At 62.2% G+C, this 115,343-nt stretch carries 81 protein-coding genes, 3 tRNA genes and 13 pseudogenes (2 of these 97 running past the window's edge); 55 read left to right on the plus strand and 42 right to left on the minus strand.

Features of this window, described 5'->3' with window-relative positions:
• The 7 genes and pseudogenes from BLW24_RS14405 to BLW24_RS14440 form a co-directional block, all read left to right on the plus strand.
• Positions 1–311, plus strand: a pseudogene (locus tag BLW24_RS14405) (IS30 family transposase) (its annotated part extends 69 nt beyond the left edge of the window); the annotation flags it as partial.
• A gap of 462 nt (positions 312–773) precedes the next feature.
• Complete coding sequence (locus BLW24_RS14415; protein ID WP_090382685.1) at positions 774–4,046, plus strand: non-ribosomal peptide synthetase; 3,273 nt, start codon at positions 774–776, stop codon at positions 4,044–4,046.
• 18 nt (positions 4,047–4,064) lie between these two features.
• Entirely contained in the window at positions 4,065–5,726 is a 1,662-nt protein-coding gene (locus tag BLW24_RS14420; RefSeq protein ID WP_090382692.1) for a cyclic peptide export ABC transporter, read from the plus strand.
• Positions 5,727–5,969: 243 nt separating this feature from the next.
• On the plus strand, positions 5,970–8,087 hold the full coding sequence (locus BLW24_RS14425; protein WP_244161163.1) for a TonB-dependent siderophore receptor: 2,118 nt from the start codon (positions 5,970–5,972) through the stop codon (positions 8,085–8,087).
• Positions 8,088–8,227: 140 nt separating this feature from the next.
• Positions 8,228–8,533 carry a hypothetical protein gene (locus BLW24_RS14430; RefSeq protein WP_090382706.1) on the plus strand — a complete coding sequence of 102 codons (306 nt, stop codon included), beginning with the start codon at positions 8,228–8,230 and terminating at the stop codon, positions 8,531–8,533.
• Positions 8,533–10,077, plus strand: a complete 1,545-nt coding sequence (locus BLW24_RS14435; protein ID WP_090382712.1) for a PepSY-associated TM helix domain-containing protein — start codon at positions 8,533–8,535, stop codon at positions 10,075–10,077. The genes BLW24_RS14430 and BLW24_RS14435 overlap by 1 nt, the downstream gene beginning before the upstream one ends.
• On the plus strand, positions 10,070–10,384 hold the full coding sequence (locus BLW24_RS14440) for a DUF3325 family protein (RefSeq protein WP_090382719.1): 315 nt from the start codon (positions 10,070–10,072) through the stop codon (positions 10,382–10,384). Before BLW24_RS14435 ends, BLW24_RS14440 begins: the two co-directional genes overlap by 8 nt.
• Before the next feature lie 250 nt (positions 10,385–10,634).
• Here the strand turns inward: BLW24_RS14440 and BLW24_RS14445 are convergent, their stop codons facing one another.
• From BLW24_RS14445 to BLW24_RS14475, 8 genes and pseudogenes are all read right to left on the minus strand, one after another.
• Entirely contained in the window at positions 10,635–11,636 is a 1,002-nt protein-coding gene (locus BLW24_RS14445; protein ID WP_090382725.1) for an extracellular solute-binding protein, read from the minus strand.
• Positions 11,637–11,988: 352 nt separating this feature from the next.
• On the minus strand, positions 11,989–16,617 hold the full coding sequence (locus BLW24_RS14450; protein WP_244161164.1) for a non-ribosomal peptide synthetase: 4,629 nt from the start codon (positions 16,615–16,617) through the stop codon (positions 11,989–11,991).
• A 90-nt stretch (positions 16,618–16,707) separates the two neighbouring features.
• Positions 16,708–17,748: a TauD/TfdA family dioxygenase gene (locus BLW24_RS14455; RefSeq protein ID WP_090382730.1), complete on the minus strand. Its 1,041-nt coding sequence runs from the start codon at positions 17,746–17,748 to the stop codon at positions 16,708–16,710.
• 4 nt (positions 17,749–17,752) lie between these two features.
• The gene (locus BLW24_RS14460) at positions 17,753–22,516 is read right to left on the minus strand and encodes a non-ribosomal peptide synthetase (protein WP_090382740.1); all 4,764 of its coding nucleotides are present in this window, start codon (positions 22,514–22,516) and stop codon (positions 17,753–17,755) included.
• Between the two features lie 323 nt (positions 22,517–22,839).
• Entirely contained in the window at positions 22,840–25,962 is a 3,123-nt protein-coding gene (locus BLW24_RS14465) for a non-ribosomal peptide synthetase (protein ID WP_090387750.1), read from the minus strand.
• Between the two features lie 5 nt (positions 25,963–25,967).
• Positions 25,968–28,460, minus strand: a complete 2,493-nt coding sequence (locus tag BLW24_RS27405) for a condensation domain-containing protein (RefSeq protein ID WP_477742886.1) — start codon at positions 28,458–28,460, stop codon at positions 25,968–25,970.
• Positions 28,458–34,964, minus strand: a pseudogene (locus BLW24_RS14470) (amino acid adenylation domain-containing protein); the annotation flags it as partial. The pseudogene BLW24_RS14470 and the gene BLW24_RS27405, both read right to left, overlap by 3 nt.
• Positions 34,961–35,941, minus strand: a complete 981-nt coding sequence (locus BLW24_RS14475; RefSeq protein ID WP_208600232.1) for a TauD/TfdA family dioxygenase — start codon at positions 35,939–35,941, stop codon at positions 34,961–34,963. The gene BLW24_RS14475 and the pseudogene BLW24_RS14470, both read right to left, overlap by 4 nt.
• Positions 35,942–36,165: 224 nt before the next feature.
• Between BLW24_RS14475 and BLW24_RS14480 the strand changes: the two genes are divergently transcribed.
• The 5 genes and pseudogenes from BLW24_RS14480 (at position 36,166) to bfr (ending at position 39,962) form a co-directional block, all read left to right on the plus strand.
• Complete coding sequence (locus tag BLW24_RS14480) at positions 36,166–36,381, plus strand: MbtH family protein (protein ID WP_090382760.1); 216 nt, start codon at positions 36,166–36,168, stop codon at positions 36,379–36,381.
• Positions 36,381–37,160 carry a thioesterase II family protein gene (locus BLW24_RS14485; protein ID WP_090382763.1) on the plus strand — a complete coding sequence of 260 codons (780 nt, stop codon included), beginning with the start codon at positions 36,381–36,383 and terminating at the stop codon, positions 37,158–37,160. The genes BLW24_RS14480 and BLW24_RS14485 overlap by 1 nt, the downstream gene beginning before the upstream one ends.
• 247 nt (positions 37,161–37,407) lie before the next feature.
• A pseudogene (locus BLW24_RS26565) lies at positions 37,408–37,674 on the plus strand (4'-phosphopantetheinyl transferase family protein); the annotation flags it as partial.
• Between the two features lie 231 nt (positions 37,675–37,905).
• Positions 37,906–39,333, plus strand: a complete 1,428-nt coding sequence (locus BLW24_RS14490) for a diaminobutyrate--2-oxoglutarate transaminase (RefSeq protein ID WP_244161281.1) — start codon at positions 37,906–37,908, stop codon at positions 39,331–39,333.
• Positions 39,334–39,492: 159 nt separating this feature from the next.
• Positions 39,493–39,962 (plus strand): annotated as a pseudogene (gene bfr / locus BLW24_RS14495) (bacterioferritin).
• A 231-nt stretch (positions 39,963–40,193) separates the two neighbouring features.
• Here the strand turns inward: bfr and BLW24_RS14500 are convergent.
• From BLW24_RS14500 to BLW24_RS14525, 6 genes and pseudogenes are all read right to left on the minus strand, one after another.
• Positions 40,194–40,531: pseudogene (locus BLW24_RS14500) on the minus strand (transposase); the annotation flags it as partial.
• Positions 40,532–40,535: 4 nt separating this feature from the next.
• Positions 40,536–41,138: a DUF6088 family protein gene (locus BLW24_RS14505; RefSeq protein WP_090387751.1), complete on the minus strand. Its 603-nt coding sequence runs from the start codon at positions 41,136–41,138 to the stop codon at positions 40,536–40,538.
• Positions 41,139–41,152: 14 nt separating this feature from the next.
• Positions 41,153–41,416, minus strand: coding sequence for a BPSL0761 family protein (locus BLW24_RS27000; protein ID WP_090382775.1), 264 nt, complete (start codon positions 41,414–41,416; stop codon positions 41,153–41,155).
• Positions 41,417–41,536: 120 nt separating this feature from the next.
• Positions 41,537–41,839 (minus strand): hypothetical protein, encoded by a 303-nt coding sequence (locus tag BLW24_RS14515; protein ID WP_090382780.1) that lies wholly within the window; start codon positions 41,837–41,839, stop codon positions 41,537–41,539.
• Between the two features lie 90 nt (positions 41,840–41,929).
• Positions 41,930–43,330, minus strand: coding sequence for a DEAD/DEAH box helicase (locus tag BLW24_RS14520; RefSeq protein ID WP_090382785.1), 1,401 nt, complete (start codon positions 43,328–43,330; stop codon positions 41,930–41,932).
• The gene (locus BLW24_RS14525; protein ID WP_090382788.1) at positions 43,327–43,917 is read right to left on the minus strand and encodes a hypothetical protein; all 591 of its coding nucleotides are present in this window, start codon (positions 43,915–43,917) and stop codon (positions 43,327–43,329) included. Before BLW24_RS14525 ends, BLW24_RS14520 begins: the two co-directional genes overlap by 4 nt.
• 101 nt (positions 43,918–44,018) lie before the next feature.
• On the opposite strand from BLW24_RS14525, the gene BLW24_RS14530 reads away from it, so the two are divergent.
• On the plus strand, positions 44,019–44,240 hold the full coding sequence (locus BLW24_RS14530) for a helix-turn-helix domain-containing protein (RefSeq protein ID WP_057386994.1): 222 nt from the start codon (positions 44,019–44,021) through the stop codon (positions 44,238–44,240).
• A 17-nt stretch (positions 44,241–44,257) separates the two neighbouring features.
• On the opposite strand, the gene BLW24_RS26570 is transcribed toward BLW24_RS14530, so the two are convergent.
• From BLW24_RS26570 to BLW24_RS27195, 3 genes and pseudogenes are all read right to left on the minus strand, one after another.
• Positions 44,258–44,398, minus strand: coding sequence for a hypothetical protein (locus tag BLW24_RS26570; RefSeq protein ID WP_228757739.1), 141 nt, complete (start codon positions 44,396–44,398; stop codon positions 44,258–44,260).
• 12 nt (positions 44,399–44,410) lie between these two features.
• On the minus strand, positions 44,411–44,755 hold the full coding sequence (locus BLW24_RS26575; RefSeq protein ID WP_244161165.1) for a hypothetical protein: 345 nt from the start codon (positions 44,753–44,755) through the stop codon (positions 44,411–44,413).
• Positions 44,756–44,759: 4 nt separating this feature from the next.
• Positions 44,760–45,279: pseudogene (locus BLW24_RS27195) on the minus strand (type I restriction endonuclease); the annotation flags it as partial.
• A 257-nt stretch (positions 45,280–45,536) separates the two neighbouring features.
• Between BLW24_RS27195 and BLW24_RS14540 the strand changes: the two are divergent.
• Entirely contained in the window at positions 45,537–46,517 is a 981-nt protein-coding gene (locus BLW24_RS14540) for an IS5 family transposase (protein WP_090375425.1), read from the plus strand.
• A 292-nt stretch (positions 46,518–46,809) separates the two neighbouring features.
• A complete protein-coding gene (locus BLW24_RS14545) occupies positions 46,810–47,661 on the plus strand; it encodes a CAP domain-containing protein (RefSeq protein ID WP_090382790.1) in 852 nt (283 codons plus the stop codon).
• Positions 47,662–47,668: 7 nt separating this feature from the next.
• On the opposite strand, the gene BLW24_RS14550 is transcribed toward BLW24_RS14545, so the two are convergent.
• The 5 genes from BLW24_RS14550 to BLW24_RS14570 all read right to left on the minus strand — a co-directional run bounded on the left by BLW24_RS14550 (position 47,669) and on the right by BLW24_RS14570 (position 53,686).
• Entirely contained in the window at positions 47,669–50,458 is a 2,790-nt protein-coding gene (locus tag BLW24_RS14550; RefSeq protein ID WP_139272675.1) for a hypothetical protein, read from the minus strand.
• Between the two features lie 66 nt (positions 50,459–50,524).
• Positions 50,525–50,824 (minus strand): hypothetical protein, encoded by a 300-nt coding sequence (locus tag BLW24_RS14555; protein WP_090382794.1) that lies wholly within the window; start codon positions 50,822–50,824, stop codon positions 50,525–50,527.
• A gap of 75 nt (positions 50,825–50,899) precedes the next feature.
• The gene (locus BLW24_RS14560) at positions 50,900–52,714 is read right to left on the minus strand and encodes a zinc metalloprotease (protein WP_090382798.1); all 1,815 of its coding nucleotides are present in this window, start codon (positions 52,712–52,714) and stop codon (positions 50,900–50,902) included.
• Positions 52,711–52,971: a hypothetical protein gene (locus BLW24_RS25985; protein WP_167360378.1), complete on the minus strand. Its 261-nt coding sequence runs from the start codon at positions 52,969–52,971 to the stop codon at positions 52,711–52,713. Before BLW24_RS25985 ends, BLW24_RS14560 begins: the two co-directional genes overlap by 4 nt.
• 289 nt (positions 52,972–53,260) lie before the next feature.
• The gene (locus BLW24_RS14570; RefSeq protein WP_090382808.1) at positions 53,261–53,686 is read right to left on the minus strand and encodes a helix-turn-helix domain-containing protein; all 426 of its coding nucleotides are present in this window, start codon (positions 53,684–53,686) and stop codon (positions 53,261–53,263) included.
• A gap of 72 nt (positions 53,687–53,758) precedes the next feature.
• Between BLW24_RS14570 and BLW24_RS14575 the strand changes: the two genes are divergently transcribed.
• Entirely contained in the window at positions 53,759–54,268 is a 510-nt protein-coding gene (locus BLW24_RS14575) for a DUF2938 domain-containing protein (protein ID WP_090382814.1), read from the plus strand.
• Positions 54,269–54,278: 10 nt separating this feature from the next.
• On the opposite strand, the pseudogene BLW24_RS14580 reads toward BLW24_RS14575, so the two are convergent.
• Positions 54,279–54,482 (minus strand): annotated as a pseudogene (locus tag BLW24_RS14580) (NADPH quinone reductase MdaB); the annotation flags it as partial.
• Between the two features lie 207 nt (positions 54,483–54,689).
• Between BLW24_RS14580 and BLW24_RS14585 the strand changes: the two are divergent.
• Together BLW24_RS14585 and BLW24_RS14590 are read left to right on the plus strand one after the other, a co-directional pair.
• Positions 54,690–55,298, plus strand: a complete 609-nt coding sequence (locus BLW24_RS14585; protein ID WP_090382821.1) for a DJ-1/PfpI family protein — start codon at positions 54,690–54,692, stop codon at positions 55,296–55,298.
• A gap of 271 nt (positions 55,299–55,569) precedes the next feature.
• A complete protein-coding gene (locus BLW24_RS14590; protein WP_244161166.1) occupies positions 55,570–56,277 on the plus strand; it encodes a carbonic anhydrase in 708 nt (235 codons plus the stop codon).
• A gap of 137 nt (positions 56,278–56,414) precedes the next feature.
• On the opposite strand, the gene BLW24_RS14595 is transcribed toward BLW24_RS14590, so the two are convergent.
• Both BLW24_RS14595 and BLW24_RS14600 read right to left on the minus strand, forming a co-directional pair.
• Positions 56,415–56,816 (minus strand): NUDIX hydrolase, encoded by a 402-nt coding sequence (locus BLW24_RS14595; protein WP_090382831.1) that lies wholly within the window; start codon positions 56,814–56,816, stop codon positions 56,415–56,417.
• A 63-nt stretch (positions 56,817–56,879) separates the two neighbouring features.
• Positions 56,880–57,566 carry a GNAT family N-acetyltransferase gene (locus BLW24_RS14600; protein WP_090382836.1) on the minus strand — a complete coding sequence of 229 codons (687 nt, stop codon included), beginning with the start codon at positions 57,564–57,566 and terminating at the stop codon, positions 56,880–56,882.
• Between the two features lie 170 nt (positions 57,567–57,736).
• Between BLW24_RS14600 and BLW24_RS14605 the strand changes: the two are divergent.
• Positions 57,737–58,479 (plus strand): annotated as a pseudogene (locus tag BLW24_RS14605) (class I SAM-dependent DNA methyltransferase).
• Between the two features lie 75 nt (positions 58,480–58,554).
• Here BLW24_RS14605 and BLW24_RS14610 read toward each other — a convergent pair.
• The 5 genes from BLW24_RS14610 to BLW24_RS14635 all read right to left on the minus strand — a co-directional run bounded on the left by BLW24_RS14610 (position 58,555) and on the right by BLW24_RS14635 (position 67,400).
• Positions 58,555–59,940, minus strand: coding sequence for an FAD-binding oxidoreductase (locus tag BLW24_RS14610; protein ID WP_090382841.1), 1,386 nt, complete (start codon positions 59,938–59,940; stop codon positions 58,555–58,557).
• Between the two features lie 617 nt (positions 59,941–60,557).
• Entirely contained in the window at positions 60,558–60,977 is a 420-nt protein-coding gene (locus BLW24_RS14615) for a hypothetical protein (protein WP_244161167.1), read from the minus strand.
• 325 nt (positions 60,978–61,302) lie between these two features.
• Positions 61,303–61,830 carry a hypothetical protein gene (locus BLW24_RS14620; protein WP_090382845.1) on the minus strand — a complete coding sequence of 176 codons (528 nt, stop codon included), beginning with the start codon at positions 61,828–61,830 and terminating at the stop codon, positions 61,303–61,305.
• Between the two features lie 1,011 nt (positions 61,831–62,841).
• Positions 62,842–64,092: a ribonucleotide-diphosphate reductase subunit beta gene (locus BLW24_RS14630; RefSeq protein ID WP_090382856.1), complete on the minus strand. Its 1,251-nt coding sequence runs from the start codon at positions 64,090–64,092 to the stop codon at positions 62,842–62,844.
• A 398-nt stretch (positions 64,093–64,490) separates the two neighbouring features.
• Positions 64,491–67,400 (minus strand): ribonucleoside-diphosphate reductase subunit alpha, encoded by a 2,910-nt coding sequence (locus BLW24_RS14635; RefSeq protein WP_090382862.1) that lies wholly within the window; start codon positions 67,398–67,400, stop codon positions 64,491–64,493.
• 717 nt (positions 67,401–68,117) lie between these two features.
• Here BLW24_RS14635 and BLW24_RS14640 point away from each other — a divergent pair.
• Together BLW24_RS14640 and BLW24_RS14645 are read left to right on the plus strand one after the other, a co-directional pair.
• Positions 68,118–68,840 (plus strand): response regulator, encoded by a 723-nt coding sequence (locus BLW24_RS14640; protein WP_090382867.1) that lies wholly within the window; start codon positions 68,118–68,120, stop codon positions 68,838–68,840.
• A 10-nt stretch (positions 68,841–68,850) separates the two neighbouring features.
• A complete protein-coding gene (locus BLW24_RS14645) occupies positions 68,851–70,452 on the plus strand; it encodes an ATP-binding protein (RefSeq protein ID WP_090382871.1) in 1,602 nt (533 codons plus the stop codon).
• A gap of 21 nt (positions 70,453–70,473) precedes the next feature.
• On the opposite strand, the gene BLW24_RS14650 is transcribed toward BLW24_RS14645, so the two are convergent.
• The 5 genes from BLW24_RS14650 to minC form a co-directional block, all read right to left on the minus strand.
• Positions 70,474–70,995, minus strand: a complete 522-nt coding sequence (locus tag BLW24_RS14650; RefSeq protein WP_139272676.1) for a class I SAM-dependent methyltransferase — start codon at positions 70,993–70,995, stop codon at positions 70,474–70,476.
• 64 nt (positions 70,996–71,059) lie between these two features.
• Positions 71,060–71,695 carry an RluA family pseudouridine synthase gene (locus tag BLW24_RS14655; RefSeq protein ID WP_090382874.1) on the minus strand — a complete coding sequence of 212 codons (636 nt, stop codon included), beginning with the start codon at positions 71,693–71,695 and terminating at the stop codon, positions 71,060–71,062.
• Positions 71,696–71,873: 178 nt separating this feature from the next.
• Complete coding sequence (minE, locus tag BLW24_RS14660) at positions 71,874–72,128, minus strand: cell division topological specificity factor MinE (protein WP_025165363.1); 255 nt, start codon at positions 72,126–72,128, stop codon at positions 71,874–71,876.
• Positions 72,125–72,940, minus strand: a complete 816-nt coding sequence (gene minD, locus BLW24_RS14665) for a septum site-determining protein MinD (RefSeq protein WP_090251774.1) — start codon at positions 72,938–72,940, stop codon at positions 72,125–72,127. Before minD ends, minE begins: the two co-directional genes overlap by 4 nt.
• Before the next feature lie 101 nt (positions 72,941–73,041).
• Entirely contained in the window at positions 73,042–73,767 is a 726-nt protein-coding gene (gene minC / locus BLW24_RS14670) for a septum site-determining protein MinC (protein WP_090382879.1), read from the minus strand.
• Positions 73,768–73,924: 157 nt separating this feature from the next.
• On the opposite strand from minC, the gene BLW24_RS14675 reads away from it, so the two are divergent.
• The 16 genes and pseudogenes from BLW24_RS14675 (at position 73,925) to BLW24_RS14750 (ending at position 90,168) form a co-directional block, all read left to right on the plus strand.
• Entirely contained in the window at positions 73,925–74,851 is a 927-nt protein-coding gene (locus BLW24_RS14675) for a lipid A biosynthesis lauroyl acyltransferase (RefSeq protein ID WP_090382882.1), read from the plus strand.
• Between the two features lie 114 nt (positions 74,852–74,965).
• Positions 74,966–76,168 carry a patatin-like phospholipase family protein gene (locus BLW24_RS14680; RefSeq protein ID WP_090382887.1) on the plus strand — a complete coding sequence of 401 codons (1,203 nt, stop codon included), beginning with the start codon at positions 74,966–74,968 and terminating at the stop codon, positions 76,166–76,168.
• 266 nt (positions 76,169–76,434) lie between these two features.
• Positions 76,435–77,655, plus strand: coding sequence for an aspartate aminotransferase family protein (locus BLW24_RS14685; protein WP_090382893.1), 1,221 nt, complete (start codon positions 76,435–76,437; stop codon positions 77,653–77,655).
• Between the two features lie 173 nt (positions 77,656–77,828).
• On the plus strand, positions 77,829–78,845 hold the full coding sequence (gene aruF / locus BLW24_RS14690) for an arginine/ornithine succinyltransferase subunit alpha (RefSeq protein ID WP_090382898.1): 1,017 nt from the start codon (positions 77,829–77,831) through the stop codon (positions 78,843–78,845).
• A gap of 11 nt (positions 78,846–78,856) precedes the next feature.
• A pseudogene (gene astA / locus BLW24_RS14695) lies at positions 78,857–79,856 on the plus strand (arginine N-succinyltransferase).
• A gap of 92 nt (positions 79,857–79,948) precedes the next feature.
• Positions 79,949–81,412, plus strand: coding sequence for a succinylglutamate-semialdehyde dehydrogenase (gene astD, locus BLW24_RS14700; protein WP_090382901.1), 1,464 nt, complete (start codon positions 79,949–79,951; stop codon positions 81,410–81,412).
• Positions 81,409–82,758 (plus strand): N-succinylarginine dihydrolase, encoded by a 1,350-nt coding sequence (gene astB / locus BLW24_RS14705; protein ID WP_090382905.1) that lies wholly within the window; start codon positions 81,409–81,411, stop codon positions 82,756–82,758. Before astD ends, astB begins: the two co-directional genes overlap by 4 nt.
• A 16-nt stretch (positions 82,759–82,774) precedes the next feature.
• Positions 82,775–83,062, plus strand: a complete 288-nt coding sequence (locus BLW24_RS14710) for a topoisomerase II (protein WP_090382908.1) — start codon at positions 82,775–82,777, stop codon at positions 83,060–83,062.
• Between the two features lie 10 nt (positions 83,063–83,072).
• Entirely contained in the window at positions 83,073–84,083 is a 1,011-nt protein-coding gene (gene astE, locus BLW24_RS14715; protein ID WP_090382911.1) for a succinylglutamate desuccinylase, read from the plus strand.
• Positions 84,084–84,258: 175 nt separating this feature from the next.
• Positions 84,259–85,263, plus strand: a complete 1,005-nt coding sequence (gene ltaE, locus BLW24_RS14720) for a low-specificity L-threonine aldolase (RefSeq protein ID WP_090382916.1) — start codon at positions 84,259–84,261, stop codon at positions 85,261–85,263.
• A gap of 121 nt (positions 85,264–85,384) precedes the next feature.
• The gene (gene alaS / locus BLW24_RS14725) at positions 85,385–88,009 is read left to right on the plus strand and encodes an alanine--tRNA ligase (protein WP_090382922.1); all 2,625 of its coding nucleotides are present in this window, start codon (positions 85,385–85,387) and stop codon (positions 88,007–88,009) included.
• 114 nt (positions 88,010–88,123) lie between these two features.
• The gene (locus BLW24_RS14730) at positions 88,124–89,362 is read left to right on the plus strand and encodes an aspartate kinase (protein WP_090382926.1); all 1,239 of its coding nucleotides are present in this window, start codon (positions 88,124–88,126) and stop codon (positions 89,360–89,362) included.
• A gap of 188 nt (positions 89,363–89,550) precedes the next feature.
• Positions 89,551–89,736 (plus strand): carbon storage regulator CsrA, encoded by a 186-nt coding sequence (gene csrA / locus BLW24_RS14735; RefSeq protein WP_025165378.1) that lies wholly within the window; start codon positions 89,551–89,553, stop codon positions 89,734–89,736.
• A gap of 62 nt (positions 89,737–89,798) precedes the next feature.
• A tRNA-Ser gene (locus tag BLW24_RS14740) sits at positions 89,799–89,889 on the plus strand.
• A 53-nt stretch (positions 89,890–89,942) separates the two neighbouring features.
• Positions 89,943–90,019 (plus strand) — tRNA-Arg (locus BLW24_RS14745).
• 72 nt (positions 90,020–90,091) lie between these two features.
• Positions 90,092–90,168: transfer RNA gene (locus BLW24_RS14750), tRNA-Arg, on the plus strand.
• A 109-nt stretch (positions 90,169–90,277) separates the two neighbouring features.
• Here the strand turns inward: BLW24_RS14750 and bamE are convergent.
• Complete coding sequence (bamE, locus tag BLW24_RS14755) at positions 90,278–90,796, minus strand: outer membrane protein assembly factor BamE domain-containing protein (protein WP_090382930.1); 519 nt, start codon at positions 90,794–90,796, stop codon at positions 90,278–90,280.
• Between the two features lie 322 nt (positions 90,797–91,118).
• On the opposite strand from bamE, the gene mgtE reads away from it, so the two are divergent.
• The 4 genes from mgtE (at position 91,119) to BLW24_RS14775 (ending at position 95,937) form a co-directional block, all read left to right on the plus strand.
• The gene (mgtE, locus tag BLW24_RS14760; RefSeq protein WP_090382935.1) at positions 91,119–92,561 is read left to right on the plus strand and encodes a magnesium transporter; all 1,443 of its coding nucleotides are present in this window, start codon (positions 91,119–91,121) and stop codon (positions 92,559–92,561) included.
• A 174-nt stretch (positions 92,562–92,735) separates the two neighbouring features.
• Positions 92,736–92,987 carry an OadG family protein gene (locus tag BLW24_RS14765; RefSeq protein WP_090382939.1) on the plus strand — a complete coding sequence of 84 codons (252 nt, stop codon included), beginning with the start codon at positions 92,736–92,738 and terminating at the stop codon, positions 92,985–92,987.
• A 25-nt stretch (positions 92,988–93,012) separates the two neighbouring features.
• Complete coding sequence (oadA, locus tag BLW24_RS14770; RefSeq protein ID WP_090382947.1) at positions 93,013–94,788, plus strand: sodium-extruding oxaloacetate decarboxylase subunit alpha; 1,776 nt, start codon at positions 93,013–93,015, stop codon at positions 94,786–94,788.
• A gap of 12 nt (positions 94,789–94,800) precedes the next feature.
• Positions 94,801–95,937, plus strand: coding sequence for a sodium ion-translocating decarboxylase subunit beta (locus BLW24_RS14775; RefSeq protein WP_090382955.1), 1,137 nt, complete (start codon positions 94,801–94,803; stop codon positions 95,935–95,937).
• Positions 95,938–96,104: 167 nt separating this feature from the next.
• Here the strand turns inward: BLW24_RS14775 and BLW24_RS14780 are convergent, their stop codons facing one another.
• Positions 96,105–96,422, minus strand: a complete 318-nt coding sequence (locus BLW24_RS14780; protein ID WP_090382962.1) for an Arc family DNA-binding protein — start codon at positions 96,420–96,422, stop codon at positions 96,105–96,107.
• Positions 96,423–96,815: 393 nt separating this feature from the next.
• On the opposite strand from BLW24_RS14780, the pseudogene phnC reads away from it, so the two are divergent.
• From phnC to phnP, 13 genes and pseudogenes are all read left to right on the plus strand, one after another.
• Positions 96,816–97,651, plus strand: a pseudogene (gene phnC / locus BLW24_RS14785) (phosphonate ABC transporter ATP-binding protein).
• 56 nt (positions 97,652–97,707) lie between these two features.
• Entirely contained in the window at positions 97,708–98,712 is a 1,005-nt protein-coding gene (gene phnD, locus BLW24_RS14790) for a phosphonate ABC transporter substrate-binding protein (protein WP_090382967.1), read from the plus strand.
• Positions 98,713–98,778: 66 nt separating this feature from the next.
• Positions 98,779–99,573 (plus strand): phosphonate ABC transporter, permease protein PhnE, encoded by a 795-nt coding sequence (gene phnE / locus BLW24_RS14795; protein WP_090382973.1) that lies wholly within the window; start codon positions 98,779–98,781, stop codon positions 99,571–99,573.
• Positions 99,574–99,609: 36 nt separating this feature from the next.
• Positions 99,610–100,314, plus strand: coding sequence for a phosphonate metabolism transcriptional regulator PhnF (gene phnF, locus BLW24_RS14800; RefSeq protein WP_090382978.1), 705 nt, complete (start codon positions 99,610–99,612; stop codon positions 100,312–100,314).
• A gap of 13 nt (positions 100,315–100,327) precedes the next feature.
• Positions 100,328–100,804, plus strand: coding sequence for a phosphonate C-P lyase system protein PhnG (phnG, locus tag BLW24_RS14805; protein ID WP_090382983.1), 477 nt, complete (start codon positions 100,328–100,330; stop codon positions 100,802–100,804).
• Complete coding sequence (gene phnH / locus BLW24_RS14810) at positions 100,804–101,415, plus strand: phosphonate C-P lyase system protein PhnH (RefSeq protein ID WP_090382986.1); 612 nt, start codon at positions 100,804–100,806, stop codon at positions 101,413–101,415. The genes phnG and phnH overlap by 1 nt, the downstream gene beginning before the upstream one ends.
• Positions 101,415–102,506: a carbon-phosphorus lyase complex subunit gene (locus BLW24_RS14815; protein ID WP_090382992.1), complete on the plus strand. Its 1,092-nt coding sequence runs from the start codon at positions 101,415–101,417 to the stop codon at positions 102,504–102,506. The genes phnH and BLW24_RS14815 overlap by 1 nt, the downstream gene beginning before the upstream one ends.
• Positions 102,503–103,381 (plus strand): alpha-D-ribose 1-methylphosphonate 5-phosphate C-P-lyase PhnJ, encoded by an 879-nt coding sequence (locus tag BLW24_RS14820; RefSeq protein ID WP_090382997.1) that lies wholly within the window; start codon positions 102,503–102,505, stop codon positions 103,379–103,381. The genes BLW24_RS14815 and BLW24_RS14820 overlap by 4 nt, the downstream gene beginning before the upstream one ends.
• A pseudogene (gene phnK / locus BLW24_RS14825) lies at positions 103,378–104,176 on the plus strand (phosphonate C-P lyase system protein PhnK). The gene BLW24_RS14820 and the pseudogene phnK overlap by 4 nt, the downstream one beginning before the upstream one ends.
• Before the next feature lie 131 nt (positions 104,177–104,307).
• Entirely contained in the window at positions 104,308–105,021 is a 714-nt protein-coding gene (phnL, locus tag BLW24_RS14830) for a phosphonate C-P lyase system protein PhnL (protein WP_090383002.1), read from the plus strand.
• Positions 105,011–106,157 (plus strand): annotated as a pseudogene (locus BLW24_RS14835) (alpha-D-ribose 1-methylphosphonate 5-triphosphate diphosphatase). The gene phnL and the pseudogene BLW24_RS14835 overlap by 11 nt, the downstream one beginning before the upstream one ends.
• Positions 106,157–106,795: a phosphonate metabolism protein/1,5-bisphosphokinase (PRPP-forming) PhnN gene (gene phnN, locus BLW24_RS14840; RefSeq protein ID WP_090383009.1), complete on the plus strand. Its 639-nt coding sequence runs from the start codon at positions 106,157–106,159 to the stop codon at positions 106,793–106,795. The pseudogene BLW24_RS14835 and the gene phnN overlap by 1 nt, the downstream one beginning before the upstream one ends.
• On the plus strand, positions 106,786–107,535 hold the full coding sequence (gene phnP / locus BLW24_RS14845) for a phosphonate metabolism protein PhnP (RefSeq protein WP_090383012.1): 750 nt from the start codon (positions 106,786–106,788) through the stop codon (positions 107,533–107,535). Before phnN ends, phnP begins: the two co-directional genes overlap by 10 nt.
• 77 nt (positions 107,536–107,612) lie before the next feature.
• Here the strand turns inward: phnP and BLW24_RS14850 are convergent.
• Together BLW24_RS14850 and BLW24_RS14855 are read right to left on the minus strand one after the other, a co-directional pair.
• Positions 107,613–109,862 (minus strand): annotated as a pseudogene (locus BLW24_RS14850) (TonB-dependent receptor); the annotation flags it as partial.
• A 12-nt stretch (positions 109,863–109,874) separates the two neighbouring features.
• Positions 109,875–110,966: an IS630 family transposase gene (locus BLW24_RS14855; RefSeq protein ID WP_090375546.1), complete on the minus strand. Its 1,092-nt coding sequence runs from the start codon at positions 110,964–110,966 to the stop codon at positions 109,875–109,877.
• Positions 110,967–111,168: 202 nt separating this feature from the next.
• Between BLW24_RS14855 and BLW24_RS14860 the strand changes: the two genes are divergently transcribed.
• Positions 111,169–111,855, plus strand: a complete 687-nt coding sequence (locus BLW24_RS14860) for a class I SAM-dependent methyltransferase (RefSeq protein WP_090383024.1) — start codon at positions 111,169–111,171, stop codon at positions 111,853–111,855.
• A gap of 17 nt (positions 111,856–111,872) precedes the next feature.
• On the opposite strand, the gene BLW24_RS14865 is transcribed toward BLW24_RS14860, so the two are convergent.
• The 3 genes from BLW24_RS14865 to BLW24_RS14875 all read right to left on the minus strand — a co-directional run.
• The gene (locus BLW24_RS14865) at positions 111,873–112,202 is read right to left on the minus strand and encodes a DHCW motif cupin fold protein (protein ID WP_090383030.1); all 330 of its coding nucleotides are present in this window, start codon (positions 112,200–112,202) and stop codon (positions 111,873–111,875) included.
• Positions 112,203–112,226: 24 nt separating this feature from the next.
• Positions 112,227–112,967 carry a glutathione S-transferase family protein gene (locus tag BLW24_RS14870; protein WP_090383037.1) on the minus strand — a complete coding sequence of 247 codons (741 nt, stop codon included), beginning with the start codon at positions 112,965–112,967 and terminating at the stop codon, positions 112,227–112,229.
• A 259-nt stretch (positions 112,968–113,226) separates the two neighbouring features.
• A protein-coding gene (locus BLW24_RS14875) for an efflux RND transporter permease subunit (RefSeq protein WP_090383043.1) crosses the window boundary here: on the minus strand, positions 113,227–115,343 show its 3' portion. It continues 1,018 nt past the right edge of the window; 2,117 of the gene's 3,135 nt are visible here — the last part of the coding sequence; its start codon lies off the right edge, out of view; its stop codon occupies positions 113,227–113,229.

Here is a 115,343-nt window from a genome sequence, read left to right on the forward strand (position 1 = left end):
CGGGAAGTTCGCCGCAATGGGACTCAAAAGGCCTACAAAGCGGTCCTGGCAGACCAGCAAAGCGGCGTTCGCCAGCGCAGTGCACACAAATTCTGCAAGCCGAAAGTGTGGCTGCATGCGCATATTCCGCTCTGGCTGGAGCAGGGTTTTAGTCCCGAGCAGATCGCACAGCGCTTGAAGCTGGAATAGCCTGATCAAGCTGTCAGTCATGAGTGGATTTACCGCTTTGTCGATGTGGATAAAGGGGCGGCGGGTTGCTTTACCTACACCTTCGGCATCGTCGAAAGCGGTACCGCAAACGCTACGTGTCGTGGTCAAGTTTTAGTGGACACCTGAATAGGGGAATTTCAGGCGGTTGCTTTTTCGTACTCGGCCGGTGACTAGTTACCGAGCTTGGAACAGCCTGCTGCGAATGAAGATACTGCTCGCTCTTCAAGGTGATCACGACGAAGGGCTAACCACTTGGCAACTCCATAAACACCTTGCCAACTCGGGTGAGCCGATCTCCCTGGTTAGCGTCCGCCAAGGGGGGCACGTCTGTATAGGCGAGATATTCTCGTGCGCGTCGGGCGGGGCCAGTATCGCCTCAAACAGAACCGTTTACCCGAGCTTGGGCAAGGCCTAGCTCGGGCCGAGGTTTGCTTAGCCGATGGGGGCGGCAGTGGTCGGTGCGTGCTGCGCTATATCATTTTGACAATAATTATCATTTGTATTTAATATTCGCACGCATTTGACGCCCTGCCTGCGGCGTCTAGTCTCGGATATTACTCTGCATGAATGAGCTCGATAGCGCCTTGCTGGCGCTGCTGCTTGAGGATGAAGCGTCTCAGGTAGACCGCATATCCTTACTGCTATCCGCCGGTCCGTCCCCCCTGTCCTTTGCCCAACAGCGTTTGTGGTTTCTGCAGCGGCTGGCCCCAGAATCGACAGCCTACAATCTTACTCGGGCTTTTCACCTGAGCGGCAGGCTCGATGTGTTGGCGTTGGAGAAAGCCTTCCAAGCCTTGATCGCTCGGCACGCGGTATTGCGCACTCGCTTCGAAGACATTCAGGGCGAACCGCAACAGATTGCCCTTGCTGAGGTGTCGTTCAGCCTGGCCTGCGAGCAACACACCGGCATGTCTGATGAGGCACAGTTGGCCGTCCTCAGTCGCCGTCTGCAGGATGAGGCCGCACAGACCTTCGACTTGAATCTGGCTCCACTGCTGCGGGTAACCCTGCTGCACTTCGACGAGCAGAACCACGGCCTGCTGCTGGCCATGCACCACATAGTCTCGGATGCCTGGTCCAATCCCATTCTGGTACGGGACTTGGCCGCCGCCTACGCACAGGCCCTGGCGGGACAAACGCCTGAGCTGCCGGTGCTACCCGTGCAATACCCCGACTATGCGGTGTGGCAGCGCCAGCAGTTGCAAGGCGAGGCTTTGGCGACTGAGCTGCGTCACTGGCGCCAGTATCTGGGCGAGCGCGTGCCGGTACTGGAATTGCCCACCGACCTGCCGCGCCCGGCACAGCCGAGCCAGCGCGGGCAGCGGCTGCGGTTCGCCCTGCCGAGCGAGCTCAGCGAGCGTGCCCAGCGGTTCTGCCGAGCCGAGAGCTGCACGCCCTTCGTGTTGCTGCTGGCTACCTGGCAAGTACTGCTGGCGCGCTACAGCGGCCAGCAGGCCTTCGCCATCGGCGTGCCCCATGCGGCCCGCAGCCGGTGCGAACTGGAGGAGCTGATAGGTTTCTTCGTCAATACCCTGGTCTACCGGGTTGATCTGGGCACCCAGCTGAGCGGCCGCGAGCTATGCCGGCGGTTACGCCAAGAGTCCTTGGCGGCACTGGATCACGCCGAGCTGCCGTTCGAACTGTTGCTGGAGCAATTGCAAATTGAGCGCGATCCGAGCCGCACTCCGTTGTTTCAGGCGATGTTTAACCTGAGTAGCGGTGCAGCGGTGTGCCTGAGTCTGGCGGATATCCAGATCGAGCAGCTGCGGATCGATGCCGACAGTGCCAAGTTCGATCTGAGTCTGGATGTCGCAGTGCGGCCGGATGGCGTGCACTGCGAACTGGAGTACAACCTGGATCTGTTCCTGCCGGCCACCGCCGAGCGCATAGCGGCGCATTACCAGCAATTGCTGAACGCTTTACTGGACAGCCCTGACTCAAGTGTTTGGCAGCTGCCCCTGTTGGCGAGCGGTGAACGCGAGCTGGTGTTGCGTCAGTGGAACCGCAGCGAGCGGTTGTTGAACCCGGGTGAGGACATGCTGGCCCTCTTCGAGCGCCGTGTCCTTGTCGCTCCAGGGCGCTGCGCGCTGGTCTGCGGTACAGAGCAGTTGAGCTACGCCGAGCTGAATGCCAGAGCTAATCGCCTGGCGCACTGGTTGCGTGAGAAAGGTGTGGGCGGCGAGCAGTTGATCGGTGTCTGCCTGGAGCGCGAGGCCGCATTGCTGGTGGCATTACTGGCGATCCACAAGGCCGGTGCCGCCTACCTGCCGATCGACCCGGCGCAGCCGCCCGCGCGTAACGTCGATATACTCGCCCAGGCTGCACCGCGCCTGCTACTGACCCGTGAAGCCTTGGCTGGCCTGTTCGATAACGGCTCGCCGGTGGTCACCTTGGAGTCGCTGGAACCGACCCTAGCGACACGCAGCGAAGCGAATCCCGGGTTGCTCGCGCAGCCACGGCAGCTGGCTTACAGCCTCTATACGTCCGGCTCTACCGGCCGACCCAAGGGCGTGCAGATCGAACGCGAAGCATTGGCCAATTTTCTCCAGGGTATCCAAGCGCATGCGCGTCTGACGGCTAATGACCGGTTGCTGGCGGTGACCACTCTGGGCTTCGATATCGCAGCACTGGAGCTGTTCCTGCCATTGCTGCATGGCGCCTGTGTGGTGCTCGCCCAGCGTGAGCATACGCTGCAGCCAGCCGCCTTGATCGAACTGCTGGAGACCCAGGCGATCAGCGTGATGCAGGCGACGCCGGCCACCTGGCAGATGCTCCTGGATCACGACAGCCCAGCTTGGCAAGGACTGCGGGTGCTCTGTGGCGGCGAAGCACTGGCCGGCGAGTTGGCCGAACGCCTGCTGGCGCGCGGTGTGCGCCTGAGCAATGTCTACGGGCCGACCGAAACTACCGTATGGTCGGCGGCGCAGAAGGTCGAGCGAGTGGATGCAGCAGTCGTCCCTATAGGTCGGCCGCTGGCCAATAACCGTCTGTACATCCTCGATGAATACTTACAACCGCAGCCACCCGGCGTAGTGGGGGAGCTGTATATCGGTGGTGCCGGCCTGGCTCGTGGCTATGCCGGACGTGCTGATTTGACCGCCGCGGCCTTTGTGCCCAATCCCTTCGCCGTGACCGGCGCGCCGGGGGCAGGCCCAGGCAGCCGGCTCTACCGTACTGGCGATCTGGCCCGCTACCGCGCCGACGGCAGTGTCGAGTTTCTCGGCCGGCGGGATTTTCAGGTGAAATTGCGCGGCTTTCGCATCGAGTTGGGCGAAATCGAAGCGGCGTTGAACGCCCATGGCGAGGTACAACAGGCTGTGGTGGCGGTACGCAAAGCACCTGGCGGGCAGGATGCATTGGTCGCCTACCTGCGCGCCGCTCCTGAGTTGCTCAGCGAAAGTCTCGGCCCCTATCTGCGCGAGCGGCTGCCGGCCTACATGCTGCCGGCGGCCTTCGTCAGGCTGGAGAGTCTTCCTCTGAATGCAAACGGCAAGGTCGACCGCCAGGCATTGCCTGCTCCTGTCTGGGGCGCGGCCGAAGCGACGATGCCGCCGGCCAGCGATAGCGAAAAACGCCTGGCCGCGATCTGGACTGAAGTGCTGGGAGTAAGCGCCATCTCGCGCCAGGACGAGCTCTTCGCCCTAGGCGCGCAGTCCCTGCAACTGGTGCGTATCCAAGCGCGGATCGCCCGCGAGTTCGCCTGCGAGGTGGCCTTGGCCGAGCTGTTCGCCCATCCGCGTCTAAGCGACATGGCCCTGTTGATCGAACAAGCCTGCCTGACACCTGAAGAGGATCAATGGGCGCAGATCGACAGCCTGTTGCAAGCCTATGAATAAGCGTATCGAGGGATATCCATGATGGTCTTTATGTCTTTGCTGCAACGCCACCGTGGTCTGCTCACGCTGGCTCTGCTGGGCAGCCTGGCGAGCGCGGCGGCTGGCATCGCGCTGCTCAACGAAATCAATCAGCTGATCGCCGGTGCGCAGACCCTGAGCATTGCTCGAGGGAGCTATTACCTCGGCCTGCTGCTGGTGCTATTTGCCTGTGGTTTCGCCTCCCAAGCCTTGCTGACCGCCCTGGGCCACCGGGTGGTCTATGAGCTGCGCCTGCAACTGGTCAAGCGCTTGCTGGATACGTCTATCGAGCAATTGGAGAAGATCGGCGCTGCGGGCCTGTATGCCACCCTGAGCAAGGACGTCGAGTCCATAGGCCAGGCCTTCAACCGGCTGCCCTTCGTGCTCTACAACGGCATCTTGATGTTGGGCGGCTTTGCCTATCTGGCCTGGCTTTCCTGGCAACTGCTGCTGCTTTGTGGGTTGTTGTTGGGGCTGGGGGTCTGGTTGGCCCATGGCTGGTTCGCGCGGATGCGCGAGTTGATGAAAGTGGTGCGCGACACAGATGATCAGCTTTACGCCGCCTATACCGCGGCCATCGAGGGGCGCTACGAACTGGCGTTGAACACCCAGCGCAAGCAGCGTTTCTACGCGCTTGATCTGCTTCCAGCGGCCGACCGTGCACGGGCTAACGAGGTACTTGCCGACCGCTACTGGACGCTCAGCCTGAACTGGACGGTGACGCTGATCCTTGGCTTGGCCGGTGGGTTATTCGCCGCTGGAGCGTGGCTGGGCATAGGCGCAGCCACTGTGGCGGCTTTCGTCCTAGTGCTGATGTTCCTGCGCATGCCGCTCAACGATATGATCGGCAGCCTGCCCACCTTGGTTTCCGGGAATGTGGCCCTGGCCAAGATCGAGTCGCTGACCCTGGCACCTTGTCGTCCCGAGTTCGCTGTCCAACAGCCCAGGGTTCCCAATAGCGGTGAGCTGCTGCTAGAACTCGAAGGGCTGACTTACGCCTATCCGTCAGTCAGCGATGATTATGGCTTTCACTTGGGACCCATCGACCTGCATGTCTATGCCGGCGAGACGCTGTTTATCGTCGGCGGCAACGGCAGCGGCAAGTCGACCCTGGCCAAGTTGCTGACCGGGCTTTATCGCCCAAGCGGCGGGCTATTGAGCTTGCACGGCGAAGAGATCACCGATGAGCGGCGGGATTGGTATCGCAGCCATTTTTCCACAGTGTTTTCCAGCTTCCATCTGTTCGAGCGACTGGTCGGCCCGACAGGCAATTTCGATCTGTCTCTGGCCCAGGCCTGGCTGGCTCGCCTGCGCATGGAGCGCAAAGTGTCCATCGATCCGGCCGGTCTGCTTTCCACCACCCAGTTGTCCCAGGGGCAGCGCAAGCGCCTGGCCCTGCTGGTGGCGCTGGTGGAGGAGCGGCCTATTTTGCTGCTAGACGAATGGGCGGCGGATCAGGACCCGCTGTTCCGTGCCTTCTTCTATCTGGAACTGCTGCCCGAGCTGAAAGCGCGGGGCAAGACGGTAATCGCTATCAGCCACGACGACCGCTACTTCGCTGTGGCTGATCGGGTGCTCAAGTGTGACGGCGGTCAGTTAAGCGTGCTGGATAAAAGCGGCTTCAGGCCGGTGCAAGAGCAGTTGGCGGTTGCCGTTAGTTGAATTTTGGCTGCTGGTGTTCGGGCATCCGGTACAGCTAACAAGCGGTTATCGATCTGAGCCTTATACGGCTTTACCAGGTAAACGTCTGGCAAAGGCTTGTGAGATGGCACTTTGCATAGTTGCAATTGCAATTGCAATTGCAAATCGTTATCGTTATCGACTCTATTTGATAAGTTGGGGGGATATATGCAGCATCGAGGAAAGCGGTCAAAGCAGGGCGCGCGGGTTTCCAAGCGTCTATTGATGCCATTTATGCTGAGCGGCATCGCCTTCTCAGGTGCGTCATGGGCTGAGGAGCAAGCCGCGCCAGCGGATGCTCTGGATCTGCCTGCGCAGACAATCACCGGCAAGCAAAACGACGAAACGGTGGTGACCGCAGGCTCGAAAGTCCCAGTTAAGCTGCGCGAAGTACCACAAACGGTCAATGTGGTCGGTCAGCAGCGTATCGAGGAACAGAACCTCTACACCCTGGAACAGGCCATGAAGCAGGTCGGCGGGGTGACGGTGCAGCGCATCGATGCCAACCGCACGACCTATCTCTCTCGCGGCTTCGAGATGACCTCGCTGTCATTGGATGGCACGCCTACCACTATGGATGGCCGCATCTTCCTCTCGCCGGACATGGCGATGTACGAACGGGTTGAAGTACTTAAAGGCCCGGCCGGTATCCTCAATGGCACCGGCGGCACTGGCGGTACCATCAATCTGGTGCGCAAGCGCCCGCAGGCCGAAGCGGCGGTTGACGGTGAACTGAGCGCCGGGTCCTGGGATGACTATCGCAGCATGATCGATGTCACCGGCCCGTTGACCGAGAGCGGCAATATCCGCGGCCGTGCGGTAGCCAGCAAGCGTGACCGGCATTTCTATTACGACGGCGGCGATGAAAAGAGCAATCTGTTCTATGGCGTGCTGGAAGCCGACCTGACCCCGGATACTCTTTTGACCTTGGGCGTTAGCCATCAGGAAGTGGATGCGCGCGGTGCCCAGCGTTCGCTGCCGTCCTATCTGTCGGTGACCCCGGGTGGTGATTTCAAGCTGTCACTGGTCGATGTCTCGCGCTCGAATTTCTATGGCGCCGACTGGAATCGTGACTATTTCTGGAGCGACAGCGCTTTCGCCGAGTTGGAGCAACAACTGGCTGGTGGCTGGAAGGCCAAGCTGTCCCTGCGCCATGCGCAGAATAACTTCGACCTGACCCAGGCATACGCACGCAACGGTTTCGGCATAGACCCAGAGCTCAATGTGGTGGACATCAACGCCATCCGCTTCGACTACCGCGAAGAGCAGAACGAGGTGGATGCCTATGTTGATGGGCCGTTTAGCCTGTTCGGTCGCGAGCATAAGCTGCTGCTCGGGGCCAACTACAGCCGTTCCGAATTCCACAACAAAGGGGATTTCGACTCCGAGTTTCTCGAAGAGGTGGATCTGTTCGATCCGCAGGTCAGCGCAGCGCAAATTGACTTGGTTCCTCAGCAAGACGTTTTCGCCGATACACGTCAGCGTGGGATCTACAGCAATCTGCGCCTGAGCCTGGCCGACCCGTTGACCCTGGTACTGGGCGGGCGTCTCTCCTGGTGGGACTTCGACAACACCACCTACACTCCGAGCGTTGCCCGCACCGGCAATAGCAACGACAATATAGACGGCGAGTTCACCCCTTTCGTCGGCCTGGTTTACGACATCAACCAAACCTATTCCCTCTATGCCAGCTATGCCGAAGTCTTCCATCCGCATGATGCACGCACCCGCGATAGCAATGGTGGCATGCTCGAACCGCTGCAGGGCGAGCAGTGGGAAGCAGGTATCAAGGGCGAGTATCTGGACGGCGCATTGGCAGCCTCCTTTGCCGTGTTCCAGGTCGAGGAGGAAAACCGCGCCATCGACGACCTGAATGAGGGCACGATTGCCGGGGGGAAGGCCCGCAGCCGCGGCTTCGAGACCGAACTCAACGGCCAGCTAACCACCGACTGGACCTTGAACGCCAACTACACCTATACCCACAAGGACCATCTAAACAGCACCGACACCGTCAAAATCTATACACCTAAGCACATCTTGCGCGTATGGACCCGCTACCAACTGCCGGGTGATTTGCAACGTTGGAATCTGCAGGCGAGCATGAACAGCGTCAGCAAGGCTTACAACACCATCACCCCACTGGGGGATGCCAAGCTGCAGCAAAGCGGCTACACCCTGTTCGATGCCGGTTTTGGCTACCAGATCACTCCGCAGTTGTCGGCGGATCTACTGGTCACCAACTTGACCGACAAGAAGTACTACCAGCGCATCAATACCATGCAGGACGGCAATATCTGGGGTGACCCACGTGCCGCAACCATGACCCTGCGCGCCAAGTTCTAAGGTCTGCCGCAGGTACAAAGCCCGGCTCTTTTGGGAGTCGGGCTTTTGTCGTTTTGCCGCCCGTAGCCGCCTCGATTTATCGAGCAGGTGCCAGTGTCATTCGCAGTGCGATGGAGCTGGCTCGATTCAAGGAGATCTAAGTGCGAACTGCCGCCAAAGCCTCTGGCAACAGTGCTGCCCTTGCGCGCGGCGCTTACCTGCTAACCGTACTGATCGGTAGCTATGGGGTTATCTGGATCCTGACGGGGTGTATCGCCCTTGCGTTATTACAGCTGGGGCTGGAGCGTAGCGAGGCGGTGATTACCAGCACTTTGCTGGGATTTATGCTCTATCCGGCGCTCGTTATCGCGGCACTTGCAACGCAGCGACCGCTGCGGCTCTGGGCCGTACTGATGGCGGCTAGCGTTTTGTTCGGGTTGATCAACCGCGGCTGGGGCGCAGGCTGATGTTTGCCAACTTACGCCAGGCCATGCTCTGGCTGCACAGCGTGCTCGGTCTGACCAGCGCCGGGGTGCTGTTCGTCGCGTTCTTTATGGGCAGCCTGGCCCTGTACGACAGCGAACTGGATCGCTGGATGCTGCCGCAGACGCGGTTGTCAGCACCTGCCGCCGAGCTGTCCCTGGACCGTCAGGTATTGCCTGAGGTTGAGCGTCTAACGGCGGGGCAGGCGCTGGAACAATGGTATGTGGAGCTGCCCAACAGCCGGGTTCCCGTACTGCGCCTGCAGACCTGGGATCTACAGGATCAAGGACAAAGCCAATTTATCGATCCGGGTACTGGCCGTGTGGTAGCGGCGACCAGTAGCCGGGGCGGTGACTTCTTCTACCGCTTTCATTACATGCTGCATCTGGAGGCCGGTAACCTGGGCCTGTTGCTGGTGGGCCTGGCCAGCATGGTCGGTTTGTTGGTGATAGTGGCTGGGGTACTGATCCATGTGCGGCTGTTCAAGGATTTCTTCAGCTTCCGCCCGGACAAGGTGCCGCGGCGTTTGCTGGATCTGCACAATCTGTCCGGGGTGTTCGCCCTGCCGTTTTTTCTGCTCATCCTGTTGAGCGGTCTGCTCATCAGTTTTCCCCAGTATCTGCCGGCTGGCCTCCTCGCGGCTTACCCGGAGCAGCCCGGCAAATTCGCCAGCGAGGCACGCGATACTTTCAATCGACCGGCGCTGGGCCAGCCAGGCCGACTGGCGTCCCTGGATGCCATGGCCGCACAGGCCCGGGCGATATGGCAGGGCGGCGAACCGACCTTTGTCCGCGTTTGGCACCCGGGCGACGCTGGCGCCTATGTGGAAATCAGCCGTTCCCTGGCGGATCGCTTGAGCAGCGACGGTGAGACTCTGTTCTTCGACGGGGCCAGCGGACAGTTGCTGCACCAGTCGCGGCTCAAACCGGCGGCTGCCACCTATAGCCTGCTGGCCGGGCTGCATGTGGCGCACTTCCAGCAGCCGCTGCTGCGTGCTCTGTATTTCCTTGCCGGTATCAGCGGCTGCCTGATGCTGGCCAGCGGTCTGTTGTATTGGATCGAAAAACGCCGCCTGCGCTTGCCCGAGGGCCGTGCCGGCTTGCGCTTGATGCAGGTTCTCGCCGTCAGTCTGATCACCGGGCTGCCCTTGGCGACCCTGGTCATGCTGGCGGCTAACCGCTTGTTGCCGGCGACTCTGACGCTACGCGCGAGTTGGGAGGTCTGGCTGTTCTTCGCAGCCTGGTTGGCTGCGGGGCTGCACAGTATCATGGCCGTCTACCGCTTCGAGCACCGTGCGCCCTGGCGAGCGCAGTGCGGGCTGGTGGCCTTGCTGGCCCTGGCCGCATTGCTGCTTAACGGCCTGAGCACCGGCGACTATCTATGGCGCACCCTGGGTCAAAGCCAATGGGCGGTAGCCGGAGTGGATGGTGTTTTGCTGCTGGTGGCAGGGCTGGCTGGCGGTGCCTGGCTGCGCTTGGCTCGGCGGGGGAGTCGGGCGTTGCCAGGCGAGGCACTGAAAGATGCTTGAATTGCTGCTCGTCGTCACCGTACTAGTGCTGCATCTGCTCGGCCTGACTTGCCTGGCACTGGCTCAGGACAAACATTGGAAAATGTTGGTCGTCTATGCTCGGCGCCAAACGTGGGTAGCGCCTATCGGCTGGGGCAGTCTGGTGCTGAGCCTGCTGCTGGCCTGGGTTTACCAAGGGATGGCTTTTGGTAGCCTGATCTGGTTGCTCCTGTTGCCGCCAAGCGGCCTCGCTCTGGCCTTCATCCTCGCTTGGCTCCCGCAATTGTTGTGGCCACTGGCAAAGCTGCTGAGACGGCAAGGCGAATAGCGGTGAGCAACTGACACTGGTTGCAGCAGGCGCATACACATTCTGTTGCTCCTGGTTGCTGTGGCGAAAGCAGGTAGATACCTGGAGCTCGCAACCATGGCACTGGGCTAGAACTGGTTGAGCGCCTCTCTGATGCCAATCCTGCGGCATAATCTCTTTAAGCTGTGGCGGGGTGGGCACGAAATTCTCGTCAGACAGAAACACAACGCCCCGATTTAGACCGGGGCGTTGTGTGGACGTGCCGCTGATGTCACTTCCAACCAGCGCGATCCATCAGCATGGTGGCCTCGGCCTGGCGCTTGCCGGCCACTTCCAGCGGGATGCTGTCAGCTTTGAAGCTACCCCAAGCAGCCACTTCCTCGGAAGGTGCGACTTTCGGGTTGGCCGGGAACTCCTGATTGAGGCTGGCGAACAGGCCCTGAGCTTCTTCGCCGGTCATCCATTCCAGCAGCTTCTGCGCGGCTTCGGCATGTGGGGCGTGCTGAGTGACAGCGGCACCGGACAGGTTGACGTGGACGCCACGGTCGGCCTGATTCGGCCAGAACAGCTTGGCTTTCAGGTTTGGCTGCTGCTTTTGCAGACGGCCGAAGTAGTAGGTGTTGACCATGCCGACATCGCATTGGCCGGCGTCGATGGCCTGGATCAGCGCGGTGTCGTCCGGGAACACGTCGGTCGCCAGGTTGCCGACCCAACCCTTGATCAGGGCTTCGGTCTTCTCGGCGTCGTGGTTCTCGATCAGGGTGGCGGTCAGCGACTGGTTGTAGACCTTCTTGCTGGTGCGCAGGCACAGGCGGCCTTCCCAGTTCTTGTCGGCCAGGGCTTCGTAAGTGGTCAGCTCACCTGCTTTGACTCGCTCGGGGGAGTAGACGATGGTCCGCGCACGCAGCGACAAGCCAGTCCAGCTGCCGGTGCTGGAGCGATACTGCGCCGGGATGTTCGTGGCGATGACGTCCGACTTCAGTGCCTTGAGCACGCCTTCCTGCTCGGCCTGCCAAAGGTTGCCAGCGTCGACGGTGATCAGCATATCGGCCGGAGTGTGCTCGCCTTCGGCCTGCAGACGTGCCAGCAGCGGGGCTTCCTTGTCGGTTATGAATTTCACCGGCACGCCGGTCTTGGCGGTGTAGGCATCGAATACCGGCTTGATCAGGTCGTCGATACGCGCGGAATAGACCACGACTTCGTCGGCAGCCTGCACCGAGGTGACGGCGGCGACCTGCGCCAACAGAGCGAGAAGACAATTGCGAATCTGCATAAGGATTGCCTCGTAATGATTATCTAGATGCAAATGAGAGTAAAGCTGAGTTTTCAGCTTGTGCTCGCTCACCGCTAATGTGAAATCCAGCACTCTGATGGTCCCAGTTAAGCTGAGCCGGAAATTACACTGATTGCAAATTGACTATTGATCTGGCCTCAAGAAGTCCTAACCGTGCCGTAGGATGGATCTTCCGCCATTACAGCAAACAGAATGATTGCGAAGGCGAGCGTCGCGATCAGCCATGCCGAGTAAAACGCCTGCTTTTTTTCTTTGGGTCGTCCATCTCTTATTCCCTTGAAGTTAGATCCTTCCCCCGCCGGAGCGGGGGCATCATCCGTAATGCTTCTATCTAGTGAGCCCAGCCGCCCGAATAGGGCTTGAGCACCCGCACCAGTTCTGCCAGCTGCGGATGCAGGAACACCAGTTGCGGGGGAATGGCCGTACCCCACAGATCCTGCAGGCGTGCGCAGAGCAGTACTGCCTTGAGCGAGGTGCCGCCTTGCTCGAAGAAGTTGCTCTGCGGGTCGAGGAAAGGCTGCTCCAGCAGATCTTCCAGTAGGGCGTAGACCTGGGTTTCCGCCTTCAGGGCACTGCGCTGGTTGGCATTGGGCGGCTGGCTGAGTTGGTCGCTCAATTGCTCTAGAGTTGCCTGGGGTTGCTGCACGACACTGCGCAGCATTTTCCGATAATCCTCGGCCAGCAGGGCGATATGGTCTGGTTCGAACAGGTCGCTGCTGTAGGTGAAGGTGGCGACCAGGCCGTGCTCGCGCTCGCCGATATCCAGCATCAGGTCGAACAGGGTGCTGTGGTTGCTGCCTTCCTCTATCGGGCTGATCTGCAAGTTGCCGAACTCGCTGGAGCTGAGGATGCGTTCGCGGTGCAGGTCGAACATCACTTGCAGCAGCGGCGCACTCTGCTGCTGGGTATTGGGCAGCGCTTGCAGCAGCTGTTCGAACGGCAGGTCCTGGTGGTCGTGGGCGGCCAGCATATTGTCGTGCAGTTGAACCAGCAGCGCCTCGAACGAGGGGTTACCGCTCAGGTCGCTGCGCAGGGCCAGGGTGTTGACGAAGAAGCCGATCAGCCCTTCGAGCGCTTGCTGGTTGCGGTTGGCGATCGGGATGCCGATGCGGATATCGTGCTGGCCGCTGTGCCCGGCGAGGAGCAGCTTGAAGGCGGCGAGCAGGGTGCTGAACAGGGTCACGCCGCGTTGCTGGGTCAACCCGTGCAGCGCCTGGGTCAGCTCGCTGTCGAGGCTGAATTCATGCTGGGCGCCACGATGGCTGGGCAGCGCCGGACGCGGACGCATGCCAGGCAACTGCAGCAGCGGCCGCTCTTTGCCCAGGTGGGCGAGCCAGAAGTCGAGCTGTGGCTTGAGGGCCTCGGGGCTGAGCTGGCGGCGCTGCCAATGGGCGAAGTCGGCGTATTGCAGCGCCGGTTCGTGCAACGGCGAGGGCTGGCCGGCGCTGAATGCGCTGTAAAGCGCGATCAGTTCGCGGGTCAGTACGCGCATCGACCAGCCGTCGGTGACTATATGGTGCAGGCACAGCCAGAGCACGTGGTTGTGTGCGTCCAGGCGCATCAGCCCGGCGCGGATCAGCGGCCCGCGGGCCAGGTCGAAGGGCTGCAACGCCAGGCCGTCCAGTTGGCTGCGCAGCGCCTGCTCGCGCTCGGTTTCGCTCAGGCCGCTGAGGTCCAGCAGCGCCAGTGGGAAGGCGTGCGGCGCGTCGATATATTGCAGCGGCTGGCCATTTTCCAGCACGAAGCGGGTGCGCAGGCTGGCATGGCGACGCAGCAACTCGGCGAAGCTGCGCTCCAGCGCCGGCTGATCGAGTTCGCCGGAAAGGCGCACGGCCTCGGCGACGTTGTAGGTGCTAGTGCCCGAGTGCAGGCGGTCGAACAACCACAGGCGTTCCTGGGCGAAGGACAACGGCAGCGCGCTATCGCCAACGACCGCTTGGATCGGCGGTAGAGCCGGGGCGCCGGCTTGCGGCAGGGCCTGTTCGGCGAAACCGAGCAAGGTCGGATGGAGGAACAGTGCGCGCACCGGTACTTCGATATTCAAAGCGCTACGCAGGCGCGAAATCAGGCGGGTGGCGGTCAGCGAGTGGCCGCCCAGCTCGAAGAAGTGATCGTCGAGGCCGGCTTTTTCCACACCGAGGACTTCTGCCCAGAGGCCGGCGAGCAGGCTTTCCCGCTCGTTGCGCGGTGCACGATAGGCGCGCTGGCCGCCGCGTTCCGGGGCGGGCAGGGCGGCGCGGTCGAGCTTGCCGTTGGGCGTCAGCGGCAGCGCCGGCAGCACCACGTAGGCGCCCGGCAGCATATGCTCCGGCAGGTGCTCGGCCAGGTGCTGGCGTAGCGTTTGCGCGCCGGGGCAGGCGTCGCGGGCGACTATGTAGGCCACCAGTTCGGCATCGCCGGCCGGGTTTTGCCGAGCGATCACCGCAGCCTCGCGCAAGGCCGGATGTTCCAGCAGCCGCGCCTCTATCTCGCCCAGCTCGATGCGGAAACCACGGATCTTCACCTGATGGTCGACGCGGCCGAGAAACTCCAGCTCGCCTTCGGCGTTGAGCCGGCCGATATCGCCGCTGCGATACAGGCGGCTGCCCGGCGCGCCGAAAGGGTCGGGCAGGTAGCGCTCGGCGGTGAGATCCGGGCGGCCGAGGTAACCCTGGGTGATGCCGGCGCCGCCGATATAGATCTCCCCGGCGACACCTGGGGCGACCGCTTGCAGCCGCTCGTCCAGCACTTGCACGCGCATGTTGGCGATGGCGCGGCCGATCGGCAGCACGCCCTGTTCCTCGCCTCGGCTGCGGTACAGGCTGCACCAGACGCTGCCTTCGGTGGGGCCGTATTCGTTGTACAGCGCGGCGCCTGCACAGACCTCATGGTGCCGCGCCGCCACCGCCGCCTGGCAGGCTTCGCCGGCGACTATGGCGCAGCGCAGGCTGCTCAGATGCTCGCCGCTTTGTTCCAATACCTGGGCATAGAGCGAGGGCAGCATCAGGCAATGGCTGATGCGTTGCTCGGCGATCAAGCGGCCGAGGGCCAGGGTGTCCTGTACCTGGCCGTCCTGCGGCAGGCACAGGGTGCCGCCTTGGCTGAGGCTCCAGAACAGGCCGGCCACCGAGCTATCGAAGGCCAGGCCGGAGACCAGCAGGAAGGACGCCAGCGGCTCTTGATAACCCAGCCAGCGGGCGCTGGTGGAGTGCACGGCATTGCGGTGCGAAACCATTACGCCCTTGGGCCGGCCGGTGGAGCCGGAAGTGAAGATCAGATAAGCCAACTGATCCGGGTGACCGATCGCCGCGGGACGCTGTTCGGGTAGCTCGGCATCATCTTCGCCGTCCAGCCAAAGGGTCTGGTAGTTGCCGACCGGCAGGCGTTCACTCAGGGCACTGACGCTCAGCAGCAGCGGCGCCTGGGTTTGCTCCAGCATGTCGGCCAGGCGCTCGGCGGGGTAGGCCGGATCCAGCGGCAGATAGGCGCCGCCGGCTTTGAGAATGCCGAGGATGGCGACTATGGCTTCGCTCGAACGGCCGAGGAACAGCCCCACCGGCTGCCCGGCTTGCAGGCCGGCTTGGCGCAGGCGATGGGCCAGGCGGTTGGCCTGGCGCTCCAACTCGGCATAGCTGAGCTGGACGCCGCCATGGCTGAGGGCAATCGCAGTGGGATTGGCCTCGATCTGGGCTTCGAACAGCTGATGCAGCAGCGCCGGCGCGGCGATGTGCGCCTCTGTGCGGTTGAGTTCGGCGAGCCATTCGGCCTGCCGCGCGCCTATGCCGCTGGCCTCGCGTAGCGGGCGTTGGCTGGCGGAGCAGGCCTGCTCGCAGAGGCTCAGGAACTGCTCGAGGATCAGCTCGGCGGCATGTCCGGTGAAGCGGCTCGCGTCATAGCGCAGGGCGAAGGCGAACTGGCCGTCGCGCGCTTGCACGTCGAGCATCAGGGTCGCGGGATCGCCGTCGGCCTGCAGCTCCGCAATCGGCCAGGCGCAAGGTGTGGATTGGCTATAGCGAAAGCTGAAGGGCAACCCCGGCGCCTCGCCGGGCCAACTTTCCTGCCAGGCTTCGGCCTCCGCCAGCAGCGCGCCGAACTCACCGCAAAGCGCCGCCAGGGATTGGTTTTCATCCACCGCGAACAGTAGCGGCAGCGCCTTGGCGTACGCGCCGAAGGCGGTTTGCGTGGCGTCGTTACGGCCTGCATGGCAGCAGCCGAGCAGCAGGCGCGGCAAGCCCAGATGACGTTGCAGCAGCGCCGCCCAGCACAGGCCGAAAACCGTTGCCGGTTGCGTGGCCAGCCCGGCGAGGGTGCTGTGCAGGCGGTCATGGGCGGATGCGGACAGGTTTTTTTCGATCCGCGCCGGCCGGTAGCCCTGTTCCGCCCGTGGATTCTGCCAGGGATGGACTGGGCTCAGCAGCTCCGCCGCCTGCTGGCGCTGCCAGAAAGCGCGGCCGGCATCGCCGTCCGGGCCGCTGATCAGTTCGTGCTGCCATTCGGCGAAGTCGGCGTACTGCACCGGCTCGTCGTCCAGGGGCTGGCCTTGGTAAAGGGCGGCGAGTTCGCTTAGCAGCAGTTCCAGGGTCTCGGCGTCGGCGTTGGCGGCCGGCAAGGCCAGCAACAGCTGGTTGCTCGGGCCGTTGCACAGCAGGGCGGCGGCCAGGGGCGGTTGTTCGGGGTTGGCTGCGCTGGCGGCTAGCTCGGCCTGCAGGCGGGCTTCGGCGTCCGCCGTGCTGGCTTCCACCACTTGCCAGCTGAAGTTCAGCTCTTCGGCGATCACCTGCACCGGCAGTTGCATGCCGGGCACGGCGGTGAGGCGGGTACGCAGGATTTCATGGCGCGCCAGCAGTTGGCCGAGGGCGGCGTGCAGGCGTTGCGGGTCGATGGCGGCCGGCAGCTCGGCGCGCAGGTGCGCGACGGCATGCGGGGCTATGCGCCAGTGACGGGTTTGTTGCAGAGCGGGGCGGAAACCTTCGATAGACATATTCGTTGGCCTGGGAAAATGACTGGGCATGGGGTGGGGCGTATTTCCCTCACCCCCGGCCCCTCTCCCGGAGGGAGAGGGGAGCAAAAACTAGAGCGCCACGTCGCTGCTATTCAGCGCCTCGGCCATGGACACCAAAATTCGCCGCGGGCCGTTGTATTCGTTGCGCGCGTGCACCGCGAGCATGTTGTCGAGCAGCAGCACGTCGCCGTGTTGCCAGGGGAACTCGATCATCTGCTGCAGGTAAACCGCGCGCAGATGCTCAAGCTCTTCGGGTTCGATTGGGCTGCCGTCGCCGTAGAAGGTGTTCTGCGGCAGGTCGTCGTCGGCGAAGTCGGCTTGCAGGGCGTCGCGCACCGAGGCCGGCAGGGTGCTGACATGGAAGAAGGTGGCGTGGTTGAACCAGAGGATTTCGCCGTTACGCGGATGGCGCACCAGCGCCGGGCCGACTTGGCGGGTGCGCAGGCGATTGCCCTCTTTCCATTCCACGGCGATACCGACGCTGGCGCAGTAGGCCTCGACCTGGGCGCGGTCCTCGGTCTGGAACACCGTCTGCCAGGGCAGGCCGAAGCCGTCGCCGTAGTTGCGCACATACATGATGTCTTTCTCGGCGAAGCGTTCGCGGATCGCCGGATCTATCGCGCGGGTGATGGCGCGGCAGTCGCCGATCGGCGTCTCGCCGCGCCACTCGGGGGCGACGTCGCACCAGAGGAAGATCTTCAGCGGAAACACCGGCGAGTAGGAATGCTCGTTGTGCGGAAAGATCCGCTGGTCCTGGGGGTAGTCGGTGGAGGTGTAGATATTCAGCCCAGGATTGACCTGGGTGCGCGGCGAAGCGCGGAAGCGGTACTCCAGGGCACCGCCGGAGAGGGCGCTGATGCACTGGTCGAACTCATTGGCCGAGCCCACGGCGAAGCCGCGAAAGAGAATCGCGCCGTGTTCCAGCAACTTGCTTTCCAGCAATTCACGCTGGCGTTCGGCCCAGGCCTGGAGGCTGACCCCGGCGGTGGCCGGCTCGCACAGCAGGGGAAATGTTTGGCCGGGCAGCAGCGGGGTGAAGCGCACCAGGGCGTCTTGTTCCAGGCGGATGGCTTTACGGCGCATGCCGCCGAGGGTCGGGGAAGTGGTCATGGGCCTAGCCCTCCAGGGATTCGGTGGTGACAAGGGATTTGCGCCGGGCGCCGCCGAGGCGCGCCAAGCCCTGCTGGCTACGGGCTTGCTGCTCGGCCAGACGGCGTTCGCGGGCGCGCTGGCTAATGCTCTGGGCCAGGGTCGCCAGGGGCGTGTCGGGGGCGGCGGCGACTTGCGCCAGCAGCGCGCTGAATTCCTCGGCGAAGGCCGCGATGGTCGTGGCCTCGAACAAATCGGCGCTGTATTTGAAGGTACAGTCGAGGCCGCGCTCGGTTTCTTCCACGGTCAGGTGCAGGTCGAGCTGGGCCTGGCCGTGCTCGATCGGCTCGGGCAATACCTCCAGGCCGGGCATTTCGAGGGTGCCTTCCGGCTGATTCTGCAACACCAGCTTGACCTGGAACAGCGGGCTGTGGGCCAGGCTACGCACCGGGTTGAGAGCTTCCACCAGCTTGTCGAACGGCAGTTCCTGATGGCTGTAGGCATCCAGCACCTGGGTGCGCAGCCGGGTCAGCAGTGCACTGAAGCTAGGGTTGCCGGCCAGATCCGCGCGCAGCGCCAGTTGGTTGAGGAAGAAGCCGACCACGCCTTCGGTTTCGGCCCGGCCACGGTTGGCCACATCGGTGCCGACTATGGGGTCGAGCCGTCCGCTATGGGCGTGCAGCCAGATTTGGAAAGCCCCGAGCAGCCCCATAAACAGGGTGGCGCCGTGCTGCCGGCAGAGGTCGTGCAAAGCACTGGCGGTGGCGCGCTCGACGCTGAAACGGTGACGCCCGCCACGGCCGCTCATGGCCGCCGGCCGTGGTCGGTCGGCGGGCAGATCGAGCGGCGCCTGGGGCTCGCCCAGGGCTTGATGCCAGTAGGTGAGCTGGCGTTCCAGGCCTGCGCCATCGAGGCGTTGGCGTTGCCAGGCGGCATAGTCGGCGTACTGGATCGGCAGGGCCGGCAAGGCGGCTTCGCGGTCTTCCAGGGCGGCGCGATAAAGTTGCGCCAGCTCGCTGACCAACACGCCCATGGACCAGCCGTCGGCGACTATGTGGTGCAGCACCAGCAACAGCAGATGCTCGTCGGCCGCCAGGCGCACCAGGGTCAAGCGCAGCAGCGGCGCCTGGTTCAGGTCGAAGGGGCGGGTGGCCTCCTCGATCAGCAAATGGCGGGCCGCCGCTTCGCGCTCTGTGGGCGCTAGATGGCCGAGATCGATCAGCGGCAGCGGCAGCTCGACAGCGCCGTGGATCAGCTGCGTCAGCTCGCCGTTCTGTTCCTGAAAACTAGTGCGCAGGGCCTCATGACGCCGCACCAGGGCTTGGAAAGCCGCGTGCAGGGCGGCGCTATCGAGATGACCGCGCAACCGGGCGGCGCTGGGAATGTGGTAAGCGGCGCTGTTCGGTTCCAGTTGCTGGATAAACCACATGCCCTGCTGGGCGTGGGACAACGGCAGGGCCGCAAGAGCCGAGGCCGGACGCGGGGCGATGGCAATCGGTTGCTCCACCGCTGCATCGCTCGCGGGCAAGCGTTCGGCCATCTGGGCGATGGTCGGTGCTTCGAACACCGTCCGCAGCGGCAGCTCGATACTCAGTTGACGGCGCAACCGCGCCACCAGCTGGGTGGCCAGCAACGAATGGCCGCCGAGGGCGAAGAAGTTGTCGTGGATGCCGACGGTTTGCAGCCCCAGCACCGCTTGCCAGACTTCCTCCAGCGCGCGTTCCTGGGCATTGCGCGGCGGCGCCAGGTCGTGGTTATCCGCGCCGTATTCCGGCAGCGGCAGGGCCTTGCGGTCGAGCTTGCCGTTGGGGCTCAGCGGCAGCGTCGGCAGGCTGACAAAGGCGGCGGGCAGCATGTAATCCGGCAGGGCTTCGGCTAGATGTTCGCGCAAGCTGTCGATGGCGGGCGCCTCGCCGTGAGGCACCACATAGGCGACCAGACGGCGGTCGCCGGGGCGGTCTTCGCGCACCAACACCAGCGCCTGGCGCACGGCCGGATGGCTTTGCAGGCGCGCTTCGATCTCGCCCAGTTCGATGCGGAAACCGCGCAGCTTTACCTGCTGGTCGATACGTCCGAGGTATTCGATGGCACCATCGGCCAGGCACCGCGCCAGATCGCCGGTGCGGTACAGACGGCTGCCCGGCGGGCCGAAGGGATCGGGGGCGAAGCGTTCGGCACTCAAGGCCGGACGACCGTGGTAACCACGGGCCAGCAACTCGCCGCCGATGCACAGCTCGCCGGGCACGCCGGGCGGTGCCAGGTTGCCGTCGCGGTCCAGCAGGTAGAAGGCGCGGCCGGGCAGGGCCTGACCGATCGGCATCTGCAGCGGCAGCGGCCGGGCGCCACTAGCCCAGGCCTGGCAGTCCTGCACGCTGGCGGTCACCGTGGCTTCGGTGGGGCCGTAGGTGTTAAGCAGCCGCACCCGACTCAATCCGGCTTGGCGCCAGGCGCTCAGCCCTTCGGGCGGCATCGCCTCGCCGGTGGCGCTGACCAGACGCAGCGCGCCGCAGTCGGTGGGCGGCTCGGCGGCGAAATCCTGGGCCAGCTGGTACCAGTAGGCGGTGGCCAGGTCGGCCACGCTGATGCCATGGCGCAGCAGGCGACGCTGGAATTCCTGGCTGTCCCACAGCTCGGGGCCGCGCAGCACCACGCAGGCACCGCAACACAAGGCGGGGAAAAGCTGGTCGACGAAACCGTCGAAATTGAAGGTGGAGAATTGCAACACCCGGTCGGCCGCGCTCAGCTCGAAGAAGCCCAGCGCCACCTCGCTGTGTCCGGCCAGGGCCTGATGGTCGATGGCCACGCCTTTGGGCTTGCCGGTGGAACCGGAGGTGTACATCAGGTAGGCCAGTTGCGCCGGGTGCACGGCCACGACCGGGTCATGTTCCGGGCCTTGATCGAGTTGGGTGATCTCGAGGCGTTGCAGTTGGCTGTGGGCCTCGGTGGCGGTCAGTGTTTGCGGTGCCACCAGCAGCAGGCGGATACCGGCGTCCTCGATCATATGGGTCAGGCGTTCGGCGGGGAAATCCGGGTCCAGCGGCACGAAGGCCAGACCGGCCTTGAGCGTGCCGAACAGCGCCGCGACCATCTCCAGGCCACGCGGCAGGCACAGGCCGATACGCGCCTCGGCCGGCAGGCCCAGGGCCAGCAGCTGGTGGGCGATACGGTTGGCGCGCTGGTTGAGTTCGGCGTAGCTCCAGGTGCAATCGTCCAGCACCAAGGCGGGCGCCGCGGGCGTGGCGACGGCCTGGGCGGCCAGGCGCAGGTGCACCAGCTGTGCGGCCGGCAGTTGCATCCGCGCCTGACATTCGGCCAGCAGCGCGCTTTGCTCGGCTTCGCCCAACAGCGGCAATTGGCCGACGCGGCAATCGGGGTTAGCCAGAATGCCGCGCAGCAAGCGCTCGAAACCCGCTGCGTAGCGAGCAACGGTGGCGTCGTCGAACAGGTCGCGGTTGAAGCTGAAGCAGGCTTCCAACTGCCCCGCACGCTCGGCCATGTCCAGGCTGAGGTCGAATTGCGCGGCGCTCTGCTCGCGTTCGATCGACTCGATGCTCAGCCCCGGCAGTTCCAGGCGGCGCGGTTGCTGGCTATCGAGCAGATTGAACAGCACTTGGAACAGCGGCGGGTGGCTGAGATCGCGCTCGGGTTGCAGGGCTTCCACCAGGCGCTCGAACGGCAATTCCTGGTGGGCCTGGGCGGCCAGGCTGGCGGCTTTGACCTGATCCAGCAGCGCGATAAAAGGTTGCTGACCATCCAGCTCGGCGCGCAGCACCAGGGTGTTGACGAAGCAACCGATCAGCCCCTCGGTTTCCAGGCGGGTGCGGTTGGCCACAGGTACGCCGACGCGCAGGTCGGTCTGGCCGCTGAGGCGGTAGAGCAGCACGTCGAAGGCCGCCAGCAGCACGCTGAACAGGGTGGTGCCGCGCTCGCGGGCCAGGCGGTTGAGGCCGGCACTCAGTTCGGCGTCCAGGTGCAGGCTGTGGCGTCCGCCGCGGCCGCTGGCAAGCTTGGGTCGTGGGTGGTCGCTGGGCAGTTCCAGCACCGGCTGTTCGCCGCCCAGTTGGGCGGTCCAGTAGGCCAGTTCCGGCTCCAGCGCGGCGCCGGCCAGGCAGTTGCGCTGCCACAGCGCGTAGTCGGCGTATTGGATCGGCAACGCCGCCAATGTTGGCTCGCCACCTTGGGTGAGCGCGCCGTAGCAGGCCGCCAGTTCGCGGGTGAGAACGCCCAGCGACCAGGCATCCGCGACTATATGGTGGGCGGTCAGCAGCAGGGCATGCTCGTCCGCCGCCAGCCGTACCACCTGCAAGCGCAGCGGGCCTTGGCTCAGGTCGAAGGGGGTGTTGGCCTCGGCGTCGATCACCTGGCGCAGGCGTTGTTCGCGCTCGGGTGCCGGCAATCCGGCCAGATCGGTCTCGCCTATCGCCAGCGGCAGGGCGGCATGGACGATCTGCTCGGCTGCGCCTTCGGCCTGGTGAAAGCTGCTGCGCAGCACTTCGTGGCGCTGCACCAGGCGGGCGAAGCTGCGTTGCAGCGCGGCCAGGTCCAGCTTGCCGCGCAGGCGCAGGGCGGCCGGCATATTGTAGGCGGCGCTGTCGGGTTCCAGCTGCATCAGGAACCACAGGCGCTGCTGGGCATAGGACAGCGGCACGGCCCCATCGCGCGGTGCGGCGACTATGGGCAGGCGGGTCAGGCGAATGCCCTTGTCGGCCAGGGCGCGGATAAAACCCTCGCGTTTTTCCGGAGCGAGCTTGGCGATGCGTTCGGCCAGGGTTTTGGCGTCGAATTCCATAAGAAATCTCTTTTAAGTCGAGTGCTGCGTCGCGGCGGCCGCGAAACGCGCCCTCTCCCTGGTGGGGAAAGGGCTGGAATGAGGGATTCGAATCTCGCTGCGGGCCATAAAATCGCCCCCTCTCCCTAGCCCTCTCCCCAGAGGGGCGAGGGGATGGATAGGCGTAGCTCGCCGCATGGCGGTTCCGCTCGAGCGCTGTTTCGCGGCAGACGCGGAATGCTCCCTCTCCCCGTTGGGGTGAGGGGTTTGAGGCTTGGTGCGATCCATGAAGTCGCCCGCTCTCCCTCGTGGATGGAGTGGCGCATTGCGCCCTGGGGAGGCGCTCAACTCGGTTGCCCTTCGGCTGCTTTCGCACGGGCCTGCAGGGCCGCGCGTTCTTCCGGGGTCATGGCGGCGAGCTTGAGGCGCAGTTCGGCGATCTGCTCCAGGCGCCCTGGCACGCTTTCCAAGCCGCGCATGGCCTGGGCCAATGTGGCGACGCTGGGGTGATCGAAGACCAGGCCGGGGGCCACTTCGATTTGCAGCAGCTTGCGCAGCCGCGCGCAGAGCTTGATCACCATCAGCGAATGGCCGCCGAGGTCGAACAGGCTCTGGGTAGTGCCCACTGCATCGCGCTCCAGCAGTTCGGCGTAGAGGTTGGCGAGCAGGGTTTCCAGGGCATCGCGCGGTGCTTGCATTGCACTGTCGTCGTCCTGATTGCTGGGGTCGGGCAGGGCCTGGCGGTCGATCTTGCCGTTGGCCATGCGCGGCAGCGCAGCCAGCTTGAGCAGGCGGGTCGGTTGCAGGTAATCCGGCAGTTGTCCGCGCAGTTCGCTTAGCAGTTCATCTACGGGGCGTTGGCTGACCACATAGGCGTGCAGCTGTTCGCCGGCGACCTTCACCGCCGCCTGGCTTACGCCGGCGAGGGCCAGGAGTGCGGCCTCCAGCTCGTCCGGTTCGACGCGAAAGCCGCGGATCTTCAGCTGTTGGTCGAGCCGGCCGAGCAGTTGCAGGCGGCCGTCGGGCAGCAGGCGAGCACGGTCGCCGCTGCGGTAGAGGCGTTGGCCGGGGCGCAGCGGGTCGTCGATAAAGGCATCGGACTCGCGATTGAGGTAGCCGCGGCTCAGCTGCGCGCCGCCCAGGTACAACTCACCGACGGCGCCCAGCGGCGCCGGGCGCAAGCCCTCGGCGCCGGCTTCCAGCACGTAGGCGTAGCCGTTGGCCAGGGCGCGGTCGAGCGGCAGGCTGTCGTCAGCGCAAGGGTTGTGTCCTAGGCTGTGCACCAGCAGGCCGACCGTGGTTTCGGTGGGGCCGTAGTGGTTGTGGATGCGGCAGCTCGGAGCCAGGCCGCGGATACGCTCCAGCAGTGCGGGCGGGGTGGCTTCGCCGCCGAGGATCAGGGTTGCCGGCAGGCTTGCGGCCTCGTCTTCGAGCAGTGCGGCGAGGTGCGAGGGCACCATCTTCAGGCAATCGATGCGCTGCGCACGAAGGAAACGGGCGAAGGCGGCGGCATCGGTGCTCTCCACGTCACTGGCCACCACCAGGCAGGCGCCGTTCCACAGGGCGCCGAACAAGCTGGTATTGCCCAGATCTGCGGCCACCGAGGAGGTCAGGGCGAAGCGCCGGCAGGCGTTCAACTCCAGCGCTTCGCTGACGGCGGCGCTGTAGTTGAGCAGTTGGCGGTGTTCGATCACCACGCCCTTGGGCTCGCCGCTGGTGCCGGAGGTGTAGAGCAGGTAGGCGGCATGCTCTAGGCGGATGCTGTCGAGCGGCGCCAACTCGGCTTGGCTATCGCTTAGAAGATCGGCGAGGCGCAAGCTGTGACCGTGCAGATCCTCTCTCGGCGACTCGCTCAGCAACAGTTGCGGCTGGGCATCGACGAGGATTTTCTGCAGGCGCGCGGCCGGCCAGTTCGGGTCCAGCGGCACATAGGCGGCCCCGGCGCGCAGCGTCGCCAGCAGCGCCAGCACCAGCTCGGCGGAACGCGGCAGCAATAGCGCCACGCGGCTTTCTGCACCGACGCCACGGGCTTGCAGCGCGGCGGCCAGGCGCTCGACGCGCTCGTTCAGTTCGCGGTAGCTGAGCCGCAGCTCGCCGGCCTGCAAGGCCTCGGCCTCGGGGGTGAGCGCCGCCCAGTGGGCAAGGCGCGCCGGCAGGCTGGCCGAGCCGAAATCACGAGCCGCACCGCACAGGGCCAGTTGGCGCGAGCGATGGGCGGCCGGGCTGAGATTCAGTTCGGCGATGGGCGCGTCGGCGTGCGCCGGCAGCTGTTGCAGCAGGCACAGGTACTGCTCCAGCAGGCAGCGCGCATCGTCCTGTCCGTAGTGGGCATTGTCGTGATGCAGGGCCAGAGCGATGCCGCTGTCCGCCAGCCGGACTTGCAGGGCCAGCTCGAAGCGCGGGTCGGTGCCAGGCAGCGCCAGGGCACACCAGTTCAACCCTGCGGCTAGCCGCTCGGCGGGCTGGGTGGCGAGGGCGAAGCCGGCGCTGAGGTGCGCCTGCTGCGGCTCGTTCAGGGACCAGTATTCCTGGGCGCCGACATGGTCTTCGAGCAGAACCGCCAAGCGTTGCAGCCAGTGCGAGAAGGCTTCGCTCGGTTCGAGGCGCAGCGGTAGCGGCAGGACTTTGTCGAAAACGCCGACTCCGCCGGCCAGGGCCTCGTAGTCGTGCCGGCAGTCGTGTTGCCAACCGCCGGCAAAGGCCGGTTGCCCGCCGATGCGCGCCAGCAGCGCCCACCAGACGGCTTGCAGCAGGGTCGGCAAGGGTTGCTGGCGGGCTTCGGCGAGGCGTTCCAGTTCTGCCGCCAGCGCGGCGGGTAGCGCTTGGCTCAAGCAGCTCTGATGGCTGTTGGCCTGGGCCTGGCGACGGTAGCCTAGACGCAGCGCGGGCAGTTGCTCGAGACCGAGGTCGGCCCAGTAGGCGCGGCCGGTTTCGGCCTCGGCATCGGCCTCCAGCTCGGCGCGCCAGTCGATAAATTGGGTGTACTGGACCACCTCCTCCAGTTCGGCGTATGGCTGCTCGTAGACCTGTGGCAGTTCGGCGAACAGGGTTTCCAGGCTCAGGCGGTCGCCGGCGCTGGGCGCCAGGCTCAACGCCAATTGCCAATCGCACTGGTCCAGGCGGACCAATACGGCGCGCAGCAGGCGGCCGCTGTCCAGGGCGAACGGCTGGGCGCACAGCTCGGCCACGCGCGCTTCCAGGCTGTCCGCCGCGTTGCGCAGGTCCAGCGTCTGCCAATCCAGCTCGGCCTCGATCAGGTGTTGGCGCAGGCCGCGATACAGCTTTGATGCACGCTGGGCCATGCGCAGGCTTTCGTGGCGCGCCACCAGGGCGAGCAGCGCTTGGCGCAGGCGCTGTTCATCCAGCGCGCCGGTCAGGGCGATACGCAGCTGCGCCGCCGGGCGGCCGGCGTCGAGGGCGACCTGTTGTTCCGGGCTGAGGGGGTATCCCGAGTCGATTTCGTGCATGTCGTTCAATTCTGCAATTCCATTTCGCTGCGGTTATTCAACAGTTGTGCCGGCTCGTGCAGGTCGCCCATGGCCACCGCGATCTTGCGCGGGCCCTCGTAGGGGTCGCGGGCGTGGGCGGCCAGGAGGTTGTCGAGCATCACCACGTCGCCGCGCTGCCAGTCGAAGCGCACCGCGCACTCCTCGTAGAGGCGACCGAGCAGCGCCATCACCTCATCGTCGATCGAGCTGCCGTCGCCGAAGTAGACGTGGCGCGGCATGCGCTCCAAACCGACCAGGGCCAGCAGGTCCTCGCGCACTTCCGGCTCCAGGCAATGCACGTGGTGCAACTGCACCTGGTTGAAGAAGCTGCGCTCGCCGCTCAGCGGGTGGCGGATCACCGCCGGGCAGCGGGTGCGGGTCTGCAATTCGTCATTGGCCAGCCAGACGAACTCGGTACCGCTGGCGCGGCACTGGGCCTCCACCTCGGCGCGCTCGTCGGTCTTGAAGAACTCCTGCCAGCTCACATCCAGGCGCTTGGTGAAGGTGCGCACATAGAGCAGGCCCTTGCTTTCGAAGGTTTGCGCCAGCTCCGTCGGCAAACGCCGGTACAGCTCGCGGCAATCGACGATGGGGGTGGCGCCGCCCACCGGCGACGGCTGTTCGCAGAAGAACCACTGCTTGCGCGGCGCGCGCGGCAGGTGCGAACTCTCGTTGTGGTAGAGGATCATTTCCCGCTCGGGGTAGGGCGTGGAGCGGTAGATATTGCGCCCGCCTTCCTTCTTCGGCAGGTCGCCATAGCCGCCGAACAGACCGGGGTGGATGGCCTCGGCGAAGGCTTCGAAATCCTGCGGGCTGTGCAGGGCGAAGCCACGGAGCAGCAGGCCGGCGTGACGGCACAGCAGGGTGTCGATCAGGTCGCGCGAGCTGCGCGCCCAGCCCACCGGGTCGAGGTCGGGGGTCGCCGGTTCGATCAGCAGCGGGAAGTCGCGCCCGTCCATCAGCGGCCGGGTCTTGATCAGCGGCCGCGGCGCGGCACTGGTGCGCGGCGCGAGTTTTTTCAGTTTGTCGAGTTTGCTGGTCGATGGCGGGTTCTTGGCCATGCAGGAAGGCTCCGATTGCGGCAGTGTGAAGGTGAAAGCGGCGACTGCACCCTGGGGCGCGGCGACGGCCTGTTCCAGTACCGCGACCCAGGCATCGGCCAGAGCGGCGATGCGTTCGGCCTTGAACAAGGCGCTGGCGTAGACCCAGTCGGCACACAGGTCGCCGCCTTCGCGTTCGAGGAACAGCGCCATGTCGAACTTGCTGCTGCGTTCGGCGGGCGGCTGGAGCTGGATAGCCAGGCCGGGGATGGCGAAGTCGCTCTGCGGGGTGTTCTGCATCACGAACAGGGCCTGCACCAGCGGGTTGCGGCTGCGGTCGCGGGGTACCTCCAGGGCCTCGACGATGCGCTCGAAGGGCAGCGTCTGGTGCTCGAAGGCGGCCAGGCAGGTGCGTTTTGTGGCGGCCAGCAGGTCGACGAAGCGTGCCCTCGGCTGCAGGCGCGAGCGCAGCGGCAGGACGTTGACGAAGAAGCCGATCAGCCCTTCCAGTTCGCGGGCTTCGCGGCCGGCCACGTCGGTGCCGAGCAGCAGGTCGTCGCTACCGCTGAGGCGGTGCAGCAGCAGTTGGAAGGCGCTCAGCAGGACCATATAGAGGCTGGCGCCCTCGGTATGGACCAGGGCTTCCAGGCGCTCGAGCAAGGCAGCGGGTACGCGGAAGGCATGTGCTGCGCCGGCGCTGCTGGCCTGGGCCGGGCGCGGCCAGTCGCTGGGCAGCGCCAGTACCTGGGGCGCGGCGGCCAACTCGGTACGCCAGAAGCCCAGTTCGCGCTGCAGTCGCTCGCCGCTGAGTAAGCGGTGTTGCCAGGCGGCGTAGTCGGCGTACTGCAGCGGCAGGGGCGCCAGGTTGACCGGCTCGGCGGCGCGCAGGCTGCGGTAGAGCTGGCTTAACTCGTCGAACAACACGCCCACCGACCAACCGTCGGCGACCATATGGTGCAGGGCCAGCAGCAGATGATGGCGCTGCTCGCCGAGCTTGAGCAGGCGCGCCCGGATCAGTGGCGGCTCGCTCAGGTCGAAGGGCTGGCGCAGGTTTGCCAGGCTTTCCCGTTGGGCCTCGGCTTCGCGCTCGGCGGGAGGTAGCTGGGACAGATCGCGCAGGCCCAGGTGGAAGTCCAGATGCGCGCTTATCACCGCGCAAGGTTCGCCGTCGTTATCCGGGTAGGCGGTGCGCAGCACCTCATGGCGTTGCAGTAGGGCGGCGAAGGTGGCTTGCAGCACCGCCACGTCCAGTTCGCCGTCCAGGCTCAGGGTCGCCGCCATGTTGTAGGCGGCGCCACCCTGCAGGCGATCCACCAGCCACAGGCGTTGCTGGCTGGGCGACAGCGGCATCTCGGCGCTGCGTTCCACCGGGCCTAGCGCTGGGATTGTCGACAGGCTGGCGGGTTGGGCGAGCAGCGCATCCAGACGCTCGGCCATCTGCCATAGGCTCGGCGCTTCGAACACCGCGCGCAGCGGCAGGTCCACCGCCCAGGCCTGGCGTACTCGGGCCAGCAGGCGGGTGGCCAGCAGCGAATGGCCGCCCGCCTCGAAGAAGTGGCTGTGGCGACCCAAGGCCTGCGGTGGCAGCAGCGCTGCCCAGAGTTCGGCCAGGCGTTGCTCGGTTTCGCCTTGGGGCGGCTCGATCAGCGCGCTGTCCAGGCGCGGTGCCGGCAATGCTTTGCGATCGACCTTGCCGTTGCCATTCAGCGGCCAGCTATCCACCCGCACCCAGGCGGAGGGCAGCATATAGGCCGGCAGTTCGCCGCGCAGATAACTGGCCAGTTCGGCTTCCTCGGCCATGGCGCCGTCATCGCCTTGCCAATAGGCCACCAGCAGTTCGCTTTCGCCCAGGCGTTGCAGGTTGACCAGGGCGCGCTGCACCGCCGGGTGGCGTTCCAGGCAGGCCTCGATTTCGCCGGGTTCGATGCGGAAACCGCGCAGCTTGAGTTGGAAGTCCTTGCGCCCCAGGTATTCCAGCACGCCGTCGGCGCGCCAGCGGGCCAGGTCGCCGCTCAGGTACAGGCGGCTGCCCGGCGCGCCGAAGGGGTTGGGCACGAAACTGGCGGCAGTGCGCGCGGGGTCGGCCAGGTAGCCACGGCTGACGCCGATACCGCCGATGGCCAGTTCGCCGGGTACGCCGACCGGCAGCGGGTTGAGGTCGTGACCCAGGACATAGAGCTCGGCCCCGGCGGTGGGGCTGCCGATGGCGACGCTGCCGCCTTCTTCGGGAGCCTGGTGCAAGGGGTGGAAGGCCACGTCGTCCGAGCATTCGGCCGGGCCGTAGGCGTTCATCAGCGGGATAGCCGGGTAGCGCTCGAACCAGGCGCGGGCGGTCGGCATCGGCAGCGCCTCGCCGGTGGGCAGCACCCAGCGCAGCGCGGGCAGTTCGACCTGGCGTTCGCCCTGGACCTCCAGCAAGGCATGCAGCAGGGCGGGTACCGGCTCCAGCAGGCTGATCCGGCGGCTGGCGAGCAGTGCGAGCAGGGCCTGCGGGTCGCGCACCACCGCGTCCTGGATTATTTCCACGCAGGCGCCGAACAGCGGTGCGGTGAGGGTCTGCCACACCGAAATATCGAAACAGGCCGGCGCGCTCTGGGCGATCACGTCCTCTTCGCTCAAGCCCAGCGGCGCCAGCTTGGCCAGCATGTTGTTGAGCATGCCGGCGCGGTTGACCATCACGCCCTTGGGCTGGCCGGTGGAGCCGGAGGTGAAGAGCACATAGGCCAGTTGTTCGGGGCGTGCCGGGGTGGTCGGTAGCTGGCCATCGACGCTGCGCGCCAGCAGCTCGGCGGGCACGGCGATAGGGCCATCGTAGTGCTCGGCCAGGGCGGCGCGATGCACCTCGTTGCAGATCACCAGTGGCCGATTCGCGCGGTTTAATACGTGCTGCCAGCGGGCTGGCGGCTGCGTCGGTTCCAGCGGCAACCAGGCGGCACCGGCGCGCAGGGTGGCGACCATCAAACAGAGCAGTTCCAGGCCGCGTTCGGCCAGCAGCGCCACCGGCTGATCGGCCTGCGCGCCGAGGGCACGCATACCGCGGGCCAAGACTTCGGAGCGCTGCCAGAGCTGGGCGTAGGTCAGGCTTGCGTCGCCGCAACGGGCAACGATGCGTTCGGGGTGAGTGGCGACCCGCGCGGCGACCCGAGTTTGCCAATCGGGTTCGAGGCTGTAATCGGCGTCGTGGCGGCCCCATTCGGCCAGGCGCGCCTGCTCTCTCGCACCCAGCAGGCCGATCTGGCCGAGGCGGGTTGCCGCGGGGCTATCCATCGCCAGCAGCAGCTGGCGCATATGATCCATCAGGGCCAGCAACAGCGGCTCCGGCAGACGCTGGGCGTCGGCGCTGAACAGCAGTTGCAGTTGGCGTCCCGGCAGGGCTTCCAGGGTCAGGCCGTAGTTGGTCTGTTCCAGGTTATCCAGGGCGCGCAGACTCAGTTCGCCAACCCGCAACTGCCGCTCGGCGGCGGCCGGCAGGTTCTGGAACACCAGCAGGGTGTCGAACAGTGCGGCGCCGCGATCCTGGCTTTGCAGGATTTCGGCCAGTGGCGTTTGCTCGTGTTCGCGCAGGGCGACGCTGGCGTCCTGGACCGCCCGCAGGAAATCCGCCAGCGTCAGCTGCGGCAGCGCTTGCAGGCGCAACGGCAAGGTGTTGATAAAGACCCCGAGCATCCTGTCGGCGCCGGGCAGTTCGCTTGGCCGACCGCTGCTGGTGACGCCGATGATCACATCGGGCTGGTCGTTGTAGCGCGCCAGCAACAGCGCCCAGGCGGCCTGGATCAGGGTATTGAGGGTGACCTTGGCGCGCTTGGCCGCCTGGTTCAGGCGCAGGGTTTGCGCGGCGTCGAAGCTCAGCCCGCGGGTCAGGTAGTCCACCGCCTGGCCGGGGCGCGGCGCGGCCAGCATCGGCAGCGAGCCGCTGCCTTCGAAGCCTTGCAGCCTGCCTTGCCAGAATGCCGTCGCGTCCTGGGTCGGTTGCGCGGCCAGCCAGCCGATATAGTCGCGGTAGGCAGGGCGCGGCGCCGGGGTGCTGCCGCTGTAACGGGTGAGGATTTCCTCCAGCAACAGCACCGAACTCCAACCGTCGGCGATCAGGTGATGGCGGCTCCACACCAGCCACCAGCGCTGTTCCTCCAGACGGATCAGGGCTAGGCGTTGCAGCGGCGGGCGATCCGGGGCGAAACCCTGAACGCGGTCGGCCTGGCAGTAAGCGTCGAGGGCTCGTTGACGGGCCGACTCGTCCAGCTCATTCCAATCCAGCAGTGTTACCGGCAACTCCAGCTGGCGATAGACCGCCTGCACGGGCTCGTCCAGACCCTGCCAAAGCACGCCGGTACGCAGCAGCGGATGGGCGGCGACCGCCGCGCGCCAGGCGGCAAGGAAGGGTTCAGGGGCGAAGGGGCCGCTCAGCTCGGCTTGCAACTGGTTGACGTAAACGCCGCTGTCGCCTTCCAGCAGGCTGTGGAACAGCAGGCCTTTTTGCAGCGGCGACAGCGGATAGGCATCCTCCAATTCGGCGCCGGCCAGCTCGCGCAGCTGTTCGGCGGCGAGCGTACTCAGGGCGAACGGCGCCAAACGCGGCGCGGCGGCTTGCGCGGGCGCGCTACCGGTGGCAGGTGCGCGGCTTAGCAGCAAACCGGCCAGCGCTGCAACGCTGGGGTGTGCGAAGAGTTCCTTGGGGCTGAACTTGAGCCCGGCCTGGCGGCACTTGGCGATCAGTTGCAGGGCCAAAATCGAATCGCCGCCTTGGCCGAAGAAATCGTCCCGGCGGGCCAGCTCAGGCTGCCCCAGCAGCTCGCGCCAGAGCAGCAGCAATTGCGCTTCTAGCTTGCGCGCGGGGCAATCCAGGGTCGCTGCCAGGCTGGCAATGGTCGGCTGGGCGAACAACTGCTTGGGGCTGAATTTGAGGCCGACCTGACGGGCTTTGGCGATCAGTTGTAGGGCCAGGATGGAATCGCCGCCGAGGGCGAAGAAGTCGTCGTGGATCGACAGCGATTCGCGTTGCAGCAGGGCACTCCACAGCTGCACCAGGGATTCTTCCACGCCATCGCGCGGCGCGCCTTCTGCGGCTTTGGCGGTGGCGGTTTCCGTGGGCAGCGGCAGGTTCTTGCGATCCACCTTGCCGTTGGCCAGGCGCGGCAGCTCGGCCAGTTCGACGAAGACGGCGGGCAGCATATAGTCGGGCAATTGCTTGGCCAGACGCTGGCGCAGTTCGTCCAGCTGGATGGGCTGGGCCGCGACCAGGTAAGCGACCAGGCGCAGGCCGTCGCCGCTGGCCGCCGGTTGCGCCAGCACCACGGCGTCGCGCAGCTCGGGGCAGGCCTTGAGGCAGGCCTCCACTTCACCCAGCTCGACGCGGAAACCGCGAATCTTCACCTGGTTGTCGATGCGCCCGAGGAACTCCAGCAAACCGTTCGGCAGCATGCGCACGCGGTCGCCGGTGCGGTACAGGCGGCTGCCATCGGCGGCGAAGGGATCGGGGATAAAGCGTTCGGCGCTCAGCCGCGGTTGGCCCAGATAGCCATTGGCAACACCGGCGCCGCCCACATAGAGCTCGCCCGCGCTGCCCTGGGGCAGGGGGTTGAGGTAGCCATCCAGCACCTGCACGCTGACATTGGCCAGGGGGCTGCCCACTGGCACCAAGCCGGACAGGCTGGGCTCGAGGTCTTGCACGCCATGGCTCAGGCAACCGACCGTGGTTTCCGTGGGGCCGTAGTGGTTAACGACGCGGCAATCCGGCGCCAGTTCGCGGATGCGCTGCACCAGGCTCAGGTCCAGCCCTTCGCCCCCCAGCACCAGGCTATGGCGCGGCAACAGGCGCGCCGGCTCGGTCACGGCCAGCAGGGCCTTGAGGTGCGAGGGCACTATCTTCAGGCAATCGAGCGGCTGCTCGGCCAGGCTGGCGGCCAGGGCCTCGGGGTCGGCGGCGAGGGTTTCGTCGATCAGGCGTAGGCTGCGACCGCTGAGCAGCGCGCCGAACCAGGCGGTGTAACCCAAGTCCGCCGCCACCGTGGCGAGGGCGCTGAGGCTGGCGTCGTCCGGTAATTGCAGGGCGCGCAGCACGCCGTCGACGTAATGGATCAGATTGCCCTGGCTCACCACCACGCCCTTGGGCATGCCGGTGGAGCCTGAGGTGTAGATCAGATAGGCCGGTTGCGCGGGATGGGCGCTGGCGATTGGCTTCGCTGGGGGCGGCTGCTGGGTTTCGCTGCGCTCTACCCAGCCTACGGAGGTGTCGAGGTTTAGCCAGCGTGTCTCGCCCAGCTCGGCGGGCGCCGGGCCAAGGCCTGCCACCAACATTGCGCCGCTGTCACCGAGCATATGCAGGCGCCGAGAGGTGGGCAGGGCCGGATCGAGGCAGAGGTAGGCGGCGCCGGCCTTCCAACTGGCGAGCATGGCGGTAAGCAGGGCCGTGCCGCGCGGCAAGGCGAGTGCGACCACGCCGCCGGCACCCAGGCCTGTGGCCTGGAAGCGCTCGGCCAGACGGGTAGCGGCTTGGTCCAGCTCGGCGTAGCTCAGGCTGGCGTCGCCCTCGATCAGTGCCAGCCGTTGCGGGTGGGCCGCGACCTGCTGGGTGAAGGCGGCCAAGGCGGTGGCGGCGCTCGGCGCGAGCGCTGGGCCGTTCAAGCGCGACTGTTCCTGAGGCGCGCAGGCTGGCAACTCGCTTAGCCGCGCGGTGGGTCGGGTTACGGCGGCGCGGGCGAATTCAACAAACTGCGCCGCCATGCGGGCGATGCGCTCGCCGCGAAACAGTTCGCTGCTGTAGCGCCATTGGGCTTGCAGCCGTTGGCCGTCATCCTGCCAGCGCAGGTTCAACTCGTTGGCCGCGCCGCGCTGGGTGGCGAGGTGTTCGCGCAGGCTGAAGCGCGCCAGCGCGGCTTCACGGCGGTTGGGCATGTAGGTGAGCATATGGCGGAACAGCATCGGGCTGGCGGCCGCTGCCTGGATGCGCGCGAGCGGCAGGCGGCGATGGCGCAATCCTTCGCGCAGCTGCTTGGCGCTGTCCCGCAGGTAATCGTCCAGGCGTGGGTTGTCTTTGAGGCGGGCGCGCAGCGGGATGGCGTTGAGGGTGTAGCCGATCAGCTGTTTGTACTTGGCTTTGTGCCGATCCATGGTCGGGGTTCCGATCAGGAAGTCATCCTGGCCGCTCTGACGATGCATAAAAACCTGGAACAGTCCCGCGAGCAGGCCGAACAGGCTGATATTCAGCTGTTCGGCCAGTGCGCGCAGGGCCTGGCTATCGTCGAGGCTCAGCCATTGTTCAAACTCTTCGCCGGCGTAGCTCGGGCTGCGCGGGCGTGGCAGGTCCGGGGTCAATTCCAGCGGCGCCGGCGCGCCGGCCAGGCGGTCTTGCCAGAAGCTGGCCAGCGCGTCGTTGCTCTCGCCGCCTTGCATCTCGCGTTGTTCGGCCAGCCAGTCGAAATACCGACCGGATTCTGGCAGCGATAGCGGCTGGCCGTTCTGCAGCGCTTCATAGACGGCGAACATCAGCTCCACTGCCCATTCCACGCTGAAGAAGTCGCCGCTGATGTGGTGGAACGCCGCGCACATATGCAGCTGCGGGCCGCTGGCGGTCTGGTTGTGCAACAGGCGCAGGCGGCAAACCTGACCCCGCACCAGCTCGAAAGGCAGATCGGCTTGCTGTTCCAGCCAGGCACGCACATCGGTCTGGTGCAGATTTTCGACCCGTTGGGTTGCCACATCAGGTTCGATACGCACCGGCTGAACCATCCACAACTGGCCGTCTTCCTCTTGATAGCCGCAATGCAGGGCCTCGTAGTTGGCCAGTACCAGGGCGAAGGCGGCGCACAGGCGCTCCGGGTCCAGCTCGGCGCGCAGTTCGCGGGCCAACACCATGTTGTAGGCCGGACTCGTTGGATTGAGCCGGTGGAAGGTCCATAGGGCTTGCTGCCCCGGGCTGGCGAGGTGGCGCTGGATACTCGTCATAGCGCCTGCTCCTGCGCCGGCTCGGCCATGGCGACTATGACCTTGCGCGCGCCCTTGAAGCTGGAACGGCCGTGGGCCACCAGCATGTTGTCGAGCATCAGCACGTCGCCTTGCTGCCAGGGGAAGCGCACCGTGCAGTCGTCCAGCACGCCGCGGATTTCCTCCAGGGCGCTGTCCTCCAGGGGCGAGCCGTCGCCGTAATAAACGTTGCGCGGCAGGTCGAGCGGGTCCTCGACCACCGCCAGCAGGCCCTCGCGCACGGCGGGGGCGAGGTTGGAGACGTGGAACAGGTGCGCCTGGTTAAACCAGACGTTCTCGGCGGTGTGAGGATGGCGGGCCACCGCCTGGCAGACTTGGCGGGTGCGCAGCTCGCCGTCGTCTTTCCATTCAAAATCGATGCGGTTGGCGCGGCAGAAGGCTTCCACCACCTGATGGTCATCGCTGTTGAAGGCTTGCTGCCAGGGCAGGTCGAGGCCGTTGCCGTAATTGCGCACGTACATTAGGCGCTTGTCGGTGAAACGCTGGCGCAAGGCGGGGTCGATTCGGTCGTAGATCAAGCGGCTGTCGGCGATCGGCGTCTCGCCGCCCTCGGCGCTGGGCTGCACGCAGTGGAACCAGATTTTCAGCGGCCATTGCAGGGTGTAGGACTGCTCGTTATGCAGCGGGATAACCTGATGCGCCGGATATTCGGTGGAGGTGTAGACGCCCTGTTCCACGGCTTTGCGTGGGGTGGAGCCGAATTCATAGTTGAGCAACTCGTGGCCGAAGCCACGCACCAATTGCTGGAAAGCCTGTTCGCCGAGCACGTCGAAACCGCGTAACAGCAAACCGCCGACCTCGTGCAGCCGCGTCCGGGCGAGCTGGTGCAGGGCGGGCAGGCTGATCGTCTGATTGGCTGTCGGCTGCACCAGCAACGGTAAGGTCGACTCCGCCAGCAGTGGTTGCACGCTCAGACCGTGCTCGCGCGCAGCTTCCATCCCCATCTATAGCCCCTTCTTTATAGCGTTCGTATGCGTTCGAAACCGTGCCGTAAACGCGCCGCTGTGCGGTGTTCGTTTCGGCGTGCGGCGAGTCTAGCGGAAGTATTCACAAAATGTAATGATAGCAATTATCATTTAGAAAATGATCTGTTACTACACAGCAGCGCTATATCCGCCACCTCAGTCGAGGTCCGGACGCCTGCCTACTGAGAGGAAGAGAAATGAGCTGGGACAGCCCCGAGACGCGTTTTCTGGTGGTGGTCAATCACGAGGAGCAGTACTCCATCTGGCCGGACTACAAGCCGCTGCCCGAAGGCTGGCGAGCCGTCGACAAGCAGGGCAGCAAGGAGGAGTGCCTGGCCTATATCGAATCGGTGTGGACCGACATGCGCCCGCTGAGTCTGCGTCAGGCCCTGCAGGCACAAGGGCAGGGCTGATGACAGTGACTGCCAGCCCCTGGTTCTCGGTAGTGGCGCAAGGCAAGACGCCAGCCGCATTGCGTCTTTACTGCTTCCCCTATGCCGGGGCCGGGCACACGGTGTTTCAGCATTGGCGGGCGCGGCTGACCGATGATATCGAACTGGCTTTGATCAAGCTGCCGGGCCGCGGCGCGCGCTTCTCCGAGCCCCATGCCGACTCGCTCGACGAATTGGCCGAGGCCTTGGCGCAAGCGATTGCCGAAACCAGCGAGGGGCCTGAGCACTTCGCCTTTTTCGGTCATAGCATGGGCGCCTTGCTGGCTTTCGAGACTGCACGCGCCTTGCAGAAACGCGGACTATCGCCCCGTGCGCTGCTGGTGTCGGCGCGCACCGCGCCGGTCGCCCACGGCTGGCGCAAGCGTTTGTCCGATCTGCCGGACGAAGCCTTCCTCGAAGTCATTCGCAGCATGAATGGCCTGCCCCAGGAAGTGCTCGACAATTCGGACTGGCTGGCGTTATTCCTGCCAATCATCCGCGCCGATTTCGCCCTCTGCGAAAACTACCGCTATTGCCCAGGGCTGCCGCTGGCTTGCCCGATCCAGGTAGTGGCAGGGCGTGACGATGCCAGCGTACCCCTGGCCCTGCTCGATGGCTGGGCCGGCGAGACCCTGGCTGGCTGTCAAAGCACATTGTTTGCGGGCGGACACTTCTATCTGTTCGAGCATGAGACTGAGCTGCTCGAGCTGATTCAACGCCAACTCTGTTCACCGCGAAAGAACCGCCATGCAGCTGTCTGAAGGGGAGGTGCACCTCTGGGCGCTCCCTCTTGATGAGGCGCCGCTGCAGCAGGCCGAGCCCCCTACGCTGGACTTGGCTGTGGACGAGCGAGCGCGAGCCGCGCGCATGCGCTGTCCCCAGGCACGCAGTGTATTCGTGCAAACCCGCATGGCTTTGCGCGCACTGCTCGGGCACTACCTCGATTTACCTGCAGGTGCCGTCGCGCTAAGCAGCGGAGCTTGGGGCAAGCCCCAGCTCGGTGCCGGGATGGGCGATCTGCAATTCAATGTCAGCCATAGCGGCCAGCTGGCCTTGATTGCCTTATCCCTCAGCGCAGTCGGCGTGGATCTGGAATGGCAGCAGGCCGATCTCGACTGGCGCGAGCTGCTGCCGCTCTGTTGCCATCCTGCCGAGCAGGCCGATTTTCAGGATGCCGCAGACGCGCAAGGTCGTGCTCGACTACTGCGTTTGTGGACTGCCAAGGAGGCTTATCTGAAAGGCCGCGGCGAGGGGCTGAGCCTGCCACTCACGGCCATTCGCTTGAGCGCAGGCGGCGGCTGGCAAGCGCGTATCGAAGCGCCTTGGGACGCTGGTCAGGGCTGGTGGCTGCATGCACTGGCGCTGCCCGCGGGTTACCTCGGCTGCGTCGCTACGCCGTTTCCTTCCCCCCTGATCCGTTTCCAGTCCTTGGCCGAGCTGACGAGCAGTGCTCGGGTCGAGAGCCCCCATTACCCAGAAGTATTGTCACCCCTAAGGGAATCCACCATGGAATGCATTCAAAGTCTGCCCTCGTCCAGCGCTGCCTTTACTCTTGAGCATTTTCGCCAGCAAGGCCCGCGCGAGCTGAACGCCAACCCCTATTTGCAGCGCCAGGCTGCCCGCGAATCCAACGCGCGCTCCTACCCGCGGCGCATCCCCTTGGCGTTGCAAGAGGCCCACGGGATGTACGTGCGCGACACCCAAGGGCAGCTATTTATGGACTGCCTGGCCGGTGCCGGCACCCTGGCGCTGGGTCACAACCACCCGGTGGCCATAGCCGCCATGCGCCAGACCCTGGATGCTGGCTTGCCCCTGCATACCCTGGACTTGACCACGCCAGTCAAGGATCGCTTCGTCGAAGAACTGTTCGCCGCGCTGCCCGAAGCCTTCGCCCGCCAGGCACGCATCCAATTCTGCGGGCCGACCGGCGCCGATGGCATCGAAGCGGCACTGAAGCTGGCGCGAATCGCCACTGGACGTAAGCCGATCCTGTCCTTCTCCGGCGGCTATCACGGCATGACCCACGGCGCACTCAGCCTGATGGGCAATCTGGGACCGAAGTTGGCGCTAGGCGCGGCGATGGCCGAGGTGCAGTTCCTGCCGTATCCCTACGACTATCGCTGCCCGTTCGGCATTGGTGGCGAAGCCGGCATAGACGCTGGGCTGCACTATATCGAGCAACTGCTCAGCGACCCCGAATCCGGTGTGTTGCCACCGGCCGCCGTGGTGGTGGAGGTGGTGCAGGGGGAGGGTGGGGTGATTCCGGCCCCGGCACGCTGGCTGCAGGGCTTGCGCCAACTGACCCGCAAGCACGGCATAGTGCTGATCATCGACGAAGTGCAGACCGGCCTGGGCCGCACCGGTCGCTTGTTCGCCTTCGAGCATGCCGATATCGAGCCCGATATCCTGGTGCTATCCAAGGCCCTCGGCGGCGGCCTGCCGTTATCCGTGCTGGTCTACCGCGACGAACTGGACACCTGGAAACCCGGCGCCCATGCTGGCACCTTCCGTGGCAACCAGATGGCCATGGCGGCCGGCGCGGCAACCCTGCGCCATATCCTCAGCGAAAACCTGCCGGCGCACGCCGCCACCATGGGCGAACGCCTGATGGGCCGGCTCCGTCAGCTGCAACACGATTACCCATGCCTGGGCGATGTACGTGGCCGCGGCTTGATGGTCGGCGTGGAAATAGTCGGCGCCGCCGACGGCAGCCGTGTACCGCCGGCCGACTCGGCGCTGGCCAAAGCCATTCAGCACCAGTGCCTGTGCTTGGGCATCATCCTTGAACTGGGTGGGCGCCATGGTGCAGTGGTGCGTTTCCTGCCGCCGCTGTTGATTCAGCCCGAGGAAATCGACTTGCTGGTCGAGCGTTTCCAGCAAGCCTTGGATCAAGCTCTGGCAAAAGTGACAAGCCGGGCGCTGCATATCGCCTAGCGCTCCTGCAGTTGGCAGCTTGCATGGGCTGCCAACTGCGGCAATAAGCCAGCTTGACCACCGATGGACTGCCTGAAAATACCGCCTGTAGTGGTTTGACAGCCACAGGTTACACGACCACTCTTTCTAGTTACCTACCAGCGAGAGGCAGGATTTGTCATGAAAGGCGATAAGAAGGTCATCCAGCATCTCAACAAGATTCTCGGCAACGAACTGATTGCCATTAACCAGTACTTTCTGCATGCGCGCATGTACCAAGACTGGGGTTAGCGAAACTTGGCGAGCACGAGTATCACGAGTCCATTGACGAGATGAAACACGCTGACAAGTTGATCAAGCGCATTCTCTTTCTCGAGGGCCTGCCTAACCTACAGGATCTGGGCAAATTGATGATTGGCGAAAGCACCAAGGAAATGCTCGAGTGCGACCTCAAGCTTGAGCAACAAGCCTTGCCAGATCTGAAAGCTGCTATCGCCTATTGCGAAACTCATGCCGACTACGGCACTCGAGATCTACTCGAAGAAATCCTCGATTCGGAAGAAGAGCATATCGATTGGCTGGAAACTCAGCTGGATCTGATCGAGAAGGTTGGTCTGGAGAACTACCTACAGTCCAGCATGGGGGAATAGTCTTCCAGTCGCGGATGAGTTGTCATTGTGCAAGGGGGCAAGAGTTAGCGCTGTCTACATACAGCGTTCGTACGATTCTGTTGGAAAGTAGTTTCAGCGGCAGACAGCCCGTGAGGGTGTTCCTGCTATCGAAGTGGTCGCAAGCCACTTCAAGTTGCCTTTCCGCATTTCACTGAGCTTCCTTGCTAGTCTGAGGGTTAATTCCAGGGTTTCTGCTTTCCGCAGGCGCACCTATCCCGTGATCGGTGGCCCTTGAGGTAGGTGCTTGGCCATACACCTCAGGTTTTGCACTGTCGCGGCCAAGGTGAATTTGTCAGTCGCACCCGTCAGGTCACGCAGTCGTAAACGGTTGAGTTTCATGATCCGTTTGAGGTGGGCGAAAAGCATCTCCACATTCTTTCGTTCGCAGCGAGAGACGAGGTGCTTTGGTGTCTGGCGATACGTCGGGCCACGTCGCGGGCAGCATCATGGATGCTGCGAACGACCTTCCGATTCGGTGTGTTGGGGCCACACTTCGCTTTCAGCGGGCAGGTGGCGCAGTTGGTTTGGCTGGAGCGGTAGATCATGGTTCAATCATCTCGTTTCCAATGCCATGCGCATCCATTTCGGCATTGTGCAGGCCATCAAAGTAACTAGGTCTTCAGGCCTGAGTGCTTTCTTGATCGCAGCAATACATTCTGGAGTAGCTCCGTCTTTACCAAGATAAAACAGGGCGCTGATCGCCATCCCCACCTCATTCCCTGCATGCTGCATAACTATCGGTGCCGCATGTACCAGCCGGACTTCAGATTTCCCTATGAATACTGAACGGCTGGTTCCGTTGGTGTAATAGATTGGAATGAGTGGCATCTGTGTACTGAGTCCAAACCTCCTTACAGCATTGGCACCATGGATCTGCAGAGACAAGCGCTTCTGCCTAGTAATCAGGCTAAGCAATGTCCACGGATTGGGGCGAGCCCTGGCAACGTAACGTCCGGGTTTCGGGCGCATATAAATCCCGCGATACACCCGTTCGAGTTCGCCTCGTTTGACCAGTCGAGCTATTGCCTTGGATACGGCGTTGTTCGTTCCAAACCCTGTGAAACGGCTGATGCTGAAAGGCTGTCCTTTAGGTAGGCGCTTGACCCGTTGCGCAACCTGGACGGATACCGACTGGGCTTGATCAGTGCTGAGCATCGTGGCGTTCACACCTATAGCGTGAAGTCTAGCGACGAACTGAAAAGCGGCTGATGGAACGCAATTACCCTTCGCCGATATTCATCATCTTGAGGGGCGCTTACCAGGCATTCTTCGAGGCGCCCCAGCGAGAAAATCTGATCGGCGGACGGGTAGTGCCTGAGTAAGCTTTTGGCATAGCTACGAATGTCATCAGGTAGCCCGGTGTTACGAGAGAGCTCGCGAAGAAAGGCTTCGGTCTTGATGACACTCCGGGTTCTTTCATGTGGCAGGGTCAATGTGGCTACCTCCTCCTGACTCAGTTATTCCAGTCTACGAGACCAGTCGGGCAAACCATGCCCATACTCCTAGTCGGTCCGCGATTCGACGTGGTGGCTGATGGATTTTCAACCCAACAATCAGTTCTTTCCCCAGTAGTTGTCTTTGCTGACCAGACCAAAATCTTCAGAAGCAAATGGCTGATCATCATCGAACATACCATTGACCATGCGCTCCCGACGCAACCCACTCAGCACCCTGAAAAAGCAGGGTTCACAGAGATGCACCCGGTAGTGCTCCCCATCATGCTGGGAGCCATATCCCCATTGGGCTTCAAGCTTGCCGTATTGGGGGCCATAGCCGGGAATACGCGTGCCAGAGCGGCACACGTCGCAGATCACATCCTCAACGACATCGACCAATGCCTGCGACTTAATATCCATGCACACCTCACGATTACGTTCCACACGACGCCGGCCGGTTATGGATTCATGAACACCAACATCATTGGGTCAGCCTCGCCTGGCTGAGCATCAAAAACAAGCCAGTAGCTGCTGCCGATAATGCTGGGAAAAGTTGACCTGGTAAGCGGGCTCAATTGCAAAGCCACCAAGCGAAATGATGTTCGTAGCCTGGGCCCCAATACTAGGCTCTGCACCACCAAATTCTACATCGCCGATACCTTCGGCATGCCCCAATGCCCCCACCGGCTCTGGCAAGGAGCCTGGAGTTAAACCAGGCATATGGGCATCGCTCAAAACAGCCAGATCATCCGGTAAATCATCCGCAATTCGCTCCGCAAAGCTCTGAAGCGTCGGTTCAGCCAACATGAATAGCCATGCCTGGTCGTCGGACTCACCTGTGCGCCGCAGCACTCGCCCCAGCACTTGCCGGTAATGCAGTTCGGTGCGGATACGGCTGAGATAGCAGCACACTTGCAGGCGGGGAATGTCGGTGCCTTCGCTGATCATTCCGACGGCCACAATCCAGCGGCAGGCGCTGCACCGGAATGCATTGATCACCTGCTGCGCATCCGGGGTTTTGTTGGTCACGATGCGGCACTCTTCACCCATTGCTTCTAGAGCCAGTGCCACTTGCTGGGCGTGTTCGATGTCTGTGGCCACCACCAAACCAGCGGCATCAGGTTTGATCTGGCGTAGCTCGTTCAGCTTGCTGCAGCCAAGATCGAGGATTGGATTGATCACCTCGTCATGACGCAGAAGTTCCTCATAGGTGACAGGTGACTCCCCTAAAAGCTTGGCGATGCTGGGAAATAGCCTCACGGAGCTATCCGCGTCAAGCTCTTCCGTAAGTTTCACCTTCTGATTGTCGAGCAACACAATGCGAGGTGATCGGCACACGTCGTCGGCAATGGCATCTTTTAAGCAATAACGGTAATCACAGATCAAATGCCCCTCGGGCGAAGAGTAGCGAGCCAATGCGATGGCCTTGTCGTCCGAACGCCAGGGCGTGCCAGACAGAGCCAACGTGAAGGCAGCCCGATCCTGTATCCGATGCAGTATCTGCTGCCCCCAGGCATTGCTGAGCAGCGGATCGTGGCCGGCGCAATGGTGGATCTCATCGAAGACCACGAACACCCGGTAGTCATCAAGAAGCTGCCAGAATCCCTCATCACGGTATTCCATAGCCTGATAGGTATAAGCCGCGCCCACGGCACCTATCTGGCCGTCGAGACGCCTGCCTAGCACAGCAGCAAAGGTCGAACGAAAACCCTCCACGACCTGGCAGGACGGCGCAAAGCACAGCACCAAATCGATTCTGTCCTGCTCAAGCAGTCGGCTGGCCAGCTCTGCAGCCATGCGCGTCTTTCCGGCTCCCGGCGTTGCCTGGCAGAAGAAGTGCGACGTGACGGTAAAGTGCTCCAACGCCCTGGTGATGCAGCTGTTCTGCCAGTTCCGTAGCGAGTTGCTCATCGTGGTGCAGCGAGTGTTTTGAGAGTTTTTTCGATGGCGCGCAAATGCCCCAAGAGGCGAGAGCTGCGATCCCTGGCCTCCAGGTAATCGCCTTCAACCTTGTCCCGCAAATGCGGCATCTCTTCCAGAAGCAGTTTGAATCGCTCTGCCTCGCCCATTGAAGTGAGAAAGTCCAAGCGGATTTCCTTGTGGAGCGCCTCCAACTGCAAATCCGTATTGGCTGACGACTTAAGCGGCAAAGCTTCCACGTCGCGTTCTGTCGTGTCTGGTTCGGGCACACCGGCAGCCATAAGGCTGTTCTCAAAACTGTTGTCGATCAGTTCCAGTTGCAGATGTACCGGAATCGGCTGCAGGTGGTAGACCTGCCCTCGAACACGACGATCCTCGTCCGGCAGAACCCAGCCCGCGCGCACTAGTCGACGAATCTGCTCATACACATAACGGCGCACATCGGCGATACGGAAATGTATGCCGCTCAAGCGAGCGGCATAAGCATCGCGCAGTTCACGGGTCGTAAACGTTGTACGCCCTGGCTCCTGAAGCAGCTCATACAGACGCCTGTCGAAGATAAACGAGGCCGATTTCATTGAGACACCAGAAGAGTTAGCGCGTAAATACGGATTATAATCCGTGGCCCGTGCGTCCGCAAACGCACGATAGTGCCGCCTCAAGTTGAATTGAGACGGTCATGGATAAGTTGGCGAAAGCGTTAGGGGAACGCATCCGAATGCAGAGGAAGACCTGCCGGATTTCCCAGGACGCATTGGCGCTGGCGTGCAGTCTCGACCGCAGTTATGTAGGTCGCATCGAGCGTGGCGAGGTCAACATCACCGTTGAGAAGCTCTACCGTATCGCAGGCGAACTCGCCTGTGACCCTTCAAGCCTTCTGCCACAGCCGTCTGAAATCTAACCCGAGCACGTATACGTTCAGACAGCCGCACCGCTATTACCTTGCCCCAGCCCGCCTGCTGCCGTCAGCATCTTCAGAATCACCAACGCAAACGCCCGGCTCTTGGTCTCGTTATCCAGCACGGTGTCGAGCACACGCTTGGGGAACAGGCCGTGCATCACTTGCTCGACCTAGTGGTTGCTGACCTGAGCCATGACATCTTCCTGGCGGCTGATGCGATTGGCGATGCCGGTGAAGAACTGCAGCTGATCCTCATCGCTCACTTCGGTACCGAAGATATCGTTCAGCGCCTCGATGATTTCCGATAGCCGCTTCTTCTCCGGGTCATGGGCCTTGCCGCTGGTCAGCGCGCTGGCCGGGTTGAGGCCATATTCGCCGTCCTCTTCGTGCATGCGCAGCTGATGTTCGGCGCGCTTGGTCAGGCGGTAGTGGGTTAGTTGCAGTTCGCCCACGTCCACGTCCTCCTGATCGAGGTGATCCACGCGCAGCAGGGGGTACAGGTGTTTTGCATACACGCACACCGCCGTCGAGGCTGCCGAGGTTGAACGGAAGGAAGAAGGTCTCCTTGCCGGCCAGCTTGATGGTCATTGCCACTTCATCCTGGCTCACGGCAAAGTGCACCAGCGCGCCACGTTTGAAGGTCAGCAGCGGCTCCGACTTGCGCGTCAGCGGGTCTTTAACCGGGCGGTCGTAGCGGTACTGGCGCTTGGCGTTTTCTACGCTTTGCTTGAACTAGCTTTTCAGCGCCAGTGTGGCGGCGGTGATGCCGTTGACGAACAGCACCAGATCGAGGCGCGGGTTGTAACTCCCCCTCACGGTAATACGGCGAGTAAGACACCTCCTGCACAACGCGCAGGCGGTTGCACTGGTAGCGCTTGAGGGGGCGAGTTCATACTGTGGTCGGGCCTGAAACTGCCGCCTCGATCTTCACTCTCGGCAGTTTGAAGCCATGGCGCAATACATCCAGGGTACCGTCCTGCTTCAGCTCGCGCACCAGTTTCTGCACCAGCATGGCGTCCGGGTTGTTGGGGTTGGCCTTGGTGCTACTGGAGCAGGTAAGACCTAGCTGGCCTGTGCTATTGAAAACAAGGCTTGTCGGCTGGGCTATACGACAACCTATCGAACAGCTACTCAAAACGCCACCGCTTCACAGGTGACCGAATAGCGCTGTGGCATGCAGTAGGCGGTCGAGCTGAGCCTTAACTTGCAAGAGTGTAACTAGGGTCGCTAGGGAAATCCTGAATAAGACTTCCTGATTTTGGCAAAATGCCCGGACGCCACCCGCCGAGTTTTCCGATGAAGCAAATGACCTTCGCCGATGCCGAGTACGCCGGCAAACGCAAGCAGACCCGCAAAGAGTTGTTCCTGATCGAGATGGATCGGGTGGTGCCGTGGAAGGGTTTGATCGCACTGATCGAACCGTATTACCCCAAGGGTGAAGGCGGTCGGCCGGCCTATCCGCTGATGGCGATGCTACGTGTGCACCTGATGCAGAACTGGTTCGGCTACAGCGACCCGGCGATGGAAGAAGCGCTGTACGAGACCACTATCCTGCGGCAGTTCGCCGGGCTGAGTCTGGAACGTATCCCCGACGAAACCACCATCCTCAACTTCCGTCGTCTGCTGGAGAAACATGAGTTGGCTGCCGGCATCCTGGCCGTCATCAATGGCTATCTTGGCGACCGTGGCCTGTCGTTGCGCCAAGGCACCATCGTCGATGCCACGCTGATCAATGCGCCGAGTTCGACCAAGAACAAGGACGGCAAACGCGACCCAGAGATGCACCAGGCCAAGAAGGGCAACCAATACTACTTCGGCATGAAGGCGCACATTGGCGTGGATGACGAGTCGGGGCTGGTACACAGCGTGGTAGGCACGGCGGCCAACGTGGCGGATGTCACTCAGGTCGACAAGTTGCTGCACGGCGAGGAAAACGTGGTGTGCGCCGATGCGGGTTATACCGGTGTCGAAAAGCGCCCCGAACATGATGGGCGCGAGGTGATCTGGCAGGTTGCTGCCCGCCGCAGCACCTATAAGAAGCTGGGTAAGAGCAGCCCGCTGTACAAAGCCAAACGCAAGATCGAGAAGGCCAAGGCCCAGGTGCGCGCCAAGGTTGAGCACCCGTTCCGGGTGATCAAGCGTCAGTTCAGTTATGTAAAGACACGCTTCCGTGGCTTGGCCAAGAACACGGCGCAACTGGTGACGCTGTTCGCGCTGTCGAACCTGTGGATGGCACGCCGACATTTACTGACCAATGCAGGAGAGGTGCGCCTGTAATGCGGGAAATGGCTGCCGCGAGCTACTCGCGGCGGCTAAAAACACAGAAATGAATGGGCAATCTGATCGTTTTTGATCGATTTGCCGCTTTCAAAATCGGCGGGGGCTGAAGTCAGCCAGAAATACATGGCTACTTCAGACGGCTTCCCTAAGAAGCCGTCTCGGATCTGCTGCGCGTCGGCCCTGCTGCGCTGCCTGCGCATTGGGCTGGTTTCAGCGCGCGAGGTACGCCAAGATCACCCGAACACAGTTGTGGGCACACTGCATTGGCATGCTCAGGTCGAGGGGGTTTATGGCTAGCAAGGAATTTGTTCGGGCGTTCGCCATTCTGGGGTTGGGGCTTTTGTGCACTGCGGGTGCGCAGGCCGCCGAGGATGCGCAACTGGTTGGTTTGATCAACAGCTACCGCAGCGAAGTGCAGCGCTGTGGCGATCAGGCTTCCGCCGAGCTGCCGCCGCTGACGGCCGATCCGCGTCTGGTGCAGCCGGTGGGGCGCTCGGGGGACTTGCAGCAGGCGATGAGTGCGGCGGGCTATCCGATGGTCAACGTGCAGGCTATCAGCCTGTCTGGCCCTCGTGATGCGGCGGCGGCGCTGAAAGTGCTGCAGGAGAGCTTCTGCAAGATCGTGCTCGATCCGCAGTTTGTCGATATCGGCGTTAATCAGCAGGGGCGTGAGTGGCGCATTCTGCTGGCCCGGCCGCTGTTGGCGGCACGCCTGGGCGACTGGCAGGCGGAAGGGCAGAAGCTACTCGAACAACTCAACAGTGCGCGCAGTACTGCACGTCAGTGCGGCAGCCAGGCCTTTGCCGCCGCCGCGCCACTGGTGTGGAATGCCACCCTGGGCAGCACCGCTGAAGCCCACAGCCGGGCCATGGCCAACGGCAACTTCTTCGATCACCAGGACCCTGACGGCCGCACCCCCGGCGACCGTGCGGAGCTGGCCGGCTACAGCGGCCAGCGCGTCGGTGAAAACATCGCCGCCGGTCTGGACACCGCGAGCAAAGTACTCGCCGGCTGGCTGGCCAGCCCCGGCCACTGCGCCAACCTGATGAACCCGCAATTCAGCGAACTGGGCGCCGCCTACGCCAACGATCCGAAGAGCGACGCGGGGATCTACTGGACGGCGCTGTTTGGCGCGCCGTAACCCGGGCTCAGCGCACATTGATGCGCAGCGCCACGCCGCCGACTATCTTGCCGTTCTCCCGCTGCACCAAGTCGAGGGTAAAGCTGCTGCCGCGCCTGGCGTCTGCCGGCACCGTGACGCGAAGCCCCAGTCGTTGCGACTCCAGCGGGCGTAGAACGATTGGCAGCTGCGCCTGTTTACCCTTGGCAAATTTCAGCTCCAGTGCGTTAGGAAACGTCTCGGCGAGTCGCTCCGGGGTCTTGCTGGTCAATAGTTGATCGGTGCTTGGCATTGCCGCACAGGCGTGGCTGGCGCAATCCAGTGCGTCATCAGCCGTAGGTTTTGCTTTGGCAATTGATGTGTCTGCCAGTTCTGGCAAACGCAGGGCACTGGTCTTGAGCGTGGGCGCCAGCGCGCGTTTATCCAGCAGCAGGCTGGCTTGTAGCGTTTCCAGCCCCTTGGGGCGCAGCAGTTCGAATAGCACACTGCGTGTCTGCCGGGCGCGCAGGCTGGTGGCCATAAAGGGCAACACAATCCACAGGTTGGGGGCCAGATCGATCACGCTGAGGTTCTTCTGCGCCAGGTTGTTCTGCTGCCACACATGGCGCCCGGCTTGTGGATGATCGAAACGGCTGAACAACGCGGCCAGCAGGCAAGGGTGGCTGCCCACCGGCGGTATTGCATTGCGTGGCAGGCGCGCCTTGACGATGCGCGTCTCGCCGGGGCCCAGATCGAAATCCGCGGCTGCCGTGACTGCCGGGAGGAAATCGGCTGGATAGACGAACTGGCTACCGGCGTACTGCTTGATATTGAAACTCACCAGCAGATGCCGTGCGCTGCCCGTGGCGCTGCTGTTGCGCACGCGGGCGTGAATCCAGTTGTCCTGACCGAACTCGAGGTTCTGATGCTCCAGGCCATCGTCATCGCGGTTGCGAATCCACAGATCCGGTGAATCCCAAAAGCGTCCGCTCCAGTTGTTGGCGCCGGGATCGGCGGCATCGTCGCGCAGCCAGACATCCGGCAGTGGCGTCGGATCGGGCAGGCCGTAGACGAAGCGGTGGAAGGCATCCACGCAGGTTGGACTGCCGCCCCGGGCCAGTAGAAAGCACTCCAGCTCTTCGGTTTTGACCGGCTGCGGGTAACGCGCCAGGTAGAAGCTGCGCATCAGGTCACCCAGCGGGGCGGCACCGAGCAAGCCAGCCATGCCTTTCCAGAAACGTTCGCCAGCCCCGTAGGAGGAACCGTGGGTAACCCGTACCCACGGGTTGCGCGGGCACAACGCCAGTGCCGCTTCGGCGAAGTTGAACGTTTGCACGCCCGCCGCGCCGTTGTCGTGGTAGGTGGTCCAGGCTTCGTCGAACCAGGCGTCGGCCTGGCTGGCCGGCTTCAGCCCGCGCGCCCACCAGCTGTGAAAGGTTTCGTGGCGTAGTGGGCCGGTGCCGGTGGTAGTACCGCCGTCGTATTCCATGCCGCCCTGATGGATAAAGGCGGTAAAGCGGTTGCCGTGGATATAGCGCCCGGAGCTGTTTTCGTTGTCAGCGAGAAAGCCGGCGATGGCATTGGCCTGGTTAAGCAGATTGGCGGGGTTGCTGGTGAGCTTCCAGGTGGTGATCGCGACATTGCTGCCGGATACCGGTAGCACGGTATTCACCGTGGTGCTCTGCAGGCTGTCGCTGGCACGCAGCTCCAGCAGTGGCGACAGGGCGCTGGAACGCGCGGGAAAGTCGATGCGCCAGTGATTGGTGCCCAGCAGGTTGAGGGTGCCATTGCTGATCGGTGTATGCGCCACGGCGGTACCTGTCAGGCGCAGTTGCAGGCTTAGTTCGAACTGATCATGAGTCAGGTTGGCCGGCACAAAGGCTTCCAGATAACGCCCCGCGCCCAGGTCGGTAAAACCGAAGTTGAATGCCAGTCGCGGCCCCGCGCTCCAGACGATCTGCGGCAGATAGGAACCGGTCATCGAGGCCTGTGGCACACCGACCGCATAGGTCAGGCGCAGGCTGTGGCTGCTACCTGCATCCAGCACCCGGTTGAGCACGCGCAGATTGGCATTGGCGCCACCGCCGAAGTCATGGCTGGCAACATCGGCTGGCGCAACCACCACGCCATCCAGCCACACGCCGGTGACGCTCTGGCGCAGGTCGAAGATCGGGCAGCCAGCGTGTTTGCCAAGGTGAAACGCCAGGGTGGCGTCGCCGCTGATCTGCTGGGTGGCGGCATCGAACAGCAGGCTGGCGTCGATCCGCACGATATCCATAGGCACTGCCCACAGACCGTCGACCAATTTGGGCGGCGGTGCCAGGGCCAGGCTGCTGTTTGGCGCAGCCAGTGGCGGTAGTTTGCTTAGCAAAGCGGCCAGACCGCTGACGCATTCGCCTTCGCTGGCCACGCAGCTGCCGCTGTTGCGCTTGAGAATGGCGCGCCAGCCATAGCTGCGGGCTGCCTGCACATGGGCCAGGTTCTCGGTAATAAAGATCGCCCGTTCACTGGCCGCGCTGTGCTGCGCCTTGCTCAGCGCCAGGTCGAAGATCGCCTGTGCCGGCTTGCCGAGGTTGCCCGGCAGTTCGCTGGACAGGGTGATCAGCGCCGGCTCGATATAGCGGGCCAGATGCAGCGAGGTGAGCGTTGCCAGCACAGTGGCCACGCTGGTGCCGGCGGCCTGATTGGATAGCAGACCGAGGCGATAGCCACGTGCCTTGAGCACTTGCAGACAATCCAGGCAGTCGGCATAACGCATCCGTACGCCGCCGGGGCCGGTAAACGTCAGGGTGTCGCCCAGGTCGAAAAACACTGTGGGAGGAACAATTGAGGCAGACATGGTGCCTCCTTGGCGATGCGTAAAAGGCTCTTGCCAGGGGCCGTGCCTCTGCACGGCATGCTCCGTTCAGGGCGCCCGGCGATAGCTGAAGCGGCAGCCCGCAGGGTCGGTAAAGGTCAGGGTGCCGTCACTGAGGCTGTAGGTGTAGGTGACGACTTCGTCATTGGCGGTAGAAATGGCCAGCTTGCCGGGGCCCTGCAGCGCCCAGGTGCCCTGGTCCCACCAGGTGAAGCTGCCGGCGGGCTCGCTGCTGCCGACATACAGTCCATTGCTCTGCAGATGCAGGTGCGCGGCATACCCGGCGGCGCATTGTTCCTGACTGTTCTTGTGCCAGTTGCCTGGCAGTTGTGCCTCATGCAAGTCCATTCTGATTCTCCTGCTTGTGCTGTCTAGGAGTGCGCAGGGCAGGGGCCCCGCGCATTCCGGTTTACTGCGTGTGCACTATTTGGCGCTGGTCAGCCGGATTGGCTTGGCCTTGCTGGTCTTCGGCAAACTGCCGCCTGCGTCGCCGAGCAAACGTTCGAGCTTGTCATGCTCGCTGCCGCTCATCACCGTGTCGTAATCGAGCAGCGCCGTAGCCGCTTTGGCTTCTGGATTGCGCTTCATAAAACGACTGGCCAGGCGCTTGGTCTCGATGGCGGCAAAGTGCGGTTTGAGTACCGGAGAGTCCAACGCCGCCTGGATCGCCGCGATGCCGTCAGTCAGGTGATCACCACCAATGGCCAGCACCAGATGAGCATCCGGGGTGCTGAGCACCTTGTGCGCGGCTTCCGCGTGATTGGCGTCGACGGCAGCGGTGACCATCACACTGGCGCTGTCCGCCAGATGGGCAAGCATGCCGTCGACCTCCCAATGCACCTCGACCTGCACCTGGTGGATGCCCGATACACCGAACAACGCACCTTCGGCGCCGCGCATCAGGGTCATCGACTCTTCGATCTGCTCGCCGGGTTCAAGCACCTTGAACGGCGAGTCTTCGATGCAGTGGATGATGGTACGGAAGGTCCGCACGTTGCCCGATGGGTCGGTCACGCTGCCGCTGACGCTCTCGCTTTTCAGGCTCAGGCTTGCTGGCACCAGCAGCGGTTGATCGCCATGGTTGCGCAGGGTGACGCCGATGCGCACCGGTGCTCCTAACGGCAGTTCGCCGAGCAGCGGAGTGATCTTCAGATCCAGACCCAGCACGTCGGCTTCCAGATCCGTCGGCGAGATGCTCGGGGTAGCGGTGGAGGCACCGCCGAAAGCGACCGAACCTGGACGCACGAAGGGGTCAGGGTAGTGACGCAGCTGCTTGAGGTTATCCGGGTGGAAGGACCACTGGATATTGCTCGGGAACGGCGTGGCAGGCGTACCGGAAGCCGCGATCACATCGCTGGTGCACATAAAGCCGAAGTCCGCCGAGTTGTGGTACAGGCCCATGGCATGTCCCAGCTCATGGACCGCCGTGCGGAAGTAGGGCGCCGCCGCCGTACCAAAGCGCTGACCGCTAACCGTGCCCCAGCCGGCGGAAATGGTCCAGTGCGAGGCAATCCCCACCCCCTCGCGTGGCACGTTGTTGGAGTCGGTGCCGCCGTTGTCGTACATGATTCCGCGAGGCGTGGAGTCGATGTTCTTCACCGCCAGCACGTGATAGCGCCACTCGCTGTCGAGGTTGATCACCGCGCGCCGCGCCAGCATGGCCGCGTGCATTTCCGCATTGGACCAGGAGTTGCCGCTGGGTTCGGCGACATTGGTGTCGCTGAGGTGCACCGTGGTTTGCCAGCCCACCGCGTCCATCAGGCTGGTCCAGGTATGGCCGATGCCGCTGTTGGTGGGCCGCTCGGAACCGTTGACGGTGTCGATCTCCACCGTGCAGCGACGCAGGTAGGTGGATAGCCAGCCCATGGTCAGACGACCGACCACCACATTGGCGGCGTTTTTCACATCGCCCTCGGCATAGTCCGACGGTGACGGAAAGCCCGCTGGCCCGGTCATGCGCACCATCTGCGCAGTCAGCGTGCTTTCCAGCACCCAGCTATTGGGCGCGGTGAAGCGATACAGCTGGAAGCCCAGGCTGAAGCTGTTACCCAGATAGAAATACTCCGGCAAGGTCGTCACTCGCACGTAATAGCGGTAGCGCGAGCGCGGCAGAATCGGGATGCCCGACGCCGGGTTTGGCCCCGCCAGCAGAATGGGCCTTGGCGTCAGGCTGACATTGGGCTTGAGGGTGTTTTGCAGCGGGATGGGCGAGGTGATGGGCAGTGGCAGGAAGATCACCGGGCGCTGATACAGATCGCCACTGGCCGTGCGGCCCTCGCTGTGCGACTCGACCCGTAGTGTGCCGTCATACGATACCAGCCGCGCACCACTGGGCTTGTAGTTGAGCAGCCAGCCCGCAGGCTGCGCAACTGCGGGAAGACAATCTGTCCGGGCTGCAGCTGCAGGTTGGGGTTGATCGCCAGATTGGCGTTATTGATGTTGGCGTTGCTAAGGCCGGGGCCATCTTCTGCGCTGGGCGGAAGCAGGTCGGGCATAGGTGGGATTTTCGAACTTTCAGGCAGATGCGACATTGCTGAACACTCCTATTCAACAAGGGGCGCACCCTGCCCGTAAAACTTCTCACTGCGCGAGCTACTGCACTGCTGTGGCACGTCACCCTTGGATTGATATCCATGTGGTTGAGCTCATGCACACAGCGCGAAGCACATGAGGGAAATCAGTATGGGACGGCGTTTTTCAATCTGAGGTGCCGTCCATCCGGCAAGCTGTGCGGCAAGACGAACGGATGCTGGCGTTTGGCTATGGCGCGTGCCTGTCGGCCGTTTACTTGATCGGCGGATGAACCCGGCTCCTGGCTGTGGTGCGGGCGGCCAGGTTCATCAGTTGCTGGAACTTCGGGCACTCCAGGTGGTTGTCTGCCGGGCAGGACGCCGCATGGCGCAGGCCGTCGCGGATGGCGCTGAGGCGTTTGATGCTGCGGTCCAGCTCGTCGGCCTTGGCTTGCAGTTGCGCGCGGTCAATTGCTGGCTGACTGCCTGCGGCGAGCATGGTGGCAATTTCATCCAGGGAAAACCCTGCTTCACGGCCGAGGGCGATCAGCGCCAGGCGCTGGATCACCGATTCGCTGAACACGCGCTTGAGGCCGTTGCGGCCGATGGAGCGGATCAGGCCTTTCTCTTCGTAATAGCGCAGGGTCGACGCCGGCAAACCGGACCAGCGCGAGACTTTGCCGATATCCATCTCTTTCATCCTTGACCTCAAGTTGGCTTGAACTGGCAGGCTTATGAAAACAGCCTTTCAGACAGAGCAAAAGAGGTGGATATGAACAGTCAATTGATTCTCTACGTGCTGCTGGTGGGCGTGGGCGCAACGCTGCTGATGGATGCCTGGGCGCTGGTGCGGCGGCGCTGGTTCGGCATTGCCTCGCTGGACTACGCCCTGGTCGGCCGCTGGCTGGGGCATATGCGTCATGGCCGTTTCCAGCATGCGGCCATCGGCAAGGCACAACCCGTACGTGGCGAGCGGCTGCTGGGCTGGTGCAGCCATTACCTGATCGGCGTGTCCTTCGTCGGCCTGTTTGTGCTGTTGGTAGGTCCGCAGTGGTTGTGTCGGCCGGCGCTGCTACCGGCGCTGATGCTCGGTGTCATCAGTGTGGCCGCGCCGTTGCTGCTGATGCAGCCGGGGTTCGGCATGGGGTTGGCGGCCTCGCGTATGGCCAATCCCTGGCAGGTCAGGTTGCGTGCGCTGCTCACCCATCTGGTATTCGGTCTGGGTGTGTACCTGGCCGGCTGGCTTGGGGCGCAGCTGTTGGCTTTGCCCCTCTGCCGCTAAGGTCGGCTGCTTAGCCCAGCACCTGCGCCAGATGCTGCTCGTAGCGCAGAATATCGGCCTCGATGGCAGGGCGCTTTATCACGTCGACGCAGAGGAAGGTCGGCAGGGCGCGTATGCCGAGAAACTGATCGGCCTTGTGGAAGGGCAGGTAGGCGGCGTCCATGCCCTTACCTTCAAAGAAATCTGGCGGGTCGTCAAAGGCTTGCTGCATCGCCTACCACATGCTGCGCGATAGGCGCGCCCCGACTGCGCCAGTTCCATGAGCGACGTATGGACTTGATTTCGAGATTCGCGAGATCGAGATGCTTGGCCCGGCGAGTTGAAGGCGCGCGTCTGTATGGTTATTGCCGCGCGTGTCTGTGTCTATGCCACGGCGGTTGCTGGGCAGAGAATGGCCGGACTCCATCGCGCAGGCCACGCCATGCATATCGCCATTCTCACCTTTGACGGTTTCAACGAGCTGGATTCACTGATTGCCCTAGGCATTCTCAACCGCATCAAACAGCCGGGCTGGCGTGTCTCGCTGGCGGCGCCGAGCGAGACGGTGACCTCGATTAACGGCGTGAAGCTGCATTGCCAGGCGCGGCTGGATGAGATCGAGTCATTTGACGCGGTGCTGGTCGGTAGCGGCATCAAGACTCGCGAGATTGCTCAGGACATAGACGTGATGCAGGTGCTGCGGCGACTCGACCCTGCACGCCAGCTGATCGGTGCGCAGTGTTCCGGTACGTTGCTGTTGGCCAAGGCCGGTTTGTTGGCAGGTATTCCGGGTTGTACCGACCTGACTACCAAGCCCTGGGTACAGGAAGCTGGCATTGAGGTGCTGGAACAACCCTTCTTCGCTCGCAACAACCTGGCTACTGCCGGCGGTTGTCTGGCCTCGATCTATCTCGCTGCCTGGACCCTGGCCCGCCTGGTTGGGCGGGAGGCGGTGGCCGAGGCGCTGCATTACGTCGCCCCGGTCGGGGAAAAGGCGGAATACGTCGAGCGGGCGCTCGGTAATATCGACCCCTATCTGCTGGGCAACTGAATCAAGGGTTTGGTGCACCTGCGTTATTCGCTGCGTCGACCTTGCAGCGGCCTGGGCCGCGTTACCTGTGCGGCCCGCCAATCGAGGGCTGAGTCGATCTGGCGAGCCAACGGGTCAACGCCGAGCCCATTCGTTCCCTGTGGCGCTGGCCAGCGCGTTTGCGCAGGGGGCGCTCAAGTGACCGAACCCAAGCGCCGGCCTGGTGATCTATCGTGTTGATTCCGTCAGCAGGGTATTCAAGAGGCAGCGTATGAAAAGAGCATTGGTTGCAGTGGGTTTGTTGTTGTCGTCAGGCATGGCGTTCTGCAGTGAGGGTGCCGCCTGGGGCTATAGCGGTGCCAAGGGGCCGGAGAACTGGGCCAGGCTCAGCCCGGAGTACGGCGCGTGTGCCGGGAGCAATCAGTCACCCATCAACCTGAGCGGGTTTATCGATGCCCGGCTGGAGCCCATCGTCTTTGCCTATAACGCCGGCAGCGCCGAAATTCTCAACAATGGCCACACCGTTCAGGTAAACGCTCGGGCGGGGAGCGCCATCATCGTCGACGGCATCGAGTTCGAACTGAAACAGTTTCACTTTCACGTGCCGAGCGAAAACCTGATCAAGGGGCAATCCTTCCCCATGGAAGGGCACCTGGTACACGCCGACAAGCATGGCAACCTGGCCGTCGTCGCGGTCATGGTGACCGAGGGGCAAGCCAACAAGGCGCTTGCAAACGCCTGGGCGCAGATGCCGCAACAAGGCGAAAAGCGCGACCTGAGTTCGGACATCTCCCCGCTGGAGGTCCTGCCTGAACATCGCGATTACTACCGCTTCAATGGTTCATTGACCACGCCGCCTTGCTCCGAGGGCGTGCGTTGGCTGGTGATGAAGCAGCCGATTTCGGCATCCAAAGCGCAGATCGAGCAGTTCCTGCAGGCGATCCATCACCCCAACAACCGCCCAGTGCAAGCGGTCAATGCCCGCACGGTGCTGGAATAAGCGGAGCAAGTGGCTGCGCGCCTGGCGGGTTGTTGAGCACTGCCCGGCGTTGTCGATGAGGCTAAATGGGGCGCGGTGATCGGTTTGAGTCCACGCCGCCCCTTTGCTGCGGTGGTCTGGTTAAACCCGTCTTGAATTTATTCAACCACTGGCCATAGCCGGGACAGCACATGTTCGCGTAGCAGCGGCGCTAGGTTTGCCGGTGGCACCTCGCCTTGTGCGAGCCAGCGCAGTTCTTCCAACTCGGCGGCGGCGCTGACGCTGTACGGCAGATGGGCCTGAAACACGCTGGCGTCGATCCAGGTGTTCGCCTCGTTGGCTGCTGCCGCGCGGAACTGGCCGAGCGGTTGCAGGGCGCTGGCTGGCAGGCTGAGGTTGAGTTCTTCCTGCAGCTCGCGGGTCAACGCGCTGATGGCGTCCTCACCCGGCTCGGCCTTGCCGCCCGGCAGCATAAAGGCCTGGGTGTCGCGTTTACGTACCAGCAGCAGGCGACCGGCATCGTCGAGTAGGCAGGCGGCGGAAATAGTCAGAATGGTCATCGGCGTTTCACTTGTATGTGGCGCGCTCAGCGCGGTTGCTCTGTGGCGGCTGTCATGCTGGGCTCAATGCACGGTCAGCCGTTCGCGTACCAGCGCCTGCGCTTGCTGGGCCATCTGGTCGAGCAGGCGGTCGCGCTGCTTCTCCGCATCGCTCATGGCCCGCTTGCCGTGCTGCTTGAGCAGGTAAGCGTGAATCTGCCGGACTTCCGTGGACTGGAAAATCGGCGCCAGGTCCTGCACCGCCAGCATGCCGTCGGAGCTGTGGTCACGGGTGCTCATCAGCACCTGCGGCCCGCGCGCGGCCAGTACCTGAAAGCCCATGGCCTCGAAGATGGCGACCTTACCCGCCACGCAGGCCAGTTCGGCGTGAGGGTGGTGGCTGGTCATCTGCTGCAGCATGGCGCGGGCAATCCCGTGGCGGCGCTGGCTGGCCTGCACGGCCATATAGGCCAGGGTGCAAGCCTCGGGAGCATCCTGGGCCGGCAGATACAGGGCAAAGCCCAGCACCTGGGACGGGTCCTGATCACTCAGGGCGAGGATCAGGCGTGCGCTGCTTGGTTGCGTACTGTCCATGGCGCGCAGGTACAGGTGCATTTCATAGCCGATCACGTACTGGTACAGCTGATACAGTGGGTTGCTCGGCGTCAGCGACACCGGGCTGATGTCGCTGAGGTAGTCCACCACCATCTGCAGCACCTGGCTGTTCAGGGATTCGGGTGGTGGGGTGTCCAGGTGTACAAGGGTGAACATCGTCAGTCTGGCTCCGGGGCGTGCGCGATTGGGCTGTCGGCGTGGGCGGCATTGTAACGCCTGTGGGTTTGATCCCGGCCACGAGTCAGTGAGCGGGATCTGACCGAGGGCGACCACGCTTGGGCTATGATGCGTGCCCGCGCAAGCCGCCCGCCCATCATCAGGTCACCATGTCCGTTAATGCTCTCTACACCGACCTGTCTGATTATTACGACCTGATGTGCGCGGATATCGACTACCAGGCGCAAAGCCACTGTATCCACCGGCTGCAGCAGTTGTTCGGCAACGCCGGCAGCCGCCACCTCGATCTGGCCTGTGGCACGGGGCCGCATGTGCGGCATCTTATCGATGCCGGCTATATCAGCAGCGGGCTCGACATTAACCAACCGATGCTGGACAAGGCCGCCGTACGCTGCCCGCGGCGCACTTTGCCTTGCAGGACATGTGCGGTTTCACCGTGAGTGAGCCGCAGGATCTGATCACCTGCTTTCTCTATTCCATTCATTACAGCGGCGGTATCGAGCGGCTGAAAGCCTGTATCGCCAGTGTCCATGCCGCGCTCGCAGTCGATGGGCTGTTCTGCTTCAACGTGGTCGACAAGGGCAAAATCGATAACAGCCTGTTTGCCGCGCATAGCGCCCACTACGCGGACGACCACTTCACCTTCAGCTCCGGCTGGCATTACGCCGGCGAGGGCGAGACGCAGGTGCTGCGGCTGCAGATTGAAAAAACCACGGCCGAGCACACCCTAGTGTGGCACGACGAGCACCCGATGGTGGCGGTGGGCTTTATTGAGCTGCAGGCGCTGTTGCAACCGTACTTTGCGGTGCATGTGTTTGAGCATGACTACCAGAAACTTATCCCGTGGGATGGGCTTTCGGGGAATGCGATTTTTGCCTGCGTAAAGATTTAGCGGGTCGATCCACAGCGCCGGTGGGCAAGCTTTGCGTTGCCCATCCTACAAAGCCGAAGGCTTATATAACGAGGGCTACTCGGCCTGACGGTAGTACGCATCCCATAGTTTGTTACGGAATTTATTGGTTGGGTCTACGCGCTTTTTCAAGGCGAAAAATTCTTTGGCGCGAGGGTAGGCTGCGAGAAATTGTTCGCGGCTGGCGTGGATTTGATAGGGCAGGTAATAGCTGCCTTGATGGGCAATGACCAGGTCGATCAGTTGTCGCGTCCAGTCAGTGACAATGGCGCGTTCACTGGGTGAAACGCCTTGGCGGTAGTAGAGCACCAGGGCGAAAGTGTCGCCGCGCGCCCAGGCCAGTAAGGTGCCAGGGTCGGCTTTGGCATGGCGGATGGAGATGTTGGCGATTTTGACCTTGTGCTGTTTAAGCACATCTTTCATCCCCACTACAAAGCGCTGCAGTTGGGCTTCGGGGACGAAATACTCCTGTAGTACATAGCTGTAGTCGGATCCGGAAATGGGTTGCAGCTCGCGCACATCCAGGCTTGCTTCGTGGTTGCGCCATTGCACCTGGGGGCTGTTGAGCAGCAGCGGGTCGACCAGGTTTTCACGCATTTTCGCGCCGCCCTTGCTGCTGGCCACTGCCAGCGCGGCACGCTTTGCTTTGTAGTCGCGGTCGTTCGGCACCAGGCGTTCTGCGACTGTCAGCGGTGCATCCGTACGAAGGTAGGACACCGCACGGACACTGTCGTAATCGTCGGTATAAAGGATGCCGTTATGCATCACCATATCCGGGTTGCCGCGTACCTGAGTGGCGAAGAACTGCGCATATTCGCTCAATGGCATCAGTTGCGTTTGGCGTACCAACTTGCTGTTCTCCACCAGCGGCAGTGTGGCTTCAACGATAACGCCGAGCCCGCCATAGCCGCCGATAGCGCCATAGAACAGTTCGCTGTTGTGCGTCGGGCTGGCTTCCACGACTTGGCCGTCGGCCAGCACCAGGCGCAATGAGCGCACCCCGAGTACTAGCGGACCCTGGCCGACATAGCGGCCATGGGCGTTGACGCTGAGGGCGCCGCCAACGGTGAAATTGGCGTAGGACTGCATGATCTGTGGTGAAAGGCCGTGGGGGTCGATGTAGTCGAGCACTTCGCGCCAGGTGATACCGGTCTGCACACGAATTTCCCGGCGCTCTGCGGAAAATTCCACCACTCGATTGAAGCGCCGCATGTCGACTTGTAGTGCGTGTTCGGTGGCGGTCTGCCCACCCATGCTGAAGCGCCCGCCGCCAATGGCAATGGGACCAGGATGCCCGCGCACGGCATCGACGACTTGCTCCAACTCAGTTGGCGCCAGTACCTGCGCCACCTCGATGGGATTCATGCCGCTGATGTCGTTGACGGTTTGGGCGGCGTGTGCGGACTGGCAGAGGAGCAAGATAAGGATGGGGACTATGCGCATGGAGCTTCCTTGTTCGCGGTAGATAAACGAATAATCTGAGCAGCTTAGAGTTTCGCTTAGGTGCTCAAATAGACGTTATCAAGGGTGGGTTGTCCTCTATTGTTCCTTAGCCAATCCTGCGAGTGCTAATTGAATATGTAGGAAAGCTTGACCACGGTGCTCTTGTTTAGCCTTGCGTACATACACTGTTTCGGTTTTGTTCTCTGGTAATGCTTGGATCGCTGCGCTTCGGCCCCCTGATGGCGAGTTTTGTGTCGTCTGTGTGCTTGCGGGTTGAAAAGCAAAAGCGTTGTCAGTGGTGGTCATCAAGGTGGACAAGCTTCGCGTTGTCCACCCTACGGATGCCGCGCGTAGGGTGGATGACGCTTTATCCATCCACCATTGCGGGGTTGTCCGGGCTACTTGCTCGAAATAAATTTTGGCGGGGAAAATTCTTGTTGCTGGGCGCGCGTTTAGCGCGGCGTGATTCTAAGTCAGTAGCTGTGCTTTACGTGTGAGCGGGTTCTTGTAATTGATTTTTTGACTTTTGACTTTCGCTCTGTTTTCCACAAATCGTCCAAACAACGCGGTCCCCGAACCCCGTCAGGAGGCCGAAACGTAGCGAAGCGGAGTACTCGCTATTGCGGCTCGACCAGATAGGGGGCAACGCTACCGAAGGGGTAGCTGCCCATTCCGACTTGGATTCGTGGCGCGTTGGCCGGTACGCTGGTACCAACCACCATGACGTTATCGATCACCACCAACTCTCCTGGGTTGCGGTTATCTGCCGCGACGATTAGGTAGTAGGTGCCGTCGCGATCGACCTGGCCAGCTAGATCCTGATCGATAACGCCTACTATGCCTCGCATCTGGCCGAAGCCTTGGCCAACAACCTTTGACTCGTCGTCAAGCATGATCAGATAGGGAGCCAGTACGTACTTGCTGAAACCGAGGCGGCTGTTTACGCACCAGGAGTTCACCTTAATTAGAAAGGGTTTACCGGCTTTTAGATCAACCGAAAATACCCTGTAGTTCGACGGAACGCCGTCTAGCAGCATTCGGGGTTCCTGTGCGGTGATTTGCCACTGTTTCGGGCGCCAACCAGGCGCGATCTGCATGGGCTCAGCGGAGGCATTGCGAAGGGCCTCGGCAGGTGATTTAGCCAGCGGCGTGGTGGCGTTGATGACTTGTTCCTGTATAGCCGCTGCGGGTTGGTGCTACAGGCTACAAGGCCCAGGCATAAGCTCAACAAAATGATTACGCGCATAGTTATTTCCTTTAATGAATTTAAAGTTCACCGCAGAGCCGGTTATATGACTATATACACGAATAAATAATTCGAAATGAGGGGTAAATATGTACTTTTTTCGCATTTCCCTGCTGCTAGGGATATACCTGCAGCCCGCTGTCACGGTCGAGTACAAAGGATGAGACCTTGATTTCCATCTGTTCCCTCTGAGGTGGCCCCTTGATGCTGGTAGCCGCAGACCATGTGGCGAGATAGCGCTTACCTGCCTCAAGTTCAATGCCGGTAGCGCCGAAGCCACACACGCCGCCACCGGTACCCAGCTTATTCATGGATATCCAGCACCATTCAATCGTGTGCTTACCAGGCGCTAGGCGAACGGCCTGATAGCCTGAAAAATTCAGTAAAGAGTGTCGACCGGCATGGGGTAAACGTTTGCCGTCAACTTGAACTGCCAGCAGCAAGCGGTGAAAGGGAATCCCTAAATCGCGGTATTGCATGGTGTCAAAATGGATCACTGGCGCATCGGCGCTACCGCCGGACAAATCGAGGATTTTGATCGCCGGATCATCGACGTTACCCATATATGTTTTGTACTGATAGTTAGAGCAGCCTGAGGAGAAAGTAAGCAGCACTGCAATGGCTAGCCAGCGAAGGTTCATCATCAAAATTCCCTCTAATCAATCCATTTAGTTAATTTTCAAGGGTTGCGTTTGACGCGAAAAATAAATCTGTCCCCTTTTTCGTATTTTCGCCCGCGGCCCCCGGTACACGGGCGCGGCGGTAGTTGGGCATGGTGGCTCATCCGTGAGCGGTTGGGTCGTTGAACCATGGTGGACAAGCTTCGCGTTGTCCACCCTACGCCGGGCATGGCGTAGGGTGGATGGCGCTCTATCCATCCACCGTTGTGGTGGTTGTCCGGGCTACTCGCTGAAGGGCGAGCGCAGCGAGTAAAGAGAAAGTGACTCGGCGTAAAGCCGAAACCAGTAGAAGAGGGGGACATATAAAATAAATCTGTCCCTTTATCAGGGGCGTGGGGATATTTAGAAATTTGTGCATAAAAAGCCCCCATAAGTTTCCCTATGGGGGCTTCATGCCCGCGTTAAGCGGTTTTCCGGGCCTTGTAAGCATCCCAGAACACAGAGCCTCCAAAGCAGATCACCGCTAGAGGCATGCCCCAGCGAACCTCAGCTCCAACAAGTCCTGATGCTTCGGCAAGACCAAGCACACCAGCGAGTACAAGGAAAATCCCAAAGAACATAGTGCTTCTCCTATCTCATCATTTTCGAGAACTATCGGGAGTGGTGTGGACAGGCGTCCAAACGTTTCCCGGGCGGGTGGTTGGTGGGAGCGGCTTGTTATCAGCTACTGTCGCGAAATTATCTTTCGCTCCACCACGGGGACCGTGCTCCTGAAAAATACCGCCACTTTTTCCGGTGTTTTGACCGGGCTTCATACCGTTTGCCATGGGATTTTCTCCATACAGGCTGTTTTAGAACGGTAGAAAAGAGACGGAGATGAGGTGACAAACGTCGGAAAAGCCAAACGGTTGTACATCTCTTGCGGAAATCTCGATAGAATTCGCGCCGTCCCTCGTTCTACCGAGGGGTTCGCTGGCTGGGGGGCTAGCGTCGAAACTTATCCCCCAGTCAGCGGCTTTCTTCTTACTTCCTCGCTCAATCCCAGCTCAACGCCCCACCAGTCTGATACTCAATAACCCGCGTCTCGAAGAAGTTCTTCTCCTTCTTCAGGTCCATGATTTCCGACATCCATGGGAACGGGTTAGTGGTACCTGGGTACTCTTCCTTCAAACCGATCTGAGTCAAACGACGGTTGGCGATAAATTTGAGGTAGTCCTCCATCATCGCCGCGTTCATGCCCAGTACGCCGCGCGGCATGGTGTCGCGTGCGTATTCGATTTCCAGCTGGGTGCCCTGGAGAATCATCTGGGTGGCTTCGTCTTTGAGCTGGGCATCCCACAGGTGCGGGTTTTCGATCTTGATCTGGTTGATCACGTCGATGCCGAAGTTCAAGTGCATGGACTCGTCACGCAGGATGTACTGGAACTGCTCGGCCACGCCGGTCATCTTGTTGCGGCGACCCATGGAGAGGATCTGGGTGAAGCCGCAATAGAAGAAGATGCCTTCCAGTACGCAGTAGTAGGCGATCAGGTTGCGCAGCAGTTCTTTGTCGGTCTCGACGGTGCCGGTGTTGAAGGTCGGGTCGGAGATCGAGCGGGTGTACTTGAGGCCCCAGCTGGCTTTCTTCGCGACTGATGGAATCTCGTGGTACATGTTGAAGATCGCGCCTTCATCCATGCCCAGCGATTCGATGCAGTACTGGTAGGCGTGGGTGTGGATTGCCTCTTCGAAGGTCTGGCGCAGGATGTACTGGCGGCACTCCGGGTTGGTGATCAGGCGGTACACGGCCAGGGCGAGGTTGTTGGCAACCAGGCTGTCGGCGGTGGAGAAGAAGCCGAGGTTGCGCATAACAATGCGGCGCTCGTCGTCGGTCAGGCCGTCCGGGGTTTTCCACAACGCGATGTCCGCGTTCATGTTCACTTCCTGCGGCATCCAGTGGTTGGCGCAACCATCCAGATATTTCTGCCAGGCCCAGTCGTACTTGAAGGGTACGAGCTGGTTGAGGTCGGCGCGGCAGTTGATCATGCGTTTTTCGTCGACGGCTACGCGTGCGGCTGTGCCTTCCAGCTCGGCCAGGCCTTCGGCGATGTCGAGTTGGTCGAGCGAGGCTTTGGCGCGGGCTACGGCGTCGCTGTCATCTGCGGCTACGGCGCGGGCTTCAACGGCGGCGGCACCACCCACCTGGTCGAGTTTGTCGATGCTCATGTCTGCCAGTTGGGCAGAGGCTTTGTTGGCTACAACGGCGTCGGCGCCGTCTTCCTTGTCAAATTCATCCCAGCTCAGCATGGCTTGGCTCCTGCTTGCGGGCCGGTGAAATAACCGACCTGTGTGGATATACAGTCTTTATTGTGTTCCGTTGCGTACAGCGCGCAAGGGCAAAACGGGTACCGCTGGTCGGGGTGGCTCTAGTGATTGGCCGTTACCCCGGAGCCCACGCCGGGTAGGGCGGGGGTTGGTAATAAGTGGGAGAGCTTTTGCCCTCTCCCTAACCCTCTCCCGCAAGCGGGAGAGGGGACTGACCGTGTTGCTTCTGCTTTTTGCCCGACGTTCGAGCGTGAAGCTGAGCGAGTAGTCGCTAGGCACCTGCTGGAGTGGAGCCCCTGAGCGTACGCATGTACGTGATGGGGGCCGCTCCGGCAGGTAACGCCGCGAATGCCGCTCAGATCCGCGCGCTGCCGAACACCTTACTGGCAGGCTTCGCAGTCTGGTTCATCAATGGCACAGGCCTTTGGTACTGGAGCTGGGCCTGCGCTCATTTCCACTTCCGGGGCCTTGGCCGGTGCTGCGCTCAGGCCATCGTTGCCACCACTGGACACGGCGTTGAGCTTGCCGGTGTTGATGGTGGATTTCTCGGTGCTGGTGGCGGCCAGGGCACGGAGGTAGTAGGTGGTTTTCAGGCCACGGTACCAGGCCATGCGGTAGGTCACGTCGAGCTTCTTGCCCGAGGCGCCGGCGATGTACAGGTTCAGCGACTGAGCCTGGTCGATCCACTTCTGGCGGCGGCTGGCGGCGTCGACGATCCACTTGGTGTCCACTTCGAACGCGGTGGCGTAGAGGTCTTTCAACTCCTGCGGGATGCGCTCGATCTGCTGCACGGAACCGTCGTAGTACTTGAGGTCGTTGATCATCACCGAGTCCCACAGGCCGCGGGCTTTGAGGTCGCGCACCAGGTACGGGTTGATCACGGTGAATTCGCCCGAGAGGTTCGATTTCACATAGAGGTTCTGATAGGTCGGTTCGATCGACTGCGACACGCCGGTGATGTTGGCGATGGTCGCGGTCGGGGCGATGGCCATGATGTTCGAGTTGCGGATGCCTTTCTGTACACGGGCACGTACTGGCGCCCAGTCCAGGGTTTCGTTCAGGTCAACGTCGATGTACTTCTGGCCGCGCTGCTCGATCAGGATCTGCTGCGAGTCGAGCGGCAGGATGCCCTTGCTCCACAGCGAACCGTCAAAGGTGGAGTAGCTGCCGCGTTCGTCGGCCAGGTCACAGGAGGCCTGGATGGCGTAGTAGCTGACCGCTTCCATCGACTTGTCGGCAAATTCCACGGCGGCGTCGGAGCCGTACGGGATGTGTTGCAGGTACAGGGCGTCCTGGAAGCCCATGATGCCGAGGCCCACTGGGCGGTGCTTGAAGTTGGAGTTCTTCGCCTGCGGCACGCTGTAGTAGTTGATGTCGATAACGTTATCGAGCATGCGCACAGCGACCTTGATGGTCTTTTCCAGCTTGGCGGTGTCCAGCTTGCCGTCGACGATGTGGTTCGGCAGGTTGACGGAACCCAGGTTGCACACGGCGATTTCGTCGGCGTTGGTGTTCAGAGTGATCTCGGTGCACAGGTTCGAGCTGTGTACCACGCCCACGTGCTGCTGCGGGCTGCGCAGGTTGCATGGGTCCTTGAAGGTCAGCCATGGGTGGCCGGTTTCGAACAGCATGCTGAGCATCTTGCGCCACAGGTCTTTGGCCTGGATGGTCTTGAACAGCTTGATCTTGCCGCCGTACTGGGTCAGGGCTTCGTAGTACTCGTAGCGCTCTTCGAAGGCTTTACCGGTCAGGTCGTGCAGGTCTGGCACTTCGGACGGGCTGAACAGGGTCCACTGGCCATCGTCGAACACGCGCTTCATGAACAGGTCCGGGATCCAGTTTGCGGTGTTCATGTCGTGGGTGCGGCGACGGTCGTCACCGGTGTTCTTGCGCAGCTCGATGAACTCTTCGATGTCCATGTGCCAGGTTTCCAGGTAGGCGCAGACCGCGCCCTTGCGCTTGCCGCCCTGGTTAACTGCTACTGCGGTGTCGTTGACCACTTTGAGGAACGGTACAACGCCTTGCGACTTGCCGTTGGTGCCTTTGATGTAGGCGCCCAGGGCACGTACTGGGGTCCAGTCGTTGCCCAGACCGCCGGCAAACTTGGACAGCATGGCGTTGTCGTGGATGGCGTTGTAGATGCCCGACAGATCATCCGGCACGGTGGTCAGGTAGCACGACGACAGCTGTGGACGCAGGGTGCCGGCGTTGAACAGGGTCGGCGTCGAGGCCATGTAGTCGAAGCTTGAGAGCAGGTTGTAGAACTCGATGGCGCGGTCTTCTTTCTGCTTCTCTTCAATCGCCAGGCCCATGGCCACGCGCATGAAGAATACTTGCGGCAGTTCGAAGCGGGTGCCGTCCTTGTGGATGAAGTAGCGGTCGTAGAGGGTCTGCAGGCCCAGGTAGGTGAACTGCTGATCGCGCTCGTGGTTGATCGCCTTGCCGAGTTTTTCCAGGTCGAAGCTGGCCAGCACCGGGTTCAGCAGTTCGAACTCGATACCTTTGGCGATGTAGGCCGGCAGCGCCTTGGCGTACAGCTCGCTCATTTCGTGGTGGGTGGCGCTGGTGGCCACGCCGAGGAAGCCCAGGCCTTCGGCGCGGATGTTGTCCATCAGCAGGCGGGCGGTGACGTAGCTGTAGTTCGGCTCACGCTCGACCAGGGTGCGCGCGGTCATCACCAGAGCGGTGCTGACGTCGCTCTGCGCTACGCCGTCGTAGAGGTTTTTCAGGGTTTCTTTTTCGATCAGCGCACCATCGACTTCGGCCAGGCCTTCGCAGGCTTCGGTGACTATGGTGTTGAGGCGGCCCATGTCCAGCGGCGCAACGCTGCCGTCGGTGTGGGTGACACGAATGCTTGGGTGTGGCTGGGCAACTTCACCAGCGCTAGCGTTCTTGCGCTTATTGGCCTGGGCTTCGCGGTAGATCACGTAGTCGCGGGCGACTTTCTGCTCGCCGGCGCGCATCAGGGCCAGTTCGACCTGGTCCTGGATTTCTTCGATATGGATGGTGCCGCCGGACGGCATGCGGCGCTTGAAGGTGGCGGTGACCTGCTCGGTCAGGCGCTCGACAGTTTCATGGATACGCGACGAAGCGGCTGCAGTGCCGCCTTCAACTGCGAGAAAGGCCTTGGTGATGGCAACGGTGATCTTGTCATCGGTGTAGGGCACCACGGTGCCGTTACGCTTGATCACACGCAGTTGACCCGGCGCGGTGGCGTTCAGGCTCTGGTTGTCATCGGTGGCCTGCGGCGCATTGGCCTGCGGGTTCTCGCGGGAGGTGTCGGTGTGCATGAAGATCTCCATGTTCTGTATTTGTTAGATGGACGCTTTAACTGTCGATCCCTGCAAAGAACGCTTGTTCATTCCATTTCATCAATGCCATGTGCCCAGCCTGAGGCTGGGCACATGGGGACTTGCAAATTGGGCAGGGAAGGTACGACTAAAGCGCCCTCCTGGCTCAAAAGTCACACGTCAAGGCGTTTTTGCGCCTCAACTACTACATCTAGTGGTGCAACCGCGTGTGCGGTTGGCGCTTTATTCTTTTTCAGGCGCGCCGAGCGCTGCGCTGAAGTGCGGCCTGCTGCGGTAGAGCAGGCGTATAGCAAAGGTCTTTCAGGCGACCGGTGACGGGCTGGGATCAGGCCGTGTGCGAGTCATTCTTCTTGTGTCCGGTTGCCAGGCTAAACCCAGCATGTGGTGGGTGTCGCGCGATTGGCATACAAGATAATGCGCTATCTGGGGTATTGCAAGGCGATAGCGCAAGAACAACCTGTGGATAACTTGTGGGTGAATTGTGGGTTAAACCGCGCGATTGGCGGCAAGCCCGCATGCTTGCTGGGGTGTACCGTTCGTCGGTGTTGATCAGGCTTTTTCCACGGTTTACCCAGACGTGGCCTATCTCTCAGGTCGATACTACATCTAGTGTTTTTACAGAAATATGGCATGCGCTATGCAGTGCCCGGGGCATTGATACAATGCCGGCCGTTTTCATGTTGTCAGGAGTCCGTTGTGGAGCAGCAGTCGTGGCACATCCTTATTGTCGAAGACGACCAGCGCTTGGCCGAGTTGACCCGTGAGTACCTGCAGGGCAACGGCCTCAACGTGTCAATCGAGATGGATGGCGCGCAGGCCGCCGCGCGGATTCTGCAGGAGCAGCCTGATCTGGTGATTCTCGACCTGATGCTGCCCGGCGAAGACGGCCTGTCGATCTGCCGCAAGGTGCGCGGGCAATACGAGGGGCCGATCCTGATGCTCACTGCGCGTACCGACGATATGGACCAGGTGCTGGGCCTGGAAATGGGCGCGGACGATTATGTCTGCAAGCCGGTGCGCCCGCGTGTGTTGCTGGCGCGCATCCGTGCGCTGCTGCGGCGCCATGAAGGCAGTGAGGCCCAGGCTCCTGGCGAGCGCCGGCGTCTGCAGTTCGGCCCGTTGGTGATCGACAGCGCCATGCGTGAGGCCTGGCTGGGTGAGCAGGGTATCGAGTTGACCAGTGCCGAATTCGACCTGCTGTGGCTGCTGACTTCCAATGCCGGGCGAATTCTCGCGCGCGAGGAAATCTTCAACGCATTGCGCGGCATCGAATACGACGGCCAGGACCGTTCCATCGACGTGCGCATTTCACGCATCCGCCCGAAAATCGGTGACGACCCGATGCATCCGCGGCTGATCAAGACCGTGCGCAGCAAGGGCTATCTGTTTGTTGCCGAAGCGGCTGAAGCGCTGACATGAATTCACTGCGATGAACTCGATCTTCCTGCGCATCTACGGCGGCATGCTCGCCGTGCTGGTGCTCGTTGCGCTGCTCGGTGTCGGCGCGCTGCAGCTGCTCAACGAAGTGCGGGTCGATCAATACCGTGAGCGCCTGGCTCAGGGTACCTTCCGCCTGATGGCCGATAACCTCTCACCCATGGTGGATATCGAGCGGCGCCGCGCGGTTACGGTGTGGGGGCGCTTGCTCGGTATTCCGCTGCGCGTCGAGACGCTGGAAAGTGCTGGGTTGGACAGCGGCGCGCGCAATAGCCTGCGCCGCGGCCAGGTGCTGGTGCAGCAGACCGGTCCGCACGAGGCGCGCATCTTTAGCCAGTTGGACGGGAAGCCGTTGCTGCTGATCGCCGATGTGCAGCAGGTCAGCGAACAGCTGGCCCGCGCTACCAGTTTCCTGCTGATCGACGAACTGGTGCGTTATCCCTGGGATGGACAACCGCGCCGGCTGGCCGCTTTGAAAAAGGACAAACAGTTCGGTTTCGACTTGCGCCTGGTGCGCCTCGATCAGGCCGACCTCGACCCTGATCAGCGCCGCCGCGTGGACGAGGGCGATACGGTGATGGCCCTGGGGCGGGGCGGCGACAGCATTCATGTGTTCTCCGGCATCGTCGACACGCCCTGGGTGCTGGAAATCGGCCCGCTGTACCAGATGAACCCGTACCCCGCGCAGTGGCTGGTGTTGATCGGCGCGCTGGGCCTGAGTCTGATCGGTTTGATGGTCTATCTGCTGGTGCGGCCGTTGGAGCAGCGCCTGAGCGACCTGGAAGGCGCCGCCACGCGCATCGCCAGCGGTCGGCTGGATGCTCGTGTGCCAACCCGCGGCAGTGATTCGGTGGGGCGTTTGGCGGCTGCCTTCAACGCCATGGCCGAGCACCTGCAGCGCTCCTTGAGTATTCAGCGTGAGATGGTCCGTGCGGTGTCCCATGAGCTGCGCACGCCGGTGGCACGCTTGCGCTTCGGCCTGGAAATGATTGGCGACGCGGAAACCGATGCGGCGCGGCGCAAATATATGGAGGGCATGGACAGCGATATCCAGGACCTCGACAAGCTGGTCGACGAGATGCTCACTTACGCGCGCCTGGAGCAGGGCTCGCCGGCGCTGAACTTCCAGCAGGTCGACCTGGGCGAGCTGATCGATCAGGTGATCACCGAGCTGGCGCCGCTGCGCGCCAGTGTGCGGGTCGAGCACGGCCCTTCACGCGATGCCCTGGATGGCGGCGGCGCCGGTGTTGAAGCCGAGCTGCGCTACCTGCATCGCGCTCTGCAGAATCTGGTAAGCAACGCCATGCGCCATGCCGAATCACGGGTGCGGGTGAGTTATCAGGTGGGCCAGCAGCGTTGCCGCCTGGATGTCGAAGACGATGGCCCCGGCGTGCCGGAAGAGGCCTGGGAGCGCATCTTTACGCCGTTCCTGCGCCTGGACGACAGTCGCACGCGCGCCTCGGGCGGGCATGGCCTGGGCCTCTCCATCGTGCGGCGGATTACCTACTGGCACGGCGGCCGCGCGCAGATCAGTCGCAGCGAAGCGCTGGGCGGCGCCTGTTTTAGTCTGATCTGGCCGCGTAAGCAGGGCTAGCCACCAGCGCGAGGCGATGGGTCAGCGGCGGGCAACTACAGAAAACAGATGCCAGTGTTTGCTGCGACCGACTGCGGTTTTTCCGCTTCGGTCGATCTCTTCCAGTTCGATGATTTCCCAGCCGTACAGCAGGTCCTGCAAGTGTGCGCGGCTGTGAATGGTCAGTTGTGGGCTGTTGGCCCAGTCATCGTGCTCGCCAAAGAAGTGCCCGGCAAACAATCCGCCGTCGCGAAGCGCGTCGCTTATGCGTTGCCAGAGCTGCGCGAAGGCCTCGGGTGGGCAGAACGGTAGGGCGAAGCTGCTGTTGATCAAGCTGGCAGTGGGGAGCTTGAAGTGTTCAAACGCGGCGCAATGGGATTCCAGCGCTTCCCGGTGCTCGGTCGGTACTTGCGCATGCAGGCATTCGAGGGCCTGGGGCTCATTATCAATCGCCACAACCTGCCAGCCGCGGCGCAGTAGTTCGAGGGTGTCGCGCCCTGCGCCGCAGCCAAGATCCAGCGCCAAGCCTGGGGGCTGCTGCCAGCAGTCGAGGGCACGCAGCAAGGTGGGTTGGGCAGGGGGCCCTGGGTGGCGGCGTAGAAACGGTTCTTATCCACGCGGTCTGTCCTTAGAACGGTGCCGGGCACTCGAAGCGCATGCGTTCGCCTGTTTGCGGGTGGTTCAGGCTGAGCATGCTGGCGTGCAGGCACAGGCGCGGGTGGGCGGCCAGGGCTTGTGCATGGGCGTACAGGCCGTCGCCGAGTAGCGGGTGGCCGATAGACAGCATGTGCACGCGCAGCTGGTGCGAGCGACCGGTGATCGGCGTCAGCTCGACGCGGCAATGCTCGGCGTGGCGTTCCAGCACCTTCCAGTAGGTCAGGGCATGTTTGCCCTGTTCATGGTCGACTACGTGGCGCGGCTTGGTCGGCGGGTCGTAGCGCAGCGGCAGGTCGATGCTGCCGCTGTCCAGCTCGGGTTGGCCCCAGCACAGTGCGGTGTAGGCCTTCTCGGTTTCGCGGTCGTGGAACTGCCGCGACAGCTCGCGGTGGCTGTCGGCATCGCGGGCCAGGACGATGATCCCCGAGGTTTCCCAGTCCAGGCGATGGACGATGCGCGCTTCCGGGTAGCCGTTTTCCTGCAGGCGGGTGACCAGGCAATCGCGGTTGTCCTCGGCGCGGCCGGGCACCGAGAGCAGCAGGGTGGGCTTGTTGATCACCAGCAGGGCGGCGTCCTGGTGGAGAATTTCTACTTGGCTGAGGGGCATGGGCTTCTTGAGTGCGCGTCGGTCTGCTGGTGTAGGAGCGGGCTTGCCCGCGATGGCTTTATCGGTGCGAGTTAAGCGCTTCGCGGACAAGTTCGCTCCTACAGGTTCTGTGTCGGGCTGAAATAAAATGGCGGCCCTTGGGCCGCCACTTTATTCAGGTTTCGCCTGCGGATACGGGTTAACGGTCCGGCAGGGTGATGTTGAGTTCCAGAATGGAACAGCTGCCCTGGTTTTCCAGAGCAACCTGTACTTGATCCGAGTCGATGTTCACGTACTTGCGGATCACCTCGACCAGCTCTTGCTGCAGGGCCGGCAGGTAGTCCGGCTGGCTGCGCTGGCCGCGCTCGTGGGCGACGATGATTTGCAGACGCTCTTTCGCAATGGACGCGGTGGTTTCTTTCTTGCGCTCACGAAAGAAGTCAAAAATGTTCATTCACGACCTCCAAACAGGCGTTGCATGAATCCCTTCTTCTGCACATCGAGGAATCGATGTGCAACTTCCTTGCCCAGCAGACGGTCAACCGCGTCGCTGTAGGCCTGGCCAGCGTCGCTCTGGTCGTCGAGGATCACCGGCACACCCTGGTTCGAGGCCTTGAGTACGGCTTGCGACTCCGGGATCACGCCGAGCAGGCGGATGGCGAGGATCTCCTCGACGTCTTCGACGCCGAGCATTTCGCCTTTTACCACGCGCTCAGGGTTGTAGCGGGTCAGCAGCAGGTGTTCCTTGATCGGCTCTTCGCCTTTCTCGGCGCGGCGCGATTTGCTCGCCAACAGGCCGAGCATGCGGTCCGAGTCACGAACCGAGGAGACTTCCGGGTTGGTCACGACAATCGCTTCATCGGCGAAATACATGGCCAGGTGCGCGCCTTTTTCGATACCGGCCGGCGAGTCGCAGACCACGTATTCGAAGTTTTCGCGCAGCTCGTTGATGATTTTCTCGACGCCTTCTTGAGTCAGCGCGTCCTTGTCACGGGTCTGGCTGGCAGCCAGCACGTAGAGATTTTCCAGGCGCTTGTCTTTGATCAGGGCCTGGGTGAGGGTCGCTTCGCCGTTGACCACGTTGACGAAGTCGTACACCACGCGGCGTTCGCAGCCCATGATCAGGTCAAGGTTACGCAGGCCGACGTCGAAATCGACGATGACAGTCTTGTGCCCGCGCAGGGCGAGGCCGGTACCGATGGCAGCGCTGGTGGTGGTTTTACCGACGCCACCTTTGCCGGACGTAACAACGAGGATCTTGGCCAAGGTGATTCACCCCAAAATGTAGAAAAAACGCAGGTTTCCGTGGCCTATCTCAGGCTTCCGGGTGCCCTGTCTGTGTCCTTGAAAAGTGGCGGCAGTATCCGTTAAAGGCGGGTGATGTTCAACACGTCACCCGACAGGCTGACATGCACCGCTTCGCCCCAGAGTGGGTCGCGGCGCAAGTCTTCGGCCACCTTGTATTGGCCGGCGATGGAGAGCAGTTCCGCGCCCATCTGCTGGCAGAAAATCCGCGCCTTGAGATTGCCCTTGATGCCGGCCAGTGCCCGGCCGCGCATCGGTGCGTAAACATGGATGTTGCCGTCGGCGAGAAGTTCCGCGCCGGCGCTGACCGGGGTCAGGACGATCAGGTCGCCACCCTGGGCATATACCTGTTGGCCGCCGCGTACTGGGCTGGTGATGATTTTGCTCGGCTTGAACTCCGGTTCGGCGGGCTTTTCCGGCTTTGGTGGGGGCAGGTCGATCAAGCGTTCACGCGCGCCGGAGGGTGGCAGTACGGGTAAATCCAGCGCTTCGGCAGCGGCGATATCGGCTTCACGGTTGGCGCGGATCGCCAGGGTACGCAGGCCGTGCTTGCGGCAGACCGCCATCAGCTCGGCCAGATCCAGTACGCCTTCGCCTTCCGGCAGCTTGTCCAGGGCCAGTACCAGCGGGGTGTTGCTGAAGAAGGCTGGGGCCTGGGCGACTTTTTCGCTGAGCTGCTGGTCGAGGCGGGCGAGGTCGTTGTGCGCCAGCTGCATCACGGTGATGGCCAGCATGCTGCCTTTAAGCTGGAATACGGGGTCTTGCTCGAGGAGATCAGCTTGGCTCATGGTCTGCCTGATACGGCCCTTATTTAGGAACTGGGGGAAAAGTAAGCCGGACTTATAGCGAGAACGCCGCGCGCTCGCAAGTTCGCGCCGCGAAACCAGGCGGCGGACAAACTCCTGATAGAATGCCGCGCTTTATTGCGTGCCTTGGACCTGTGTTATGGATCGCCCAGTATTTCGCACTTATTTCCTGCATCCGCGTTTTTGGCTGTTGTGGCTGGGCCTGGGCCTGCTGTGGCTGGTCGCCCAGCTGCCTTATAAGGTGCTGTTGTGGCTGGGCCGCTGCCTGGGTCGGGTGATGTATCGCCTGGCCAGTTCGCGGCGCAAGATTGCCGCGCGCAATCTGGAACTGTGTTTCCCGCAGATGCCCGCCGCCGAGCGCGAAGCGCTATTAAAGGAAAACTTCGCCTCCACCGGCATCACCTTCTTTGAAATGGCTATCGCCTGGTGGTGGCCCGCCGAGCGCCTGCGTCGCCTGGGCAGCATCGAAGGCCTGGAGCATCTGCGTCAGGCCGAGGCCGACGGCCAGGGTGTGATCCTTATGGCGCTGCATTTCACCACCCTGGAAATGGGCGGCGGCCTGCTCGGTATGGCGCAGAACATGTACGGCATGTACCGCCCGCACAAGAATCCGCTGTTCGACTACATGCAGCGTCGCGGTCGCGAGCAGCGTCTGCTCGGGGTGATTGGTCGTGATGACGTGCGCGGCATGCTCAAGCTGCTGCGCGCCGGTGGGGTGGTCTGGTATGCACCGGATCAGGATTACGGCGCCCAGCGCAGTGTATTTGTGCCGCTGTTCGGAGTACCTGCGGCTACCGTCACCGCCACCAGCAAGTTCGCCCGTATGGGGCGTGCTCAGGTGATTCCTTTTACCCAGCAGCGTTTGCTCGATGGCCAGGGCTATCGCCTGGTGATTCATCCACCGCTGGCGGACTTCCCCACCGACAGCGAAGAGGCCGACTGTCTGCGCGTCAATCAGTGGATCGAACAGGCTATCAGCGCCTGCCCCGAGCAGTATCTATGGGCGCACCGACGCTTCAAGACGCGGCCCGAAGGCGAGCCGAAGCTCTATAAGAAGAAACGTTAGAGCCGCCATCCAATTGGCGGGTTGTTGCGCTGAAGTGAGGTTTCTTGGCGTTGGGCTGTTCCGTGTGCGCCAGGCTGACTCCTATACTGGCTGAAAAACAATAGGAAACAGCCTATGCCGCACACTGCTTCAACCAATAAGCCGGTTACCGGGCTGATTCTCTCCGGCGGTGGCGCACGGGCGGCCTATCAGGTTGGCGTGTTGTCGGCGATTGCCGACTTGCTGCCCAACGCCGCGCATAATCCCTTTCCGGTTATCGTCGGCACTTCGGCTGGTGCCATCAATGCGGTGGGGCTGGCCTGCGGGGCGTTGCACTTCACCGAGGCGGTGCGTCGGCTGACTAGCGTCTGGCAGGGTTTTCATACTCATCAGGTATACCGCAGTGATTGGCCGGGCGTGTTGCGCCAGGCCAGTCGCTTTATTGGCCACAGCTTGCTCGGGCTGGGCAGCCAGGTGCCGGTGGCGTTGCTCGACAGTTCGCCGCTGGCCGATCTGCTCGGGCGCGAGCTGGATTTCAGTGGGATCGCCGCGGCCGTGCGCCATCGCCAATTGCGCGCAGTGGCGGTGACTGCATTCGGTTATGAAACCGGTCAGGCGGTGACCTTCTATCAAGGCCGCGCCACTATCGATCCCTGGTTTCGCCACCGTCGGGTCGGTGTGCCAACCCGCCTGGCCCTCGAGCATCTGCTGGCCAGTGCCTCGATTCCGTTGATATTTCCGCCGGTAAAGATCAACCGTGAATACTTCGGCGACGGTGCGGTGCGTCAGTCCGCGCCGATTAGCCCGGCTCTGCATTTGGGTGCGACGCGGGTGCTGGTGGTTGGGGTCAGTGGCAATCCGGCCGGGCCGCAGGCTCAGCTGCCGGTAGTGCGGCCGCAGCACAGCCGGCCGCCGAGCCTGGCGCAGATCTGTGGGCATATGCTCAACAGCACCTTTATTGACAGCCTGGAAAGCGATATCGAATTGCTTGAGCGGCTTAATCAGATGGGCAGGTTGATTCCCGCCGAAAGCCATCCACGTGGCTTGGGCCTCAAGCCGGTGGATGTGCTGGTGATTTCTCCCAGCCAGCCGCTGGACCTGATCGCCGCGCGCCATCGCCATGAGCTGCCCAAGGCCCTGCGCCTTTTCTTGCGTGGCCCAGGGGCAACCAAAGCCAGCGGGGCAGGGGTGCTGAGTTACCTGCTGTTCGAGCCGGGTTACTGCAACGAGCTGATTGAGCTGGGTTATCAGGACGCCATGACGCAGAAAGCTCGCCTGATCGAGTTTCTCTGCCTGGACAGCCCGCCGGTACCGGCGGTAATTCCGGTAACCGCTTAGCCAGGCCATCACCTTTTGTTTGATCCCGGCCGCCTGCGCGGCCGAATTCCTTTTCCGCGTGGCCGAGAAAACCGCGCCAAGGCGGGTGGCTGCATTTAAACTGCGCCTTCCCGATGCTTTCTGTCGCATTTGCGAAGCAGCGGATTTCCTCGGGTTGGCGCTATAAGAAGTTGTCGCATGGCGGCAATGCCGGCCCCGGATCAGTCCCTACAATCCTTCACATCGCCTGCTATTGAATGCAGGTGTTCCTCGTTAGGAGAGCTCAGATGTCCGTTCAGCACGACCCGGTGCAACGCGCCGATTTCGACCAGGTGATGGTGCCCAACTACGCACCCGCAGCCTTTATTCCAGTACGTGGCGCCGGTTCGCGCGTGTGGGATCAGAGCGGTCGCGAGCTGATCGACTTTGCCGGTGGTATTGCCGTCAACGTGCTGGGCCACGCCCATCCGGCGCTGGTCAAGGCGCTCACCGAGCAGGCCGGCAACCTCTGGCACGTATCCAACGTGTTCACCAACGAACCGGCCCTGCGCCTGGCCAAGAAACTGATCGACGCCACCTTCGCTGACCGCGTGTTCTTCTGTAACTCTGGTGCCGAAGCCAACGAGGCCGCTTTCAAACTGGCTCGTCGCGTAGCCTTCGATAAGTTCGGCGAAGACAAATGCGAAATCATCGCCGCGACCAACAGCTTCCACGGTCGCACCCTGTTTACCGTCAGCGTTGGCGGTCAGCCGAAGTATTCCGACGGTTTCGGCCCGAAGATCCAGGGCATCAGCCACATTCCTTATAACGATATCGAGGCACTGAAGGCCGCGGTATCGAACAAGACCTGCGCCGTGGTTCTGGAGCCGATTCAGGGTGAGGGCGGCGTGTTGCCGGCTGACCTGGCTTACCTGCAAGCGGCCCGCGAGCTATGCGACAAGCACAATGCGTTGCTGGTATTCGACGAAGTGCAGAGCGGCATGGGGCGTAGTGGTGCGCTGTTCGCCTATCAGCATTACGGCGTGACCCCGGACATTCTCTCCAGCGCCAAGAGCCTGGGCGGCGGTTTCCCGATTGGCGCAATGCTTACCACTAGCGAGCTGGCCAAGCACCTGGCAGTCGGCACCCACGGCACCACTTACGGTGGTAACCCGCTGGCCTGTGCGGTGGGTGAGGCGGTGATCGACACCATCAACACCCCTGAAGTACTCAAAGGGGTGAAGGCCAAGCACCTGCACTTCAAAACCAAGCTGGAGCAGATCGGCCAGCAGTACGGCGTGTTCAGCGAAGTACGTGGTCTCGGTCTGCTGATCGGTGCTGTGTTGTCCGATGCCTGGAAAGGCAAGGCCAAGGCGATTCTCGACGCCGCTGCCGTGGAAGGCGTGATGGTGCTGCAGGCCAGCCCGGATGTGGTGCGCTTCGCCCCAAGCCTGGTGGTGGAAGACGACGATATCGATGAGGGTCTGGCGCGTTTCGAGCGTGCCGTGGCCAAGCTGACCCAAGTCTGATTGCCGGCCTGGCCTGCCGTTATACGGCAGGTCAGGCTGCGCTTGCTCGACCCACGGATGGGTTGAGCTAACAGCAAGGAAGCCTGTCTCTGTGTGTGCCGCAGTTGTGTTGCGGTTTTCTCTGAGCCGTCCGCGTTGGGCTGCTTGGAGCTTTTATCAAAAGGAGTGGCACCATGCTGGTGATGCGCCCCGCGCAAATGGCCGACCTCACTGAAGTGCAGCGTCTCGCCGCGGACAGCCCGGTTGGTGTGACTTCACTGCCGGACGATGCCGATCGTCTGCGCGAAAAGATTGCTGCCTCGGAGGCCTCGTTTTCCGCCGAAGTCAGCTTCAACGGTGAAGAAAGCTACTTCTTCGTTCTCGAAGACAGCGAGAGCGGCCGCCTGGTTGGTTGCTCCGGCATCGTTGCTTCGGCCGGCTACTCCGAGCCGTTTTACAGCTTCCGTAACGAAACCTTTGTGCACAACTCCCGTGAGCTGAAGATCCATAACAAGATCCACGTGCTCTCGCTGTGCCACGACCTCACCGGTAACAGCCTGCTGACCAGCTTCTACGTCGAGCGGCCGCTGGTGAACACCGCCTGGTCGGAACTCAATTCGCGCGGTCGCCTGCTGTTTCTCGCCAACCACCCGGAGCGCTTTGCCGATGCGCTGGTGGTGGAGATTGTCGGTTACAGCGACGAGGCCGGTGATTCGCCGTTCTGGGATGCCGTGGGGCGTAACTTCTTCGATATGAACTACACCGAGGCCGAGCGCCTGTGTGGTCTGAAAAGCCGCACCTTCCTCGCCGAGTTGATGCCGCATTACCCGATCTACGTGCCGCTGTTGCCTGATGAGGCGCAAGAAGCCATGGGTCAGGTGCATCCGCGGGCGCAGATCAGCTTCGACATCCTCATGCGTGAAGGTTTCGAGACTGACCATTACATCGACATCTTCGATGGCGGCCCGACCCTGCACGCGCGCACCTCGGGTATCCGCTCGATTGCCCAGAGCCGCGTGGTGCCGGTGCGCATCGGCGAGCCTGGCAAAGGCGGGCGGCCGTACCTGGTCAGCAACGGCCAGCTGCAGGATTTCCGCGCGATTGTTGCGGAGCTGGATTGGGTGCCGGGTAAGCCGGTCACCTTGAGTGTTGCGGCCGCCGAGGCCTTGGGCGTCGGCGAGGGCGTCAGCGTACGCCTGGTTGCGGTTTAAGGAGTTAGCGCATGATCGTTCGTCCCGTCCGCAGCGCCGATCTGCCGGCCCTGTTTCAGCTGGCGCGCAGTACCGGCGCTGGTTTGACTACGCTGCCGCCAATGAGGAGCGCCTGGCGCACCGCGTTGGCTGGGCCGAGAAAACCTTCCGTGGCGAAGCCGCGCGTGCCGATGCCGACTACCTGTTCGTGCTCGAAGACGACAACGGCGAGGTGGTCGGTATCTCCGCCGTCGCCGGCGCCGTTGGCCTGCGCGAGCCCTGGTACAACTACCGGGTCGGTCTGACCGTCAGCGCCTCGCAGGAGCTGAACATCCACCGGCAGGTGCCCACGCTGTTTCTGGCCAACGACCTGACCGGCAACTCCGAGTTGTGCTCGCTGTTTTTGCGCAGTGACCAGCGCAGTGGCCTGAATGGCCGGCTGTTGTCGAAGGCGCGCTTTCTGTTTATTGCCGAATTCCGTGAGCTGTTCGGCGACAAGGTGATTGCCGAGATGCGCGGCATGTCCGATGAGCAGGGCCGTTCACCGTTCTGGGAAAGCCTGGGGCGGCACTTCTTCAAGATGGATTTCTGCCAGGCCGACTACCTCACCGGCGTGGGCAACAAGGCCTTTATTGCCGAGCTGATGCCCAAGTTTCCGCTCTATACCTGCTTCCTCTCGGAGGATGCGCGCAACATCATTGGTCGCGTGCATCCGGACACCGAGCCGGCGCTGGCCATGCTCAAGGGCGAGGGGTTCAGCTACCAGGGCTATGTCGACATCTTTGACGCCGGCCCGGCCATCGAGGCCGAAACTGCGAAAATTCGTGCCGTGCAGGACAGTCAGGTGCTGGTGTTGGCCGTCGGCACCCCAGGTGATGACGCCCCGCAGTTTCTGATCCACAACCGCAAGCGCGAAGACTGCCGGATTACCGCAGCGCCGGCACCCTGGTGGTCGACGCGCAGACCGCCAAGCGTCTACGGCTGTCGGCGGGCGATCAGGTGCGAGCGGTCGCGGTTTCTGCTCGCGGCTAAAGGCTGCTTTCCCAAGTAGTGCGACGCAGCTGTCTCTATTTGCCGATCCGGCGCAGGCCGGGTCTAAACCTTGCTGGGAGTGATAAAACAAGATGAGCACTCATTATATTGCCGGTGCCTGGCACGCAGGCCAGGGTGAAGCCCTGGAATCGCTCAATCCGGTCAGCCAGGAAGCTATCTGGCAAGGTCAGGCGGCCAGTGCTGCACAGGTTGACGCTGCCGTACAGGCCGCCCGTAGCGCATTCCCAGCCTGGGCCTCGCGTTCGCTGGATGAGCGCATTGCCGTGCTCGAGCAGTTTGCCACCACCCTGAAAAGCCATGCCGATGCCCTGGGCCACTGCATCGGTGAAGAGACCGGCAAGCCGCTGTGGGAAACCGCCACCGAAGTCACCAGCATGGTCAACAAGGTCGCCATCTCCAACCAGAGCTACCGCGAGCGCACCGGTGAGAAGAGCGGGCCGCTGGCCGACGCCACCGCCGTGCTGCGGCACAAACCGCATGGTGTGGTTGCGGTGTTTGGTCCGTACAACTTCCCCGGTCACCTGCCTAACGGTCATATCGTGCCGGCGCTGCTGGCGGGCAATTGCGTGGTGTTCAAGCCCAGCGAGCTGACGCCGAAAGTCGCCGAGCTGACCGTTAAATGCTGGATCGAAGCCGGCTTGCCGGCAGGCGTACTCAACCTGGTGCAGGGCGCGCGCGATACCGGTGTGGCTTTGGCTGCGAATGACGGCATCGACGGGCTGTTCTTTACCGGCTCCAGCAGCACCGGCAACCTGCTGCACAGCCAGTTCGCCGGTCGTCCGGACAAGATCCTCGCCCTGGAAATGGGCGGCAACAACCCGCTGCTGGTTGATCAGGTCGCTGATCTCAATGCAGCGGTGTACACCATTATTCAGTCAGCCTTTATCTCCGCCGGCCAGCGCTGCACCTGCGCGCGCCGCCTGCTGGTGCCGCAAGGCGCGTGGGGCGACAGCCTGCTGGAGCGTCTGGTGGACGTGGCTGCGAGCATCAAGGTCGGCAGTTTCGATGCCCAGCCTGCGCCCTTTATGGGGTCGGTGATTTCCCTGGCAGCCGCGCAGCACCTGATCAAGGCCCAGCAGCATCTGCTGACCCAGGGCGCCAAACCGCTGCTGGAAATGACCCAGCCGCTGCAGGGCGCCGCCTTGCTCACCCCAGGCATCGTTGATGTGACCGAAGTCGCCAATCGTCCGGATGAAGAGTTCTTCGGACCGCTGCTGCAGGTGATTCGCTACACCGATTTTGCTGCGGCTATAGCCGAGGCCAACAACACCCAGTACGGCCTGGCCGCTGGTCTGCTGTCCGATTCCAAGGCGCGCTACGAGCAGTTCTGGCTGCAAAGCCGTGCCGGTATCGTCAACTGGAACAAACAGCTGACCGGCGCCGCCAGTACTGCGCCATTCGGCGGTGTGGGCGCCTCTGGCAATCACCGCGCCAGTGCCTATTACGCGGCTGATTACTGCGCCTACCCGGTGGCCTCGCTGGAATCCGACAGCCTGAGCCTGCCTGCCACCCTGACCCCCGGAGTAAGTCTGTGAGCAACTCATTTGAAGTGAATTTTGACGGTCTGGTCGGGCCGACTCACAACTACGGCGGCCTGTCCTATGGCAACGTCGCCTCGCAGAGCAACAGTCAGGCTGCGTCCAACCCGAAAGAAGCGGCCAAGCAGGGCCTGGCCAAGATGAAGGCCCTGATGGAAATGGGCTTCAAGCAGGGCGTACTGGCTCCGCAGGAGCGCCCGAATGTCGCCGTGCTGCGCAGCCTGGGCTTTACCGGGACCGACGCCCAGGTGATCCAGAAGGCCGCGAAAGACGCCATGCCGCTGCTGGTCGCCAGCTGCTCGGCGTCCAGTATGTGGACGGCCAACGCTTGCACCGTCAGCCCGAGTGCCGATACGGCCGATGGTCGTGTGCATTTCACCGCCGCCAACCTCAACTGCAAATTCCACCGTTCGATCGAACACCCGACCACCAGCCGGGTACTCGGCGCCATGTTCGCCAATGAGCAGCACTTCGCTCACCACGCCGCGCTGCCGGCAGTCGGTCCGTTCGGCGATGAAGGCGCGGCCAACCACACACGCTTCTGCAAAGGCTACGGCGATGCAGGTGTGGAGTTCTTCGTGTTCGGTCGCAGCGCCTTTGACAGCCGCTTCCCGGCGCCGCAGCGTTACCCGGCGCGGCAGACTCTGGAGGCCTCGCAGGCGGTTGCCCGTCTGCACGGTCTGAGCGATGAGGGCGTGGTTTACGCCCAGCAAACGCCTGCGGTGATTGATCAGGGCGTGTTCCACAACGATGTGATCGCGGTGGGCAATGGCGAGGTGCTGTTCTATCACCAGGACGCCTTTTTCGACACCGACAAGGTGCTGGCCGAGCTGAGCGACAAGCTCGCCCGCCGTGGCGGCAACTTCCAGGCTGTGTGTGTACCGCGTGATGCGGTGACGGTGGAGGATGCGGTCAAGTCCTACCTGTTCAACAGCCAGCTGTTGACTCGCGCCGATGGCAGCATGCTGCTGATCGTGCCGGAGGAATGCCGCAACAACGCCAATGTCTGGCGCTACCTGGAGCAGCTGACCAGCGGTAACGGGCCGATCCGCGAGGTCAAGGTCTTCGACCTCAAGCAGAGCATGCAGAATGGCGGTGGTCCGGCATGCCTGCGCTTGCGCGTGGCGCTCAAGGAGCACGAGCTGGCGGCGGTCAATCAGGGTGTGATCATGACCCCGACCCTGCATGACAGCCTCAACGTCTGGGTCGACAAGCACTACCGTGATCGCCTGAGCGAAAACGACCTGGCTGACCCACAATTGCTGAACGAATGTCGTACGGCCTTGGACGAACTGACGCAGATCCTTAAACTGGGCGCGGTTTATCCATTCCAATTAGCTTGATTGAGTACTTATTACCATGTCCGACGCCCTGCAACTGATCCTCGAAGACACCGATGGCACCCAGCTGGAAACCTCCTGCACGCGGTTTGCCGTAGTCTGGCAGGGTAAGGAAATCTGGATTCAGCAGGTCGGTAACGGCCAGCTGATGATCGGTGTAGACGTGGAGGAGGGCGACACCGAATACGCCAACCTGCTGCTGCGCCCACTGGCTACCAACCTGGTCAGCCTGGAGCTGGAAATGGAAGCCGCCGGCCTGGACGAAGACGACGATCACGTGCACGGCCCTGACTGCAATCACGATTGAGGAAACGCCCATGCTTGCCCTCGGCAAACTGCTTGAACTGACCCTCGCCGGCCACGAACCGGCAGCGAAGATTCAGCTGACCCCCGAGGGCACGCGTTTGCGTTGGCTGGCCGAAGGCGCATTGGAGATAACGCCGCCGGTGGCCAGCGACAATGGCCTGGATCTGCTGCTGTCTGCAGGCATCCATGGCAACGAAACCGCGCCGATTGAATTGCTCGACCGCCTGCTGCAAGGCATCGCTCGCAACCAGCTGAAATCGCGTGCGCGCATTCTCTTTCTGTTCGGTAACCCCGCCGCCATGCGCAGCGGTGAGCGTTATATCGAGCAGGACATCAACCGCTTGTTCAACGGCCGCCACGATCAGCACGCAGGCGCGGAAGCGTTGCGCGCCTGTGATCTGGAACATCTGGCTGCAACCTTCTTCAGCAAGCCGGATCGCACCCGTCTGCATTACGACCTGCACACCGCGATTCGCGCGTCTAAGATCGAGCAGTTCGCCCTCTATCCCTTTCAGGAAGGCCGCCCGCGCAGCCAGCGCGAACTGGCGCGCTTGAGCGCAGCCGGAATCGAAGCGGTGCTGCTGCACAACAAGAGTTCGATCACCTTCAGCGCCTACACCTATACCCAGCTGGGTGCGGAGGCCTTCACCCTGGAACTGGGAAAGGCGCGGTCGTTCGGGCAGAACGAACTGGTCAACCTTGATCTGCTTGAGCAGCATTTGCGGGCGCTGATCGAGGGCCGCGAGCCAGAAGGTGCCGCTGATGATCTGGGCGAGCTGAAGTTATTTGCCGTAGCGCGCGAGGTGATCAAACACAGCGACGCCTTCAAGCTGCACCTGCCGGCGGATATCGAGAACTTCAGCGAATTGCCACTTGGCTACCTGTTGGCCGAGGATCTGGCCGATACCCGCTGGGTGGTGGATGAGCCGGGTGCCCGCATCATCTTCCCCAATCCCAAGGTCAAGAACGGTCTGCGCGCCGGTATCCTGATCGTCCCCGCCGAAGATGTGCAGCTGGCTTGATCCAGTAGGGTGGATGGCGCTTTATCCATCCGCCAATTGATGCACGCAAGGTGGATGAAAAAGGCGTCATCCACCCTACACATCTGTCCTGCGTTTTCTTACCTGATCTGTACCTTGTTTGCCTGTGTGGCGCGCTTTAGCATCGGGCTTTAGCCTCATCTAAGGACTGCCCGCCATGCCCGTTATCGACCTGCGCAGCGACACCGTCACCCAGCCGACCCCTGGCATGCGCGAGGCCATGCAGGCCGCCGAACTGGGCGATGACGTGTATGGCGAAGACCCCACGGTCAATCACCTGGAGCAGTTTCTGGCCGCCGAGCTGGGCTTTGCTGCCGCGCTGTTTGTACCCACCGGTACCATGAGTAACCTGCTCGGGCTGATGGCCCATTGCGCGCGTGGCGACGAATATATCGTCGGTCAGCAGGCGCATACCTATAAGTACGAAGGCGGCGGCGCGGCGGTGCTGGGCTCGATCCAGCCGCAGCCGATCGATGGCGAAGCCGATGGCTCGCTGGACTTGGCCAAGGTCGAAGCAGCAATCAAACAGGATGACTTCCACTTCGCCCGCACCCGCCTGCTGGCACTGGAAAACACCATGCAGGGCAAGGTACTGCCGCAGGCTTATCTGCAGGCGGCGCGTGAGTTGTGCACGCGACGTGGCTTGGCTCTGCATCTCGACGGCGCGCGTTTGTATAACGCGGCGGTCAAGCTGGGCGTGCCTGCGCGGGAAATCACTCAATACTTCGATTCGGTCTCGGTGTGCCTGTCCAAGGGCCTTGGCGCACCGATGGGCTCGGTGCTGTGCGGCTCAGCCGAGTTGATCGGTAAGGCGCGGCGGCTGCGCAAGATGGTCGGCGGCGGCATGCGTCAAGCCGGCATGCTCGCGGCGGCCGGTTTGTATGCGCTGCAGCATCAGGTTTCGCGCTTGGCTGAGGATCATGCCAATGCCGAGCGCTTGGCCGCAGGCTTGCGTGAGCTGGGTTATGCGGTGGAGCCGGTGCAGACCAATATGGTCTACGCCCAGGCGGGTGAACAGGCCGGCGCGCTGAAGGCCTTCTGCGCCGAGCGCGGGATCAAGCTCACTGCTGCGCCGCGGCTGCGCATGGTCACGCATTTGGATATTGCCGCTGCGGATATCGATCAGGTGGTGGCAGCCTTCGCCAAATTTCGCCGGAGTTGATTGTCTTGGCGCGATGAATAGTCGCTCTCTATCAATAAAGGCACTAGCCCCCTAGCGCAGGCCCGATATAATGCGGCCCTTTGCCGGCTTTGTCGTGGCCGCTGGTTTTTGGAAGATTCCTATGAAAAGCGCAGAAATCCGTGAAGCCTTCCTCAGCTTCTTCGAACAGAAGGGACACACCCGTGTCGCCTCCAGCTCCCTGATTCCGGGTAATGACCCGACCCTGCTGTTCACCAACGCGGGGATGAACCAGTTCAAGGATTGCTTCCTCGGCCTGGAAAAGCGCGCCTACACCCGCGCCGCCACCAGCCAGAAGTGCGTGCGTGCCGGCGGCAAGCACAACGACCTGGAAAACGTCGGTTACACTGCGCGTCACCACACTTTTTTCGAAATGCTCGGCAACTTCAGCTTTGGCGACTATTTCAAGCGCGACGCCATTCACTTCGCCTGGGAGTTCCTCACCGGCGAAAACTGGCTGAACCTGCCCAAGGAAAAACTCTGGGTCACCGTCTACGCCACAGACGACGAAGCCTATGACATCTGGAACAAGGAAATCGGCGTTCCGGCTGAACGCATGATCCGCATCGGCGACAACAAAGGCGCACCGTATGCGTCCGACAACTTCTGGACCATGGGCGACACCGGCCCGTGCGGCCCGTGCACCGAGATTTTCTTCGACCACGGCGAGCATATCTGGGGTGGCCCACCCGGCTCGCCAGAAGAAGACGGTGATCGTTACATTGAGATCTGGAACAACGTCTTTATGCAGTTCAACCGCACCGCAGACGGTGTGCTGCATCCGCTGCCGGCGCCGAGTGTGGACACTGGCATGGGGCTGGAGCGCGTCAGCGCGCTGCTGCAACACGTCAACTCGAACTACGAGATCGACCTGTTCCAGAGTCTGCTGAATGCAGCGGCCAAGGCTATCGGTTGCGTCAACGAGGGCCAGGCTTCGCTGAAGGTGGTGGCTGACCACATCCGTTCCTGCGGCTTCCTGATCGCCGACGGCGTCACCCCGTCAAACGAAGGTCGTGGCTACGTGCTGCGCCGCATCATCCGCCGCGCCTGCCGCCACGGTAACAAGCTGGGTGCCAAGGGCAGCTTCTTCTACCAGATCGTTGCCGCGTTGGTAGCCGAGATGGGCGATGCCTTCCCTGAGCTGAAACAGCAGCAGGCGCATATCGAGCGCGTGCTGAAAACTGAAGAAGAGCAGTTTGCCAAGACCCTGGAGCAGGGCCTGAAGATCCTCGAGCAGGACCTGGCCGAGCTCAAAGGCACCGTCATTCCGGGCGATGTGATCTTCAAGCTGTACGACACCTTCGGCTTTCCGATGGACCTCACCGGCGACATCGCCCGTGAGCGTGAGCTGACTCTGGATGAAGAAGGTTTCGAGCGCGAAATGCAGGCGCAGCGCGAGCGCGCACGTTCTGCCAGTGCTTTCGGCATGGACTACAACAGCCTGGTCAAGGTCGACAGCGACACTGCGTTCCTCGGCTACCAGGGCACCAGTGGCAGCGGCAAGATCATTGCGTTGTTCAAGGCCGGCCAGGCCGTCGACAGCCTGGGTGAAGGCGAGGAGGGCGTAGTCGTCCTCGACCAGACGCCGTTCTATGCAGAATCCGGTGGTCAGGTTGGTGACTGCGGCTTCCTTGAAGGTGCTGGTGTGCGTTTCGAAGTGCGTGATACCACCAAGGCTGGCGGCGCATTCCTGCACCACGGCGTTGCGCTCAAAGGCGGCTTGAGCGTCGGTACTTCGCTCAAGGCCGAAGTTGACGCCAGTGTGCGTCAGGCCACTGCGCTCAATCACTCGGCGACTCACCTGCTGCATGCGGCGCTGCGTCAGGTGCTGGGCGAGCACGTGACCCAGAAGGGCTCGTTGGTCGACAGTCAGCGTCTGCGTTTTGACTTCAGCCACTTCGAGGCGATCACGCTTGCGCAGCTGAAAGAGCTGGAGGCCATCGTCAACCGCGAAGTGCGCGCTAACAGCGAAGTGGAAACCCTGGAAACCGATATCGAAACTGCCAAGGCCAAGGGGGCCATGGCGCTGTTCGGTGAGAAGTACGGCGATCAGGTTCGCGTGTTGAGCATGGGTGGCGATTTCTCCGTTGAGCTGTGCGGCGGTACTCACGTCAAGCGCACCGGTGATATCGGTCTGTTCAAAATTATCAGCGAAAGCGGTGTGGCGGCTGGCGTGCGTCGAATTGAAGCGATTACCGGCGCAGCAGCCTTTGCCTACCTGAACGGCGCCGAAGAGCAGCTGAAAGAAGCCGCTGCGCTGGTCAAGGGCAGTCGTGACAACCTGCTGGACAAGCTGGTCGGTGTGCTGGAGCGCAACCGTCAGCTGGAAAAAGAGCTGGAACAGCTCAAGGCCAAGGCCGCCAGTGCGGCAGGTAATGACCTGGCGGGTTCGGCTGTCGACGTCAAAGGCATCAAGGTGCTGACGGCGCGTCTCGACGGTCTGGACGGCAAGGCGCTGCTGGCGATGGTCGATCAGCTGAAGAACAAGTTGGGCAGTGCAGTCATCCTGCTCGGCGGCGTGCAGGACGACAAGGTCGTCCTGGTGGCCGGTGTGACCCAGGACCTGACCGCCAAGCTGAAGGCCGGCGAGTTGATGAAGCAGGCGGCTGCGGCCGTCGGTGGCAAGGGTGGTGGTCGTCCGGACATGGCGCAAGGCGGCGGCGTTGATGCGGCGGCCCTCGATGGTGCGCTGGCGTTGGCCGTCTCCTTTGCCGAGCAAGGTCTGTAAGTACCTGATTGCTTGAGTGCAAAGACCAGGGCCCGGTATACGCCCGGCGGGCCTTGGCAGGCTATTGAGTTATCTGTTTAATGGGCGCCCTTCACGGGCTGAGGCGGCTTTGAAATGGCTTTGATCGTACAGAAATTTGGCGGCACCTCCGTCGGCACTGTTGAGCGTATTCAGCAGGTGGCCGCGAAGGTGAAGAAATTCCGCGAAAACGGCGATGACATTGTGGTTGTGGTTTCCGCCATGAGCGGTGAAACCAATCGCCTGATCGATCTGGCCAAACAGGTCAGTGATGGTCAGCCGGTACCGCGTGAACTCGACGTGATGGTCTCTACCGGCGAGCAGGTGACGATTGCCCTGCTGGCCATGGCGCTGATCAAGCTTGACGTGCCGGCGGTGTCCTATACCGGCAGCCAGGTGCGCATCCTGACTGACAGTGCACACAACAAAGCGCGCATCCTGCAGATCGATGATCAGAAACTGCGTGCCGACCTCAAGGCCGGTCGTGTGGTGGTGGTTGCGGGTTTCCAGGGTGTCGACGAGCACGGCAATATCACCACCCTCGGTCGTGGCGGTTCCGATACCACGGGTGTGGCGTTGGCCGCTGCGCTGAAGGCCGATGAGTGCCAGATCTACACCGACGTCGATGGTGTCTACACCACCGATCCGCGTGTGGTGCCGCAGGCTCAGCGTCTGGAAAAAATCACCTTCGAAGAGATGCTGGAAATGGCCAGTCTCGGTTCCAAGGTGCTGCAGATTCGCTCGGTGGAATTCGCCGGCAAGTACAACGTCCCGCTGCGCGTGCTGCACAGCTTCCAAGAGGGGCCGGGCACCCTCATTACCCTTGATGAAGAGGAATCCATGGAACAGCCGATCATCTCCGGCATCGCTTTCAACCGCGACGAAGCCAAGCTGACCATCCGTGGCGTACCGGACATCCCGGGCGTGGCGTTCAAAATTCTCGGCCCGATCAGTGCTGCGAACATCGAAGTGGACATGATCGTGCAGAACGTTGCGCACGATAACACCACCGATTTCACCTTCACCGTGCACCGCAATGACTACAGTGCGGCGCAGCAGGTGCTGGAGAACACCGCTCGCGAGTTGGGTGCGCGTGAAGTGATTGGCGACACCAAGATTGCCAAGGTGTCCATCGTCGGCGTTGGCATGCGTTCCCACGCAGGTGTTGCCAGCCGCATGTTCGAGGCGCTGGCCAAGGAAAACATCAATATTCAGATGATCTCCACCTCGGAGATCAAAGTCTCTGTGGTGATCGAAGAGAAATATCTGGAGTTGGCGGTGCGCGCCCTGCACACTGCTTTTGAACTGGATGCCCCGGCCCGTCAGGGCGACTGAGGCATTATCCGAAAGGCGCGGTTTATCCCGCGCCTTTTGTCTTTTTGGTTGGCATGAGCGGGAACTTTCTTTCTGCTCACACTGGTCAATACTTGGGTGAAGGCTCTGCTTGAGATGTTCGGGGCTGCCATCATTTTCTTTTTTGCAGACTGCTGTTGTCCTGAACTGATATCCGTAAGGAGAAAGGAATGCTGATTCTGACTCGCCGGGTCGGAGAGACCCTGATGGTGGGTGACGAAGTCACTGTCACCGTGTTGGGCGTTAAAGGTAATCAGGTGCGCATTGGCGTTAACGCGCCGAAAGAGGTTGCCGTGCACCGTGAAGAAATTTACCAGCGCATCCAGAAAGAGAAAGGCGAAGAACCAAGCCACTAATTTTTATCGAAATTTTGGCTTTGCAAACGGGGGAAACATGGTTATCATGCGCCCCGTGTTGCGGAGAGGTGGCCGAGTGGCCGAAGGCGCTCCCCTGCTAAGGGAGTACATCTCAAAAGGGTGTCGGGGGTTCGAATCCCCCCTTCTCCGCCATTATTTAGTGCTGTAGGCGTTGGTGTTGAAAGTCTGCAGTGCAAGCGTTACATGCACTCATAGCTCAGCTGGATAGAGTACTCGGCTACGAACCGAGCGGTCGGAGGTTCGAATCCTCCTGAGTGCACCAAATTGGAATGGCTTGCAGCGATGCAGGCCATTTTGTTTCAGCCAGCGGTGATCTGGTTTAAAAGCGCCATATGCACTCATAGCTCAGCTGGATAGAGTACTCGGCTACGAACCGAGCGGTCGGAGGTTCGAATCCTCCTGAGTGCACCAAACAAGAAGGGCCTGCAGCGATGCAGGCCCTTTTTTATTGCTTGCTATTTATCGTTTCTCGCTGCGACCCGGCGGGTTGTCGCTGTAAGACGTTAAAAGTGACTGTTGGTCATTTTTTACTCGCCGATTTTCGTTTGGCCTTGCCTTTGACGCAGCCGGCTTCATCGAAGCTGACGTTGCGCTTGTTGCCTTTCTTGCCCTGGTAAACGTAGCGCGTCTGGCCGTTCTGTTCGGTGACCTTGTCAGGCTTGCCGAGGCTGCTCTCGACGTCGCTGCGGCTCATGCCCAGGCGTATCTGCTGCTTGATGATGGCGGCGCGCCGCTCGCTGCTGCTGCTGAGGTGATTGCCGCAGCCGTCCTGCTTAGTGCCGATCACTGTCAGCTTGTGTTGATCTTTCTTCTTGCTCTCGCGGCTGGCCTTGTGCGGTTTGGCCAATGGCACTGGTTTGCCGCTGCCGGGTGTGGGGTTGTAGGCCTGTTGCAGACTTTGGCTGTGTTCGTCGGGGCAACCTTGTCGGGTGAATGTGATGTGGCCTTTGGCGTCTTCACAGCGAAATACGGTTGAGCTGAGTGTGGGTAGGGGGCAAAGCAGAATGGCGCAGAAAGCTGCGCAGTGCAGTCCATGCATGGTGCGTCCTCCGTGACGGTCCATGTGCAAGGGTAGTCGATACCTTTGTCTGCGTCAGGCGTGCCTTTGCCTGTGCCAGGCACGTCGCAGTTACAGATGTGCAAGCGCGCTTAAGTTTGTCGTGCAAGCGCTTGTTCTAGGATTGTTTTTGTCACATGCAAAGCGCCTGGGCGGTGGTATCATTCGCAGCGTCAGCCCCGCCGGGGCTTGTGGAAAACCACCATGGACTTACCCAGTAGTTACTCAGAATCTCGATTGTGCAATCACGTATTGACTGATTGACCCTCCGTGGCGTGCGCTGCCGCTGGGGGTGGAGCGCGCCATGACTGAAGTAGAAGCAAAAAAGCCGCAAGAAAGCCTGCAAAATCGCCTGGCCCAGGTGGTCGAGCTGTTGCATCGGCACAAGCTGGTCGAAGACCTGACTCATCGTCAGGAAGGCCAGCATCACGACCGGGTGGAAAGCCTGGTGCATCGGCAGAACCTCGCCGAATTGCAGCGCAAGCTCGATGAGCTGCACTCCGCCGACGTTGCCCATATTCTCGAAGCCTTGCCGCTTGATGACCGCCTGACGGTCTGGCAGCTGGTCAAGGTTGAGCGCGACGGCGACATCCTCCTCGAAGTGTCTGACGCGGTGCGTGAAACCCTGCTTGCGGACATGGATGACCATGAAATTCTTGCGGCCGCGAGGGACATGGATGCCGACGAGCTGGCCGACCTGGCCTCCGAGCTGCCGCGCGATGTCGTGCATGAGCTGATGGAAAGCCTTGATGCGCAGCAGCGTGAGCGTGTGCGCTCGGCGTTGTCCTACGAGGAGGGTCAGGTCGGTGCGCTGATGGACTTCGAGATGGTCACCATCCGCGAAGATGTCAGCCTGGAGGTGGTGTTGCGCTACCTGCGCCGCCTCAAGGAGCTGCCGGGGCACACCGACAAACTGTTTGTGGTCGATTACGACGGTGTGCTCAAGGGCGTGCTGCCGGTCAAGCGCCTGCTGGTCAATGACCCGGAGAAGCTGGTCAGCGAAGTCATGGCCACTGATCCGGTAAGTTTTCACCCGGATGAAGACGGCTACGACGCTGCACAGGCGTTCGAGCGTTATGACCTGATCTCTTCGCCCGTGGTGGACAAGAACGGCAAGTTGATTGGCCGTTTGACCATCGATGAGATGGTCGATCTGATCCGTGAGGAAAGCGAAAGCGAAGTCCTCAATATGGCCGGTCTGCGCGAGGAGGAGGACATCTTTGCCTCGGTGTGGAAATCCCTGCGCAACCGTTGGGCCTGGTTGGCGATCAACCTAGTTACTGCCTTTATGGCGTCGAGGGTGATTGGCCTGTTCGAAGACTCCATCGAGAAGCTGGTCGCCCTGGCTGCGCTGATGCCGATTGTTGCGGGCATAGGTGGCAACTCGGGTAACCAGACCATCACCATGATCGTGCGCGCCATGGCGCTGGATCAGGTCAGCACCGGCAATACCTCGCGGCTGATTCGCAAGGAGCTGGGTGTGGGGTTGGTCAACGGTATCGTCTGGGGTGGGGTGATCGGCGTGGTGGCCTACCTGCTCTATGACAGCTGGTCGCTGGGCGTGGTGATGACGGCTGCGATGGTGCTGAACCTGCTGCTGGCGGCGCTGATGGGGGTACTGATCCCTATGACGCTGGTGCGTATGGGGCGTGACCCAGCCTTGGGCGCCAGTGTGATGATCACGGCGGTGACCGATAGTGGTGGTTTCTTTATCTTCCTCGGTTTGGCCAGTTTGTTCCTGCTCTAGCAGCCTGCCAGGATGATGACGCTTTCTCTACAGAAAATGTCTCATTAGGCTGCTCTGGGTTTGCTTCAAACGCTCGTTTCACGCTAAGGTTCGCCAGCTTTGCCTGGGATCAGCTCCCGGGCGCTCCTATCTAATAATTAACGCAGCTCATACGTAGCTGGTAATGGAGCCAAGATGACCCCTAGTGAACTCCTCCTCGAGGGTGTCGAGCTCATGCTGTTCGGCCTGGGCACCGTATTCCTATTCCTGATGCTATTGGTGCTGATGATCCGCGTGATGTCGTGGGTTATCGAGTGCTTTGCCGCGAAAACACCCATTCCCGTATCTGTGCCATCAGCAGTCAAGCCGGCCTCCGACGAGCCGAGCGCTGATGTGCTAGCCGCTATCCAATCCGCTATTCACCAGCACCGCGCCCGCCGCGGGTGAGCCAGGTTCGACAGGGAGCATCTGTATGACTGCCGTAAAGAAAGCACTCGGAATTACTGATGTGGTGCTGCGTGACGCCCACCAGTCGATCCTGGCCACCCGTGTGCGCCTGGAAGACATGCTGCCGATCGCGCCCAGGCTCGATCAGGTTGGCTTCTGGTCTGTGGAATCCTGGGGCGGCGCGACCTTTGATGCGTGCATCCGTTACCTGGGTGAAGACCCATGGCACCGCATTCGCGAGCTGAAAAAGGCCATGCCCAACACCCGCCAGCAGATGCTGCTGCGCGGGCAGAACCTGTTGGGTTATCGCCACTACGCCGATGACGTGGTGGAAAAGTTTGTCGAACGCGCCGCCTTCAATGGTGTTGATGTGTTCCGTGTATTCGATGCGATGAACGACCCGCGCAACCTGCAAACTGCCCTCAAAGCAGTCAAGCAACTGGGCAAGCATGCTCAGGGCACCATTTCCTACACCACCAGTCCGGTGCATACCCTGGAAATGTGGGTTGATCTGGCCAAGCAGATCGAAGACATGGGCGCCGACTCGGTGGCGATCAAGGACATGGCCGGTATTCTTACGCCTTACACCGCGTTTGAGCTGGTGACGCGCCTGAAGGCGACCCTGTCGATCCCGATTCATATGCAGTGCCATGCCACGGCAGGGTTGTCGTCTGTGGCCATTCTCAAGGCCGTGGAAGCCGGCATCGACAATGTCGACACCGCTATTTCCTCGCTGTCGATGACCTATGGTCATTCGCCGACTGAGTCTGTAGTGGCGATGTTCCAGGGCACTGAGCGCGATACCGGGCTTAACTTGGAGCTGCTCGAAGAAATTGCCGCCTACTTCCGTGAAGTGCGGAAGAAGTACGCCAAGTTCGAGGGCAACCTCAAGGGTGTCGATTCGCGCATCCTGGTCGCCCAGGTGCCAGGTGGCATGCTCACCAATATGGAAGGCCAGCTGAAAGAGCAGGGCGCCCAGGACAAATTCGACGAAGTGTTGGCTGAGATTCCGCGCGTACGCGAAGACCTCGGCTTTATCCCGTTGGTAACGCCAACCTCGCAGATCGTCGGCACCCAGGCAGTGATCAACGTGCTCACCGGTGAGCGCTACAAGTCGATCACCAAGGAAACCGCCGGCATTCTGAAGGGTGAATACGGTGCAGCGCCGGCGCCTTTCAATAAAGAGCTGCAGGCGCGTGTGCTCGATGGCGCTGAGGCCGTTACTTGCCGTCCGGCCGATCTACTTGAAGCCGAGATGGACAAACTGACTGCCGAGCTCAAGGGCATTGCCAAAGAGAAAGGTATCAAGCTCGCCGCTGACGAAATCGACGACGTGCTGACCTACGCGCTGTTCCCGCAGATCGGCCTGAAGTTTCTGGAAAATCGCGGTAACCCGGCGGCGTTCGAGCCGGCACCGACCGGCAAGGAAGCGCCAGTTCGTGAAGCTGGCAAGCCTGAGGTCTACACCGTTGAAGTGGGCGGCAAGTCCTATGTGGTGCAGGTCAACGAAGGTGGCGACATCGAAGGGCTGAAGGCTGTCGGTGGCGGTGCTAATTCGGCTGCGGCGGTAGCTGCCCCCGTTGGTGTTGGCGAGCCGCAGAGTGCCCCGCTGGCTGGCAACATCTTCAAGGTGCTGGTGCAGCCAGGCCAGGCGGTGGAAGAAGGGCAGCTGGTGATCATTCTCGAAGCCATGAAGATGGAAACCGAGATTCGTGCGTTCAAGGCCGGCACCATTGCTGCGGTCAACGTCAAGGTCGGTGATGCGGTGGCGGTGGGCGACAGTCTGCTGACCATCGGTTAAGGGAGCGCAGTAATGGATAAGCTCCTCAAGCTTTGGCAGAGCACCGGCCTGTACCACGTTGAGGTCGGTCAGCTGTTTATGATCGCGGTGTGCATTCTGCTGATCTACCTGGCGATCAAGAAGGGCTTTGAGCCTCTGCTGCTGTTGCCGATTGGTTTTGGCGGCCTGCTGGCCAACATCCCGGTGGCCAATATGGCCGAGGGTGCGGGCTTCCTGCATATGATCTACGAGGTGGGTCTGCCCACCAGTATCTTCCCGTTGCTGATTTTCCTCGGCGTCGGCGCCATGACCGATTTTGGTCCGATGCTGGCTAATCCGAAAACCCTGTTGCTTGGTGCGGCGGCGCAGTTCGGCATCTTCGGTACTCTGATGGGTGCGTTGGCGATCACTGCTCTGGGTATTCCAGGGCTTGAGTTCACCCTCAAGGAAGCTGCATCCATCGCCATCATCGGCGGTGCCGATGGTCCTACCTCGATTTTCGTGACCTCCAAGCTGGCCCCGCATCTGCTCGGCCCGATTGCGGTGGCGGCCTATGCCTATATGGCGCTGGTGCCGTTGATTCAGCCGCCGATCATGCGTGCACTGACCACCAAGGAAGAGCGCGCCATTGTGATGCAGCAGCTACGCCCTGTGGGTCAGGCCGAGAAGATTATCTTCCCGATTGTGTTGTGCCTGCTGATCGGCATGCTGTTGCCGGATGCTGCGCCGCTGATCGGCATGTTCGCCCTGGGTAACCTGCTGCGTGAGGCTGGTGTGGTTGAACGTCTGGCCGACACGTCGCGTAATGCGCTGATCAATATCGTCACCATCTTCCTTGGCCTGACTGTGGGCTCGAAGCTCTCTGCCGATTCCTTCTTGCAGTTGAAGACGCTGGGCATCCTCAGTCTGGGGATGGTGGCGTTCTGTGCTGGTACGGCAGCTGGTGTGCTGATGGCCAAGCTGATGAACCTGTTCAGTAAGAACAAGATCAACCCGTTGATTGGTTCGGCTGGTGTGTCTGCGGTGCCGATGGCGGCGCGGGTGTCGAACAAGGTCGGGCTGGAAGCCAACCCACAGAACTTCCTGCTGATGCATGCCATGGGCCCGAACGTGGCTGGGGTGATTGGTTCTGCAGTGGCAGCGGGTGTGTTGCTCAGTTTTGTTGGCTAATTAACACGAGCCATAAAAAACCGCCTTAAGGGCGGTTTTTTATGGCCTGCCATCCCTGATGGCCATCTTGCAGGCCGACGCGGTGCGGCGTTAAAAATGGCTCCAGGCCATTTTTTATTGGCAGCAAAAAAACCGGCCTAGGCCGGTTTTTTCGTTGTGTCGCGCAGTCAGGCTTCTTCGGCTGCCATCTCGGCATCGTGAGCAATCAATGCCACCAGGGCATTCTGCTGACGGCGTGACAGCTGGCGGAAGCGTTGCAGCAGCTCACGCTCGTGCAAGGACAGATCTGGGCTGTCCAAGCGCATGTTGAGGTCGTCACCCAGAGCGCTTTCCTGGAGCATGCTTTGCTCGAGGCGAGCAATGATCTCCGAGTTCATGCTGCGGTGATGGTTGCGTGCGACATCCGCAATACGTTCGCGCATGCCATCGGGCAGACGAACTACGAATTTGTCAGCGGTGCGGCTGGAATAGAGTGCTGGTTTCATAGGGCGCGTACATTAAACCGGTTAATTCAGGAAAGCGATACTGGCAATGGGCTATAGGATTGTCACCGGTTTGACCACCTTTAGCACTAACCGTTCAGCCAGAAAGCCGCTTAAATCGCATGTGACTCTATAGTCAATAGGTCGATAAATTGACGTCAATGACGTGTCGCATTTTGCGTCGAGTAAAGGCGTTATGCCGGCACCAGTCATCAGAAATGCGCCGTGCTGTGCAAAAAGCAAGGAAATTCACTCTCGCGTAGAAAAAACTTCAAGCAATGGTCACGTAAGTGTCACGGCCCATTAATCGGCCTGACACAGGATTTGCCTACCTTGGTCTACACCAGAAGGCGGCTGCCAGCCGCGGTGTAACCGCTAATAAAAAGGAGGCAATCCATGAGCGCAGTGATCCGGGTCGAGAACCTGAACAAGACGTCGGCCGCAAGCAGGCGCTGTTTGATCTGGCGCTGTCCGTCGAACCCGGTGAAATGGTGGCGTTGATCGGCGCTTCAGGCTCCGGAAAGTCGACCCTACTGCGCCACGTGGCCGGCCTGGCCTGCTGTGACCGCAGCGGCGGTGGCAGCATCCAGGTGCTGGGTCGTGAGGTGCAGGCCAATGGCAGTCTGAATGGCGAAGTGCGTTGCCTGCGTGCCGATATCGGCTACATCTTCCAGCAGTTCAATCTGGTTGGCCGTCTCAGTGTGCTGCAGAACGTGCTGCTCGGCTGCCTGGGGCGCATGCCGCGTTGGCGAGGCACCGTCGGCCTGTTCAATGCCGAAGAAAAACAGCGCGCATTGCAGGCATTGGCCCGTGTCGGTCTGGCTGATCTGGCGCAGCAGCGCGCCTCGACGCTATCCGGTGGGCAGCAGCAGCGCGTAGCGATTGCCCGTGCCCTGTGTCAACGGGCCAAGGTGATTCTGGCTGATGAGCCGATTGCCTCGCTCGACCCCGAATCAGCGCGCAAGGTCATGCAGATTCTGGCCGACATCAACCGCGAAGACGGCACCACCGTGGTGGTCACCCTGCATCAGGTCGATTACGCCATGCGCTATTGCCAGCGCGCCGTGGCGTTGAAAGCGGGGCGTATTCATTACGACGGCGCCGCCGCCGAGCTGCATCCCAACTTCCTTAACGATTTGTACGGGGCCGAGCTCATAGCAGAGCCGCAAACCGCAGAGAAGCCGCGCCGTGCGCGTACCCCGAAAGTTCCGCTGGCTCTGGCCAAGGCCTGAGCCGCTTGCCTGTTATGCCAACCCCTGTATGTCCATCTGCACTAGGAGTGCTTTGCATGTTCAAACGTATCAGTCGCGTTCTCGCCGCGTCCACGTTGCTGGCCGGTTCGGTTCTGGGTGCTGCCCAGGCTGCTGAGCAGGAAATCAATTTCGGCATCATTTCCACCGAGTCCTCGCAGAACCTCAAAACCATGTGGGATCCCTTCCTCGCGGACATGAGCGAGCAGACCGGCCTGAAGATCAAAGCCTTCTTCGCCCCTGGCTATGCAGGGATCATCCAGGGTATGCGTTTCGACAAGGTCGACATGGCTTGGTACGGCAACAAGGCTGCGATGGAAGCAGTGGACCGTGCCAATGGGCAGATCTTCGCCCAGACCGTTGCCGCCAACGGCACTCAGGGCTATTACAGCCTGATGGTGGCGCACAAGGACAGCCCGATCAATTCGATCGAAGACATGCTGAAAAACGCTTCGAGCCTGACCTTTGCCAACGGTGACCCGAACTCCACCTCGGGCTATCTGGTACCGGGCTACTACGTGTTCGCCCAGAACAATGCCGACGCCAACAAGATCTTCAAGCGCGCGCTCAATGGCAGCCACGAAGTCAACGCGCTGTCGGTAGCCAACAAGCAGGTCGATGTCGGCACCTTCAACAGCGAAGGCATGGAGCGTCTGCAAGTGACTGCGCAGGACAAGGCCGCTCAGCTGAAGGTGATCTGGACCTCGCCGCTGATCCCGTCCGATCCGATGGTATGGCGCAAGAACCTGGATGACGCCACCAAGAACAAGCTGCGTGAGTTCTTTATGACCTACGGCGACCAGCCGGCTGAGCAGAAAGTTCTGGCAGGTCTGCAGCGGGCCAAGTTCAAGGCTTCCGATGACGATCAGCTGCTGCCGATTCGCCAGCTGGAACTGTTCAAGAAGCGCACCGAAGTGGCCAACAACGACAAGCTCAATGCTGCTGACAAGCAGGCTCAGCTCAAGGAGCTGGATGCCGAGTTGGCCAAGCTGGAAAAACGCATGGCTGAAATCGCCAAGCAGAGCCCTGCCAGCGCTGGTTAATCGCAGTTCTCGACCCGCCGCCCACGGCGGGTCGTTTTCTTCTGCCGTTTGATTCGAGATGTTGTTATGACCACTTTGACCACCGCACCCACGCCTGACCTGATCGCCAAGCGTTCCTGGCTGCAGCTGATCGGCTGGGGGCTGTTCTTCGTTGTGTTGGCCTGGTCCTGGCAGGGCGCGGAGATGAATCCGCTGGCGCTGATCCGCGACTCCAGCAACATGGCGACCTTTGCCGCGGACTTCTTTCCGCCCGATTTCAGCAACTGGGAGCTGTACCTCAAGGAGATGATCGTCACCGTGCAGATCGCTCTGTGGGGCACGGTGCTGGCGATAGTTCTGGCTATCCCGCTGGGCATTCTCTGCTCGGAAAACATCGTGCCGTGGTGGGTCTACCAGCCGATTCGCCGAGTGATGGACGCCTGCCGTTCGATCAATGAAATGGTCTTCGCCATGCTTTTCGTGGTGGCGGTGGGCCTGGGTCCATTCGCCGGGGTGCTGGCGCTGTTTATCGGCACCACCGGGGTGCTGGCCAAACTCTTTGCCGAGGCGGTCGAAGCCATCGATCCGGGCCCGGTTGAAGGCGTACGCGCCACCGGTGCCAGCGCGCTGCAGGAAGTCATCTACGGGGTGATTCCGCAGGTCCTGCCGTTGTGGATTTCCTACTCGCTGTACTGCTTCGAATCCAACGTGCGCTCGGCCACCGTGGTCGGCATGGTCGGCGCCGGTGGCATCGGGGTGATTCTCTGGGAAGCGATTCGCGGCTTCCAGTTCGCCCAGACCTGCGCCCTGCTGATCGTGATCATCCTGGTGGTCAGCCTGCTGGACATCATTTCGCAGCGCCTGCGTAAACAATTTATCTGACGGAGAACGGGCATCTGCGGATGCCCTTTATTAGCCATGCACTTGTCTAGACAACCCGAGCCGCTGTACCGCGAACTGGCTGCCGTGCTGCGTGATGAGCTGCAGCGCATGAGCCCCGGCGATTACCTGCCGGCCGAGGTGCAGCTGGCCGCGCGTTTTGCCGTCAACCGCCACACCCTGCGACGCGCCGTGGATGAGCTGGTGCTCGAAGGCCGCCTGCTGCGCCAGCAGGGCAAGGGTACGCGGGTGCTGGCTAAACCCATGGTCTACCCGATGCAGGCCGGTAGCGCCTACAGCGCCTCGCTTTCGGCGCTTGGTCACAAAGTCGAAGCACAGCTGCTGGAAAGCCGCCTGCGCCCGGCCAGCTGCGAAGAGCGTGAGTACCTGCAACTGCCCAGTGCTGCGCAGTTACTGGAGCTGAGTACTTTGCGCCTGATTGAAGGTCAGCCTGTCAGCCTGACTCGCCATACCTTCAGCACCGAATACGCCGAGTTGCTGGCCGACTACCAGGGCGGCTCGCTGCGCCAGTACCTCAGTCAGCGCGGCCTGCCATTGACCCGCACCTTCAGCCTGATCGGCGCACGCCTGCCCAGCCGTGACGAGGCCGCACGGCTGCTGATGCCCAAACATGCACCGCTGTTGAGTGTGCAAACCCTTTCCCGCGATCTGGCCGGGCGGCCGGTAGAGCTGTCGTTATCGACCAGCCGCGCCGACCGTTTCCAGTACCAGCTCGCCCTTTGATGGAGGCTCGTTGATGAACCGCGAACGACCGCAAAGCAACCTGCTGCACAGCGATCCGCAGATCGCCATTCGCCAGTGCTGGATGGGCGTACTCGCCCGCGCCGGCGGCCAGCTGGCGACCTATGAATCGGTGTTGAAAGAAGCGGATTACCGCCTGATCCGTGCCCCGGAAATTGGCATGTGCCTAGTGCGTGGACGCATGGGTGGCACCGGCAGCCCGTTCAACCTCGGCGAGATGAGCGTGACCCGCTGCGTGGTGCGCCTGGCCGATGGCCGCACCGGTTACAGCTATGTGGCCGGCCGCGACAAACAGCACGCCGAGCTGGCAGCTCTGGCCGATGCGCATTTGCAGGGTGCCGAGCAGGCTCACTGGCAGAGCCGGCTGATCGAGCCCCTGGTCGCTGCACAGCGTGCCCAACAGGCGGCCAAGGCCGCCGAAACCGCCACCACCCAAGTGGAGTTTTTTACCCTGGTCCGAGGAGAAGACTGATGAACGCGGCGAATAGCTCGCAATGGTTGCAACCGGCCTTCAATGACCCGGTGCTGGATGCGCAAACCAGCTTTCGCAGCGCCCTCAAGGCGCTGGCCGAGCCAGGCCTGGTACAACCGCTGAACCGTGCCCTGGCCCTGGAAAACCTCCATCCGGCTACTTACGCCCTGTGCCTGGCGTTTCTCGATGGCGACACGCCGCTGTGGCTGGCGCCGCGTTTCGACACCCCGGCGATCCGCGCCAACCTGGCCTTTCACTGTGGCTGCCCGATTGTCGCCGAACGCGAAGGGGCGCTGTTTGCCCTGCTCGATGAAAGCCAGTTGGCGGACCTGTCGGATTTCGACAATGGCAGCGAGCGCTATCCCGACCAGTCCTGCACCTTGCTGATCCAGCTCGACGCCCTCAGCAATGGCGACGTGCTGCGCTGGCGTGGGCCGGGCATCAAGGACGTACGCAGCGTCGAGCTACCGCTGCCAGCGGCGTTCTGGCAGCAGCGCCAGGCACGCAGTGCGTTCCCCCGTGGCCTGGATGCCTTCTTCGCCGCTGGTGAACAGGTGATCGGCCTGCCGCGCAGCACCCGTGTGCTGCTCAATGCCGAGGAGGCTGCCTGATGTACGTCGCCGTCAAAGGTGGCGAACGCGCCATCGACAATGCCCATTTGCTGCTGGCGAAAAAACGCCGCGGCGATACCTCCATCCCAGAGCTGAGCGTGGAGCAGGTACGCGAGCAGATGCCCCTGGCAGTCGCCCGGGTGATGAGCGAAGGCTCACTGTACGACCCACAGCTGGCTGCCCTGGCGATCAAGCAGGCGGCCGGTGACCTGATGGAGGCGATCTTCCTGCTGCGTGCCTACCGCACCACGCTGCCGCGCTTTGGTGCCAGCGCCGCACTGGACACCACGCAGATGCAGCTGTCGCGGCGCATCTCGGCCACTTTCAAGGACCTGCCCGGCGGCCAGTTGCTTGGCCCGACCTTCGACTACAGCCATCGTCTGCTGGATTTTGCCCTGCTGGCCGAGGGCGAACAGCCTGGGCCGCAGATTGATCCGCAGGCGGAACTGTCGCCGTGCCCGCGGGTGCTGGATTTTCTTGCCGACGAAGGCCTGATGGCTCGCGAGGTCGATGATGGCTTAGCGGTGCCTGATATCACTCGCGAGCCACTGGATTTCCCTGCCAGCCGCGCCCAGCGCTTGCAGGCTCTGGCCCGAGGCGATGAAGGCTTCCTGCTGGCGCTGGGTTACTCGACCCAGCGCGGTTACGGCCGCAACCACCCCTTTGCCGGGGAGATCCGCATCGGCGAGGTCGAGGTCTGGCTGGAGCCGGAAGAACTCGGCTTTGCCGTGCCGCTGGGCGATATCGAGGTGACCGAGTGCGAGATGGTCAACCAGTTCGTTGGTGAGAGTGCCGAGCAGGCGCAGTTCACCCGTGGTTACGGCCTGGCCTTCGGCTATGCCGAGCGCAAGGCCATGGGCATGGCCCTGGTTGACCGTTCGCTGCGCGCGGCGGAGTACAACGAGGAGGTCGAAGGCCCGGCGCAGCAGGAAGAATTCGTGCTGATGCACTGCGACAACGTCGAGGCCGCCGGCTTCGTCTCGCACCTGAAATTGCCGCACTACGTCGACTTCCAATCCGAGCTGGAGCTGATCCGCAAACTGCGCAAGCAGGCCAGCGAGCAGCCCACTGCCCAGGAGCAACGCGCATGAATGCCCAGGCCCAAACACAGTATGCAACTGAGGTCGGCTACAATTTTGCCTACCTCGATGAGCAAACGAAGAGAATGATCCGCCGTGGCCTGCTCAAGGCCGTGGCGATTCCCGGTTACCAGGTGCCCTTCGGTGGCCGCGAGATGCCGCTGCCCTATGGCTGGGGCACCGGCGGCATGCAGCTGACGGCGGCGATTCTCGGCGCTGACGATGTGCTCAAAGTGATCGACCAGGGCGCGGATGACACCACCAACGCGGTGTCGATCCGCCGCTTCTTCGCCCGCACCGCTGGAGTTAAAACCACCACGCGCACGCCCGAGGCGACGGTGATTCAGACCCGCCACCGGATTCCGGAAACCGCGCTGAGCGGCGATCAGATCATGGTTTACCAGGTGCCGATCCCTGAGCCGCTGCGCTTTATCGAACCTTCGGAAACCGAGACCCGCACCATGCATGCGCTGGAAGACTACGGCGTGATGCACGTGAAACTGTACGAGGACATCGCCACCTTCGGCCATATCGCCACCAGCTACGCCTACCCGGTGACGGTGGATGAGCGCTACGTGATGGACCCGTCACCGATCCCCAAATTCGACAACCCCAAGCTGCACATGAGCCCGGCGCTGATGCTGTTCGGCGCGGGCCGCGAAAAACGCCTGTATGCCGTGCCGCCCTACACCCGGGTGGTGAGCTTGGACTTCGAAGATCACCCGTTCGAGATCCAGCGCTGGGACGAATGCTGCGCCTTCTGTGGCAGCCACGACTCTTATCTGGACGAGCTGATTGTCGACGACGCCGGGACCAAGCGCTTCGTCTGTTCCGACACCGATTACTGCATGCAACGCCGTGACCTTGAACAGGAGGGCGCGCAATGAGTGCTGCCGAAAAGTTGCACCTGCACACCGACACGGCGCAGCCGCTGTTTAGCGTGCGCGACCTGACCCGTCTGTACGGCCCGGAAAAAGGCTGCCAGGGCGTGTCGTTCGATCTGTATCCGGGCGAGGTGCTGGGCATCGTCGGTGAGTCCGGCTCGGGCAAGTCGACTCTGCTTAGTCTGCTGTCCGGGCGCTGCCCGCCGGATCGCGGCGCAGTCAGTTATCGCGACACGGCCGGTAACTGGCTCGATCTGTACAGCGCAGCGACGCACCTTGCTGCGTACCGAGTGGGGCTTTGTCGAGCAGAACCCGCGTGACGGCCTGCGCATGGGCGTGTCGGCCGGGGCCGATATCGGCGAGCGGCTGATGGCTCAGGGCGTGCGCCATTACGGCGAACTGCGCGCGGCCGGCATCGACTGGCTGAAACAGGTGGAGATCGACCCGCTACGCATCGACGACCTGCCGCGGACCTTCTCCGGCGGCATGCAGCAGCGTTTGCAGATCGCCCGCAACCTGGTTTCCAGCCCACGGCTGATCTTTATGGACGAGCCCACCGGTGGCCTCGACGTGTCGGTGCAGGCGCGCCTGCTCGACCTGCTGCGCGGCCTGGTGCGCGAACTGGACCTGGCGGTGGTGATCGTCACCCACGACCTGGCGGTGGCGCGCTTGCTGGCGGACCGGCTGATGGTGATGCGCCGCTCTCATGTGGTCGAGGCCGGTCTCACCGATCAGATTCTCGATGACCCGCAGCATCCCTATTCGCAGTTGCTGGTGTCGTCGGTGCTTCAACCCTGACGCTGGGTAGGGTGGATGACGCTGTTTTCATCCACCGAGGTGTTGCCATGGTGGATGGATAAAGCGCCATCCACCCTACGAAACGACTCTCGCGCCGGATCACATCCGGTCGTACGTAGTTCGAGGTTTATATGAATACGCTTATCGAGGTCTCTGGCCTTAGCAAGACCTTCACCCTGCATCAGCAGCACGGCGTGGTGCTGAACGTGTTGAGCGGCCTGCATTTCAGCGTGCGCGCCTGCGAATGCCTGGTGCTGCACGGCCAATCCGGCGCCGGCAAGTCGACCTTGCTGCGCACCCTGTACGGCAACTACCAGGCCGCCGGCGGCAGCATTCGCGTGCTGCACAACGGCGCCTGGGTCGAGCTGGTCGGCGCTGAACCGCGCCAGGTGCTGGCGGTACGCCGGCAGACCCTGGGCTATGTCAGCCAGTTTCTGCGGGTGATTCCCCGTGTTTCGACTCTGGATGTGGTGATGGAACCGGCCCTGGCCCGTGGCTGGAGCAAGGCCGATGCTGAAGCGCGGGCGAAAAGCCTGCTCAGCCGGCTGAATATCCCCCAGGCCTTGTGGCAACTCGCCCCCGGCACCTTCTCCGGCGGCGAGCAGCAGCGGGTGAATATCGCCCGCGGCTTTATGGTCGCCTGGCCGTTGATGCTGCTGGACGAACCCACCGCCTCCCTGGACGACGCCAACCGCCAGGTGGTGCTGGAACTGATCGATGAAGCCAAGGCCGCCGGTAGCGCGCTGATCGGCATCTTCCACGACCGCGCCGCCCGTGAGGCAGTGGCCGATCGTTACCTTGATATGAGCGCTGCAGCGCAGCAGGAGTATGTATATGCCGGTTGAACAGATTCTTACCAACGCGCGGATCGTCACCGCCGAACAGGAGTTTGTCGGCACCCTGGTGCTGCATGACGGCCTGATCGCCCAGGTGGAAGAGGGCGTCAGCGGTTTGTCGCAGGCGCAGAACTTGAACGGTGATTACCTGCTGCCCGGCTTGGTCGAGCTGCACACCGACAACCTGGAAAAATACATGAGCCCTCGGCCGGGGGTGGATTGGCCCTCGGCCTCGGCGGTGCTGACCCATGATGCGCAGATTGCCTCGGCGGGCATCACCACGGTGTTCGATGCCCTGGCGATTGGCGACGTCAACCCGCGTGGCAAACGCATGCAGCAACTGCCGGCGATGCTCGAGGCGATTGCTTCAGCGGCAGCGGCCGGGCATCTGCGCGCCGATCACCGCCTGCACCTGCGCTGCGAGGTCTGCCACCCGGAGACTCTCGCGGTGTTTCGCGATCTGGTCGAGCACCCGCTGGTACAACTGGTCTCGGTGATGGACCACGCGCCGGGCCAGCGCCAGTTCGCCAAGGAAGACAAATACCGCGAGTACTACATGGGCAAGTACCATCTCAGTGCTGCGGAGATGGATGCCTTTATCGTCGAGCAGGTGGGCAACTCGCGGCAGTACAGCGACCGTCAGCGTCGCAGCATCGTTGCCGATTGCCAGGCCCGCGGTATTTCCGTGGCCAGCCACGATGACGCCACCCTGGCCCATGTTCAGGAGTCGGCCGGCTTCGGCATGTCCATCGCCGAATTCCCCACCACCCTGGAAGCCGCCAAGGCCAGTCACGAGCTGGGCCTGAAGGTGCTGATGGGCGCGCCGAATATCGTGCGCGGCGGTTCGCACTCCGGCAATATCGCCGCCGCTGAACTGGCTCAGCAGGGTGTACTGGATATCACTCTCCAGTGACTACTACCCGGCCAGCCTGCTGCAGGCCGCTTTGCTGCTGGCCGGGCAGGATAACGGCTATGATCTGCCGCGAGCGATTGCCACCGTCAGCCGCGTGCCGGCACAAGCGGCGGGGCTGCATGATCGTGGCGAAATTCGCGTCGGTTTGCGTGCCGACCTGGTGCAGGCGCAGGTGCACGGGGGCCAGGCGGTGATCCAGCAAGTCTGGCGACAAGCGAAAAGGGTGTTCTGATGAGTGGCCGGTTGATCTATCTGATGGGGCCTTCGGGCTCGGGCAAGGACAGCCTGCTGAATGCCGCGCGCGAGCGCCTGGCCGAACGGGGTTGTGTGATCGCCCGGCGGGTCATCACCCGCTCGGCGGAAGCGGTGGGCGAGGACGCCATTGGCGTGTCGCCGGCCGAATTCGACCAGCAGGAGGCCGCCGGTGCCTTTGCCCTGAGCTGGCGCGCCAACGGCCTGGCCTATGGCATTCCCCGGCAGATCAATGACTGGCTGGCGTCGGGGCAGGATGTGCTGGTCAATGGCTCGCGCGGCTATCTGCCTCAGGCGCGCCAGCGTTATCCCGAACTGCTGGCGATCCTGCTGCAGGTGGATGAAGCAGCCCTACGCCAGCGCCTGCAAGCGCGCGGCCGGGAAAGCGCCGAGCAGATTGAGGCCCGCCTGGCGCGCAGCCGCTACTTTGTATCGGCCATCCCTCGGGCTGCAGGAGTTGCGTCTGTGGGAGGCGCTTTAGCGGCGACGGTCGCGGCTGAAGCCCCTCCCACGGCAGCACCAGTTGAGAGCACCATTGTTTTGGATAACTCCGGCCCGCTCGACCAGACCGTCACCCAGCTGCTGCAACTGCTTAGCGATGCCCGTGCATGCGCTTGACCCTACTCGGCACCGGCGATGCGCGTCAGGTGCCGGTGTACAACTGCAGCTGCGCGGCCTGCGACAGCGCGCGGGTTTATCCCGCGCGGCGCCGTGGCCCCTGTTGCGCGCTGATCGAATGTGGCGCGCAGCGCTGGCTGATCGACTCGGGCCTGACCGATCTGTGCGAGCGCTTCCCGCCCCATAGCCTGAGCGGCATCCTGCAAACCCATTACCACGCCGACCATGCCCAGGGCCTGCTGCACCTGCGCTGGGGTCAGGGGCCGATTATTCCGGTGCATGGCCCGGATGATCCAGAAGGCTTGGCCGACCTGTACAAGCACCCCGGTATTCTCGATTTCAGCCAGCCGTTTGCGGCGTTTGAGCGGCGGCAACTGGGTGAGTTGGGCGTCACGGCGCTGTCGCTTAATCATTCCAAGCTGACCTTTGGCTACTTGCTGGAGGGCGACGGTAGGCGTATCGCCTACCTGACAGACACCCTCGGCGTGCCGGACGGCAGCGCCGAGGTGCTGCGCCAACAGCCGCTGGATCTGCTGGTGCTGGATTGCTCCACCGCGCCGCAACCCATCGCCCCGCGCAATCACAACGACCTGACTCGCGCGCTGGAGGTTGTTGATCAACTGCAACCAAGGCAAAGCGTGCTGACCCATATAGGCCATAGCTTCGATGCCTGGCTGCTGGATAACCCCGATGCCTTGCCGGCCGGCGTCAGCCTGGGCAGCGACGGGCTGCTGCTGTGAGTTGCAGGCGCCTTGCCGCGGGGTAGGGTTGGCGGCACGCACCTGCTGCACGTGGTGGCGTGCAGCAGCCTTGCGCCTTACCAGCGGTGGCTGGTGTTGCTGCTGCGCATCAACTGGCTGTACAGCGGGTAGTAGTCGCGGTTGAGCAGGTTCTGGATGCCCAGGCTCAGCTTGTCGGCATCGCTCAGGCGGTAGTCGCTGATCAAATCCAGCGTGCTGTAGCTGTGCACCTCGCGCCGGCCGAAGCTGGCCTGACCGTCCAGGCGATAGTCTTGACTGCCGATGTAGGTGGCCTGCAGGCGATTGCTCCAATCAGCGTTTGGCTGGTACTGCAGGTAGGCGGTCAGCTTCAGTGGTGGCACTCGGAAGCCGGTCATATCCCGCCAGTCGCCGTTGTCCGGCTTTTCGCGGCCCCGCATCCAGGTCAAGGTGCTGCCCACGCCCCAGACATCATCCAGGCTCAGCCAGTCGACGCTGCCCTCGACGCCGTAGATGCGTTCCTGAGTACGGGAGAGGATCAGGCCGTTGTTGAAACTCTGCACATCGCCCAGGTCCGAGGTGGTGTAGAACAGTGCCAGCGAGGCCCGGGTCTGATCGCCGAGGGCGCCGCGCCAACCCAGCTCGTAGTTGTTGGTCTTCACTGGCTGCAGATCGGAAGAGTCGATATTGAAGCCACGACGGGCGTTGCGGATCTGTACGCCGATGTCGGGCAGCTGGAAGCCCTGGCTGAACGCGGCATAGAGCTCTTGATCGGGAATGGGGGCATACACCACACCGAGGTTGTATAGCAGATCGTCGTAACGGATCGTGCCGCCCGGCACGGTCGCAGGGCTGGCGTTGTGGATCTCGGAGAGCGGGACGAAGTCGTCAAAGCGGGCAGTGGCGTATTCGTAGCGCAAGCCGCCGTCGACCGACCATTGGTCGTTGAGGCGGTGTTGCAGCTGGGCAAAGGCGCCGCTGCTGAGGGTGGTCAGCTCCGGCAAGTAGGTCATCTTGCCGATCTTTGCGTAGGCGGTGCCGCCGCTGGCGTCGTAGGCAGCCGGGTCGAAGATATCGAGCGGCATATCGCTGCGTTCGTGGTTGAGGTCGCCGCCCCAGATCAGCTCGGTGCTCTCGCCCAGTGGCGTGCGCAGGGTCAGGCGGCTGCCGACCACCTCGCTGTTCTGCATCACCTGGTCGACGAAGCGGCCGCGGACCGCCACGCCGCGGGCATCGAAGGGGGTGAATCGGGTGAAATAGTCGCGGTAGTAGAGTTGTGCCGACAGGCGACTGCCGAGCAGGTCGGTATGGCTGTATTCGAGGTTGGCCATGCTGTTCTTGATCTGGTTCTGCTCGTCCAGGCTGAGACCTGTGAGTGCCTGCGCGGGTACTGTGCCAGCCGGCAGTCTGGCCACTGCAGGGTCGGAGGTGTAATCGCTGTCCTGCTGGGCGTTGTAGTGACTGAGTGCGAGTTGGATGCGTTGCTCGTCGTCAATACGCAGACCGAGCTTGCCGCCGATATTAAAGACGTTGGAGTCGAACAGGTCGCCTTGGCTGGGCTCCGGCGCGATTCGCCGACCATCGGCGTCGAACGAACTGCCAATGTGCCGGGCACCAAAGTCGAGGGCGTAATCGAGTCGCTCCAAGGAGCCGGAAAAGTGATGTTGCAACTGCCCGCCGAGGCCTCTGTGGTCAAGCTGGGTCAGCGATGAAGTGCCGGTCAGTGTGGTTTCAGCGCGCATTTCACCGCCTGCCGGGCGGGTGGTGATGCTGACGATGCCGCCCGTGGCACCGGCGCCATAGATGGCACTGCTGCCGTGAGTCACCTCTATGCGTTCGATCAGTGCCGGGTCGATGTTGGCCAGGTTGCGTGAGGAGTCGCGGTTGGTGTTCAGTGGCACGCCGTCGACCAGGATCAGCATGGTGCGACCGCGCAGGGTTTGGCCGTAATCGGTGATGGTGCGGCTGGAGTCCGACAGGCCAGGAATGCTTTTGGCCAGTACGGTGGCCAGGCTGTCGGAGGCCATGCGCAGTTTTTCCAGCTGCTCCCGCTCGATCACGTCGACCTGACGCACCTGCGCCACCAGATCACTGGCGGTGCGCGACGCGCTCACTTCCATGGGCGCAAGCTCGATGGCTGCCACGGTGGCGTTCGGGGCATCTGCGGCGAGTGCGCGGGGCACCACGATATAGGTGTGATCGCCTTGTTGCTGCGCCTCGAGGCCGCTGTCTTTGAGCAGGTGGCGCAGAGCTTCGCGGGTGTTCAGGCGGCCACGCAGGGCCGGCGATTGCTTGCCGAGGGCGACATCGCTGGAGAACAGAATCTGGCTGTCAGATTCTGCTGCTAGTGGCCTATCTGGTTAATCCAATAACTCATTCCGAATTACAGCCAGCTTTGCTCGATGCACGGAGCTGATAATCGACTCAGCCGTTTTGCTCCAGCGGAACGGCTTAGCCGAATGTTCGTTATGAGCCTCAATGAAGCGACGTATCGCCGCTCTCAGGTCAGCCACGCTGCTGAAGGCATCACGATAAAGCGCCCGTCTTTCCAGTTGCGCAAACCAGCCCTCCACGGCGTTCAGCCACGAGGCGCTGGTCGGTGTGAAGTGCAGCTTGAAACGGGGATGCTTCTCCAGCCATTCCCTGACGGCAGCGGTCTTGTGAGTCGAGCTGTTGTCCAGAATTACATGCAGGTCCAGCTCGGCGGGGGTGCTGCGGTCGATCTGTCGAAGGAACTCCAAAAACTCCTTGGCCCTGTGCCGCTGGGTGATACGGCCGATGACCTTACCCGTCAGGATGTCAAAGGCTGCGTACAGACTGGCCGTACCGTGGCGCTTATAGTCATGCGTCCGCCGCTCAATCTGCCCGGGCTTGAGCGGCAGCATGGGCTGTGTGCGGTCCAGCGCCTGGATCTGTGTTTTTTCGTCAACAGATAGCACCAGGGCGTTGTCGGGCGGATTCAAATAGAGCCCGACGACATCGACCACTTTGTCTGCAAAGTGCGGGTCGTTACTGATCTTGAAGGTTTTCAACCGGTGCGGCTTGAGGTCGGCAGCAGCCCACACCTGTGCGACCTGCCAGATGCTGACCCCAGCGTACTTGGCCATCAACCGTAGGCTCCAGTGGGTAGCTTCGCGCGGGACTCGCTGGGTCGTCAGCGTCAGGATTTCCTTGATCTTCGCTTCGTTGAGCTTGCGAGGCGCTCCACTGCGCCGCAGGTCACTCAGCCCCTCCAGACCGGTCTCCTGGTAGCGTTTACGCCATTTGAAGACCACTGGCGCAGAGACTTGCAGCTGCTCGCTGATCTCCTTGGGCGTGAGACCGTTGGCCAGCAGCAACAGAATTCTGGCCCGCTGGCCGATGCTCTGAGGCAGCGATCCCATGCGTAACCAGCCTTGCAGCATGTCGGCATCACTGGGACTCAAGAAGAATGGGGCTGCTGGCCGGGCCATATGGGAGCTCAATTCATGACGATAGAGCGCGCAGTATACTGGCTCGGCATTGGATTAACGAATTTTACAGACAGTAACTAGGTGGATTAAGTGATCAGCGGCAACACAGATGCCCCGCAACTGGCGCAGGATTGCACCTGGCGCTGCGTGAGCCCGCAGATTGCTAGAATTTTGCCGTGACGGAACAGGCGACGAGTGAGCTATGCAACGCGACCATCGGGAGCAACTCAACCTCAGTTGGCAGGCCAATGCCGATGCCTGGACGGCGGCCGTGCGCGAGCAGCGTATTGAAAGCCGCCGACTGGTGACTGATGCAGCCATCGTTCAGGCGATTCTCGCCCTGGCGCCCACGCGTGTGCTGGATCTGGGCTGCGGCGAGGGCTGGTTGTGCCGTGGGCTGGTCGAGCATGGTATTGAGGCGGTTGGCGTGGATGCTTCCGCCCCACTGATCGCCGTGGCTCAGCAGGCGGCGACAGGTGCGTCGCAGTACCGCGTATGTGGTTATGCCGAGCTGGAAAGCCAGGCAGGGCTGCTGGGCCGTTTCGATGTGCTGGTGGGCAACTTTGCCCTGCTGGAAGAGCCACTGGCGCCGACCTTGAATGCTCTGCATGGCTTGCTGGCCGCAGATGGCAGGCTGCTGATTCAGACCCTGCATCCCTGGCGTGCCTGCAACGATGCGAGCTATCGCGACGGTTGGCGGGTGGAAACCTTTGCCGGCTTCGGTGAGGGCTTTGCCCAACCGATGCCCTGGTTTTTCCGCACACTTGAGTCCTGGTTGGTGTTGTTCAGCGATACCGGCTGGCGCCTGCAATGGCTGCAGGAGCTGTTGCACCCGGAGAGCGAGCAGCCGGTTTCGCTGTTGATGCTGCTGAGTTCCGAGCGCAACTGAACCGGCTGTGCTGCCTATCAGTCGACGATAAACAGCCGCGCTCCTTCGGTCGTGGATGAACGATGCGCTTCAGCCTGATCAGCCACCTGATAGCTCATGCCCGCCGTCATTACAAAGCGCCGGCCGTCCTCCAGCTCGGTGTGCAGTTCGCCTTCCAGACACAGCAGAATATGGCCCTTCTGACACCAGTGATCGGCCAGGTAGCCGGCGCTGTACTCGACCATGCGCACGCGGATGCTGCCGAAAACCTGGGTGCGCCAGTAGGCCATGCCGGTCTCGCCGGCATGTTCACTACGCTCAATCTGGCTCCAGTCGGTAACGCCGAATGGGATATCGCTGATGTTCATGTGCTCATCCTTTAATCAGGTCAATCAGTTGCGGCGCTGACGGTCTTCGGTATAGCTGCGCATCACCCACTGGCGGGCCGGATGGGCGTGCAGCTCATCGAGGAAAGCCTGGGTCTTGGCATCGTGCCCGGCAATGCCTTCCCATGGTGTACCAGCAGGGGTGAATAAGGGGGCGAACAGGGCGGCGGCGCTGATGTCGGCCAGGGTCAGCTGCTCACCGACCAGATAGCGCGATGGATCACCCTGGATGCGCGACTCGATCAGTGCCAGGCTTTCGAGCAGTTCGGCCTGGGATTTCGCCACACGCGGCGGCGTTACCCCATACAGGCGCTGCACACCGTTGATCAGCACCGGCTTCATCAGGTCGCGTAGGCCCAGCAGCGGGCGGTAGACCTTGAGCATGGCGTGCATCACCGAATCCCATTGCTTGATCTGGCCATACAGCCAGCGGCGTACATGCACGCCCATATGGTCGAACTGCGCTTCCAACTCCAGCACCTCGGCCCGTTGCGCGGCATCGGCTGGGAGTAGCGGCTTGTCCGGATAGCGCTGTTCCAGATAGAGGGCGATTTGCGTTGAGTCGCCGATCACCTGCTCGCCATCCTTGAGGATCAGCAGGGTGACGATGTCCGCCAGGCGCTTGCTCTTCAGCCGATGCAGGCCGGGGAAGAGGTTGTCGACCTGAAAGTCGAGGCCCTTGTGATCCAGGTGCCAGCGGGTTTTCTCGCAGTAGTGGGAAATCGGGAATTGGTAAAGCGTGCGCATGGTCGGCCCTCGGCAATGGTGCGCCGAGTGTACGGGCTGTTACGCCGACTACCCAGTCGTAACCGGTAGTCCAGGCTTTCGTTGGGGGAGGGGGCAGTACTGACCAGGGAGTTACAACTAAGAATCGGTTTACGATCTTGCGAGCTAGAGTCCTGCAAGGCAAAAACAGGCGAGGAAGCGGAGTGTACTGCTGTACATGAGCATTCCGAGCCTGTTTTTAACGCCGCAGGGCCGACGCGCAGCAGATCGTAAATAGGTTCTATGGCGTGCGTTGCAGCTCGCTCTTGCCGGTGGTACTGGCCAGTAGATGTTCCGGCAAATCGAGCAGGTCGTCGTCGAAGGTTTCCAGTGGCGGTGGGCGCCGTTCGAAGCGCGAGCCGAGCACCAGCAGGCAGGGGGTTAGTAGCAGGGTCAATACGGTGGCGAAGGTCAGGCCGCCGGCAATCGCGCTGGACAGCTGGGTCCACCATTGGGTCGATGGCGCACCAACGCCCAGGCTCGGGGTGAGCAGGTCGACGTTGACCCCGATCACCATCGGCACCAGGCCGAGCACCGTGGTCACGGCGGTCAGCAGTACCGGACGCAGACGCAGGCTGCCGGTTTCCAGCGCCGCTTCACGCGGCTCCAGACCCTGGCGGCGCAGCTGGTTGTAAGTGTCGATGAGGATGTTGTTGTTCACCACGATGCCCGCCAGGGCGATCAGGCCCATGCCGACCATGACGATGCCAAACGACTGGCCGTTGACCAGCAGGCCCATCAGCACTCCGGCGGTGGACAGGACGATGGCCGAGAGCACCAGCAGCGACTGATAGATGCTGTTGAACTGGGTCACCAGGATGATAAACATCAGGAAGATCGCCACCGCAAAGGCTGTGCTGAGGAAGGTCGCGGCTTCACGCTGGTCGGCGTCCTCACCGGCGAACTTCACCTGTACATCGCTGGGTATCTCGCCCATGGCCTTGCGCAAGGCTTGCAGGCGTTCGTCCAGACGCGCACCTTCGGCGATGTCGGCCTGCAGAGTGATGGTGCGGTTGCCGTCGACCCGGCGCAGGGTACCGACCTTCGGCGCCTGTTGCAGCGAGACGAAGTTGCTCAGCGGAATCTGCCCGGCCTGGGTATTCAGGGTCAGCCGGCCGAGCTGGTCGAGGGAGCGCCAGTTGGCCGGCAGGCGCACGCGGATATCCACCTCGTCGGTGGCGTCTTCCGGGCGGTAGGTGGCCAGTTTCAGGCCGTTGGTGACCATCTGCACGGCATTGCCCACGCTCAGCACGTCCGCACCGAAACGTGCGGCCGCCTCGCGGTCGACCTTGACCCGCCATTCGATGCCCGGCAGGGCGCGGTCATCCTCGATGTCCTTGAAGCCGCCCAGGCGCTGCATATTGGCGCGCACCTGTTCGATCAGCTGATCGGACTTGGCCTGGTCCAGCGAGCTGACCTGCAATTTCACTGGCTTGCCGCTGCTCGGGCCTTCCTCCTGCTTGCGAAACTCCAGAACGATGCCCGGGATGTCGGCAGTACGGCTGCTCATGTCGGCGAGGATCTTGCCGGCCGAACGCCGTTCATGCCATTCGACGAACTGGAACTGCAGGGTGCCGATCACGTCCGCACCGAGCTGACCGTCCGGCTGCGCCAGGGAGCGAGCGTAGAGCGCCTTGACCTCGCTCATGCCGAGCAGGCGCTTTTCCACTTGCTGTAGCAGGGCGTCTTTTTCTTGCACCGATAGATCGCCACGGGCGCGCAGCCAGATCTGCGCGTTCTCCGGTTCCACTTCGGGGAAGAACTCCACGCCATGGTTGAAGCGACCATAGGCGGTGTAGATCAGCGCAATCAGCGCGAGCATGCCCAGCAAGGTCAGGCCAGGGTGTCTCAGCAAGGTGCCGAGCAGGCGGCGATAACCGACGGCGCCACGGCCAGGCTGAGTGGCCTGCGGCAGGGGTTGGCCGCCAGTGACGGCGCCGAGCACCGGCAGAAACACCAGGGCCATGGCCAGCGAAGCGAGCAGGCAGACGATCACCGTGGCCGGCAGGTACTTCATAAACTGGCCGACTACACCGGGCCAGAACAGCAGCGGCAGAAACACCACCAGGGTGGTGGCGGTGGAAGCGATCACCGGCCAGGCCATCCGCGTGGCGGCATTGGCCCAGGCCTGGCGTGGCGTTTGCCCCTGATGCAGATAACGGTCGGCCAGCTCAGACACCACGATGGCGCCGTCCACCAGCATGCCAGCCACCAGAATCAGGCTGAACAGCACGACGATATTCAGGGTGAAACCGAGCATCCAGATCAGCAGGATGCCGGTGAGAAAGGCTCCTGGAATGGTCAGCCCGACTAATAACGCCGAGCGCATGCCCATGCTCGCCACCACCAGAATCAGCA

The organism is Pseudomonas anguilliseptica (genome assembly GCF_900105355.1).
In the GTDB taxonomy this organism is placed as follows: Bacteria; Pseudomonadota; Gammaproteobacteria; order Pseudomonadales; family Pseudomonadaceae; genus Aquipseudomonas; species Aquipseudomonas anguilliseptica.

Excerpts from the sequence above, each read along its gene's own strand:
- BLW24_RS14475 (WP_208600232.1), bottom strand. The coding sequence starts at position 35,941 with ATGGAAGCTGCGCGCGAGCACGGTCTGAGCGTGCAACCACTGCTGGCG.
- BLW24_RS14775 (WP_090382955.1), top strand. The coding sequence starts at position 94,801 with ATGGATAAGCTCCTCAAGCTTTGGCAGAGCACCGGCCTGTACCACGTT.
- phnD (WP_090382967.1), top strand. The coding sequence starts at position 97,708 with ATGTTCAAACGTATCAGTCGCGTTCTCGCCGCGTCCACGTTGCTGGCC.
- BLW24_RS14555 (WP_090382794.1), bottom strand. The coding sequence starts at position 50,824 with ATGGACTTGCATGAGGCACAACTGCCAGGCAACTGGCACAAGAACAGT.
- phnL (WP_090383002.1), top strand. The coding sequence starts at position 104,308 with ATGAATACGCTTATCGAGGTCTCTGGCCTTAGCAAGACCTTCACCCTG.
- BLW24_RS14505 (WP_090387751.1), bottom strand. The coding sequence starts at position 41,138 with ATGCTCAGCACTGATCAAGCCCAGTCGGTATCCGTCCAGGTTGCGCAA.
- BLW24_RS14480 (WP_090382760.1), top strand. The coding sequence starts at position 36,166 with ATGAGCTGGGACAGCCCCGAGACGCGTTTTCTGGTGGTGGTCAATCAC.
- BLW24_RS14515 (WP_090382780.1), bottom strand. The coding sequence starts at position 41,839 with ATGGATATTAAGTCGCAGGCATTGGTCGATGTCGTTGAGGATGTGATC.
- minC (WP_090382879.1), bottom strand. The coding sequence starts at position 73,767 with ATGAGCCAAGCTGATCTCCTCGAGCAAGACCCCGTATTCCAGCTTAAA.
- BLW24_RS14550 (WP_139272675.1), bottom strand. The coding sequence starts at position 50,458 with ATGTCTGCCTCAATTGTTCCTCCCACAGTGTTTTTCGACCTGGGCGAC.
- BLW24_RS26570 (WP_228757739.1), bottom strand. The coding sequence starts at position 44,398 with ATGCACGGCCTGTTCCCCAAGCGTGTGCTCGACACCGTGCTGGATAAC.
- astD (WP_090382901.1), top strand. The coding sequence starts at position 79,949 with ATGAGCACTCATTATATTGCCGGTGCCTGGCACGCAGGCCAGGGTGAA.
- BLW24_RS14675 (WP_090382882.1), top strand. The coding sequence starts at position 73,925 with ATGGATCGCCCAGTATTTCGCACTTATTTCCTGCATCCGCGTTTTTGG.
- BLW24_RS14680 (WP_090382887.1), top strand. The coding sequence starts at position 74,966 with ATGCCGCACACTGCTTCAACCAATAAGCCGGTTACCGGGCTGATTCTC.
- BLW24_RS25985 (WP_167360378.1), bottom strand. The coding sequence starts at position 52,971 with ATGCCCGACCTGCTTCCGCCCAGCGCAGAAGATGGCCCCGGCCTTAGC.
- BLW24_RS14685 (WP_090382893.1), top strand. The coding sequence starts at position 76,435 with ATGTCCGTTCAGCACGACCCGGTGCAACGCGCCGATTTCGACCAGGTG.
- BLW24_RS14765 (WP_090382939.1), top strand. The coding sequence starts at position 92,736 with ATGACCCCTAGTGAACTCCTCCTCGAGGGTGTCGAGCTCATGCTGTTC.
- csrA (WP_025165378.1), top strand. The coding sequence starts at position 89,551 with ATGCTGATTCTGACTCGCCGGGTCGGAGAGACCCTGATGGTGGGTGAC.
- phnE (WP_090382973.1), top strand. The coding sequence starts at position 98,779 with ATGACCACTTTGACCACCGCACCCACGCCTGACCTGATCGCCAAGCGT.
- BLW24_RS14710 (WP_090382908.1), top strand. The coding sequence starts at position 82,775 with ATGTCCGACGCCCTGCAACTGATCCTCGAAGACACCGATGGCACCCAG.
- mgtE (WP_090382935.1), top strand. The coding sequence starts at position 91,119 with ATGACTGAAGTAGAAGCAAAAAAGCCGCAAGAAAGCCTGCAAAATCGC.
- BLW24_RS14620 (WP_090382845.1), bottom strand. The coding sequence starts at position 61,830 with ATGATGAACCTTCGCTGGCTAGCCATTGCAGTGCTGCTTACTTTCTCC.
- BLW24_RS14855 (WP_090375546.1), bottom strand. The coding sequence starts at position 110,966 with ATGGCCCGGCCAGCAGCCCCATTCTTCTTGAGTCCCAGTGATGCCGAC.
- BLW24_RS14820 (WP_090382997.1), top strand. The coding sequence starts at position 102,503 with ATGAATGCCCAGGCCCAAACACAGTATGCAACTGAGGTCGGCTACAAT.
- BLW24_RS14460 (WP_090382740.1), bottom strand. The coding sequence starts at position 22,516 with ATGGAATTCGACGCCAAAACCCTGGCCGAACGCATCGCCAAGCTCGCT.
- BLW24_RS14420 (WP_090382692.1), top strand. The coding sequence starts at position 4,065 with ATGATGGTCTTTATGTCTTTGCTGCAACGCCACCGTGGTCTGCTCACG.
- BLW24_RS14860 (WP_090383024.1), top strand. The coding sequence starts at position 111,169 with ATGCAACGCGACCATCGGGAGCAACTCAACCTCAGTTGGCAGGCCAAT.
- BLW24_RS14730 (WP_090382926.1), top strand. The coding sequence starts at position 88,124 with ATGGCTTTGATCGTACAGAAATTTGGCGGCACCTCCGTCGGCACTGTT.
- BLW24_RS14655 (WP_090382874.1), bottom strand. The coding sequence starts at position 71,695 with ATGCCCCTCAGCCAAGTAGAAATTCTCCACCAGGACGCCGCCCTGCTG.
- alaS (WP_090382922.1), top strand. The coding sequence starts at position 85,385 with ATGAAAAGCGCAGAAATCCGTGAAGCCTTCCTCAGCTTCTTCGAACAG.
- BLW24_RS14525 (WP_090382788.1), bottom strand. The coding sequence starts at position 43,917 with ATGAAATCGGCCTCGTTTATCTTCGACAGGCGTCTGTATGAGCTGCTT.
- BLW24_RS14435 (WP_090382712.1), top strand. The coding sequence starts at position 8,533 with ATGTTTGCCAACTTACGCCAGGCCATGCTCTGGCTGCACAGCGTGCTC.
- BLW24_RS14425 (WP_244161163.1), top strand. The coding sequence starts at position 5,970 with ATGCCATTTATGCTGAGCGGCATCGCCTTCTCAGGTGCGTCATGGGCT.
- BLW24_RS14440 (WP_090382719.1), top strand. The coding sequence starts at position 10,070 with ATGCTTGAATTGCTGCTCGTCGTCACCGTACTAGTGCTGCATCTGCTC.
- BLW24_RS14865 (WP_090383030.1), bottom strand. The coding sequence starts at position 112,202 with ATGAACATCAGCGATATCCCATTCGGCGTTACCGACTGGAGCCAGATT.
- bamE (WP_090382930.1), bottom strand. The coding sequence starts at position 90,796 with ATGCATGGACTGCACTGCGCAGCTTTCTGCGCCATTCTGCTTTGCCCC.
- BLW24_RS14485 (WP_090382763.1), top strand. The coding sequence starts at position 36,381 with ATGACAGTGACTGCCAGCCCCTGGTTCTCGGTAGTGGCGCAAGGCAAG.
- phnN (WP_090383009.1), top strand. The coding sequence starts at position 106,157 with ATGAGTGGCCGGTTGATCTATCTGATGGGGCCTTCGGGCTCGGGCAAG.
- BLW24_RS14780 (WP_090382962.1), bottom strand. The coding sequence starts at position 96,422 with ATGAAACCAGCACTCTATTCCAGCCGCACCGCTGACAAATTCGTAGTT.
- oadA (WP_090382947.1), top strand. The coding sequence starts at position 93,013 with ATGACTGCCGTAAAGAAAGCACTCGGAATTACTGATGTGGTGCTGCGT.
- BLW24_RS14520 (WP_090382785.1), bottom strand. The coding sequence starts at position 43,330 with ATGAGCAACTCGCTACGGAACTGGCAGAACAGCTGCATCACCAGGGCG.
- BLW24_RS14465 (WP_090387750.1), bottom strand. The coding sequence starts at position 25,962 with ATGCACGAAATCGACTCGGGATACCCCCTCAGCCCGGAACAACAGGTC.
- BLW24_RS14575 (WP_090382814.1), top strand. The coding sequence starts at position 53,759 with ATGAACAGTCAATTGATTCTCTACGTGCTGCTGGTGGGCGTGGGCGCA.
- BLW24_RS14490 (WP_244161281.1), top strand. The coding sequence starts at position 37,906 with ATGGAATGCATTCAAAGTCTGCCCTCGTCCAGCGCTGCCTTTACTCTT.
- BLW24_RS14630 (WP_090382856.1), bottom strand. The coding sequence starts at position 64,092 with ATGCTGAGCTGGGATGAATTTGACAAGGAAGACGGCGCCGACGCCGTT.
- phnP (WP_090383012.1), top strand. The coding sequence starts at position 106,786 with ATGCGCTTGACCCTACTCGGCACCGGCGATGCGCGTCAGGTGCCGGTG.
- BLW24_RS14445 (WP_090382725.1), bottom strand. The coding sequence starts at position 11,636 with ATGCAGATTCGCAATTGTCTTCTCGCTCTGTTGGCGCAGGTCGCCGCC.
- BLW24_RS14570 (WP_090382808.1), bottom strand. The coding sequence starts at position 53,686 with ATGAAAGAGATGGATATCGGCAAAGTCTCGCGCTGGTCCGGTTTGCCG.
- astE (WP_090382911.1), top strand. The coding sequence starts at position 83,073 with ATGCTTGCCCTCGGCAAACTGCTTGAACTGACCCTCGCCGGCCACGAA.
- minE (WP_025165363.1), bottom strand. The coding sequence starts at position 72,128 with ATGAACATTTTTGACTTCTTTCGTGAGCGCAAGAAAGAAACCACCGCG.
- BLW24_RS14815 (WP_090382992.1), top strand. The coding sequence starts at position 101,415 with ATGTACGTCGCCGTCAAAGGTGGCGAACGCGCCATCGACAATGCCCAT.
- BLW24_RS14610 (WP_090382841.1), bottom strand. The coding sequence starts at position 59,940 with ATGCGCATAGTCCCCATCCTTATCTTGCTCCTCTGCCAGTCCGCACAC.
- BLW24_RS14530 (WP_057386994.1), top strand. The coding sequence starts at position 44,019 with ATGGATAAGTTGGCGAAAGCGTTAGGGGAACGCATCCGAATGCAGAGG.
- BLW24_RS14415 (WP_090382685.1), top strand. The coding sequence starts at position 774 with ATGAATGAGCTCGATAGCGCCTTGCTGGCGCTGCTGCTTGAGGATGAA.
- BLW24_RS14450 (WP_244161164.1), bottom strand. The coding sequence starts at position 16,617 with ATGTCTATCGAAGGTTTCCGCCCCGCTCTGCAACAAACCCGTCACTGG.
- BLW24_RS14600 (WP_090382836.1), bottom strand. The coding sequence starts at position 57,566 with ATGTTCACCCTTGTACACCTGGACACCCCACCACCCGAATCCCTGAAC.
- BLW24_RS14585 (WP_090382821.1), top strand. The coding sequence starts at position 54,690 with ATGCATATCGCCATTCTCACCTTTGACGGTTTCAACGAGCTGGATTCA.
- BLW24_RS14540 (WP_090375425.1), top strand. The coding sequence starts at position 45,537 with ATGAAGCAAATGACCTTCGCCGATGCCGAGTACGCCGGCAAACGCAAG.
- BLW24_RS14635 (WP_090382862.1), bottom strand. The coding sequence starts at position 67,400 with ATGCACACCGACACCTCCCGCGAGAACCCGCAGGCCAATGCGCCGCAG.
- BLW24_RS14545 (WP_090382790.1), top strand. The coding sequence starts at position 46,810 with ATGGCTAGCAAGGAATTTGTTCGGGCGTTCGCCATTCTGGGGTTGGGG.
- BLW24_RS27405 (WP_477742886.1), bottom strand. The coding sequence starts at position 28,460 with ATGGCCGAGCGTCTGGATGCGCTGCTCGCCCAACCCGCCAGCCTGTCG.
- phnH (WP_090382986.1), top strand. The coding sequence starts at position 100,804 with ATGAACGCGGCGAATAGCTCGCAATGGTTGCAACCGGCCTTCAATGAC.
- phnF (WP_090382978.1), top strand. The coding sequence starts at position 99,610 with ATGCACTTGTCTAGACAACCCGAGCCGCTGTACCGCGAACTGGCTGCC.
- BLW24_RS14870 (WP_090383037.1), bottom strand. The coding sequence starts at position 112,967 with ATGCGCACGCTTTACCAATTCCCGATTTCCCACTACTGCGAGAAAACC.
- BLW24_RS14595 (WP_090382831.1), bottom strand. The coding sequence starts at position 56,816 with ATGACCATTCTGACTATTTCCGCCGCCTGCCTACTCGACGATGCCGGT.
- aruF (WP_090382898.1), top strand. The coding sequence starts at position 77,829 with ATGCTGGTGATGCGCCCCGCGCAAATGGCCGACCTCACTGAAGTGCAG.
- BLW24_RS14645 (WP_090382871.1), top strand. The coding sequence starts at position 68,851 with ATGAACTCGATCTTCCTGCGCATCTACGGCGGCATGCTCGCCGTGCTG.
- BLW24_RS14455 (WP_090382730.1), bottom strand. The coding sequence starts at position 17,748 with ATGACCACTTCCCCGACCCTCGGCGGCATGCGCCGTAAAGCCATCCGC.
- BLW24_RS14615 (WP_244161167.1), bottom strand. The coding sequence starts at position 60,977 with ATGCTGCTAGACGGCGTTCCGTCGAACTACAGGGTATTTTCGGTTGAT.
- ltaE (WP_090382916.1), top strand. The coding sequence starts at position 84,259 with ATGCCCGTTATCGACCTGCGCAGCGACACCGTCACCCAGCCGACCCCT.
- phnG (WP_090382983.1), top strand. The coding sequence starts at position 100,328 with ATGAACCGCGAACGACCGCAAAGCAACCTGCTGCACAGCGATCCGCAG.